The organism is Pseudomonas sp. GP01-A4, from assembly GCF_058780865.1.
In genome coordinates, this window is the sequence record NZ_JBYSWF010000013.1 from 1 (window position 1) to 114,082 (window position 114,082).

Consider the following 114,082-nt stretch of genomic DNA (forward strand, 5'->3'; position numbering starts at 1 on the left):
CACGCTCCAAAGCCTGCGTTCGGCCAGCGTGGTTTAACGGGGCGCCTAAGATCAAGATCAAAAGCAGATCAAAAGCACAGCGGCCTACCGGCCGGCTTGAGTGTTGAAGAGCAAAAGCCAAATCAAAATCTAAAGCGGGCACGGTCCAAATGTGGGAGCGGGCTTGCTCGCGAAGGTCGTTAACGATGACGCGGGCATTCTGAATGAACGCGGCGCTCTCAGGTTTTTCGCGAGCAAGCCCGCTCCCACAGAAAAGCAGATCTGTTTTCGCTCTGGTTTTTGCTTTTGCTTTTAACACTCAAGCCGGCCGGGAGGCCGCTGTGCTTTTGCTTTTGATCTTAGGCACCCCGTCAACCACGATGGCCGGAGTGCGGGCATGCCGAGCCTAAGCTAGGCACCGAGTGGTGGGGCAAAGACCTTTTACTTTTGGCTGGGCCGGCATTCCGGGCGTTTGCCAAAAGTGACTCGCTGTAAGAGCAGAACCATAAGCCGCCGTTACCTAAATAACGGATATGCCCCCAAGCAACCGCTCAGCGCCCCCTAGCGAACAATCTTGTCCACCTGAATCCCCAGCTTCTTCAACCGATACCAAAAACTGCGCTCGGAAATCCCGATCTTCTGCGCCGCCGCAGCCTGCACCCCGTTGCTTTCCTGCAACGCAGCCATGATGTAAGCCTTCTCCACCTCAGCCAGCGCCGCATCCAGATCCTGCGGCACACCCGGCCCGTTGCTGAGTATCGCGCCCACCCCATCCTCAGCAGGCGTCGAAGCAAACAGATACGCCGGCAAATCAATATCCTCGATCACCGGCGTCGCCGCGACAATGGTCGCCCGCTCCACACAGTTCTGCAGCTCACGAATATTGCCCGGCCAGGAATACGCCGCCATGGCCTGCAACGCCTCGGGGCTGAAACCGGTGATGCGTTTGCCCGCCGTGGCACTCAAGGTCTGGGCAAAGTGCCGGGCCAGCGGCGCGATATCTTCCACCCGCTCACGCAAGGCCGGCAGCGGAATCGGAAATACGTTCAAGCGGTAGTAAAGGTCTTCACGAAACTCTTTGTTCGCCACCGCATCCAGCAAATTCTTGTTGGTGGCAGCGATCACTCGCACATCCACCTTGCGCTCGCGCGGGTCACCCACCGGCTCGATCACCCGCTCCTGCAAGGCCCGCAGGATTTTCGCCTGCAACGCCAACGGCATGTCACCCACTTCATCGAGAAACAACGTGCCCTTGTCGGCCTGCATGAAGCGCCCGACCCGATCCGCCACGGCGCCAGTGAAGGCGCCCTTGCGGTGGCCGAACATCTCGCTTTCCAGCAAACCTTCGGGGATTGCCGCGCAGTTGACCGCCACAAACGGCTTGTCGGCGCGGTTGCCGTGCTTGTGGATGGCGCGGGCGACCATCTCCTTGCCGGTGCCGCTTTCGCCCGTCAGCAGCACCGTAGCGTTGCTGTCGCGCACCGAGTCCACGGCGTGCAGCACGCGGCGAAACGCCGGGCTGTCGCCCACCAGGCTGTCGAACTGCGCATGTTCATCCAACTCGGCACGCATGCGCGCGTTGTCGCGCATGATGTCGCGAAACTGCAGGGCCTTCGCCACCGTGATGTCCAGCTCGTCGATATCGAAGGGCTTGGCGATATAGTCGTAGGCGCCGTTGCGCATCGACTGCACCGCGTTCTTCACGGTGCTGTAGGCGGTCATCACGATCACCGGCAACTGCGGGTAGCGCACCTTGATTTCCGCCAGCAGCGCCGGCCCGTCCATGCCGGGCATGCGCCAGTCGCTGATCACCAGGTCGATGTCTTCCTGCTCCAGCACCTTGAGCGCGTGCAGGCCGTTGCCGGCGGTAAACACCTGGATCCCACTCTGGCTCAAGGCCGACGAAAGCAAGTCACAGAGCTTGGGTTCGTCGTCAACTACCAATACGTTATGCGTCATCACCATCCTCATCATCGCCGTCGTCTGCACCCTGGGCCGGAATGTACAGGCTGAAGGTGGCGCCGGCATCTGTCTCGCTGACACATTCGATGCTGCCGTCATGACTTTCCATGATCGAGAACACTTTGGCCAGACCCAAGCCCGTGCCCGAGGCCTTGGTGGTGACGAATGGTGTGAAGATCCGCTCGATCATGTCCGGCGCAATGCCCTCGCCGGTATCGCCGATACTGATCACCGTGTTGCCGCCCACGCTGTGGATGCCCAGGGTCAGGCGCCCGCCTCCGGGCATGGCGTCGATGGCGTTGAGAATCAGGTTCAGGCACGCCTGCTTGAGCTGCTTGGCATCGGCATAAATCGTCGCGCCGGGAGCCGCATCATCAATTTGCGCGTCGATGTTATGGGTCGCAAGCTCAGGCCCGCAGAAGCCGAGGATCTCCTCCACCACCGGGCGTGCCGCCTGCACGGTGCGCAGCGGTGCACTGGGTTTGGCGAAGTCGAGGAATTCGGTGATCAGGTCGTTGATCCGGCTGACTTCGCTGATCACGTATTCGAGGTGACGCTTGTCGGTTTCCGGCAAATCGGCGCGGCGATGCAGCAACTGGGTGGCCGTCTTGATAATGCCCAGCGGGTTGCGAATTTCGTGGGCCAGGCCCATGGCCACTTCGCCCAGTGCATGCAGGCGGTCGCGGCGGCGCAGTTGCGCTTCCAGGTGATGCAACTCACCGAGGCGCTCGGTCATGTGGTTGAAGGTGCTGCTCAGTTGCGCCAACTCGTCGCCGCCGCTGACCGCCACACGGTGCTGATAGTTACCCGAGATCACCGCGCTGACGCCTTCGGACAGATCCCGCAATGGCCGGGTCAGGCGCTGGGACACCAGCATGCCCGCACCAAGGGACAACGCCGAGCTGAGCAGGAAGATCAACACGAACAGATTGCTCTGGTTCACCAGGCCCACCAGGCTGGTATGGCGCAGCAAGCCACTGAAGATCACCCCTTGCAGCTCGCCGGCATCGTTGAAGATCGGCCAGTACAAACCGCTGTAGTTATTGGTGAACTGTTCGCTGGGCTGCTTGGTGCTGCGCAGCGCAGATTCGATACTCGAAGGAATCCGCGTGGGGTGATCGACGAAGCGCTGGGTGGAGAAAATCTCCGAAAACCCGGTGGGGTTGGCCAGGTACAAGCGCAGGTCGAGGGAATGCACATCGGCCACGCTGGTCAGGAAACTGCTGTCCAGATAAGTGGCCACCAGCAGTTGATAATCGACGCCGTCCTCGCTGGTCTCGAAGGTGGACACCACAACCCCGGTGGTCACGCCACCCACCTGGACCGTCTGCAACACCGCATTACTGGCCAGGTTGATTTGCTTGACGATGTCATCGGCGGCGGTGGTAAACACGATTTTGTGGTCACTGCTGCGGATCAGCGCCACCACGTCGATGTCGGTGGCGGCGGCAATATCGGCGGTCAGCTTGTCGTGTTTCTCGGCCTGGCGCGACGACGGCGGTTTGGTATAGCGCAGGAACAGTTGGGCAACCCGGGCGTTGTCGTGGAGGATGTCGCCGATCTCGTCCTTGACGATCTTGGTCGACTCCTGCAGCCAGATGCGCACGTTGCTGTCGAAGATCTGCGACAACGTCGTGGCGGCCAGCTCCGCCGCGATCATCGTCGGAATTACCGTCACCAGCCAGAACGCCAACACCAGCTTGCGCTGGACGCTCCAACGCGAAATGGCAAAGGGGCGGGCTTTTTGGCGGGTCTTGTTGATCATCAGGTTTCGCTTATCGCAGCAGCCATGGCAGGGTCGGATCGATCCGGTCGGAGAAACACTTTTGCAACGAACAGCGCACGGTTGACCAGCCAGTTACGGTGGCGGAAAAACATGCTGTTGCCCTGGAACTCGCAGCCCAGCAGCAACTTGCTGGCATAGCCGGCCTGACCACATTCATATAACGCAATATCGTTGCGAATACAGTAGTCGATGTTGGTTAACCAACTGCGCACCGCCAGGCTGTATTCGCGACTGTAGTCACTGTCTTCGCCGAAAAACTTGTCAATCAGGCGATCCCGGTTAAGCAGGATCAGGTTGAACGCCACCAGTTGCTCGTCCACCCAATAAAGCACACAGACCGCACGTTCCTGCAGCTGTTCAAGGATACCGGTGAAATAGCCTGCCGGCAGTCGCTCGAACTGCAGGTCGGAGCGTTCCAGGGTGGCCTCGTACAGCGCCATGATGCGCGGCAGTACGTCGTCGATGTTGCGTCGCCACTCGACACGCGGGCCCGGCGCACGAAGTTTACGGCGCAGGTCCTTGCGGGTGGCTTTGTCCAGGGAACCGAGGTAGGCGTCCACTGAACCAAAAGGGATCGGCAACAAGGCCGTTGGCAGGCTGGGCATGCTCTGGAAACCCGCGCCAAGGCAGCTGTTTGACCAGCCTTCGTCCCTGGTCGGTGCATCCTTGACCGCCACCAGCCCGACGCCGAACGTATCGGCATCCTGGCGCGCGGCAGCGAGCAATTGCGCAAGCAGAGCCTCGCGCCCTGATTCGGCAACGTGGCTGGCGATGCCCGCATTGCACTGCTCCGCCACCGGCGAGCCGATGGCATACAGGCCCAACTTCAAAACACCCGGCCACAGTCGCTCCAGGCGCTCGGTAAAGCGCTTGCCTACGCCTGACACGGTGGTGTCCAGGCGATACCGCGTGATGAACGCCGGTGCGACCGCCACCAGCCTTGCATCGTCAAACACCGCGAGGTAGCGCCACTGAAAGTCATCAATAGCGGCGTTTTCCACGGCCACGTAATAGTCCCAATCCTCCAGGGCATCGGGAAAACAGTCGTTCCAGGCACTGCGTTCGATGGCCCGAATGGTCGAAAAGGCTTGGGCGGTGATCACGTCAAATCCTTAGGGTTCAAGCCAGCTGTCGATAATCTTCAGGTGCCTCTGTGGCGTGTGCGTGCTGCCCGACAAACTCGGCACTCAACTCGATCACCCGACGGTATTGCAGGTCGACGGTGATCATGTGGTAGCAGTTGTCCAGCAGGATCTTGGTCACGGGGCCGCCGAGATGGCGTTCCACGTAATCGGCGTTCCAACGGCTGGTGATGTCATCCTCGATGGAATGCAGCACCAGGGCCGGGGTCTTGATCGATGGCATGAGCTTCTTCACCACGGCATTCATCCAGTGCAACTCGCGCACCGTGACGCCCTCCATGGTCAAGAGACCCGCCTCGCTGCTCTCCCCTTCCTTCATCTGCCGCTCGACGATCGCCCGCAGGCGCTCGTTCTTGATGCCGTAGGGCGGCTTTTCAGTAAAGCGGAACAGGCGCACACCGAAGGGAATACGGATCAGTAAGGGCGTGATGAACGCCATCTTGTTGATGCTCCAGCCGTCGTACTTCAACGTCGTGGAGTACATCAGCAAGCCGGCAACCTGGCCGGGGAACTGCGACGCCACGTACATCGACATCACCGCGCCCATCGACAAGCCGCCGACGAATACCTGCTCGTGACGCTGTTTCACCGCGACGAAGGTCTTGCGCACGCCTTCGTACCAGTCCTGCCAGCCGGTGGCTTGCAGGTCGCTGTTGTCCCCGCAGTGGCCGGCCAGGGTCGGCACGTACACCGTGCAGTTACCGACCTTGGCCAACCCCTGGGCCACCCGACGGAGTTCCGTCGGGGTGCCCGTCAGGCCGTGGATCAACAGGATCCCAATCGGACCGCTACCGAGAACGAAGCCGGCATCACCTTCACCGAGGTCGATCTCGTGGCTGCTCACCGTTTGGTCGCTCGCACAAGCAGTTGCTCGAGCAGCTTCAGGCCCAGGTCGATTTCCGGGTAGCTGATTTCCAGCGACGGTGCCAGGGTGATCACGTTCTTGTAGTAGCCGCCCACGTCGAGGATCAGGCCGAGTTTCTGACCGTCAACCACCATGTCGCCCTTCATGCCCTCCTCGACCATGTAGTCCAGGGTCGCCTTGTCCGGAGTGAAGCCGTCCGGGCCGCAGATTTCGCAGCGCAGGGCCAGGCCCAGGCCATCGACGTCGCCGATGATCGGGAAGCGCTTTTGCAGCTCTTGCAGGCCGGCCAGGAAGTATTTGCCCTTGGCCATGACCATTGCGCCGTAGTCGACTTCGCTGGTCATCTTGAACATTTCCAGGCCTACCGCGGTGCCCAACGGGTTGGACGCGAAGGTGGAGTGAGTGGAGCCTGGCGGGAAGATCTTAGGGTTGATCAACTCTTCCTTGGCCCAGATGCCGCCCAGCGGGTTCAGGCCGTTGGTCAATGCCTTGCCGAAGACGATCACGTCCGGCTTGACGTCGAAGTGTTCGATCGACCACAGCTTGCCGGTACGCCAGAAGCCCATCTGGATTTCGTCGACAACCATCAGGATGCCGTGCTGGTCGAGGACCTGTTTGAGCTCGCTGTAGAAGTTCATCGGCGGGATCACGTAGCCGCCGGTGCCCTGGATCGGCTCGACGTAGAAGGCGGCGTATTCGCTCTGGCCGACTTTCGGGTCCCACACACCGTTGTATTCGGTTTCGAACAGACGGGCGAACTGCTGCACGCAGTGGCTGCCGTATTCTTCCTTGGTCATGCCTTTAGGGCCGCGGAAGTGGTACGGGAACGGGATGAAGTTGGCGCGCTCGCCGAAGTGGCCATAGCGACGACGGTAGCGGTAGCTCGAAGTGATCGACGAAGCGCCAAGGGTACGGCCGTGGTAGCCGCCTTCGAAGGCGAACATCAGGCTCTTGCCGTTGGTGGCGTTACGCACCACCTTCAGGGAGTCTTCGATGGACTGCGAACCGCCCACGTTGAAGTGCACACGACCGTCGAGGCCGAATTTTTTCTTGGCGTCGACTGCGATCATTTCCGACAGCTCGATCTTGCCTTTGTGCAGGTACTGGCTGGCGATTTGCGGGAGGGTGTCGATCTGCTGCTTCAGCGCGTTGTTCAGGCGTGGGTTGGCGTAACCGAAGTTAACGGCCGAGTACCACATTTGCAGGTCGAGGTAAGCCTGGTCTTCGGTGTCCCACACGTAGGAGCCTTCGCAGCGGCTGAAAATGCGCGGCGGGTCGATGTAGTGAACGGTGTCGCCGTAGGAGCAGTACTTGGCTTCTTTATCCAGAAGAACCTGGTCTTCTGCGGTAGCGATGCGGATATCAGACATGGTGGAAGAGTTCCTGATTGTCGGAAGAGGTGCTGAAGGAGGTGGCGTTGGCGGCGATGCCCTGAGGCAGCTTGGCCAGCAATGCCGGCAGTTCGGCGAAGGTGTCGAACCGCGCGTAAGGGATGTTGTTGGTTTCGCAGTAGTCGGCCAGGCTGGCCTTGGCGAAGACGAAGTCGGCGGTGGAGGCCACGCACATGTCGGACTTGCCGTCGCCGATCACCAGCACGCGCTTGTTGCGCGGCGTGGACTTGCACTTGCAGTTGCCGGAGGCGGCACGGCAGGCGTCGCTGGCATACGGGAAGTCGATGCGCCAGCTGTTCTGGTCGACCTGGCGCAGGCGGTTGGCGAGGATCGGCAGCAAGGTCACGTAGTTGCGCGACAGAATCCGCGCGATGCCTTGTTCGATGCCATCGCTGACCACTTCAATGGAAGCGCCCAGGCCCATGACGTGGTCGACGAAGTCCGGGAAGTCCGGATCGATCTCGACGCTGTCGAAATACGCCAGCAACTCGGCCGGGGTCGCCTTGATCAGCGCCAGTTGACGGCTCAGGCATTCGCGCGAACCGATGTGCCCATCCAGCCATTCCTGCTCGATGGTTTCCCACTCGGGGCCGGCGAAGCGTTGGAGGACGTTGTCGATGACGTCGGTAGGAGTGATAGTCCCGTCGAAGTCACACACGATATGCCAGTGGATCATCTGCATTTACCTATGAAGTAGGAACGCGCTGTTGCGCTTGCAGGGGATAGAGCATGGAGTGTGCCAAGTGCCACCAACCCCTGTTTTCAAAGGGTTTGGCGTGTATCGGCGTGTGGTTGTGTCGGAACTTGCTACAATTTTTGTAGCTTGCTACAACCTAGATGAGTGCTTGCCTAAGGCAGGGCGTTTGCGCGTTCATGCGCGCATGTTCACAAAAGGAAATGGCTCCATGTTCAGGGTTACTTTTGCTGTATTCACCGGTTTGCTGGGGCTGTGGGGCGTTTGCGGCGCTGCGCTGGCGGACGGAATTACCGGTGAAGCCGGCGCAGGCGTCAGCTATCAGCCCCACGATCCCACGGGCAGCCGCTACGAAACGCGGCCGATCCCGTATTTCGACCTGGATTGGGGGAGTGTCAGCCTGGGTTCCGACGATGGGCTGACCTGGAGTGCGCTCAATACCAACGGTTTTACCGCGGGGCCCTATATCAATTACCTGCCGGGGCGCACGGCCAATGGCTCGTTGCGTGGGTTACGCGATGTTTCGGACATGGCCGAGATCGGCGGTTTCATCCAATACGCTCCGGCTGAGTTCTGGCGGGTGTATGCACAGGTGGGCCAGGCCGTGGGCGGGGCGCGTGATCAAAGCGGCGTGGTGGGCAAGCTCGGCGGCGAGTTGGGTTATCCGTTGGGGAGCGGCATTATCGGCAGCACCGGCCTGATGGCGCACTTTGCCGATGCCCGCCAGGCGCAGACGTTTTTCGGGGTGGATGCCAATGAGGCTGCGGCCTCCGGGTTTCGGCCGTATAACGCCAGTGCCGGGTTTCAGAACCTGACGCTGACGCAGAGTTTTGAGTTTCCTTTGGATGCGAAGTGGTCGCTGTTGACCAGTGCCAGTTGGATACACCTGGTGGGGTCAGCGGCCAATAGCAGCATCGTCAAGGAGACCGGGGATGTGAATCAGGGGCAGGTGCAGACGGCCATCAGCTATAAGTTTGATTGAAGCAACAGCAAAATCAAAGGCGGGCACGCTCCAAATGTGGGAGCGGGCTTGCTCGCGAAGGTCGTTAACGATGACTTGGGCCTCCTGATTCAACGCGGCGCCCTCTGGTTCTTCGCGAGCAAGCCCGCTCCCACATAAAGCGGCTCTGCTTTTGCTTCTAACACTCAGGTCGGCTGCTTTTGATTTTTATCTGACAGCCCCATTCAGCCCTTGGCCTCACTGATAATCTGCCGAATCGCCCCGACAAACGCCTCAGCCGGCTGCCCACCACTCACCGCGTACTGATCGTTGAACACGATGGTAGGCACAGAAGTCACCCCGCGAGATACCCACAACTGCTCCTGCTCCCGCACCTCGGCGGCATATTCGTCCGAAGCCAGAATTTCCTCTGCCCGCACACGGTCCAGCCCAACACCCTCGGCAATCCCCGCCAACGTCCCGTGATCAGACGGATCCTGCTGGTCAGTGAAATACGCCTTGAACAATGCTTCCTTGAGGTTGTACTGCAACCCCTCAAGCCCCGCCCAATGCAACAGACGATGCGCATCAAACGTGTTGTAGATACGACTCTGCCCGTCAGTACGAAACGCAAACCCCAACTCCGCACCCATATCACGAATCCGCGCCCGGTTAGCCTGGGACTGCTCAGCCGTGGAACCGTACTTTTCAGTGATGTGCTCGGTAATGTTCTGCCCTTCGGCAGCCATGTTGGGGTTCAGCTCAAACGGCTGGAAATGAATCTCGGCCTGCACCTCCGGACCCAGTTGGTCCAGGGCCTCGGTCAAGCCACGCAGGCCAATGATGCACCAGGGACACGACACGTCGCTGACGAAATCGATTTTCAGGGGAGTACTCATGACTAGGCAACCTCGCTGGCATTAAACGCCGGAAAGGTCCCACGATACACCCCGTCAAGCCCTTACAAAACCTTCGCAGGCACCACCGGGTCGATCTGCGCCCAATGCGCCGCATCCTGCCGATGCGCTTGCAAGTAGGGCAAGACCGCCGCCAGCAACGGCGCCTTGAACGCCTCCTGGAAACGATGGGCCAGCCCCGGAATCAGCCGCAACTGGCTGCCCTGGATATGCGCCGCCAGGTGCACCCCATGCATCACCGGCAACAACGGATCGGCCGTGCCATGCACCACCAGCGTCGGCACCCGCAGTTGATTGAGCAACGGCACCCGGCTCGGTTCGGCAAGGATCGCCATGATCTGGCGCTTCACACCGTCAGGGTTGAACGCCCGGTCGTACGACTGCGCCGCCTGCTGCAACAGCACCTTGCGATCATCCTTCACATAAGGACTGCCCAGCGCCGCCAGCAGGTCGGCCTGTTGTTCCAGGGCCACTTCACGATTGGGCGCGCTGCGGCGCGACAACAGTTGCACCAGCGCCGCACTCGGTGCCGGCAGGCCTTCGGCGCCGGAGCTGGTCATGATCAGCGTCAGGCTTTCCACTCGTTGCGGCGCCATGGCCGCCAGGTGCTGGGCGATCATGCCGCCCATGCTCGCGCCCAGCACGTGGAATTGCTGGATGTGCAAGCCGTCCATCAAGCCCAGTGCGTCGTCCGCCATGTCGGTCAGGGTGTAGGGCGCCGCCACCGGCAGACCGAGCTTGTAGCGCAGCACTTCAAAGGTCAGGTTGGCGCTGGCCGGTGCCTGGCGCCAGGTGGACAGCCCGACATCACGGTTGTCATAACGAATCACCCGAAAGCCCTGCTCACACAGGGCCACCACCACTTCGTCCGGCCAGTGGATCAACTGCCCGCCCAGACCCATCACCAGCAGCAAGGCCGGGTCGGAGGCACGACCAATGCTCTGGTAGGCCAGGCTCACCTGTTCCAGATCAACCCGTTCAGTCGGGACATTCACATCACATCGAGAAGCCGCAAAGGACGGCAGGCCGAATAACAGAGCGGCCATGAAAAACAACACGCGCATGAAAAACACCGAAACGCAGAACCCCAGTAGAGCGCGAGTCTGATGAACTTTGTACAAGCGCGCTGCCACAGTTCAGTGACAGTTTGATGAAGGGCGCCCAACGGTCATCCGCGTATCTATCTATCACCTCACGCCCTGGCCCCGCCTTTTTAATGGTGCATTCACCGGCAAGCCCGGTCTCACCAGAGCATGAATACACCATCATGAGTGACCTCACCCTACTTCCCCCGTCTGCCACCCTGAGCGACTTCGCCTCACCGTCGCTTCCAGGCCAGGCCCGCCTCCAGGACCAAAGCCTGTCCCTGCAAGCCTCAGCGCGCTGGCGCGAAAGCCAACAGGAGCTGCATCAACTGATTGCCCAGGCACCCGGCGTGCGCGACTCCATCGAACAACTGCTCACAGAGCATTGGCAACTGGGCACCGCACCGGTCGGCCTGGGATTTCTCAAGACCGAAGATCACGACGAGCACTTCGTCAGCCTGGTGGATGCCTGGGGATTTATCTGCCAGTTTCCAGACATCTCCCCCACCCTGGATGCCCGCAGCACCGTGGTCGGCCTGGCGTCCCACCGCCTGTCAGCCCTCACGCCCGTGCAATTGCTCAAGCGGCTCCAGGCACTGGGCCTGGGGAAACTGCTCAGCGCCCGCTGGGAAAACTATTGGAGTACCCGGGCGCCGGGTACGCCGTTGTCCCGTCGCGAGCGGGCGGCACAACTGTACTGCCAGCATTTCGAGGCCTGCGGGCAATCGGCCTATGCCCAGGGAAGGCTGGGTGCCCAACAACTGATCTCGTTGCAGACAGTGCTCAACCCGGTCACCACCCCCAATGGCGTACGCCCCGTCGAGACCTGCCAGCTGGCGTTGCTGCTGCCCGACCAGAGCAAGGTCAAATTGGCTGGCGCCTGGGTCATCTCCGTGGGCCAGGAGCCGCTGTTGACACAAACCCTGTACCTGCCCTGCCGGCAACCCGGCGTGATGGTCTTCAGCCAACGCCGCGACATGGAACAGTGGCTGGTCGCAGCGCATCAGCAACTGATCCCGCCGGACGTCGCGGCTGACGCTGTCACCGTCGAATACAGCTCGCGCACCGAACCCCTGGAGCACGGCATTCTGGACCTGCTGTCGCACCTGCACGCGGCTCAGCTGGAAAGCCTGCGCAACCGTCATCGCAATGGCAGTGACCTGGCCCGTTACGCCAGCCATGCCCTGGATGATGCCGACCGCCTGGACAGCCAGCGCCGGGAAATCCCGATGCTTATCGCACCGCATCAACCGGCAGCTACGCCCGGCCCGGACGCTGGCGACCTGCCTCCTGCCTTGCCCTTCGGCCACCTCAGCGCCGACATTGCCCTGGGCCAGCGCTGGGCCGCGATCAGGCTGCAACGCAGCGCACTGGAACGCTTCCTGGGCGATGGCCCTGAGCAAACCGCCCGGCTGGTGCAGTTGAAGGGTTTGATGCAAGCGCTGAAAGACGCAGAGCAGGCCGGCAATGATGCCGCCAGCGGCCTGCTGGCAAAAAAAGCTGCCCTCGATCAACTTGAGCTGCGGCAAAAACCCAATCCGGACTATGACGCGCTCTACCAGGCGCGGCTCGCCGCCCTGCGCGCCGAGGGCGCCATCCAGCATGCGCTCCAGCAGATCAGCGATGAAGAACACGGCCTGCTCCTGGCCGTCACGGAACACCCCGCGGCCCCGGAACGCCGCCCGGCTGTCGCGGTGACCCGCCTGATCCTCTCCAGCCGTGACCCAAGGGAAGGTTCCGAGGAACTGACAGGCCTGTTGCTCATCACCCAGACCAGCGCGCTGACCTCTTCGGCGCCCCACAGCCTGTTGCTGTACTGGCCCGGCAATGCAGGGGGCCTGCAGCGTTTCGAATCCCGCCAAGCCCTGGAACACTCGCTGTTCAAGCTGTCGAGCGAAGCGCAGGACGTCACCCTGCAATTGTCGCTGCTCACCGGCGACCCGATTGAATACTCGTTGCAACAGCAGCTGTACGCCAGCGAACAACAGGCGTATGCGCTGATCTCCCTCTTCCCGGTGCCTCCGTTCGGCCAGGAGCGAACCGAAGGCCTGGACAAACTCAAAGAACAAACCCTGTTTACCCTGCAAACCCCGGTGTGCCCGGCGCGGGAACTGGCGTATGGACAACTGCTCGAGCAACAACGCAGCAGCACCCTGGCCGGGGCACTGCCTGGGGAGTTGAGCCAGTTGCCGGCAGATGAACGCCTGGCGCTCAAGCATCTGATAAACGCGCAGATCAGCGCCCTGCATCGCTCGCAGCAATTGCTCGAGCGCGAGCTGGAACCCTTCGACGACTTCGGCCAGCGCCGCCTGGACCAACGCCTGCGCGAAGACTTCCAGCTTGAACACACCTGGTCGGTGCAACTGGACCTGCCCGATACGGTCAGCCAGGAGCGCGAATACCTGTCCGAATACGCGGGCCCGGGTACACCGTTCAAGTATGTGACGGTGCCCAGTACCCGCCGCAGCACCCTGTCATTGTTGCAACTGGCCCAGCAAAACATCGACCCGACGCTGGCCCAGCGCCTGACCTACATGAAGCTCGATGTCTCCGGCCCCAATGCCCCTGAAACCACCCGGCTGACCACCGGCCTGTCCCTGGAATACCTGAAGACCCTGGTCAAGGAGCTGGACCTCGCCGGAGCCTACGAAAGCTTGATCACCCGCACCTTCCTCGGTGATCCCGCGGCGGCGCCTTTCACCACGCAGCACCGTCGCGAATGCCTGACCGAGCCGCTGCGCCTGATGCTCATGCTGCAGGGCAAACGCGCCCGGGCCCTGGGGCGATTCGACGACAACGATCTGCGGCTGCTGAACATCGCCATCGACGCCGACAACGCGGATGCCTGGCAGGTGGAAGACAAGAAAATCGTGCTGTTGCCGGCCACGCTGAGTGCGGGCGGTGAAGATACCGACTTCGGTCCGACCACCCTGTCAGGGGTCACGTTTATTCAGGAACAAGTCTCCGGCCTGACCCTGCTGTACCTGCCGAACAGCCCGGACAACCAGGACCTGCGGCGCTACGCGAGCCTGGAACTGGCCCGCAAGGCGCTCTACGACCTCAGCCTGGTCAGCGGCATGAGCGCCTACCTGGCCGGCCTGGCCATCAAGGGCGACACCGCCGCCCACCTCGCCCGGATCGCCCAGGCCCAGCAACGGAATTTTGATCCGGTCTTTGCCGTCGGAACCCCGTGGCCGGCCACCACCTCGCTGGCCGCCCATTTGCTGAACGCCCATATGGGCCGCGTCATAGAAGCGCATCGCGCGACCTCACGCTCCAACGCGGCCTTGTTGCTGGAGCAGAATGCGCTGCGCGCCGGGCTGATCTTCAACTACCTGAAAATCGCCCTGGGGCTGGTGCCTTTCGTGGGTTCGGTCGTCGCGTTGTATGACGCCTGGTCCAGTGCCAACCTGGCCACTGCTGCGTTCCTGCGCGGGAACGTCGGCCATGGCCTGGCCGAGGTCGAGGCGGTGCTGTTGTCGCTGATCGACTGCGCCATGGACATTCTGCCGGGCAGCCTAGCCCTGCCGGTCAACGCCCGCGCCGCCACGCGCCAGCGTCAATTGCGCCATCTGGCCAGCAGCGCCGCCAGCCTGCACCTGCCCTCAGTCACCCAGGCTCGGCGGGCGGCACAGCGTTTCGCCGGTTATGAATATGAAGGAGTGATCTCGCTGGCCGGGCTGCAACCGCAGACCCACGGTTTTTATCGCAATGTGTACCGGCATACCGAAGGCGACTTCATCGTGCGGCGCGGGCGCATCTATCAGGTTGAGCTGGCCGGCGATCCCCTGGACTGGCGCCTGAGCCCGACCCGCAGCAAAACCTACAAGCAGCCGATTGCCCTGGATGAAAACGGCGAATGGGACACTCACTACGGCGTCTACGGCAGCGCATTCAAGGGCGGCCTGGCGGGTGGCGGCAGCGTGCTCGGGCATATGGCCGAAGTGCTTGATCCGATCTGGCCCCAGTCGATCCGTGATTACTTGCCACGCTGGTGGACCGACCGCGCCCTGCGCCGCCAACAGGCGCTGGCCAACAGTATCAACAGCCGCGAAGACCTGATTGCGCTCTCCATTAACCGAACCGAAGAACTGATGGCCCGCACCGACAGCGCAGGCCCGGCGATCCGCAGATCCTTCGAGCAGGACATCGAACTGTACAGCCGCCAGTATCAGGAACTGACGGAGTTCGTGCCCTTTACCAGCGGCAACCGCCAGCGCGCGATCAGAGAGGACATGAGCCGCAATGCGGCGCGCCTGACCCTGACCACCCTGAACCGGGCGCGCTATCACTTCAAGCAGATCGAGGCACGGATCCTGGAGCTTGGAACCCATAACATGACCGCTATCTCCCCCGAGGTTTTCGACACCTTGGCAATCGTTCCCGCCATGCTGGAGATCCTGCGGCAGCGTAAAAGGATCAGCAGCGAGATTCTGCGTGACCTGGACCGGATCGATGCCGACTTTTCCCAGTTCAACCGCTGGTTCGATCAGGTTACCGATGCCGCCCACCGTACCCGGCTAAGCCCGATGCTGGAGCAATTCCGACGTACGCTCAATGACAGCTACCGCACGCACCTGAAATTCTTACACCGCTTCGATACCCTTGAGACTTACCCCGAAGTTGCCGAGCTGTCTTGGTTCTACTTGCGGGCCCAGGCCCGGGACAGCTACGCCAAAGTCAACCGGGCATGGGCTTCGCATTTTGAACTGCCCAACGCCAGCGCCAACATCACACAGCGGCGCAAGGTGCTGGAAGACTGCATACAGGCCTATGAACAATTCCGGCTGACCATCCGCACCTGGAACCTCGGTTACCCGCAGCATTTCGACCAGGCGCAACTCAGTGCGTTTTTCGTCGACATTGACCAGATGATCGAACTGGCTCGCCGGGCCATCAAGGAGTCGCCGGCAAGCCGCCCACCGGCCGGGCAACCTGTACGGCGGGTATTCGACACCGAGGACAATATTTCCCTGGTGGGCACCGAGAGCATCGACCCACAAACCCAAGCCACCACTTACCAGGTTGAGAGCGCCAGCGGGCGCGTCGAGACCTGGGTGAAGGGCCCCGGCGGCAAGTCCCGGCTCAAGGACAATGCCGCCTCGGAACCCGCGCCGCCGGAGTCCAACGTCAAGCCGTTCGTGGTGAGCGAAGCCAGGGCTCGCCTGGACAACGTCGGGCTGTACGAAAGCCGCGCCACCGCCTACACCGAGCAAAAAATGCTGCCGGTGGACCTGGAGCACCTGCTGGTCAGTGAAGCGGCCGAGTTGAACCTGCGGGCCAATCGCCTGGAACGCCTGGACCCCACCGAGGACCTCGTGCGCCAGCTGCGGGCCAAGGCCGCGGAGCTGACCATCAAGGGCCGCAACCTGCGAATCCGCCAGACCCTCGCCAGCAAAACCCCTACCGAAGGTTATCTGGACTACCTTCGCGAACAACGGGTGGTGGAGATTCGCAAGGGCGAACCGGCCCGCAACCTCAATGAAGGCAAGAAAGGACGGGCGGATTATCTTCAGGAATACGTGGTTCAGGACCTGACACAAACGCCGCCCGCCACCCTGTGGTACGCGCACTTTCATTACGACAAGGCCGGGGCGCAGTTCGACGAGTTCATCAAGGCCCACTTGAAGATTCCCGAGCAGCGCAACCTGGGCCTGCAATGGCAAGTCGCCCAGGCGCAAGCCGGGGCCGCGGTGGACCCTATCTGGCGCGGCAATATCGGGCGAGCGCTGGCCACCCGGCACTTTGCCGGGGTGTGAGGCGGCGGGACTTGAGCACGACGGTCGACAGGCCTATCAACATGAGACAAACTCAACCGATCCGAATTTGTCACAAGTTATATTCATGGAGACCCCGTGCTCGAAATCCGCCATCTCAAGACCCTGCACGCCTTGCGCGAAGCCGACAGCCTGGTGGAGGCCGCTGAGCGCCTGCACCTGACGCAATCAGCACTCTCCCACCAGTTCAAGGAACTGGAAGAGCGCATGGGCATGCAGTTATTCGTGCGCAAGACCAAGCCGCTGCGCTTCACCAGCGCCGGCCTGCGCCTGCTGCAACTGGCGGACGCCACCCTGCCCTTGCTGCGCGGTGCCGAACGCGACATCGCGCGCCTGGCCGGCGGCACGGCCGGGCGTTTGCACATGGCCATCGAGTGCCACAGTTGCTTCCAGTGGTTGATGCCGACCATCGACCAGTTCCGCGATGCCTGGCCGGAAGTCGAGCTGGACCTGGCCTCCGGCTTCGCCTTCGCGCCGCTGCCGGCCCTGGCCCGTGGCGACCTGGACCTGGTGGTGACCTCGGACCCGCTGGAGCTGCCGGGCATCACCTATGTACCGCTGTTCACCTACGAAGCCATGCTCGCCGTGGCCAACCAGCACCCGCTGGCGAACAAGCCGTACATCGTGCCCGAAGACCTGATCAGCGAAACCCTGATCACCTACCCGGTGGAGCGGGATCGCCTGGACATCTTCACCCGCTTCCTGGAACCGGCGGATGTAGAACCGGCCCAGGTGCGCACCTCGGAACTGACGGTGATGATGATGCAGTTGGTGGCCAGCGGTCGCGGCGTGTGCGGCATGCCCCATTGGGCGCTGCATGAATACAGCTCCCGGGGGTATGTGAAGGCCAAGCGGCTGGGGGAGAAAGGTTTGTTTGCCACGCTGTACGCCGGGATTCGCGCCGACATGCTGGACGCGCCGTACATGCGTGATTTTCTGCTGACGGCCAAGGACACCTCGTTTTCGACCCTGGACGGCGTCAGCGCCGTTCGCTGACCTGTAGCGGATACCTGTGGCGAGGGAGCTTGCTCCCGCCGGGCTGCGCAGCAGGCCCAAAAATCCTGGGGCCGCTTCGCCCCCCAGCGGGAGCAAGCTCCCTCGCCACAAGATCAGGCAGGGATCAGAGAGGCGCGGTAGAACGGCAGAATCAAATCCCGGGTCAGCGGCGCAAGCTGCAAACCGCCGTCGCCCGCCGGGTCGATCCAGCACACCTCTTCAATCTCGGCAGCCGGCATCACCGCCACGTCGATGTGCACCTGGAACAATTCGGCCTGCACCACAAACCCCGGCTCATTCGCCGCCGGCGCCGAGAACTGCCCAAGGTACACAGCCGCCGCCGGATCAACTCGCAGGCCCAGTTCTTCGTGCAGCTCACGGGCCAAAGCCTCTGCGGGTTGCTCGCCGGCATCGATCTTGCCGCCCGGCTGCATGAAGGCCTGGGTGCCGCGCTTGCGTACCAGCAGGGTCTGGCCGTCGCTGCCGATCAGCAGGGCGGCGGCGATGCGAATGGTGGAGGTCATGAAAAGGTCGCCTTGAATACAAAGGCGCAAGGATCCCATGAACCGGTCTCACCCCGAAAGCAGTGCCTCATCCGGCTCCTTGATGAACACGCTGTACTTCGCCCCTTCCATGGCCTCGAACGCAATCAGCTTGTCCACCAGCGGCAGGTTCAACACCTTGCCGGCGTTGAGCAGCAGCATGCCGTTGTCGGCGTTGAGGTTGCGCGCCAGCACCATGCCTTCGGCCAGTTCGCGGGTGGTCAGGACCTTCACCGACGGGTCGCCCAGGGTCACGTCACTGAGGAACGCGGCGCAGGCCTGGATGAAGTCCTCGACCATGTCCGGGTCGTAAAGGCGCCCGGCGTATTTGCGGATGTAGAGCAGCGCTTCGTCGCTGTTCATCTGCCGCTCAAGGATCAAGCCGCGTTGCAATTCGATGAAGTCCACCGCCAGTTTCAACAGGCGCGAACCTACAGGTATTGCTTCGCCCTTGAGGTGGTCGGGAAAACCGCTGCCGTCCCAGCGTTCCTGGTGGTGGCGGATCAAGCGTGCCGCGTCTTTCATCGGTTCCAGGGTCATCAGCAACGATTCGCTCTGGGCCGGATACGCCCGGTACCGCTCACGGTAGGTGCTGTGCAGCAGGTCGCTGGGAGAGACCATCATGTTGTCGCTCCAACTTAACTTGCCGATGTTGTAGAGCGCGGCGGCCATGGTCAGGTCGCGATTGCTGGCCTCATCCAGGCCGCGGCCGTGGCACCAGGTGCGCACCAGCTCGATGATCTGCCGGTTGGTTTGCTTGGCTCGGGGCAAGCGCAGGTTGGCCAGCAGCGAGAACACTTCGGTGCCGGTGGCGTAGCTGTGTTTGAGTTCTTCGTAGGCCAGGTCGAGCATGTCAGCGGTTTGCTGCAGCTCGCTGGTGCGTGAGGCCACGCGTTTTTCCAGGCTGGCGTTGAGTTGCTTGAGTTCGTCGTTCTGCTGGCGGGTCAATTGCTCCAGGCGCAGGCGCTCACGCTCGGAGTGTTGATGGGCCAGGGATTGCCGCAACGCCAGCAGCAGTTCTTCGTCTTTCCAGGGTTTGCTCAGGTAGCGGTAGATCTGCCCTTCGTTGATGGCCTTGATGATCAGCGTCAGGTCGGTTTCACCGGTCAGCAGGATGCGCACGGTGTGCGGGTAATCATGGTGGATCTGCGCAAGCAGGGTGGCGCCGTCCATGTCCGGCAGGCGCGCGGCACTCATCACCAGGTCGACGGGTTGCTGCGCCAGAATCGCCAGCGCGTGAGCGGCGTCGGTGGCGCTGCATAATTCAAAGGGTTCCAGGCGCAGCAACTGCGTCAGGCGGTCCAGCACGTCCGGGTGTGCGTCAATCAACAGCACCACCGGGCGGTCGGGATTTGCGAAGGTCACTGACTCTCCCATGGGGCACCTCGTATAGCGTCGATGTGCGTGTCCTACGGTCAAGGTAACAGCCTCCTGGCCATTACCCAGCAGTTTAGTCGGTTTTTCTTTGCAGTGATGGCCTTGCGATATCACTTCGTCAGATAGGCATAAAAAAGGGCCACTTCATTGAATGAAGCAGCCCTGAGGTAACGCGCGGTGCATCACGCCTCGGCGGTTTTACCGGCCGAACCAAACGACGCAAATCGCTTGTTGAAGCCGGCGATGCGGCCTTCGGACTGGGTCTTGCGCTGTTGGCCGGTGTACACCGGGTGCGAGGCACTGGACACGTCCAAGAGTACGTAGGGATAGGTGTTGCCGTCGCTGTGTTGTTGCGTACGGTCGGTTTCCACGGTGGAACCGATCAGGAAGAAAACGTCGGCGGCGGTGTCATGGAACAACACGGTGCGGTAGTCGGGGTGGATACCAGGTTTCATAAGGCCTCCGGGGCGTCTGGGTGAACATCAATTGTTATACAGTAACACAAATGATGCGCCCAAACGAGAACCGATTGCAATAAGAATAGACCCCGAGCTTCTATGCGGCTTCCTGGAAGTCCATTTCCGGGGGCTGCCGGGAGAAGCCCCGCGTCAGGAAACCCAGGTACACCAGGCCAATCGCCAACCAGCTCAGGCCCAGGTAAATCGCCAGGTGATCAAGGCTGACCATCAACCACAAATCCGCCACCAGGCCGATGGTCGGGAACACCAGGAACAGCACCAGCTCCCGCAACCCGCGCTGCTTGGCACCGATCCAGTAGTGGAAGATCACCGACAGGTTCACCAGGCTGAAAGCCAGGAACGCACCGAAGTTGATGAACGAGGTGGAGGTGGTGACGTCCAGTCTCAACGCCAGTAACGCAACCACCGCGCACAGCAGGATGCTGTTGACCGGCGTACCGAAGCGCGCGTGCAAGGTACCGAAGAACGACTTGGGCAACACCCCGTCGCGCCCCATCGCAAACAGCAACCGCGAACCACTGGCCTGCGCCGACAGCCCCGAGGCGAACTGGCCGACGATCAGGCCGATCAGGAAGATCGACACAAACAGGTCGCCGCCAATGTTGCGGGCAATCTCGTAGGCGGCAGAATCCACGTCGGTGAACTCGAACGATGGGTGGGCGATCTGCACGAAGTACGACACACCGACGAAGATCAGCCCGCCGATCAGGGTGATCAGCATGATCGCCCGGGGAATCGTGCGGCGCGGGTCGCGGGTTTCTTCGGTCAGGGTGCTGACCGCGTCAAAGCCCAGGAACGAATAGCAGGCGATCGCCGCACCGCTCATGATCAACGGCATTTGCATCTGGCCGTTGAAGAACGGGGTGATGGTCCACAGCGGCTTGCTCGCATCACCGCCGATGTAGTGGATGCACAGCGCGACGAAGGCGACCAGCACCAGGAACTGCACCAGCATCAGCAAGGCGTTGATGCCGTTGGCGAGTTTCAGGCCGATGATGTTGATCACACTGGTGACCCCGATAAACGCCAGTACCCAGACCCATTGCGGCACGGCCGGGAAAGCCGAATGCAGGTAGGCCGCGCCGATCAGCCAGATGGCCATGGGCAGGAACAGGTAGTCGAGCAACACCGCCCAACCGGCGATAAACCCAAGCTTGGGGCTGATGGCCTTGCGCACATAGCTGTAGGCGGACCCGGCCACCGGGAACGCCGAGGCCATGCGGCCGTAGCTCATGGCGGTGAAGAACATCGCCACCAGGGCGGCCAGGTAAGCGGCCGGGACCATGCCGGCGGTGGATTGCGCCAGGATACCGAAGGTGCCCAGGACAATGATCGGTGTCATATAGGCGATGCCAAACAGCACCACCGACCCTAACGACAGGGTGCGTTGCAAACGAGCCATGAGCGATTCTCCGCGCAATTATTAGATTTATGGCAGAACTGAAGTCGGTGCAGCGAACGCAATAATTTTTATGGTTGAAGCAGCTTTTTGGTGAAATGCAGCTTCTGTGGCGAGGGGGCTTGTCCCCCGTTGGGCTGCGAAGCGGCCCCAGAAAAAGCGGGAGCGCTTCGCACTCCAACGGGGGACAAGCCCCCTCGCCACAACAGCATCCTTGCCACGAGACCCGTGTCAGGGTTTGGGGATCAACAATTCCCGCGTCCCGTCCTCGCGCTCAATCACCTCCCCCGGCAATTTCAAGCGCTGGTCATCCAGGTAGCGATAGTCCTGTCGCGCCGCCGCCAGTTGCCCCAGGTCCAGTTCAACGCGGAACTGCCCTTCCCCGCGCCCGGCTTCAAACAGCAAGCTGCCGAACGGGTCGACCAGCGCACTGCCACCGGCGAACATCAGGCCGTCGTCGCCCTCTTCCACCCGGTTGACCATCAGCGCGAACGCCTGGTTTTCCTGGGCGCGGGCCATGATCGCAGTGCGGTGGGTGGGGCCGTACGGGTCCATGTTGCCGTTGGTGACGATCAACACTTCAGCGCCCAACTGCGCCAGGGCCCGGGCGGTTTCCGGGAATTCGATGTCGTAGCAGATCAACAGGCCGACTCGCACGCCGTTCCACACGCAGGTGGCGTAGCGGTCACCCGGGGTGAAGACGCCGCGGTCCGAGGCCCACAGGTGGGTCTTGCGATAGCGCAGGGCGATGCCGTCCGGGGTGATCATCAAGGTGGTGTTATAGAATTGGCCCGCGTCGCTCTCGGCCATGCCGATCACCACGGCGATATTGCGCGCGCGGGCGGCCTGGATAATCGCCTGCACGGTCGGGCCGTCCACAGGCTCGGCCACCTCGGCCACGGTGCCGGCGGTCGGGAAGCCCATCAGGTGGGTTTCCGGGAATACGACCAATTGGGTATCCGCCGCACACGCAGCAATTGCCGCCAACGCGCGCTCAAGGTTGTAAGCTGTGCCGTTATCGCGGCCTGCCAGCTGGGCAAATTCGACCTTCATGGTTATTCCTTGTTCTTTATCTGTGGCGCAGTATGCGCAGCCGCGAACACTCGGGAAATCACGCAGCCGGGTTAACCCTATGGGGGTAGATGCATGACATTGTCGCTGGAAGACATCGCCTGGCACCGTTCGGTGGGGCAGATGATAGACGCCCTGGACCAGCCGAATTTCTGGACGCAGCTGGTCCGGTTGCTGGACCAATATGTGCCGTTCGACAGTTGGGTGGTGTTGCTGTTCAGCAGCGAGCACAAACCCCTGGTGTTCGCCGAATGCCCGGGCCAGGACGGCGAACCCGACCATCTGTTCCAGGATTACCTCAACGGTTTATACCTGCTCGATCCCTTCTACATCGCCAGCCGCGAACACTCGCGCACCGGGCTGTTTCGCCTGGCCGAAGTGGCCCCGGAGCATTTCGAGCTGACCGAGTATTACCAGCGCTACTTCCGGCTGAACGTGGTGGCCGATGAAATCCAGTTCAACTGCCAGCAACCGGATGGGCGAACCCTGTGCCTGTCCCTGGGCTCCAAACAGCGCTTTGACCCGCAGCAGATTGCCCTGCTGTCGCTGATCCAGCCGTGGGTGCTGGGCTTGCTGCGCCAACGCCTGCCCCATGAACTCAACCAGGTGAGCGCGCCGCAGGCGCCGATCCACAACGATGGCTGGGGCGCGCAACTCACCGCGCGGGAGCTGGATGTGGGCCGTTTGATGCTCAGTGGTTGCTCCAGCAAGGAAATCGCTCGTAAGCTGGAAATCTCTGTTGAAACCGTGAAAGTCCATAAGAAACACATGTACAGCAAGCTAGGGATCAAATCCCAGTCGGAGCTGTTCTCGATTTTTCTGCAGGCGCAAAACGCCTGATCGAGCCCTGTAGGAGCGAGCTTGCTCGCGAAAAACGTCAATGCACCGCGGTCATCCAGACAACCGCGCTATCGTTAACGACCTTCGCGAGCAAGCTCGCTCCTACAGGATAAAAACTAAGGAACCCTGTATGAGCCTGTCCTTGTTAAGCCGTTACGCGTTCTTTGCCGTCTGCGTCATTTTCACCCTCGCCAGCATGCCGTTTATCGAACACGAATGGCTGTGGCCGATCGCCGTGGTCACCGGCATCCTTAGCCTGATCGGCATTTTCGACCTGCTGCAAAGCCCCCACGCGGTGCGCCGCAATTACCCGATCCTGGGCAATATCCGTTACCTGGTGGAAGGCATCCGTCCGGAAATCCGCCAGTACCTGCTGGAATCCGACAGCGACGCCCTGCCCTTCTCCCGGGCCCAGCGCTCGCTGGTCTATTCCCGCGCCAAGAATGAAAGTGCCGACAAACCCTTCGGCACGCTGATCGACGTGTACCAGTCGGGCTTTGAGTTTATCGGCCACTCCATGCGCCCCGCGCCGCTGAGCGACCCCAGCGCGTTTCGCGTGATCGTCGGCGGCCCGCAATGCAAGCAGCCCTACTCGGCCTCGGTGTTCAATATCTCGGCCATGAGCTTCGGTTCGCTGAGCGCCAACGCGATTCGCGCGCTCAACCAGGGGGCCAAGCTCGGCAACTTCGCCCATGACACCGGTGAAGGCAGCATCAGCCCCTATCACCGGGAAAACGGCGGCGACCTGACCTGGGAGCTCGGCAGCGGCTACTTCGGCTGCCGCACCAGCGCCGGCCTTTTCGACCCGGAACGCTTCGCCGTGCAGGCGCAGAACCCGCAAGTGCGGATGATCGAAATCAAGATGAGCCAGGGCGCCAAACCGGGCCACGGCGGGATCCTGCCCAAGCACAAGGTCACCCAGGAAATCGCCGACACCCGCGGCATCATGATGGGCGAGGACTGCATCTCGCCGTCGCGCCACAGCGCGTTTTCCACTCCCATCGAAATGATGCACTTCATCGCCCAGCTGCGTGAACTGTCGGGCGGCAAACCGGTGGGATTCAAGTTCTGCCTGGGCCACCCGTGGGAATTCATGGGCATCGCCAAGGCCATGCTCGAAACCGGCATCCTCCCGGACTTTATCGTGGTGGACGGCAAGGAAGGCGGAACCGGCGCCGCGCCGGTGGAGTTCACCGACCACATCGGCGTGCCGCTGCGTGAAGGCTTGCTGTTCGTGCACAACACCCTGGTGGGCTTGAACCTGCGGGACAAGATCAAGCTCGGCGCCAGCGGCAAGATCGTCAGCGCGTTCGACATCGCCAGCGTCCTGGCCATCGGTGCCGACTGGGCCAACTCGGCGCGGGGCTTCATGTTCGCCATCGGCTGTATCCAGTCGCAAAGCTGCCACACCAACAAATGCCCCACCGGGGTGGCCACCCAGGACCCGTTGCGCCAGCGCGCACTGGTGGTGCCGGACAAGGCCCAGCGCGTGTTCAACTTCCACCGCAACACGCTGAAGGCCCTGGCCGAAATGCTCGCTGCCGCCGGTCTCGACCACCCTTCGCAACTCTCGGCCAAGCACCTGGTGCGGCGCATGTCGGCCACCGAGATCAAGTTGTTTTCGCAGCTGCATGTGTTCCTGAAACCTGGCGAATTGCTCACCGGCGAAGTGAACGGCGAGTTTTATTCGCGCATGTGGCAGATGGCGCGGGCGGACAGTTTTGAGCCGAATGAAATCGCCGCGGCCTGAGCCCGCACTGAACAACCCCGCTGAACCGGACCACCGAACGGCATCGTTGAAACAAGGAGCTTCACCATGCCGTTACTCGACTTCACCGCCCTTGCCGCCCAACTGCCGGACACCTGGAAATCCACCCGCGTGGGCCAGGTCGGCCCGGCGCGGATCAAGGTGCTGCGCATGGATGCACAGGCTTATGAAGAAGAAACCCACGACTACAACGAAGGGCTGTTGGTGATCGACGGCCTTTTGCGCCTGTCTATTGGCGAGGAGGCCATCGACGTCGGCGCCGGTCAGATGTACCTGGTTGAAGCCGGCATCGCCCACGCGGTACTCGCCGGCAGCCAAGGCACGCTGGTGATCATCGACGTTTAAACAAAGCGATGAGACATTCAGCAAAAAACTCAGCTTTGCAATTGCTTACAAATACCGCCAACCTGCGCCCGCCCGACGTACGGCTCGACTGAAGCCGTCGTCCACTTGTCATTACTAAACCCCTTGTTCAAGAGCCCGCTGCCATGTTGAACGGACGCGACCCGCGCATCGATTTTTTTCGGGGCCTGGCGTTGATCTTTATTTTCTGGGATCACGTGCCCCACAACCCTCTGGGCCAGATCACCTTGCGCAACTTCGGTTTCAGCGACGCGGCGGAAGTCTTCGTGTTCCTGGCCGGTTATGCGGCCGTGCTGGCCTACGGCAAGATCCTGCAGCGCGACGGTTATCTGATCGCCTGCGTGAAGATCTGGCGGCGCACCTGGGTGCTGTACGTGGTGCACATCTTCCTGCTGGCGATGCTGATGGGCATCGTGTTCTTCGCCAACAGCCATGTGGAAACCCGCGACCTCGTTGAAGAGATGGGCCTGACGCACTTCGTCACTCATCCCCAGCAAGCCCTGGTGGATGAACTGTTGCTGCGCTTCAAACCCAACCTGATGGACCCGTTGCCGCTGTACATCGTGCTGCTGGGTTGCCTGCCGCTGGTGTTGCCGTTGCTGTTGCGCAAGACCTGGGCGGTGGTGGCTGTTTCGCTGGCGGTGTACTTGCTGGCGCCGCACCTGGGCTGGAACCTGGCGGCGATTGCCGACGGCGTGTGGTACTTCAATCCGGTGACCTGGCAGTTGCTGTTTGTGCTGGGCGGCGCGGCGGCGATTCATGCCGGGCAACCCCGCCCTGTCGAGACTCGGCGCCTGTTGCGTCAGCCGTTGTTCGTCGCTGCGGCGGTGTATGCGCTGGTGGCGGGGGTTCTCACGCTCTCGTGGCGCTGGCCGGAAATCCACGACGCGCTGATGCCGTCGGCGCTCAGCGACCTGCTGTACCCCATCAGCAAGACCGACCTGTCGCCCGTGCGTTTGCTGCACTTCCTGGCCCTGGCCTATGTCACCGCCAAGCTGCTGCCTGGCCGCGAATGGACGCAGAACTGGCTGGCCCGACAAACCTGCCGTATGGGGCGCTACTCCCTGGAAGTGTTCTGCCTGGGGGTGCTGCTGGCGCCACTGGCAGACATGATCAATGCGATCACCGGCGATGCCTTCGCCATGCAGATTTTCACCGCACTGGTAGGCGCCGGGTTGATGGCGTTGCTGGGGGCCTGGCTGGACTTGAACAAGCGGCTCACGCAACCGGCGCGCGTTGCCACCGCCTGAAAAACAAAAAGCCCCGTAAGGGGCTTTTTGTTGAGCGCAGGAAACTCAGCTCGCGGTGCGTGCCGCCGCTTGAGTCGGCTGCAACTTGAACACGTAGAACAACACCGTCAGCAGCACCAGGAACACCGGCCCCACGTAGAGCGCCACACGGGTGTCCGGGAAGTACGCCATCAGGCCCACCACCAGCACCAGGAACGCCAAGGCCAGGTAGGAGCTGACCGGGTACAGCCACATGCGGTATTTAAGGCCGTCACGTTCGGCCTGGGTCAGGCTCTTGCGGAACTTGAGCTGGGCCAGGAGGATCATCAGCCAGGTCCAGATCGCGCCGAAGGTAGCGATGGAAGTGACCCAGACGAAGACTTTTTCCGGGACCATGTAGTTGAGCAGCACGCCCAGCAACAGCACGAAGATCGACAGCAGCAGCGCCTTGCGCGGCACGCCGTTGCTCGAGGTGGTACCGAACGTGGCCGGGGCCTGGCCGTTCTGCGCCAGGCTGTAGAGCATGCGCCCGGTGCTGAAGATACCGCCGTTGCACGACGACAACGCTGCGGTGATCACCACGAAGTTGATGATGCCGGCGGCGGTCTTGATACCCAGGCGCTCGAAGGTCATCACGAACGGGCTACCCTGGGTGCCGATTTCGTTCCACGGGTAGATCGACAGGATCACGAACAACGCACCGACGTAGAACAGCAGGATGCGCCAGAACACCGAGCCGATGGCACTCGGGATGGTCTTCTGCGGGTTCTTCGCTTCACCGGCGGTGAGGCCGATCATCTCCACGCCCAGGTAGGCGAACATCACCATCTGCAGGGACATCAACACACCCTGCACGCCATTGGGCATAAAGCCGCCGTGGGTCCACAGGTTGGAAATGCCCAGGGCCACGCCATCGTTGCCAAAGCCGAACGCGATGATGCCGACGCCGCCGATCACCATGGCGATGATGGTGACGATCTTGATCAGTGCGAACCAGAACTCGAACTCACCGAAGGCCTTGACCGCGATCAGGTTGATGGTGCCCATGCTGATCAGTGCTGCCAGGGCCCAGATCCAGCGGGGTGTATCGGGGAACCACACGCCCATGTACACGGCGACGGCCGTGATTTCTGCCACGCAGGTCACCAGCCACAGGAACCAATAGTTCCAGCCGGTGAGAAAGCCCGCCAGCGGGCCGAGGTAATCCTGGGCGTAGCGGCTGAACGAACCGGCCACCGGGTTGTGCACGGCCATCTCGCCGAGGGCGCGCATGATCACCAGGATCGCCAGGCCGCCGATGATGTACGACAGCATGATCGCCGGGCCGGCCATTTCAATGGCCTTGGCCGAGCCTAGGAACAGGCCGACGCCGATGCATGCACCGAGAGCCATCAGGCGAATATGCCGTTCGCCGAGTTCGCGTTTCAGCGGACCGCCCTGAGCGGTCTCGCCGTGGGGCAGATGATTGCCAGCTGGCATAGGGATACAACCTCGTCTTGTTATTGGATATGAGCCACCGAGTCCGGGGCGTCATGGCGGGTCTGCCATGGCGTACCGTTGCCGGATCACCTTTTGGGTAAAACGGTCTGGCCGGGCCAGATCAGCGGGGGTGCAGTATAAAAAGCTAAACCCAGGGGTTTTCACTCTATAAACGGCAAGATTCAGCGGGAACTCTCGGTAAAGGCGCCTTTTGCGGAGGAGCATCACCTGGTTAGCGTAGGAATCATCGCCACCAAACGGCGGCGAGTATTGCACGGTAATGGTGCAGCGTCATGCCCCTACCTTTGGCGGGTTTACGGGTGGGGGAGGCTCTAGCTCGACGGTTTGGGGTTATGTGGCGGGGTTATCTGTGACGAGCGGGGTTATCTGTGACGAGCGGGCTTGTCTGTGGCGAGGGGGCTTGTCCCCCGTTGGGCTGCGTAGCAGCCCCAAAACCTGCCATAAGTTCTATCCAGAAAATGCGGTGTCTTTACTGGGGCTGCTGCGCAGCCCAACGGGGGACAAGCCCCCTCGCCACAGACAAGCCCGCTCGCCACAAATCTACCTTCGAGAAACACGCCGACACTGAACTGCAAGAGAGCACTCCACAGCAGCTGCTAACGTCAATTGACTACTTCCCCTCAAGGAGCAAAGGAATGCTTCATCAACCCAACTCTCATCTGTTACGCCGTGGTCGACATTCAGAATCTGGCCGTCCTTATCTGATTACCGCCGTGGTTCACAACCGGCAACCCCTGTTCAAAGACTTCCATTTGGGAAGACTACTGGTAGCAGAATTCAGGAAGACCCATGAATTGGGAATGGTCGACTCTCTGGCATGGGTCGTCATGCCTGATCACTTTCATTGGCTATTTGAGCTGCAAGGCACAACGTTGTCGCAGGCTGTGGGACGTACCAAATCCCGCAGCACCCTCACCATTAATCGCGCACGCGGCAGCAAAGAACGATTCTGGCAACTTGGCTACCATGACCGAGCAGTGCGTAGCGATGAAGACCTTCGCAAAATTGCCCGCTACATCATCGCCAATCCTCTGCGAGCGGGCCTGGTCGAACATATTGGTGACTACCCACTATGGGACGCAGCCTGGCTCTGATTTTTCCTGTGTGGAGAGGGCTTGTCTGTGGCGAGGGGGCTTGCCCCCCGTTGGGCTGCGCAGCAGCCCCAGTAAACACACCGCATTTCTTCAGGAAGATCTTCATGGCAGGTTTTGGGGCTGCTGCGCAGCCCAACGGGGGACAAGCCCCCTCGCCACAAACAGCATCACACTCACAAATCCCCCCCACTCGCCCACCACCGTCTAAGCTTCAACCAAGTCCGATCAATCTACGTAAATGGATCAATCGACTATGGGCGCTTTATGGCAAAACGCTTCGACCAAGGCTGCGGTATCCACCGATAGCCCGGATGAACAGCCGTTGCCACAAAGCCCTCCTCCCCGCCGACGGTTGTGGTGGCGGCTGTTCTGGCTGGTGCTGCTGATTGCGCTGATCGCCCTGGGCTTTGCCGCCCTGCGGGAAATGCGCACTTCAAGGTTGCAGGCCAAAACCTTCTCCGACATTGCCTCAACCCTCACCTACCAAATGCATTCGGGCCCCAGCGATGCGCGGGTTTACCCTGGCGCCGGGCCCTTTGACAAGCGCTTGGGCTACAGCGCCCTCGGCGAGTTCCTGCCGCGCTTGATCAAGCGTGACTACCTGATCCAGGCTCAAGCGCGCTTCTCCCCCGACCTGATGGCCTACGCCCAGCGCGGCCTGTTCGTGCCCTACCCGGAAAAGATCCAGGCCGGCCTGACCATCACCGATTGCCGCGCCGCGCCGCTGTATCAGTTCACGTATCCACAACAGTTCTACCCAAGCTTTGCGGCGATCCCGCCGGTGGTGGTCAGCAGCCTGCTGTTTATCGAAGACCGCGACCTGCTGGACCCGAAAAACCCGCAACTCAACCCGGCCGTGGATTGGCCGCGCTTTGCCAAGGCCGCCTGGTCCCAGGTGGCGAAGCTTTTGCACCTGCCCGGCCAGACCGCTGGCGGCAGTACCCTGGCGACGCAACTGGAGAAATACCGCCACTCGCCCGACGGCCTGACCCTGTCCGGCGGCGAGAAAATCCGCCAGATGATTTCTGCCAGCGTGCGCGCGTATCAGGACGGCCCGCAAACCCTCGCGGCCCGGCAAGACATCGTGCGCGACTACCTCAACAGCGTGCCCCTGTCGGCGGTACCCGGCCACGGCGAAGTGCACGGCATGGCCGAAGGCTTGCGCGTGTGGTACGGCGCCGATTTCAACCAGACCAATACGCTGCTCAACGGCAACGACCCCAAACAGCTGCCGCAAAAGGGCCTGGCGTTGCGCGAGGTGCTGTCGCTGATGATCGCCCAGCGCCGCCCGTCTCACTATTTGTCCAAGGGCCACAAGGAACTGGCGGACCTCACCGACAGCCACATCCGCCTGCTCGCACAAAACAACGTGATCGACCCGGCGCTGGCCAGCGCAGCCCTCGCCAGCAAAGTCACTTACCGTGACTGGCAGCAACAACCGACGATCCAGCCGATCGAAACCAACAAGGGCATCAGCGTCGCCCGCACGCGCTTGGCCGCCCTGCTTAATCAACCGCTGTACGACCTCGACCGACTCGATCTCTCTGCCACGAGCACCTTGCAAGCCGACCTGCAAAGCCAGGCCAGCACTTACCTCAAGCAACTCGCCGACCCCGCCTTCGCCGCGCAGATCGGCCTGCTCGGGCCCACGCTGCTGACGCCCGCCAGCACCGCTCAGGTTCGCTACAGTTTCAACCTCTACGAGATGACACCCGACGGTGCCCGCGTGCGCGTGCAAACCGACAGCACCGACCAGCCATTCGACATCAACGAAGGCAGCAAGCTGGAACTGGGTTCAACCGCCAAGCTGCGGGTGATGACCACCTACCTGCAAATCGTCAGCGAACTGCATGATAAATACGCTGCGACACCTGCCGCCGAGCTGCGCAAAGTCCCGGTCGAGGACACGGACCGCATTACCCGCTGGGCCCTCGACTACCTGGCCCAGAACAGCGACCGCAACCTGCCGGCCATGCTCGACGCCGCCCTCAATCGCCAATACTCGGCCAACACCGGCGAAGGTTTTTTCACCGGCGGCGGCATGCACCACTTTCACAACTTCCGCAGCCAGGACAACGGTCGCAATCCCACGTTGATCGAAGCCCTGCGCGAGTCGATCAACTTGCCGTTCATTCGCCTGATGCGTGACCTGGTGCGCTACAGCACCTATCACGGTGCGAACAACAGTGCCGAGTTGCTCAAGGACGACAGTGACCCGAGGCGCCAGGAATACCTGGCCAAATTCGCCGACCGCGAAGGCACCACCTTCCTGCTCAAGTTCTGGAAGAAATACCGCAACAAGAACACCCAGGCGCGCCTCGACACCTTCCTCGACAGCATGCACCCCACCGCCATTCGCCTGGCCGCCGTACACCGCTACCTGCTGCCCAACGCCAGCCAGGCGAGTTTCAACAGCTTCGTCCGCTCGCACTTGAGCAGCGTCAAAAGCCCTGAAAAACTCACCGACGAGCGCCTCGAAAAGCTCTACCAGAATTACGGCCCCGGCGCCTACGACCTGCCTGACCAAGGCTATATCGCCAAGGTTCACCCGCTGGATCTGTGGCTGATGGGCTACCTGCTGAACAACCCCGACGCCACCTTCACCCAGGCCACCGCCGCCAGTGAACACGAGCGCCAGGAGGTTTACAGCTGGCTGTTCAAGAGCCGCCACAAGAGTGCCCGCGACAGCCGCATCCGCACCATGCTGGAGATCGAAGCCTTCCTCGATATTCACCAGCGCTGGCAGAAAGTCGGCTACCCCTTCGACCATCTGGTGCCGTCGCTTGCCACGGCCATCGGCAGCTCCGGCGACCGCCCGGCGGCCCTGGCGGAACTGGTGGGGATCATCCTCAACGATGGCGTGCGCCAGCCCACCCTGCGTATCGACAGCCTGCGCTTTGCCGCCGACACCCCGTACGAAACCCGCTTGGTCAACGACCCCAATCGCGGCAAGCGCGTGATGCCTTCCGAGGTGGCCACGGCACTCAAGGGGGCGCTGTCCCAGGTGGTGGACGCGGGCACTGCACGGCGCGTGTCCGGCAGTTTCAAACTGGCGGACGGTACGCCTTTGGCCATGGGCGGCAAGACCGGTACCGGCGACAACCGGATCGAAGCCATCGGCGCCGGCGGGCGGATTCTCAGCTCCAAGGCGATCAACCGCACGGCGACCTTCGTGTTCTACATCGGCGAGCATCATTTCGGCACGCTGACCGCCTTCGTCCCCGGCGCTTCGGCCCAGGGTTTCAAGTTCACTTCGGCGTTGCCGGTACAGGTACTCAAGGGCATGGCGCCGATTCTTACGCCCTATCTGCAACCGGGCAACAACAGCTTATGCAGCGTGCGCTGATGGGCCTATCCCTGCGCTTTTCACTTGCGGATTACTGAGGGATCCGCCGCGGTTTCCACCCACTATTCAAACTTATCCGCAGCCGTGCCGGTGCATAGACTCAAGCCTTCTTTTTGAGCTCTACAGGTTGCCCCCATGGCCGACATACCCGACCAGTCCCTGCACCACGCGTTTATCGAAAACGCCCTGCCGCACTGGCTGAAAACCACCTCGCCACTCCGCCTGCGCGCACTCAACGACGTCGCCCACCAAGGCATCCGCCACTATCCCCATGCCAGCACCAGCCAGCATCAAGCGCTCAAGCCCGCGATCGCCGCACACTGGCAGCAGCAGGCTGCGATGGACCAGCGATTCCAGGCATTGACCGACGTGTACGCCTTCGCCGAACCGCTGCTGAAAAATGCCTTGAAGGCCTATGGCGAGATTGACGTCAGAACCACCTGCCTGCGGCTGTATGCCAGCGCCAAAGTTGCCTGGTGGGTGCACGATTTCAATCGTGGGGAGCAAAGCAAAACCCTGTCGCTGCTGGACGTCGCGCTGGCCAACTTTGCCGCCTCGGACACCTTCGTCGACTACGCCTTCCTGTCCGCCGAAGACCCACGCGGGCAGCGGGATACACTGACCTTGCGCCACTCCATCACCGGCGCGTTATTGACCGCTGAACAGTTCAAGCACATCTGCCGCACCCTGGACCTGGGCGCCCGCTACCAGAAAAGCCTGCGCCAGGCCCTGGGGTTCTATGACCCGGCGGTGACCCGGGCCGTGCGCCTGCAGATGATTGCCACTCAGAAGACTGCCCTGGGTACGGCGGCGCACCTGGCCTTGATCAACCGGGACATCGACGCCGATGCCCACGGCGCCGTGCTCGACCTGATCGCCGGCCGCGTCGCACTGCTGGACGGTCAGGCGCTTGGATGCCATACCCTGAGCCTGATGAACACGGCATTGACCGGCATCCTGTTGCTGTTTGTCCCGCAGCCGACCCGACCCGTCGGCAAGGTGCTGGTGTACATCCCTGCAGACCCCGAACACCCTCTGAAGCAATACCCTTCGCCTGCGGCCTTCCTCAGCCACCTCACGGAAAAACTGCGGGACAGCCAGCGCTACCAGACCTTCTTCAGCCAGTTCATCGACCACGCCAGGCGCGGTGAATTCTTTGCCGGGCTCAATACACGCTTGAGCCGTGTGCGCTGGCATCAAACCGCCCACACCGACCCGCGTCCCAGCTGGCGCGACACCCCGACCACCCAGCCAAACCTGCAATTCAGCGTGCAGGCTATCGGTGACGATCACGTCAATCGCTCAACGCTCGCCGCCGAAAATGACCTGTGGAATTACCAGTACCGCCTCAAGTTGAACAAGATCGTCAACGATGCCCTGGACATCGCCGTGCCCACCGCCACCGCCGACCGCCACGCGCGCTGGGCCTGGTGGGACAACCTGGAAAAAATCCTCGGGGATATCTTCAATGCGGCGCTGCTGGTGCTGACGCCCTTCGTGCCGCTGCTGGGGGAAGCGATGCTCGCCTACAGCCTGTACCAGATCACCGACGAGGTGTTCGAGGGGATTGTCGATTGGGCCCAGGGGCGTGGTGCCGAGGCGGCGGAGCAAGTGGTCGCGGTGGCCGACAGCGTGATCCAGTTTGCCTTGTTCGGTGCTGCCAGCCAGTTGGGCCATGTCGCACGGCTCAAGCTCAGCCCCTTCGTCGAAGGCTTGCGCCCGGTGGTGCGGCCCGACGGCAGCACGCGCCTGTGGCACCCGGATATTGCGCCCTATGCTGTGAAAAACCTCGACCAGCCGCCCATTGTCGACGGCCTGCACACCCATCGGGGCAAGCAGATCCTCGCGCTGCAAGGTACTCACTTCGAAGTGCAGGCAGACCCTGAAACCGGCGACACGCGTATCGCTCACCCGAAGCGCGCCAACGCCTATCAACCCCTGGTGCGGTTCAACGGCGACGGCGCCTTCGTACATGAAGCCGAGCAACCGCGCACCTGGGACAGCGCCACGCTGATGCGCCGCCTGGGGCCGCGCACGGCGCCCTTCAGCAACCAGCAACTGCAGCAGATGCAACGCATCAGCGGTGCCGACGACGGTGTGCTGCGCAACCTTTACGTGCAAAACCGGCCGACCCCGCCGCTGCTGGAAGCGACCCTCAATCGCTATGAAGCCCAGCGCGCTGCCACACAGACCGTGCACACCATTCGCGCCGGCGCACCGCTGCCGCTGGATGCGACGTCCGCCTGGTTCGAGCAGACCATCACCGAGCTGCCGGGCTGGCCCCAAACCAAGGCACTGGAAGTGTTCGTGCGCTCGGACAAGAGCGGTGACTCCCACAAGTACGCCAACCCGCAGGCATCGCCGGCCGACACGCTGCAATTGAGCCTGGCCGAGGTGATGTCCGGTGAATTGCCGGCGCGAGTGCTGGAGTTTCTCGATGAGCCGTCGATCAGGCACCTGCTGGGCGGCGACGTGCCGCAAGCACTGCGCGTGCAAACCTTGCGCGATCAACTGGCGGACTCGGTGGCGCGCCAGACCGGTGACATCGCCGACTACATCCATCAGGCCCGCCAGGTCAGCGCCGATCCCCATGAACGCCGTTTGCGCGAGCAGGTCAGCCCGCTGGACCGGCCGCTGGCCGACACCCTGCTGGCCGGCACAACCCCGGCCGAACGGCAAACCCTGGACCACCACGTACCGCTGCGCCTGCTCAATCAGGCCAGGGAACTGAGCTTCGCCCAGCACAGTGTCCAGGCCTACGCGGGGTTCTTCCCGCCCTGGGCGATCACCGAAGGTACCGAGCGCCTGGTGCTCAATACCCTCAAGCGCTACAGCGATGGCTTTGGCGACCTGCACCTGCAAATCCGCGATCGCCAGGTCAGCGGTACGTTGCGTTGTGAAGCCGGGGCGGCCGATGCCCGCCGGCGCCGGGTGCTGGTGCGCCAGAACCACGTGGGCTACGAACTGTTCGATGAACAGGGCCAACGCCTGCACGGCCCGGATACCCTGTATGAATGCCTGTTGCGTGCATTGTCCGACGCTCAGCAAAGCGAGTTGGGCTACCGGCCCGGCCAGGGCGCCGGGCTCAAGCATTGGCTGATGGAAACCCTCGAACCCCTGGCCGAACGGCGCCGGGTGCTGGCCGAGCCACCGCTGCGCTCTACCGCTGATGCGCAGACCACCACCCTGCTCGGCGGCGCGGCCCTCGGCGGGTTGCGCCGCGCCCAGGAGCACCTGAGCCAGGCCCGCGCCCGGGAGGTGCTGGCAAGTCTGTTCCCGACCCTGGAGGAGGAACGCCTGCAGCGGTTCCTCAATGAGATCGGCCCGGGGCTGAACAACGATGTCCTCAATCGCCTGGTCCTGCAGCGGCACAACCTGTACCGGGAGCTGGAGCAATGGAAGCGCCTGCCCGGCCCCCATCCCAAAAACAGCCGCATGGCCCGGGAGGAAAAACTGCGTAAAAATATCATTGCGCACAAACTCTATCGCTGCTGGGAAGACCGCCTCGCCGAGCACCGCGACGACTTGGGCCAGGTGCAGAGAGGCGCGAGCCTGGACCTCAGCGCCCTGGACCTGCCCGGCAGCCTGCCGCTGCTGGGCAATGGTTTCGAGCACGTCACCCAACTGAAGCTGGCCAACTGCATGTTCAACGACAGCCAGTGGCCCTTTCTGCAGGCATTCCCGTCCCTGCGGGAGCTGGACGTCAGTGCGAACGAACTGACGCGGCTGCCCGAGCCCATCGCCAACATGCGCTACCTGCGCGACCTCAACGTGGGGGAAAACCAGATCACGCTGCTCAACGGCGACGTTGCGCGCCTGAAAAACCTCAAGCACCTGCGCAACCTGAACCTGTACCGCAACCCGCTGACGCAGCCACCGAACATCTCGAAAATGCCGCACCTGCGCCGCCTGTTCCTGAGCCGCACCCCCATCACCCAATGGCCCACCGGGCTGTTTGCCCACCCACGGGAGGAGGGTTTCCTGCTGGACCTGAGCCAAACCCGGATTGATCATGTGCCAGCGCTCATGGCCGGTAGCGCCGAGGCCCGGACCGTCGCCCATACCCGCCTGGACCGCAACACCCTGCTCAACGACCAGCGCCTGCTGTACGAGCAGTACCGCGAAGCCGCCGGACTGGACCCCAACCGCAGCTATGAGCCCCGTGGAGAGAGCGGCCCGTGGCTGGAACGGGTCAGGCCGCCGTTACTGGGCAGGCGCCAGGAGCTGTGGCAAGCGGTGGAGCGCGAGCACGGCTCCCAGGGTTTGTTCGAGGTGATCAAGGCCCTTGAAGCGCCCGACTTCTTCCAGCGGCCCCAGGACATGGACACCTATTGGGACAATCTTGAAACGTTGCGCGAGCGCGTCTGGCGTTTGCTGGAGGCGGCCCACAACGATACGGCGCTGCGTGAAAAGCTGTTCAAGATGGCCAGTTTTCCAGGCCTGTGCGCCGACGGCAGTGCACAGATTTTCAATGACCTGGGCATCGAAGTGCTGGTCAGCGAAGCCCAGCGTTACTCCGCCTCGGCCAGCGAGCGCGAGGGCAAACTGGTGACGCTGGCAAAGGGCAATGCACGGCTCAAGCAATTGAACCGCATCGCCAGCGAGGACATTGCCCATCGGCTCAAACCCGAAGCCGAAGGCGGCCTCGGCCAATGGCTGCGTTCGCAACGACGGGAGGGCGTGATGGGTAACGTGGACGACGTGGAGGTCTACCTGAGCTACCAGACCTCCCTGGCCAAGCGCCTCGACCTGCCCTGGCTGTCGGAACACATGCTGTACCGCGACACCGGCGACGTAAAACCCACGCAGATCGAACAGGCCTACAGCACGGTGCTGGAGCTGGGCGAAGGCGATGGCCTGGTCAACCAGATGTTGCTGGAGCCCTATTGGGAACAGTACCTGCACGACCACCACCCGAACACCCTTGAGGCCAATGCCCGGCATTTCGACGAACAATGCGCACGCCTTGATGAACTGCAGGAAGCCCAGGCCAGGCTGGCCCAGGCCAACGGCTTACCCGCCGAGCAGAAGGAAGCGTTGAGGCTCACGCTGATCGGTCTCGCCGACGCCCTGGGTGTGCCGCACCCGCAGGTGCTGACCGGGCACCCCATGACGGACGACAGCTACAACCTGCTGCTCAACGAACTGGGCTACCGCGAAAAACAATGGATGCGCGAGTTGACCCACCAGGCTTTGGAACGCCACAGCCAACAACGTAACCGCGTCACGCGCCAGGTCTGACCGTATGGGTGTGTCATGGCACCCCCATTACCAGTACGCCGCTGCCGTTCAACGGCCCCTCGACAGGCAGGGACCCCGCCTGCTTGACCAGGGCGAACGTTACAACGTCGCTCCCGGAACTGTTGGTGATACGGGTCAGGAACGAGCCATTGACTCGAACCGCAGTCCCCTGACGGACAAGGGCCGTGCCCACGTTCGGATTGCTCATCACCAGCGCATTGGCGTTGAACGAGGACGGCGTGCCTTTGTAGGTAATGGTGATCGGCGTGGTAATCCCCGGGTCCGGGCACCGGTAGGTGAGCGTGCGATCGGTACGAACGGTGGTTGATAAGGGGTCGGTGCCTATCGCCCTCTGGTGCACGTTGCCGAAGTTGATTTCGATCGGTTGGTTATTGTTGATCGTGCACGACGACGGGGAGATGGTGAAGTCGTTGTTGGCGATGTACGTAAGCTGCAGGCTCGTGGAAAAGGAATCGTAGTTGTTGGTCTGGTCGAGACGTAACACGCCCAGAGTGTCACCTATTCGAATGTCGATCGGGTTGGTCGGGTTGTTGCGGATCAATATATAAGGGATGACATCGATCGGGATCGGAGACGTATTGTTAGGCATGGTCGCAATCCTGATACCCGCCTGGATAGGCGTGTTCCAATAACTGCCATTGATACGCAAGCCGGTCGTCTGGCTGACGAACTTCGGACCAGGCGACCAGGCCGGGCCGATCCTCGTCCCGGTGGCCCAGTAGTCCTGCCGTCCATCCGGGGTATAGCTGTCCGGTTCAAACCGGCATTCGATCCTCACCCCGGACAGGAGAATGCGCGGCTCATTCACCTCCAGCCGCACATTCACCGGAACCTGCAGGTTCAACGTCCCGCCAATGCTCACCCGTTGCCAATTGCCGCCATTGACCCGGCAATCAGCCGCTTTCACGGTCGTCGTGACGCCAGCCAGGGCAAGCAGCACAACGGCTCCAAATAGTCGTTTCATGTTGTTCTCTTTCATCCCATGCATAACGGTTTAGCGTTACGGATAATCCAGCGTAAACGTCGAAGTCACACGGTAGCTGCCGTGCCCGATGGTCTTGTCCCGCAGGGCATCCGGCTCACCCTGCACATAGGCCTTGAGCAGGATGACGTTGTTGCCGGGGCTCAATTTCTGTTCGTCGCCGACCTTGTTCACCGGCACCGGCTTGTCGCTCAGTGTCTCCAAACCCAGCCCGATACCAGAGGCACCGCTGCCACCGTCCAGCGCAAACAAACCGGGCAGCGCGCGGTTTTCCGCACCGTTGAACAGGATGGTCACCGAGTCGCTGATGGTGGTATTGCAGTCATCCAGGTGCAGGGTGAAACGTTTGCCCACTGAGCGTGTGTTGATGTAGAGGTGCTTGCTGGTCAGGTCCCACAGCTCCAGGGTGATGGCTTCATCGCCCGGGCGGATGGTGCAGGCCTGTTCCACCAGGTTGCCCTTGAACCTCAGGTTGTCCACCGCCTGCGCCGTGGCCGCCAGGCCGAAGGTCAGCAGCAGGGCCAGGCCCTTATGAATCATTGCGTGTCGCATACACTCGACTCCTACTGGTATTCAGCCAACAGCGTGGCCACCGCCGTGAACCCTTGGGCCTTCAGGACCGAACCCGGCCGTTTGACCGGCACCACTTCCAAGGTCGGCGGTGCCGCCAGGCTGATGTCCAGCGGCGTGTTGAGGCGAAACGGCGCGTTGTTCTGGTACAGCCGAATGCCCAGGTCAGGCGCAGTGGTCTGCAGGGCCGCGTTATCAAAGCTTGTCTCTGCGCCCTTGACGCTCAACTTCAACAGCCACGGCAGCGTGGAGGCGCCGCAGCGGATGGTGTAGCCGACGGCCCTGCGATATTTCACGCCATCGACACGCTTGGTGCCGACATCCCCGAAATCGACTTCAATCGTGCTGCCCGAATCAATCGTGCAGGGCGGCGGCTCGTTCAGCGTTCCGTTGAACGTCAGGTTGGCCGACGCAGCACTGAAAAAGCCGAAGCAACACAAGCCGAGCAACGTTCGCTGTGGCCAACATTTCATTGATCGTTTCCTCATTATTGGTACTCGATCACGAGGGTGGCGGCGGTCGCAAATGCCCCGCCCGTCAGCGTGCTGCCTGCGCGCTTGACCGGCACCGCCTGCACGACCGGAAAGGTCGGATGGGTAAACCTGAGCGGCGTGTTCAGCGGCCAGTCCGCCCCATTGGCGAAGAGCTTGACCCCCAGGTCGGTCTTGGGGGTCGAGAGCACTTTGTTATCAAACCCGGCTGCCGCGCCCTTGAGTTCCAGGGTCATCGCGTTGCTGTAAACGGGAGGACTGCAGGTGACGGTATACGGCACGTCCCGTCGATAATTCACGCCATCAATCCGTGACGTCAGCAGGTCATTGCCGAACGGCACATTCAGCGTGCCGCCGCTGTTAATCACGCACGGTGGAGGTGCAATGATGGTCGCGCGGATCGTCAGGTTGGTATCGGCCTGCACGCCCTGGCTGACCGCCCACAGCAGTCCCGCACCGATAAAAATGGCCCACGGGCCGGTTAACCTGGTCATTGTTCTGCCCTTACTCATAATTGAGCCTGAAATCCACCACGGCCCGGAATGCACCGCTGGTCAGGGGTGCCGGGGTGCGCGTGGGCTGGACGTTCCAGGTCTGCGTGTTGCGGCCCAAGGGCAAGAACAATGGCTCCCCCCTTGAACCCAGCTGTACATCGCGCCCCTGGGAATCGGTCAGGCGCAGGCCCATCCCGGTGATGCCTTGCACCTTGACCAGCCGTGAATCATCGGCATCGGCTGGTGCGATGAACGCCACCGAGAGCACCGGTTGATAAGCACTCCATGTCAGGTTCCCCGTGCGTTCACTGGCGATGCGGCCGGCGGTGCGCCGGCAATCCTCGAACAGCAGTTGAAAGGCCACGGAGGTCGCCTGGTCACCCGGCCGCTGCAACTGGCTGGCCGACACCGGGCCCAGGTCGATCGTCTGGTGCAGGGATGCCATCTCCAGGCTGCAGGGGGTTTCGTGCATGGACCCGAGAATGTTGAGCATCCCGACCATGCCCTCCACATCCTCATCATCCGCGGCGTGCACCGGCCCCATCAGGGCCAGCAACAGACCGCCCAAGACCTTCACTGTGTGCAACTTCATGACGTTCTCCGGCAGCAGGCACTACTGATTGGCCACAGACAGTTGCGTGTTCACCTTGCATGTCTCGCCACTGCAGGTGAACGCCAGCAGCGGACGGCCACCGTAATCATTCACGTAGGACAAATAGGGGGTGGTGCCGAGCTCCTTGGCAGTCGGCCCCAGGGCCTGCGTGCCTTTGGGCGGGACCATCACCGGCTCGAAGCCCGGTATGGTCTTGCCGTCCTTGCTGCTGCGCGCATCCACCAGGGTCACGTAGTAAGGCGTGGGGTTATTCACCTGGTAGTGATCGCCTTGCCGGGTAAGGGTCAGCTTTTCCTGCCATGGGTTGGACAGGTCCTGCTGGGTGGGGGTAATTGCCTGCGGCCGGTAAAACAATTTGATCCGGGTTTGCAGGGCGATTTGCAGGGTGTTGGGCTTGTCGCTGCGCGGCGGAATTTCCCGCAGGTTGAAGTAGTAGACCGTCTCCCGATCCTGGGGCAGCGATTTGGCGGCCGGCAACGCCTGGACTTTTACCTGGCTTTGCTTGCCGGGCTCCAGGCGTTGGACCGGTGGCAGCACGATCAACGGCGAGGTGATCTTGTTGCCCTCTTCATCCTCGATCCAGCCCTGGGCCAGGTACGGCAACTGAGGGTTGTTGTTGGTGATGTTGACGCTGGTTGCGTCTTTGCCACCGTCGAAAATCACGCGGGTACGGTCCAGGCCGACAGCGGCGTTGGCGCTCTGGCTCAAGACCGCCAGCAGCAGTGCATAGGTAAAACGTGTGCTGTGTTTCATGAGGATGGGTTCTCCATAGTGTTTCGCTGGCCGGTCAGGGTGGCTGGCTCGGGTGAGGCTTGATCGACGGCTACCCTCTGGCAGCGCAGTTGCAGGGCATCGGTGAACGCATCCGTTGGCAACTCGACAGGCAGCGTCAGGACGCAACGCTCGGTGCCGCCCCAGCTGACGATCATCTGCTCGCCGGCCTGAATGCCGCTCAGGTAGACATCCCCGCCGTCATTCACCACCCCGGTGTCCTGCTGCTTGCGGTTTTTCACCGTGGCGCCGAAGGGCGGTGCGCTGCCATCCGGCAGGCGAAGAACCGCCATGGCCTTCTGGCCGGAAATCACTTCCAGGGATCGGTAGCCAATGGCCCCCTCGGTGAGGGTCAGTTGCGTCACGGATTGAGTGGCCTCGACATCGCTGGGCAATTTCTCCAGGTCAACACTGGCCGCCGTACGCTGGTAGCTGGTGATGTCGGAGATGACCGCCTTGCCGAACGCGTTGCTGCGGGTCGGCGTGCCGTAGCCCCGCACGGGCACATCGGGCACACCGGCGGTATCGACCAGCAGCCGGGTTCCGCCGGTACTGGTGGTTCGATGCAGCGCCCCGCCGTAAGGCGTGAGCGTGCCGCCGCCACGCACGGATGCGCTGAGGGTGCGGTTATTGCCTTGTTGCGTCGTGGCGCTGAGGTCGATGTCGGCCTGGTCACCAATATGGCTCAGGTAGCCGCTGGCCGAGGTGTCGCTGGCACTGACCTGGTAGCTGTTACGTTCATCCAGGCGATCGGCGTAGCGTGTGGTAAAGCTGTTTTTGCCGCCGGCCCTGTTGGCATCCATCGACAGGGTGCCGGTGGGTCCCAATGGCAGGCTGACCGTCAGCGCTGCTCCGTTGTCCTTATATTGGTATTCATGGGTGCGATATAAATTCAGCGACAGGCTCATGTTCCTGACAGAGCCCACGTTGAAGTAACGAGACGCCGACAGGTTCCAGCGCTGGGTGTCCGGCCGGTTCCAATAGGTTTGTTTGTTGTAGCTGGCATACACCGTGGTGTTCAGATCGCGGAACTGTTTGTTCACCGTGACCGTATACAGCGCCTTGTTACCGCCAATGGGTTTCCAGTGTTCAATGAAGTTACCGTCTTCATCGAACACGCCGCGCCCACCCAATTCACCGTTCAACCCATAGTGCCGAGCATCCAGGTATTGGCTCATGCTCAAGTAGTTCTTCTCGGAGAACCGGTAACCGGCGAAGGTGACCTGGCTGTCGTACTCTTCAAAGTTCTTGGAATATTGAAGGCGGTAGGATTTGCCCGAAAGTGTCTGGTTCCACAGGCTGGCGCGAGACTGGGTGACGTCCAGGGAAACGGCCCCGAACGCCAGCAAATCCCGCCCCGCCCCCACCGACAGCGCACGGTAGTTGTTATCCGTTATCGCACCGCCCAGCAGTGACCAACCATTGCTGATCCCCCAGGAAAACTCGCCGGTGCCGAAAAAGTCACCGTGGGAGTGGTACTGCAGGTTGGACGGTCGCCCGGCAGACAGCTTGTAACGAACCTGCCCGGGACGCGTCAGGTAGGGAACGCCTGCCGTATCGAGCTGGAATTTCTGTACCGAACCGTCCTGCTCCTCGACCCGCACATCCAGCGTGCCGGACACGGCGTCGTTAAGGTCCTGGATCCGAAAAGGGCCTGCCGCCACCAGCGTTTCATAGAGCACACGCCCCTGCTGGCTGATGACAACCTTTGCATTGGTCTTGGCCACCCCGACCACTTCCGGTGCATAGCCCCGCAGGTTGGGCGGCAGCTGGCTTTCGTCTGACTTGAGCCCGGCACCGGTAAAGCGGAAGCTGTCGAACAGGTCCGAATACAGGTAGTCCTCGCCCAACACCAGGCGTGCCTTCAGCGCAGGAATGGCGCGATATGCGTAATAGCGACTCCACTCCAGTTTTTGCCGGCTGGCCTGCGCCTCGCGGTCTTTCTCGACACGCCCTTGCCAATCCGCCCGCAGGCGCCAGGCCCCGGCATTGGCCCCGAGTGTGCCGTTACCGCTGAGGTCATTGCGCGTACCGTCACCTTTGCGGTAGCTGGACTGCGCCGTCATGTTGTAGTCGACCAGCAGCCCCGGCACCCCCTCGTCCCAACGTGACGGCGGGTCCCAGTTGATGGCGCTGTATTCCAGGTAGGCCTGGGGAAGGTTGATGTCCAGGGTGGACGTGCCCAGGTCGGCACTGACCTCCATGCCGGGCAAGCCCGTGACATCCAGGCACTGCCCGCCCTTCCACCACTTCAGCTGGTCAGCACCGGACGCCTTGAGGCCCAGTTGCTCGACAAGCTCGCGCGATAAACAGGGCACACTGCCTTTGGGATCATCATCGGGGGCAAAGAACGCCACCGATTGTTCAGATATAGGTTGGGTATTGAGCTGGACCACCATCGAGTAGGTGCCAGGCAAGATAAACCCACTGCGTGCAAACTGAGACAGGTCAATATTGGAGCGATCAATCAGATCAAGAACGTCGGTATTAAACTCAATATCCCCGGCGCCCATTGCAGTTCCAGCCAGTGATATCAACCCGCCAAAGAGGCTGGGGCGCAGCGTATTCATGACTTTCGACGTATTCAACATACACGCAACTCAATCTTCAAAAGTATTCCAACTTGAACCGCACTGCCGCGCGGTGAGCCCCTGCCAACAGCGGCACTCCGTTGCCCACCAGGCGGAGCCTGTAATGAAGTGTCATGTCGCCATCAACCACCGGCAGCAGCGCCATCGGCACTCCCGGCACACTCACCTGGCCAGCGGCGTCCTCAATATGGAAAGCAACCCCCTGCGAGGCCCCAAAGGCCGCAAAGGTGCGCCCGCCCATATCGCTGGGCCCGTCGAACGTCACGCGAAGATGCTCCCAGTCCGGCAGCGTTTCGCCGGGGCGCAGCGGGTCGGGACGCGTCACGGTGCAGTTGACCAGCCGTAGCTGGAACGGCTGCATTTGCCCCGCGCCCTCTCGCAACAGGCGGCCGATGGGTTCGGGAGGCATGTCGATAGTCTGATCGGCAGTGACCGCTTCCAGCCCGCAGGCCGAGTCGATGATCTCGCCTCCCAGCGTGACGAGCCCATCGCCTTGCACACGCGTCTGCGCGGCATCACAAGGGCTGATGAACAACGTCAATGAAGAGGCAATAGCGAGACTTATGAATGTTTTCACCTTGATCTCCCGCCAGTTTTCCCCCGCCACCAGTGGTGGCGGGGGAAACACTTACTGATAAGCCAAGGTGAAGTTGGTGACCGCGCTGAAATCACCAGGAACGATGTCGCCTGTCGCCTGGCCTTGTACGTAGGCGCCGAACTGCAGGGTGTTATTACCGGCAACAATGGCCTGCGGAGTGGTTGGCACGCCCAGCTCAATCGCTTTGCCGCCGTGGGTCATCATGATGCCGATGCCGCCCGCGCTGCCGACCGTGCCGATGCCGCCAGGCACAACGCTGGACGGTGCACCGGTGAAGGTAGTGGTCACGGTGTTATCGGTGAGGCCAGACAGGTCGCACCCTTCAAGCTCGATCGCCACGGGGCGGGCGGTGGACTTGCCGCCGGATTGCAACTGATGCTTTGCAATAGCGCCAAGTGCAACTGACTGATCCACAGACTCAGGCTTGATAGAGCAAGCACCCGAATGGACCGAACCGGTAAATGTAATCGTCCCGTCCGCCGCATTAGCAACAGAGATCGAACCCGCCAACAGGCCGACAGTCAACAGCGCAGCTTTTACTTTAGTCTTCATTTGCAGAGGCTCACATGTATTAAAAATCAAAACGAAATCCTGGCTTAGTTGCGCACAGGACTTAATTAACCCAGCGCCAGAACAATTTCCTGAAGCAATGGAAATCGGATGCTTTCCAATTACTTGTATTGCAATTCAGGAGTTCGTTCGAGGCCGGGCAATTATCCATTTCGATTTTGAATATGAAAGCCGGTCGATTCGCTTATTCACGTAGCCTTGTCACACCAAGACACATAGGAAAATTATGGCACTTTGCCAAAACCTTTGAATCAACCGTAAGAAACGGACTACATCAACTTAACGAGAATGATTTAGTGCAGAACAAGTCCGTAAGAATAGGATTACATATTATAAAAAACAACAGTAATTACTGGGGCACGCCAACTAACAAGTTGGCGCATATGTCGAAAGGGTCAGTGCGCTGATCGGCCCGTTTCGAGTCCCGTCTCACAAGACGCGAGATGACCGTTCGTCTGCCGGGGTTGCGGCGGCAATAAGATATATCTTACGTTGTATCTAAACCAAACGAGAGCACCCGAAATGAGAGACCATCATTCACACCGCGACCCCGGTGACAGCCGCGACGGCTTCGACAAACGTCCAGGCCGCGAGCGCGGCGGCCGTGGCCCACGGGTCTTCGCCCCCGGCGACCTGAAACTGCTGCTGCCGGCGCTGATCGCCGAACAGCCGTGCCATGGCTACGACCTGATTCGCCGGATCGAGACCCTGTTCGACGGCGCCTACAGCCCCAGCCCCGGCGTGATCTACCCCACGCTGACCTTTCTCGAAGAAAGCGAACTGATTACCGGCGACGCCGAAGACGGAAAAAAACGCTACACAATCACCGACGCCGGTCGTCTCTTCTTAAGCGAACAGGCGGTTGCCCTCGAAGGCATTCGCATGCGCATGGATGTGAGCAAACGTTCGCTGCGGGGCCAGGACCGTCCGCCGGAAATCCACGAGGCGGTGCATAACCTGCGCCACGCCTTGCATTCGCACCACGGGCGCTGGAGCCCGGAAGAAATCGTTCGTGTCGCGGCGCTGCTCAACAGCACCGCCCAAGCCATTGCCGACGGGAAAGCTCAATGAATACCCAAGCCATCCACCGCGTGACCCACGAAATCAAACGCCGCCGCCTCGAAGTCCTGCGGGTGGTCGACATCACCCCGCGCATGCGCCGCATCACCCTGGGCGGGCCGGAACTGGCGGGCTTTATCAGCCTGGGCAGTGACGATCACATCAAGCTGCTGTTCCCACAGAACGCCGCCGAACAAGCGGCGCTGGACAGCCCCGACTTCAACCTGCGCGGCGACGGCCCGCAACCCGCCATGCGCGACTACACCCCACGCCGGTACGAGCTGGACATCGGCGAGCTGGACATCGACTTCGTGCTGCATGGCGATGGCCCTGCCTCCACCTGGGCCGAGCAGGCCAAGGTCGGTCAGCACCTGCACATCGGCGGGCCGCGTGGCTCGATGATCGTGCCGGATATCTTCGACAGCTACCTGTTGATCGGCGATGAAACCGCGATTCCGGCGATTGCCCGGCGCCTGGACGAATTGCCGGCGGGGCGCAAGGTATTGGCGGTGATAGAGATCGCCAATGCGGCGGAACAGCAGCCGCTGGCCAGCGCTGCCGAAGTGGAAGTGATCTGGGTGGTGCGCGGCCAGGATGACCTGCTCGAGACGGTGCACAACCTGACGCTGCCGGGCGGTTCGCTGTACAGCTTTGTCGCCACCGAGAGCAAGCTGTCGCGCCAGGTACGGCGGGTGCTGCTGGACACGCACAACGTCAATGAGGCATTCCTCAAGGCCGTGGGTTACTGGCAACAGTGATCCCTGTAGGAGCGAGCTTGCTCGCGAAGAACCTGAGAGCGCCGCGTTAAACCAGACACACTGCGTTATCGTTAACGTTCTTCGCGAGCAAGCTCGCTCCTACAGATTTTATCCAGCCCCACCACCCCCAGAGCAATCAGCACAAACCCCACCAGAATCCCCCCGGCATTGATGAACACCTGTGGATAACCCAGGGTGTCCACGTTAATGAACGGGTACTGATACAGCCCCCACACATACCCGCGCAACAACGCATAGGCGAAGTACACCACCGGGTAAATCACCCACAGCCCGATGTGTTTGAGGCGCAGACTGCCCTTGGGCACGCACCACCACCAATACGCGACAAACACCAACGGCATCACGTCGTGCAGCAGCTCGTCCGCCACAAACTGCACCCCCGCAGGCTGCCACATGTGGCGCAACAACAGGCTGTAGGCGAGGCTGACCACGACAATGCTCACGGCAATCCCGCTGCTGACTACGGGCCCGAGGAAGAACCGGCTCGCCGCGGTTGGCCGTTGCACCCACGCATGGGTCAACACCACCGCCACCAGGGTGTTGGTGAGCACGGTGAAGAAGCTGAAGAAATTCACCAGGCCCGGCAACAGGCTGGCGCCATCGACCCAGCGGAAGTAGAAAATGATGTACTGCTGCAGCGCCAGGCCGGCCCAACCGCCGAGGGCTGCGAGGCCGATAAGGTGACGTTTCACCTCAGTCCTCGACCGGTCGCTTGGTGCGCATCAACTTCACGTACAAACCTTCGACCTTCTCACGCGCCCACGGGGTCTTGCGCAGGAACGACAGGCTCGACTTGATGCTCGGGTCACTGGAAAAACAGCGGATGTTGATGCGCTCGGCAAGGCCTTCCCATTGGTAATGCGCCACCAGCGCGGTGAGGACCTGTTCCAGGGTGACGCCGTGCAGTGGGTCTTTGTTTGTCGCGGTCATGCCGGGCCTTTTGTGCAGAAAAGAAGAAAACGAAGCCGCGCACCTTAGCGGACGGGCCGTGCGGGTGGAAGCGTTGCCTTCACTATAGGCCACTGTTCGATCGTTCCCACGCCCTGCATGGGAATGCCGAACTGGACGCTCTGCGTCCCTCGGTCGACGCAAATTTTAACCTGCGCAATGGTGACGCAGAGCGTCACGGCATGCATTTCCACGCAGAGCGTGGGAGTGATCGGCGTGGGAGTGATCGAGCGGGGTTTGGGAAAGTTCCCCTTGGCAGGGAAAAAAGTAATGTTATATTGTAACTATAACTATCAAAGGGTATCGAATCCCTTACCGTTTTCAGCCTTCTCTTTTTGCCGTTTGCCAAGGAACGACCGATGTCCCTCTCTTCTCTCTGGCGCCTCACCCCGCTGGCCGCCGCCCTGTTGATCACCTCCCAGGCCAACGCCCTGGAACTGCAACCCCAAGTCATCACCGGCAACCCGCTGGGCAGCGAAACCCTCGCCTCGCCCACCACCGTGCTGGAAGGCGATGACCTGACCCTGCAACAAAAAGGCAGCCTGGGTGAAACCCTGAACAAGCAGCCCGGTGTGTCGTCGTCGTACTTCGGCCCGGGGGCCAGCCGGCCGATCATTCGTGGCCAGGATGGCGACCGCATTCGCGTCCTGCGCAATGGTGTGGGCGCGCTGGATGCCTCGTCGTTGTCCTATGACCACGCCGTGCCGCTGGACCCGGTCAACGTCGACCGCATCGAAATCGTGCGTGGCCCGGCCGCCCTGCTCTATGGCGGCAGCGCCATCGGCGGCGTGGTCAATACCTTCGACAACCGCATCCCCACCGAAGCCATCGAAGGCATTCACGGGGCCGGTGAATTGCGCTACGGCGGCGCCGACACCACTCGCAGCAGCGCCGGCAAACTGGAAGCCGGCAACGGCACCTTCGCCTTGCACCTGGACGCCAGTGCGCGGGAATTCAACGACCTGAAAATCCCCGGTTTTGCCCGCAGCCGTCATGCACCGCCAAGCGAAGACGGTGAAGGCAAGAACGGTCGCCTCGGCAACAGCGACGGACGCCAGGACGGTGGTGCAGTCGGCGGTTCCTACACTTGGGACGACGGTTACGCCGGGCTGTCCTACAGCAACTACGACAGCAACTACGGCTCCCCGGCCGAGCAGGACGTGCGCATCCGCATGAAGCAGGATCACTACGCCTTTGCGTCCGAAATTCGCAACCTGCAAGGCCCGTTCACCTCGGTCAAACTCGACGCCGGCTATACCGACTACAAGCACATGGAAATCGAAGGCGGCGAGACCGGCACCACCTTCAAGAACAAGGGCTACGAAGCCCGGGTGGAAGCGCGACACTTGCCGATCGGGCCGTTCAACGGCGTGGTGGGTGCCCAAGTCAGTCGCAATGAATTCTCGGCCCTGGGTGAAGAAGCCTTCGTGCCGCAGACCGATACCAACGCCGGCGCGCTGTTTATCCTCGAAGAAATGCAGGCCACCGAGCACCTCAAGCTGAGCCTCGGCGGGCGCCTGGAACACACCAACGTCGACCCGGACGGCAAAGGCAACGCACGCTTCGCCAATGCCGACAAATCCGCCGACTTCACCGCCGGCAGCCTGTCGTCCGGCGCGGTGTACACCCTCACGCCGATCTGGTCCCTGGCCGCCACCCTCGGCTACACCGAACGTGCCCCGACCTTCTACGAGCTGTATGCCAACGGCGCTCACGTCGCCACCGGCACCTATGAACTGGGCGACGCCAACCTGTCGAAAGAAAAAGCCGTGTCCAGCGACCTGGCACTGCGCTTCGACAACGGCACCCACAAGGGCAGCTTCGGCGTGTTCTACAGCCACTTCGCCAACTACATCGGCCTGCTGGGCAGCGGTCGCACCTTGAATGACGAAGGCGAGGAAGACGCCGGCGGCATCCCTGAGTACAAATATTCCGGTGTGCGTGCGCGTTTCGCAGGCTTTGAAGCCCAGGATCACATCAAGCTGGGGGAAGGTGCGTACGGCAAGTTCGCGCTGGAACTGTCGGGCGACTACACCCGTGCAACCAACCTGGACACGGGTGAAGCGTTGCCCCGCATTGCACCGTTGCGTTTGAACAGCGGCCTCTTGTGGGAACTGGATCGCTGGCAGGCGCGGATTGACGTTGAACACGCGGCGGGCCAGGGGCGGGTGCCGGATAACGAAAGCGGTACCGACGGCTACACCACGTTGGGCGCCAGCGCCGGCTACCGCTTCAATGTCGGCGGCAGCCAGTGGCTGGCGTTCGTCAACGGCGAGAACCTGACGAACCAGACCGTGCGCTACGCCAGCTCGATCCTGCGGGACATCGCCCCGGCGCCGGGTCGAAGTGTGCAGGTCGGTCTGCGTACCACCTTTTAAAAGCTGATTGAAACCTCTGTGGCGAGGGAGCTTGCTCCCGCTGGAGTGCGTAGCGCTCCCACTATTTTGGGGCCGCTGCGCAGCCCAGCGGGAGCAAGCTCCCTCGCCACAATAAGCACTTTTGCTACAGTCCCGGTGTTCACGCTTTACTAGTACCGCGCATCCACAGGCTTACCCCCCTTCGGCCAGTCCTTCACCTTGTCCGGGAAATCCGGACGAGGTTGTTGGGAGAAGTACGCTGCCACATCCACCGCCTCCTGATCCGACAACCCGCCCTGCCCCAACGGGAATTTCTCGTGAAAACCGATCGGCATGTTGCGTTTGACGAACGCCGCCGCCGTGTACAGCCGCGCCATCCCCGCCCCGATATTGAACGACTGCTCGCCCCACAACGGCGGGTACACCAACTCGCCATCCGCCCGCGTCAACCCTTGGCCATTGTCGCCATGGCACACCGCGCATTGCCGGGCGTACACCTGCCTGCCATTCTGCATATCCGGCTTGATCGCCGGGTCGACCTTGCCCACCCCGCGCCCGGCGACTTTATCTTCGGGCCTGGTGTTGTTTTTCATCCAGTCGAAGTACGCCACCATCGCCTGCATATCCGCCGATTCCGCTGGCAACGGCTTGCCATTCATCGAGCGACGGAAGCAGCCGTTGATCCGCTCTTCCAGGCTCACCACCTTGCCCGCACGCGGCGCATAGCTCGGGAAAAATGCCGAGACGCCCACAAACGGCGAACCATCCGCCACGGTGCCGGCGTTGAGATGGCAGCTGGTGCAGTTCAGCGAGTTGCCCACGTTATTGGGCAGCAGTTCCTTGGTCTGCAGGTGCAGGCGCATGCCGCGTACCACCTGATCGGCATTCGGCGCCGCCAACAATTCGGCCAGGCGTGGGGTTTCAAACGCTGACGAGTCGGTGGTGACCGGGTTGAGCTGGCCGCGCATTTTCTTCACTTGGGCAGCCGTGACAGGCGTGCCTTCGTTGCCCCAACGGCTGCGCACGAAACTGAGGATTTCAGCGATTTCCTGATCCGCCAACCGCGCAAACCCAGGCATGGTGTAGACCCGTGGATGGGCTGCGGTCTCGGCGGTTTCCCAACCGGTGAGGGTGATGTGCAGCAGTGACGTCGGGTTGTTCGAGGCAACGCTCGGGTTGCCGGCCAACGGCGGGAACAGCCCTTTCACCCCGCCGCCATCGCTGCGGTGGCAGTCACTGCAAAACTGCATATAGCCCAGGCCACCACGGCTGGTGAACAAGTCCTTGGGCGGTGCGGCGGGTTCGTGGGCCACGGCGGGCATCGGCAGGTCGTCCTTGCCCGGCGGCAGGGATTTGAGATACGTCGCGATGGCGGTCAAATCGGCATCGGTGAAGTGTTGGGTACTGTGATGAATCACATCCGCCATGTTGCCCGCGACCGTGGCAAAGCGGTTCTGCCCGGTCTTGAGCAATTGCACGGTGTCGTCCACCGTCCACAGGTTGCGCAGGCTCAAGGCGCGCCAGTGCTCGACAGTCTCACCGGCCAGGTAATGCCGGCCACTGCGGCCCGCGTCGCTCATGGCTTTTTCCTGGAAGGCGATGCCGCGCGGGGTGTGGCACGAGCCGCAGTGGCCCAGGCCCTGGACGAGGTAGGCGCCACGGTTAAGCACGTCATCCTTCGCCGGGTCCGGCACGAATGGTTGCTTGTCGAGAAACGCCAAATTCCACAACGCCAGGCCCCAGCGCTGGTTGAACGGGAAGCCCATCTCGGCGTCCAGGTTGGGTTTGTTCACCGCCTCCACGCCCTGCATCAGGTAGGCGAACAAGGCGCGCATGTCGCCTTCGCTCATCCTCGCGTAGGACGGGTAAGGCATCGCCGGGTACAGGTTCTGCCCGGCCGGCGTCACGCCTTCACGCATCACCCGGTCGAACTGCTCGAAGGTGTACTGGCCGATGCCGGTGTCACGGTCCGGGGTGATGTTGCTCGAATAGATCGTGCCCATCGGCGTGCCCAGTTCCAGCCCGCCGGCCATCTGCGCGCCTTGCCTGGCGGTGTGGCAGGCGATGCAGTCGCCCAGTTGGGCAACGTATTTGCCCTGTTCGATCAGCGTGGGGTCGGCTTCGTTGGCGTGCAGGGGAAGGGAAAGGCACAGCACCACCCCCACAAGGCCCAGACGTGACAGGGGAAAAATCATCGCACTATTCCTTTAATAACCCGGCCTGGGGCGGTCCCCTCGGCGCAGGTCTGCAATCGTTTTTATTGGGTCATCAGGCAGATAACCGGGGCATGGTCAGCCCCAGCTTCGTTGTAGCGGATTTTTTGCGCGCGGCCCTTGATGTGGATCAGGCGGCATGTTCTACAGTGGAACTGAAATTGACTAATTGACGCGGGCATCGATGTCGGCGAGGAGAGCAAGGATGCGTTATTCACCCTTTGTGGGGCGCATTGGCGGCGAATCCGTCAGTGCCTGGGATATTCACTACGCCGCCGCCGAAGCCCAACTGCGTGGCGAAGACGTGATTGTGCTCAGTGTCGGCGACCCGGATTTCGCCACACACAGCGCGATCTGTGAAACCGCCGTGGACGCCCTGCGCGCCGGCGACACCCACTACACCCCTGTGCTCGGCCGCCCGAAACTGCGGGAAGCCATCGCAGCCCGGCAGAGCCTGCTGCAAGGGATTACGGTGCACGCCGACAATATCGCCCTGGTCGCCGGCGCGCAGAATGGCCTGTTCGCGGCCTGCTTGTGCCTGTTCAGCCACGGCGATGAAGTGCTGGTGCCGGAGCCGATGTACCTGACCTACGAGGCCTGTGTCCAAGCCTCGGGGGCACGCATTAAAACCGTCGAACAACCGGCCGCCAACGGCTTTCGCCTGACCCGCACCGCGCTGCAAGCCGCGATTACCGACAAGACCCGGGGCATCGCCCTCGCTACACCGTGCAACCCCACCGGCAATGTCTACTGCCGCGAAGAGCTGGAAGCCGTCGCCGAAGTGGCACGCGCCCACGACCTGTGGGTGATTTGCGATGAAGTGTATGGGCAGCTCATCTATGACGATCAACACCTGAGCATCAGCGCGTTACCCGGCATGGCCGAGCGCACGGTGGTGCTCAACAGCCTGTCGAAGAGCCACGCCATGACCGGCTGGCGGGTTGGCTGGGTGGCAGGCCCGCCCACATTGATCAACCATCTGGAAAACTTGCTGCTGTGCATGATTTACGGCCTGCCAGGGTTTATCCAGGCGGCGGCGCTCAAGGCACTGGAACTGGATGAGGCCTTGGTCAGCGATGCCCGTGCGGTGTATCGGCGCCGGCGTGACCTGGTGGTGAACGCGTTGAGTGCGATCAGCGAGCTGGACTGCCGAGTCCCCCAGGCGGGCATGTTCATGCTGGTGGACGTACGCCGCACCGGGCTCAGCGGCCGGGAATTCGCCTGGCAACTGTATCGCCAGACCGGCGTATCGGTGCTTGACGCCCAGGCGTTTGGCCCCAGCGCCGAAGGGTTTGTGCGGGTTTCGTTTACCGTCGCCGATGACACCCTCAGGGAGGCTTGCCAGCGCATTGCCGGCTTCGTCGAAGGGCTTGGGGCCGACGCCGCGCCTTTACGTGATCGCCGATAACGGGCATAAAACGCCCTTTGCCCCGTTCGAAGGACTGCCATGTCTCAAGGATTGACCTATCGCCAGGCGCACCTGGATGACCTGCACACCCTGTGCGTGCTGGGCCAGCCGCTGAACCGCCTGCACCACCAGGAACGGCCCGATATCTACCGTGACGCCACCGACCAGGTGGAGCGCGACCAGTCCCATTGGCGGCCCTGCCTGACCAGCCGGGTTCAGGCGGTGTTTCTTGCCGAGCAGCACGGCGTTGGTGTTGGATTTATCACCGCGCAAATCATCGAGACCGCCAGCCCGTTGTTGCAGCCGCTGCGTGTTGCCAGGATCGGCTCGATCTGCGTGCTGGAGGCACACCGCGGCCAGGGCATTGGCCGTGAACTGATGGCGCTCGCCGAACGCTGGGCCATCCGCCAGGGCGCCCGGGATTTGCGCCTGACCGTCTGGGCCTTCAACGAACCGGCGCAGCGGCTGTACGAGGAATTGGGCTACGAAAAACGCGCCTTCGAAATGGGCAAGCGCCTCGGTTAAATCGATGGACAAGCCACGCGCGGCCCGGCGAATATCGACGCCCAACTTCATCAGGCACGGACGCTGACCATGCTCGACATTCTTCAGGGCACGCCCCTTTGGGTGTACGCCGTTTATCTGTGGATCTGCTGGTACGGGATCAAAGCCACCCGCGGCAGCCGAGAAAACCACCGGTCACTGGTTATTCTGCCGGTGGTGCTGGTGATCTGGTCGCTGTTGTCCATTGAGCATTCAACGCTGTCGATCGGTTGCTGGCTGGGCGGTGCCGCCGTGGGCTGCCTGTTGGCGATGGCGATGTTCACCGCCAAGGGTGCAAGCCTCGATGGCCACACGCTGGTGCTGCCCGGCACCTGGAAAATCCTGCTGATCTCCCAACTGTTCTTCGCCGTGAAGTATTACCTCGGTTACCAGCACGCCGTGCACCCGTTGCTGTCGAGCACCGCGCCAATGCTGGCCCTGGCGGGCGGGGCTTCGGGTTTTACCGTTGGGCTGTTTTGCGGGCGGGCGATCAAGCTGCAGCGGGCGTTGGCATCATTCAACCGGGATGAGGGCATTGTGCTGCCTTGACCTGATCCCCCTCCCCGCTGAAAATGCGCGACGCTTTTCCCGTCTCCCCGTTTACTGAAGTAGTGAAATTTCAATGTCTGATTCCCGCACCGAAGAATCCGTAGTCGCCTTGCAATCCAAAGCTGAATACGAAAACGCCATCAATCTTTCACAGCACGTGCCGGCGGCCAAGACCATCAGTGAAATGGTGCTGGACGCGTTCCACACCTCCAAGGAAAGCGACCAGATCCGCGAGCTGCGCGTGGCCATCCGCCAGGCCCACGACGCTTTCGACGACGACAAGGCCTACGACCTGATGGGCGAGCTCAAGCAGCTCAAGGACGCCGAAGCCGCCGACAACGCCGCCCTCGAAGACCTGAACAGCAAGTTCTCCATCAGCCGCATCCTGTCCAGCTTCAAGGACGACCCGGAGTTTCAGGAGCTGGTCTACGGCCTGGCCCTCAAGGTGCTGAACCAGACCCACCAGGCCATCAGCAACCCGAGCGCCGGCAAAGGCAAGGCTTCCCGCCCGAAGAAGGAAGTGGAAGTGTTCGCCATCAGCAAGGACGGCATCAGCGTCACCCTGCCGCTGCGTTCGCCGCGCTCCAAGCCGAACGTCGACCGTGAGGCGTTTGAATTCCTCGGCTTTACCTTTGTCGGTGAAGGTGACGAGGCGGAACTGGAAGTTGAAACCTTTGTGGATAACTCGGGCGCCGAGCAGCCACTGACGCGTAAAAGCATCATTACGGCATTGCAGCAGCAAACCGCATTTGATGGCTACAGCATCGCCCAGCAGTAACCCGATCTAAATGTGGGAGCGGGCTTGCTCGCGAAGACGCTGGGTCAGTCACGTATGCATTGACTGACACTCCGCTTTCGCGAGCAAGCCCGCTCCCACATTTGACCTGCGTCGCAGCGAATTCAGCCTACGACTTGAGCCGCAAACACCTCGCGAAACCGCTGCATCTCATCAGCGTTGCCCACGGTGACCCGCACCCACTGCGGCCAGTTTTGCCACACGCGCCCTATCTTCACGCCCTGCTCGCCCAGCCGCTCGATGACCTGTCCCGCCGGACGGCGCACATCAATCATGAAGCAGTTGCTGTGAGACGCCGTGCAGGTGAATCCGCGGTTTTTTAGCCAGGCCACCGTCTCATCCCGCAACCGGGTATTGAGTGCCTTGCGCGCCGGCACCAGTTGCGCATCCGCAAGGCTGGCGCGGGCGGCCAGCAGGCTGGCGGCCGCCGGCACGTTGTCCCCGCCAAACACCGCCAGTTGTTCCAGCAGCTGCGGATGACCGATCGCAAGCCCCAGGCGTGCGCCGGCCAGGCCATAGATTTTCGAGAACGTGCGCAGCACCAGCAAGTCATCATGGTCCTTGACCCACGCCACACAACTGGGTGCGTCACTGAAGTCGATGTAGGCCTCGTCCACCAGCAAAATGCTGCCCTGGGGTTTGCGCGCCAGTGCCTGTTCGATGGCCTTGGCGGGTGTGAGGGTGCCGGTGGGATTGTTCGGGTTGCAGAGGTAGATCAGGCCGGGCTGGCGGTCAACGGTGAGCATGGCGGGAAGGTCATGGGCGTGATCGGCGTTGAGGTCCACTTCATGCACCCTGGCCTTGCACGACTCGGCTGCCTGGCGCGGAACTTCGTAGGAAGGCGTGGCCATCACCAGGCTGCGGGTTTCGCTGGTAAACGCCAGCACCGCGTAGCGCAACGCGGCCATGGAGCCGGCGAACACCGCCACCTGTTCCTCCAGAATGCCTTGCTGTTTGGCAAACTGTTCGACCAGCGCGTACATGTCCGGGTACGGGTAGCGCCCCGAAACGGCAATACCGCGCTGCATGGCCTGCCGCGCAGCCGGCGAGGGCCCGTAGGGGCTTTCGTTGTAGTTGAGCAGCACCTGGGGCGCCGCCACGGCGGGGCTTGCCTCAGCCCAGTCCAGGCGACCCAGCAACGGCAAGACCGCGCCCAGTGCGATCAGGGAACGACGACTCACGTTGACCATGAAGACCTCTCCTTGTCGGCTCGCAGCTTCAGGTGCGGGATTCGCCCCCGTTCCTGCAATTGGGTATGACGAGGAAAACAGCCGGTGATTTACCCAACCAACAAAAAGCCCCGCACTTCATACCGAAGGCGGGGCTTTTGCGTTTCCGGCTAGTTGGAATGAAAACGCCGGTTCAACGCGATCCGCTTGGCCTCCACTGCCCGCAGGTGTTGGTGGTGACGGCGCCACAGCAACAGCACGATGATCAGCACCAGCACCACCAGGCCACCGCCCCACAACAGGTACGGCATGGCCGTGATCAACAACGGCGCATCCCCACCGCGACGCAGGCTGGTGACTTCTTCGGAACTGACGCTCAACGCCGGGTTGCCGAAGGTGTGCAGGCTGTAGTTGGCGATGGCGGCGATTTGCGCGTCGTTCAGGTCACCGCCCAGGGCCGGCATGCTCACGGCGCCGTCGGCACCTTTGCGGTCGATGCCCGCGATGATCGCCATCACCAGGTTGTTGGCCTGGTTGCCGTTGAGCGCGGTGTTGAGGCTCAGGGACGGGTAGAACTTGTCAGCCGAGCCCTGGCCATCGCGGCCGTGGCAGCTGGAGCAGGCCGAGTTGTAGAGGCGTGCGCCATCCAGGCCAGTGGCGTCGGCCAGTGAGGCTTGATCGCCCTGGCCGGTTTCCAGGGTGCTCATGTCCACCGGCTTGACGTCACGCACCACCCGCTTGGTTTGCCCGGGATCGCGGATCGGCGGCACGCTGTGCAGGTAGGCGGCCATGGCATGCAGGTCGCTGTCGCTGAGGTAGCGGAAGCTGTTTTCCACGGCTTCGGCCATGCCGCCCGCGGCTTGGGCCTTGTCGGCGAGGTGACCGTTTTTCAGGAAGTTGACCAAGTCGTCCTCGCTCCAGTCGCCGAGGCCACTGACCTTGTCGGAGGTGATGTTGGGCGCAACCCAGCCCCCCAGTTTGGCGCCGGCCAGGTACTGGCTGTTGTCCTCGGCCATCAAGGCGTTACGTGGGGTGTGGCAGGCGCCGCAGTGGGCTAGGTTGTCCACCAGGTACTGGCCACGGCTGGTCTGTTCGGTGGCGTCGGGCTTGGGCACAAAACCCTGGCTGTCGAGGAACACCAGGTTCCAGCCGAACATCAGTTGGCGGATGTTGAACGGGAACGCCAGGTGCGTTTCCGGCACCGGCTGGTCCACGGCTTTGACGCCCTGTTGCAGGTACACATACAAGGCGTGGATGTCGTCATCGCTCATGCCCTGGTAAGAGGTGTAGGGCATCGCCGGGTACAGGTGCTGGCCCTTGGCGTTGATGCCTTTGCGCAAGGCGTCCGCCAGTTGCTGCTCGGTGTAGTCGCCGATGCCGTAGGCCTTGGACGGGGTGATGTTGCTGGAGATGATCTTGCCCATGGGCGAGTCGATCACATACCCGCCGGCCAGCGGCGCGCCGCCATTCTCGGCGGTACGGTGGCAGGCTTCGCAGTCGCCGGCACGGGCGACATACGCACCTTTCTGAATCAGCGCGGCAGTGTCTTCAGCGGCAAACACCGGCAACGCGGTGAGCAGCAAGGCCAGCAATGGAAATTTAAGCAATCCCATGACCTAGACCTCCCGCGCAATGATGTCGGCCATACGGATACTCAGCGCCACGCCGGCCAGGGTCGGGTTGATGGTGCCGGAGGCCGGTATCACCCCGGTGGTGGCGAGAAACAGGTTGGCGTGGTCGTGGGTGCGGCACTCGTGGTTGACCACCGAATCCTTGGGGTTGGCGCCCATGATCACGGTGCCCATCAGGTGGTCGCGGTTCTGGTAGCCGGTGTTGTCTTCCACCACCGTACCGCCCATCAGCTGCACGAAGTGCGCATAGTCTTCAGTGACGCCGGCCTTGGCCGCCTTCACGTAGTCGCCCACCTCGTAGTTGACCACCAGCATCGGAATGCCCAGGGCGTCCTTGCGGGTGCGGCTCGGGCGCACGGTGTTGGTCTGCAATGGCAGGGTTTCATACACGGTAGAGACGTCGACCCAACGCGCCGCATCGTGGCGGATGCGTTCGTCCAGCTCCTTGCCGTACACGCCCTGGGCGATCAGCCGCTTGGCCACGGCAATGTTCGGCACGTTGTTGGAGATCGAGTGTTTGACCGAGGCCCGCTCCTTGCGGAACTCGCCGTCGCGGCGGTTGAAAATCCCGCCCTGCTGCACCGCGCCACGTCCCGGCCACAACGGCTCGTCGGCGATAAATTGCAGGCCCTGGCCGGTGTGGTCCATCAGGTTGCGACCGACCTGGTCGGAGGAGTTGGCCACCTCGGAAATCAGCAGCAGCTTGGGGGTTTCCAGGCCGTGGGCGGCAACGATGAAGTACTTGGCAGTGAGCCGCACATCGGCGCCGGTGGAGCTGCGGTAATGGATGGCGACGATCTTGTCGTCCGCGCCTTTTTCCAGCTTGTAGGCGGTGGCGTCGGTGATCAGCTTGGCGCCGGCCTGTTCCGCATGGCGGGCGTGCACGTCGCCGCTGTACATCGCACCAATGGGGCAGACCGGCATGCAGTTGTTGTTGCCGCTGCACGCCGGGCGCCCGTCGTAGGGTTCAGTGGCACGGCCATTGGGCTCATGGATAAAGTGATACCCCGCCGGTGCCATGCGTTCGCGCAGGCGCTGGAACAGGTAGGTATCACCTTCCGGCGCCATCGGGTACGGGCTTGAGCGTGGCGGGAAAGCGCCGCCGCCCTGCCCGCTCTGGTCCTGGGTGTCACTGCCGCATACGCCCAGGGCAATTTCCGCACGCACGTAATAGGGTTCCAGCTCGCTGTATTCCAGCGGCCAGTCGCGACCTACGCCGTAGAGCGTCTTGAGTTTCATATCGTTGGGCAAGTAACGCCAGCACGCTGCCGCCCAGTGCCAGGTGGTACCGCCCACCAGTTTCAACATGCCGGGGCGGAACTCGAAAGAACCGGTGTTCTCGATGTATTGCTCATCGTAAGAATGATGGGCCCACGGTTCATTCGGATAGGGTGAGTTGTAATTGCCCTTGTTCGACGAATTACGGAAGTTCTCGACTATCTTCCAGCGGGGAATATGTTCACCGGCTTCCAGAATAATCACTGACTTGCCGTGCCTGGCCAATTCAAATGCTGCGTTACTGCCTAATGCGCCGGAGCCAACCACAATGACATCGGCGTCAAAATCCTGATTCATAAAAGTGCCTTGTCTTAGTCGTTGGCCAGCGTGGCCGGAGGATTGACCCAGTAATTGGTTTTTCCCCGGGAGTACGTCGGGATCACCGTGGCGTCCGCGGTCGGCGCATAGGCCAGGGCGCCGGTGAAGGTGACCAGGCGCGTGCCGTCGGTGGCGCGCAGGGACACCGGCGTGCCGGTGTAGCCCAGGTACCAGGCGGAGACGATTTTCTGCGTCGTGTCCTTGATCACCGGGTCGGCGTAGAACGGGCTGCCGGACAACTGGCCGACGTTGCGCAAGTGATGCTGGCCAACCTTGCTCCACAAGGCTTTGATCTTCTCGGGGAATGCAGGGTCGTTCCGGGTGCACTGAGCCAGGATGCGCAAGGACAAGGCGGCATCCAGGTTCGAGCGTTCGAGGAGGAACATCGACAGTTGGCGGAAGGATTCAATGTCGTCGCTGGCGGCGCTGCTGACTTCCTGCGCCAGCGCGGCACCTGCCCACAGCGGGGCAAACAGGCCAGCACCGGTCAAGGCTGCGCCTGAATACAGGAGTTTTCTTCGGGTTATCACGGGATATCTCCTCATGAGTCGAACAACTATCGGCGCACGGGCCTAGTTCGACTTCACTGCAAAAGGCTGAGTACTTCGTTCACGGAGGTTGAACGGACTTTAAGAGCCCTTTTTATAACTGCCAGGAGAACGCCAAGCTGTCGTGCAGCTTGTTAATGATGAGAATGAGCAACAACGCGACCGTCTATAACAGCCGCTTAAACACCGTACAGCAATTTATCCTGCAATAACATGAAACATCCATTTGGATGTTTGCTCAGTTGTGCAGGTAATCCGCGAGGGGATACTTCGCGCACAAGGCTTGAGCCTGCAAGCGCAGGGATTCCTGTGCATTCGGATCCAGGGTGAACTTGTGCTCGTTGAGGGGCGTGACCGCATCGAGTACCCGGCACACCAGTTCGACGACCTGCCGACATCCATCGGCGTCGAGCTGGCGTTGCGCCAGGGAGCCGGTGCCGATACACAACCCGCCAGCGACGAATGATGGTCGCGTCTCTCCCGGTGCGCGATGCTTGTCCACGATGATGCCGCACTGCTCCAGCGCCGCCTGGGCGATGGCGCCGGTGATGCCGCCACGCAAGCGAATCAGCACCGAGTGGTTTTCACTGCGCCCGCCCACCACCTCGTAGTCACAGGCCTGGAACGCGCTGGCCAGTTCGTCGGCCGTGGTGCGAATACGCGCCATCCAGGCGTCGAAATCCGCGGACATGGCGTAGCCGAACGCCGCCGCCTTTGCCGCGATCATGTTGAAGGCCGGTGCGCCCTGCATTCGTGGGAACACGGCTTGATCGAGGAGCCGGCTGAAGCTGGTCTTAAGGCCCGGCACCTTGGTTTCGGCGTCGCGACCGGAAAGGATCAGGCCGCCACGCGGGCCGCCCAGTTGTTTATGGGTGCACAGCGTAGTGACGTGGGCTGCGTCGATCGGGCTCGGATGGCGCCCGGTGGCGACCAGGCCGGCGATGGTCGAAATGTCCGCCAGCAGGATCGACCCGGCTTCGTCGGCAATCGCACGCAAGCGCGCGAAATCAATGGTGTGCGAGTAGGCCGTCGCCCCGCAGATGATCACGCGCGGGCGATGGGCCAGCGCCAGTGTGCGCACCTGGTCGTAGTCGATAACACCCTTGGAGGTAGTGCCGTACCTGAGCGCCTTGTAGTTCGCGCCGGTGAACGCGACGGGGCTGGCGTGGCTCAGATGCCCGCCGTGATCGGGGGCCATGCCGAGCACGGTGTCTCCCGGCTCCAGCAAGGCCGCCAGTACCTGATAGTTGGCAGTCGACCCCGAGTGTGATTGCACGCCTGCGTATTGCGCACTGAACAGCTCACGCGCTCGGCGCACAGCCAGGGCTTCGACCCGGTCGGCATTCTCGCAGCCGGCGTGATGACGCCAGCCGGGCGTGCCCTCGGCGGTCACGTTGACCAGCAGCGAGGCGGACGCCGCCAGGATATTCGGCCTCACTGCGCAGGACGAAGCGGCCAGCGACAGCGTCTGGTGTTGGCGCGTGACTTCCGCATCCAGCAACGCTGCCAGCTCCGCGTCTTCTGCCCGTAGATCCGCCAGCCCTCGTTGCAGCAGGTCGGCCTGGTGGGTAAGTGGTTGCGTGTCGACTGCCATTGTCCTGTGTTCCTTCCCTGAAAATCCCGTGCGCCTTTCCGTTGGGCGCAGGGCAATTAAGCAGAAAAATGAACATTTTCCAAATTAAATGATTCTTTTTGGCCGCACACAGGGGGACAAGACGCGGTTTTTCCTGGCTGAATGCTGGCCAATCGCCAAAAAACTGATCACGGTCTTTATTCTTGTGGCAGGCGCATGCAACACTTCGCGCCGCGGCGAAGCACGCACCCCCAGCGCAACATGGACGCTCTGTGTAGAACATAAGGAAGTGGTGGGCATTTGATTCACAGAAAAGAACGCACCGAGTATTTGAAGAGCAATATCAAATACCTGATCAAAAGCCGCGGAGAGACGCAGCTGTCGTTGTGCAACGCGGCCGGCCTGACCAGAACCACGATCTACAACATTCTGGAAGGCAAGGTCGTTAACGTACAGCAGTCCACCATCCGCAAGATCTCGGATTTCTTCGGCGTTTCCTATGAAGAAATCGAGACCCTCGACTTCGAAGAAAAAGAGATCATCGACAGCAGTATTTCCCCCCAGGGCAACATGAACCCTGCTGCCGTGCCGATCATCAAGCAAAGCCAGGTCATGGCGAGCATGGACAAGCGCATTGGCGAACTCGCCACGCTGTACCCGCTGACCTACTACTTCGGCACTTCCTACAACTTGATAGCCGTGCTGCTGGAACATGCGATTGCCGGCGTCAACGAGCCGGGCGATTTGTTGATCGTGCAGAAAGGGACGTCGAGCGACGACAAGGAAAAGTTGGTGTACGACAGGCTCAGCAAAAAACTATTTATCACGGATCAAGCGTGTGTCAGCTCGGATCGTATCTGTGTGGTGGGAGATATCATCGAGGAGCGCTTCAATGACAACGTATGAGCACGAAGTCGAGAACAGCAAATACAAGTTGCTGGGGTTCGAGAATGACAAGAGCCTGGCGGTGATCATGGTGATCGCCACGGGCAAGATCATTCGGATAAAGCTGAGCGAAGTGCTGAACAGCGAAATCATGGACAATTTAAACAAAATGGAAGTGAAGAACATGTACAAGAAGTTCTACTCACAGGGCGGAGCGCTGACCGCGTACGACCTCAACGACCGCAACGAGAACTCATGGATGATTTACATCATCCTGAACCTGCTGCTCTTTACGTTCTATATCTTCACCAGCATCGCCGCGACCAAACCTATTTACCTGGAGTCGCTGGGCATTATCGTCACGCCCGGCACGTTCCTTTACCCGCTGACGTTTCTGATCGTGGACTTGCTCAACGAACAGTTCGGCCTGCGGCTGGCGAGACGGGCCATCCTGTTTGCGTTTGCCAGTAACGCGATGATCATCATCCTGCTCTACGGCTCGACCTTCCTCCCCGGTTTGCCAGGCTGGAAGCTCGACGGGCCTTACAACGACGTGATCATCCAGGTGTCGTCGGTGCTCATCGCCTCTTCGGTTTCGTTCCTGGTGTCGGAGAACATCAACTCGTACCTGCTGTGCAAGATCAAGGAGCTGACCAATTCCAGGTACCTGTTCCTGCGGATTTTCCTGAGTACGTTCTTCGCGGTGATCATCGACAGTTTCCTGTTCTGCTTCATCGCGTTCTACGGCGCCATGCAGACCAGCGACATCCTGAACATGATCTACGTGCAGATCGCGATCAAGGTTTGCTTTGCCTTCTTCAACATCCTGCCGGCCTATGGCGCCCGCTCGCTGTTCAAGCGCTACATCACGGGCGATACCCAGGCCCAACCACACGCCAGCTGATGATCGTTCCCACGCTCTGCGTGGGAATGCCGCCTTGGACGCTCCGCGTCCGCCTTTGTGACGCGGAGCGTCACGGGATGCGTTCCCACGCGGAGCGTGGGAACGATCGACATCACGCCAGTTTGCTTTTCAGGCTCTGCATGACGGCTGCCTTGTTTTCGAGGTAGTCGTTCAGGCCACGTGCGCGAAGGTTGCACGCGTCGCAGTTGCCACAACCCGTGCCGATAATGCCGTTGTAGCAGGTCAGGGTCTGGTTGCGGATCAGGTCCAGCTGCTGGTGATCGTCCGCCAGGGCCCAGGTCTCGGCCTTGTTCAGCCACATCAACGGCGTTTCCAGGCGTACGTCGTATTCCATGCCCAGTTGCAGCGCTTTGTTCAGCGCCTTGACGAACTCGTCCCGGCAATCGGGGTAGCCGGAGAAGTCGGTTTCACACACCCCGGTGATCACCGTTTCCGCCTTGACCTGGTAGGCGTAGATCGCCGCGAGGGTCAGAAACAGAATGTTCCTGCCTGGCACAAAGGTGCTCGGCAAACTCTCGCCCGAGCTGTTCACCGTGGGTACCGGAATGTTGTCGCGGGTCAGGCTGCTGATGGCCAGCTCGTTCAACAGCGACACGTCCATCACTTTGTGGACGGTGGCGCCCAGCTGTTTGGCGAGTTTCTGTGCGACTTCGATTTCCGCCACATGGCGCTGGCCATAATCGAAGGTAATGCAGTGCACCTCGTCATACAGCGCCAGTGCCTGGATCAGGCAGGTGGTCGAATCCTGCCCACCACTGAATACGATAACGGCTTTTTTACTCATCACGCTGCTTCCTGCATTTGTAAGATTTGGCATAGTTTAAAGGCCCCTCAATAAAAAACCCCGCGCTTCTTTCGAAGGCGGGGTTTTTTACTGCTCGATCACTCAGTGAGCGTACGTCAGCAGCAACTCTTTCGGCACCTGGAAATCCAGGGACATCATCACGCTCAAGGCGGTGATGGTGAAGATCGAGAAGACGAACAGCTTGCGTGCCCAGACGGTGTCATCCACCGCCTTGTAGCCGGTCCAGGCCATGTACAACCAGTACATGCCCATGGCGGCGGCAACGGCGAGGTAGCTCATGCCGGCGTAGCCACTGAAGGTCAACATCAAGGTCGCCACGAGGAAGGCCAGGATGTAGAGCAGGATGTGTTTCTTGGCGACCTTGATGCCACGCTTGACCGGAAGAACCGGAATCGAGGCAGCCAGGTAGTCGTTGAAGCGGAAGATCGCGATGGCATAGGAGTGCGGCATCTGCCACAGGCTGAACATCACCAGTAGCACCAACGCGGCCATGTCGAAGCTATTGGTCACAGCCACATAACCAATCACCGGCGGCATCGCCCCCGACAGACTGCCCACCAGCGTGCCGTGAACCGACTTGCGCTTGAGGTACAGGCTGTAGAAGCCGACGTAGATGACGAAGCCGATCACGGCAAACAGCGCCGCCAGCGGGTTGGCCACCTTGTACAGCAACACCACGCCGGCGATACCCAGGATGGTCGCGAAGATCAGTGCCAGTTTCAGGGAGATAAGGCCCTGGACCAGCACACGATTCTTGGTGCGTTCCATCTTGATGTCGATATCGCGGTCGATGCAGTTGTTGAATACACAACCGGAAGCTACCACCAGGGACGTGCCGATCATCGCAGCCAGGAAAATGGCCAGATCGACATGCCCCTTGGAGGCCAGGAAGAAACCGCCTGCCACAGAAAGCACGTTACCGAAAATGATCCCCGGTTTGGTGATTTGGATAAAGTGCTTAAGCGACATCGGGTCTTACCTCACTTCGCCATCATGAACGTATGGATGCTGAACATGATCCATACCGACAGGCCAACCAGCAGGAGGATCACCAAACCTGCGAACACGAACGCAATCACGTTATCGCGCTGAGCCTTCGAGCGGTCCAGGTGCAGGAAGTACACCAGGTGAACCAGGACCTGGATCACCGCGAACGCCAGGACGATCATCAAGGTGATCGACTTCGGCAAGGTTGGGTACATCACCAGGCCGAACGGGATCAGCGTCAGGATGACCGACAGGATGAAGCCAATGGCGTACGACTTGACGCTGCCGTGGCTGTCATCATGGCTGTCATGGGAATGTGCATTAGCCATTACAGAGTCCCCATCAGGTAGACAACGGTGAAGACGCAGATCCAGACCACGTCCAGGAAGTGCCAGAACAGGCTCAGGCAGCTCAGGCGAGTCTTGTTGGTGTTGGTCAGGCCATGTTTGTTGACCTGATACATCATGGTCGCCATCCAGATCAGACCGGCAGTCACGTGCAGACCGTGGGTGCCTACCAGCGTGAAGAACGCCGACAGGAAGCCGCTACGGTGCGGGCCGTAACCTTCGGAGATCAGCAGGTGGAACTCGTTGACCTCCATGCCGATGAAGCCCAGGCCGAACAGGAAGGTCAGTGCCAACCAGCCCAGGACGCCTTTCTTGCTGCCCTTGTAGAAGGCCAGCATGGCGAAGCCGTAGGTGATCGAGCTGAACAACAGCAAGGCGGTTTCGCCGAGCACGTAAGGCAGTTCGAAGATGTCGTGGCCCGACGGGCCACCCGCTACGTTGTTTACCAGTACCGCGTACACCGCGAAGATCGACGCAAACAAGATGCAGTCGGTCATCAGGTAGAGCCAGAAACCGAATACGGTCATTGGCCCCGAGTCGTGGTGATGGTCATCGTGCCCATGGTCATCGACATGGGCGTGTCCAGCATTGGTCACTAAGTTCGACATGGTTTAAGCCTGTTCCAACGAGGTTTCAACACGGTTGGCCGGGATCTTCTTCTCGGCAACCAGGCGAGCGTGTTGCTCGGCTTCGATGCGTTCGATCACGTCGACCGGCACCATGTAGCCTTGGTCATCACGGGCAGCGTGAACGATGAAGTAGCCGATGGTGCCCACCAGGCTCACGATGGCCAGCCACCAGATGTGCCAGATCATCGCGAAACCGAACACGGTCAACAGCGCGCCCATCACAACGCCGGTAGCGGTGTTGTTAGGCATGTGGATCGGTTCGTAACGCGCAGGCTTCTGGTACGCAGTACCGTCTTCCTTGGCTTCGGTGAACGGATCGATGCTGTCAGCCTTCGGCAGTACGGCAAAGTTGTAGAACGGCGGTGGCGACGAAGTCGACCATTCCAGGGTGTGTGCATTCCATGGGTCGCCGGATTCGCACATGTTCTGCTTGCGATCACGCACGCTGACATACAGCTGGATCAGCTGGCAGGCGATACCCACAGCGATCATCAGTGCACCCACCATGGCAACGTACAGGTACGGTACCCACTCAGGGTTGGTCGTGGCGTTCAGACGACGGGTCATGCCCATGAAGCCCAGAGCGTAGAGCGGCATGAACGCGACGAAGAAGCCCGAAATCCAGAACCAGAATGCAGCCTTGCCCCAGCCTTCGTGCAGCTTGAAGCCGAACGCTTTCGGGAAGTAGAAGCTGAAACCTGCGATGTAGCCGAATACTGCGCCGCCGATGATCACGTTATGGAAGTGAGCAATTACGAACAGGCTGTTGTGCAGTACGAAGTCAGCACCCGGGATGGCCAGCAGTACGCCGGTCATGCCGCCGATCGCGAAGGTCACCATGAAGCCCAGGGTCCACAGAACCTGGCTGGTGATACGCAGACGACCGTGATAGATGGTGAATAGCCAGTTAAATAGCTTCACCCCCGTCGGGATGGAAATCAGCATCGTCGCCAGTCCGAAGAACGCGTTGACGCTGGCCCCCGAACCCATGGTGAAGAAGTGGTGCAGCCAAACCATGAAGCCCAGTACCGAGATCGCGCCCGAGGCGTAGATCATCGAGTGGTGACCGAACAGGCGCTTGCCCGAGAAGGTCGAGATCACTTCGGAGAAGATACCGAACGCTGGCAGGATCAGGATGTACACCTCAGGGTGACCCCATGCCCAGAACAGGTTCACGTACATCATTGGATTGCCACCAAGTTCATTGGTGAAAATGTGGAAATCCAGGTAACGGTCAAGCGACAGCAACGCCATGGTTGCAGCCAGGATCGGGAACGATGCAACGATCAGTACGTTGGCCCAGGTGCAGGTCCAAGTGAAGATCGGCATGTCCATCAGCTTCATGCCCGGGGCGCGCATTTTCAAGACGGTGGCCAGGAAGTTGACCCCCGTCAGTGTCGTCCCGAGTCCTGATAACTGTAGCGCCCAGATGTAGTAATCCACACCCACGCCCGGACTGTAGGCCAGGCCCGACAATGGCGGATACGCAACCCAACCGGTCTTGGCGAATTCGCCGACGCCCAGGGACAGGTTGATCAGCACTACGCCGGATACCAGCAGCCAGAAGCTCAGGGAGTTCAGGAACGGGAACGCAACGTCACGCGCACCGATCTGCAGCGGCAAGGCAAGGTTCATCAGGCCGGTGAAGAAAGGCATCGCCATGAAGATGATCATGATCACACCGTGGGCGGTGAAGATCTGGTCATAGTGTTCAGGAGGCAGGTAGCCAGGCGAACCCTCGGTGGCCATGGCCAACTGGGTACGCATCATGATGGCGTCGGCAAAACCACGCAGCAGCATGACCATGGCAACGATGACGTACATGACGCCGATTTTCTTGTGGTCGACCGAAGTCAGCCACTCGGTCCACAGGTAGGTCCACTTCTTGAAGTAAGTGATACCTGCAAACAGTGCCAGACCACCCAGCGCGATCATGGCGATGGTCACCATCACGATCGGCTCGTGGAACGGGACCGCATCCCAACTTAATTTACCAAACATCGTTTACTCCTCTGCCCCAGCAGTTGAATGCGAGCCCGTGTCAGAACCTTCAACCGCGGCCACTTCTTTCTTCTCGTGCTCGATCGGCTTGCCTGGCTTCATACCTTCGTACTTGTCGACGATTTTCTGAAACAGGTCCGGCTCGTACGTGGAGTACAGGGCGACTGGGTTGTTCTGGCTTGGTTTGGCAAGGGCGTCGTATTCAGCTTGATCAAGCTGTTTAGGTGCGGCCTTGACTTCGGCTACCCAGGCGTTGAAATCTTCCTGGCTCGTCGAGATCGCTTTGAATTTCATGCCGGTGAAGCCAGCACCGCTGTAGTTGGCGGAGATGCCTTCCATTTCAGCTTTCTCGTTCGCGATCAGGTGCAGACGGGTCTGCATGCCTGCCATCGCGTAGATCTGGCCACCCAGTGCAGGGATGAAGAACGAGTTCATCACGGCGTCGGAGGTGATCCGGAAATTAAGCGGGGTGTTCTCCGGGAACCGGATCTGGTTCACAGTGGCGATACCCAGGTCCGGGTAGATGAACAGCCACTTCCAGTCCAGCGCGACCACTTCGATGTTGATCGGCTTGACGTCGGAGTCCAGCGGACGGTACGGGTCCAGCTCATGGGTCGACTTATAGGTGATGTAACCCAGGGCGATGATGATGAGGATCGGCACCAGCCACACCGCGATTTCAATCTTGGTGGAGTGCGACCACTTCGGCGCGTAGGTAGCGCTGGTGTTCGACGCGCGGTATTTCCAGGCGAACGCGAACGTCATGATGATCACGGGCACCACGACCAACAGCATCAGCAGGGTGGCGGTGATGATCAGGTTGCGTTGATCCAGACCGACCTGACCTTTAGGGTCGAGCAAGGTCCACTTGCAGCCTCCCAGCATTAACATCATGCCAAGCAGCGGCAAAAAGCCTAGTAATCGGGGGTACCTGTTTTTACTCATCTCACGACCTCTAAAGCAGCTTGCGCAATGCAGTTGGGTTTTGATCGCCAACACTTCACCCTGCCAAGGGTTGGCATTTCTCTTCGATTGAATAAGGGCCTGCCCGTCGCACCTTGCGCGAATCGACACGTCCCGGGCTAGCGGTGAGTTCTTATTCGAATTCGTTGGTCAAAGGCCTTGTTACAGACCAATTCCATTTGGTGCGGATAGTTGAAAGGCTGCCGGCACCTGGGGTCGCATGAAACGTTACATCCGCTTCTCGACCGCCCTAGTTTGCTCAGGGGTGAGCAGCACCGGACATTCAGTGCGGGCGATTGTAGTTAGCTAGCGATGTATAAACCATGTCTTATCCAGAAATAATTTTTATCGTTTCCAGCAATAATCCTTCACCATTATTGCAAAGGTCCGCGATCGTATCGCGTTTGATTCTCGACAAAAACCACAAAAAATGCCGTGTTATTGGGCAATCTGCCACATCCCTTACAGCCTGTAAGGGCATCGAAAACGGATCCAAGTCCCCTAAAAACAAGGCATTCGGACATCGGGCAATGTCGCCGACCGCACGCCACTCGCGGCGTCGGCCAGACGACGAACTGACAGCCATAAAACGCCGCTTCATGCAAATTTATGGCGCGTTTACGAGCGTCAGAAACGTCCTGCGACAGCTTCCGTGTGACAACATGTCGCACGCTGCGCACACCCAAACTTGCCCCGCGTCACGGCCTCTTCACAAATGCCTACAAACAAAAACGCCCCAGCCTTCTTTAGAGGAAGGCCGGGGCGTTGAGTTGTAACCGCTTAGGCGTTGCCCTGGCGATTACGGTAAATGCCCAGTGGCACCAGGATCACCGTCAGCACAAAGGCCACCAGCGCCCACTGGGCCAGGGACAGGCCGAGCACGGGCGGGTACGGCGTCTCACAGAAGCCGTCGACCTGGAACCCCAGGGGAAACACCGAGGCCAGCGGCAAGCCATCGACAATCGGTTGCAGCACGTCGATGCCGCAGCTGACCTTCGGAAAGAACTGGATGTACACGTGATAGCCGGCAGCGGCGACGCCCCCCAGGGCGCTGAGGGTCACCAGTGCTTCAAACACCGTGACACTGCGGGTGGTGCGCATGGCGGCACCGATGAAGGCGAAGATCGCGATCAGCAGCAAGGCATAACGTTGCAGGATGCACAGCGGGCAAGGGGCCTCGCCCAGCACCACCTGCATGTACAGCGCCCCGCCGATCAGCGCCAGGCAGATGATGCCCAGCAGTACCAGAAAGCGTCGCTCCCTGCCCAAACGCAATTCGTCGATCATCCCCGTTTCCCTTTAGCCAATGATGGTTGTGCCAATGGCCGCAAGTTTACACGCGGACGGTGAAAGTTGAGCAGTTGGCGTGTGGAGGTTTAAACAGGAGGCATTAACAGGAGATTAATCAGGGAAAATGGAGATCAAAATGTGGGAGCGGGCTTGCTCGCGAAAGCGGAGTGTCAGTCACTGAATGTGTGCCTGATACACCGCCTTCGCGAGCAAGTCGAATCGTCGCACCGCCGCTCCCACATTTTTGACCGAGTAAGTTATTCCAGAGCCGACGCCGGCCCAAAGAACTCATACCGGCTCTGCGCTTCCGGCACACCCAGGGCCTTCAAGTGACGCTTGATCGCCGCCATGAAGCCTTTAGGCCCCAGGAAGTACGCATCCACATCGCGCTCCTGCGGCAGCCACGCCGCCAGTTGCTCCTGGCTCAGCATCCCGACCTTGTCCGCCGCCGGGCTCACGCCATCATCCTCGGCGTAGCAATAGAAGCGCTTGAGCTGCGGATGCTGCGCCGCCAGGCCGTCCACCCATTCGCGGAACGCATGCACGCCGCCATTACGCGCGCAGTGGATAAAGTGAACCGGACGCTCGGTGGCCAGCGCCGCTTCGAGCATCGGCAATGTTGGCGTGATGCCCACGCCGCCGCTGATCAGCACCAATGGCTTGTCGCTGGCCGCCAGTGTGAACTCCCCCGAAGGCGGGAACAGATCGATGGTCGCACCCACATGGAACTGGTCATGCAGGTAGTTCGACACCCGCCCACCGGCTTCGCGCTTGACGCTGATGCGGTACTGGCCCGAATCGCCACGCGCCGACAGGGAATAGTTGCGGCGCACTTCCTCGCCCTCCAGCACCAGCTTCATGCCGATGTACTGCCCAGGCTCGGCGGCCAGGATCGGGCCGTTATCCACAGGCGCGAAGTAAAACGAGATAATTTCCGCGCTCTCCTCCACACGCTTGACCAAGGTGAACGGCCGCGCGCCACGCCAGCCGCCCGGTGCTTGTTCCTTCTCTTTATAGATAGCCGCCTCGGCACCGATCAGGATGTCGGCCAATTGGCCATAGGCGGCGCCCCAGGCACTCATCACTTCAGGGGTGGCGATTTCGCTGCCCAGCACTTCGGAAATCGCTCGCAGCAGGCAGGTACCGACAATTGGGTAATGCTCCGGCAGGATCTGCAAGGCCACGTGCTTGTTGATGATCTTCGCCACCAGGTCGCCCAACTGGTCCAACTGGTCGATGTGGCGGGCGTACATCAGCACGCCGTTGGCCAAGGCCCGGGGCTGGTCGCCGCTGGTCTGGTGGGCCTGGTTGAACAGCGGGCGTACTTCTGGGTATTCGGACAGCATCATCCGGTAGAAATGGGTGATCAGGGCTTCGCCGCCACTTTCCAGCAGGGGCACGGTGGATTTGACGATGGCACCGTCTTGGGCACTAAGCATGGCAGACTCCTGAGTCTTCTTACTGAATACCCTTTACTACTCAGTATTCATGCCAACTAATAAATCCTTATAAATCAAATACTTAATATTAATGTAGTCAGTATGACTTCCTACGCTATATAGTCACTATGACTACAAGGAGTCATTATGACTGCGAAGCCGCTGCTCACCACCCTGCTGCCCCTGGTCGCCGACCTGTCCCGCGAGTTGCCCGAAGGCGAGCGTTACCGGCGTCTGCTCCAGGCCATGCGCGCCCTGCTGCCCTGCGACGCGGCCGCCCTGCTGCGCCTCGACGGCGAATGGCTGGTGCCGCTGGCGGTGGATGGCTTGAGTACCGACACCCTCGGCCGGCGCTTCAAGGTCAGCGAACATCCGCGTTTCGCCGTGCTGCTCAGCAGCCCCGGCCCTACCCGCTTTGACAGCGACAGCGAACTGCCCGACCCCTATGACGGCCTGGTGGATGGCCTGCACGGCCACTTGGAGGTTCACGACTGCATGGGCTGCCCACTGTTTGTCGACGACCAGCCCTGGGGCCTGCTGACCCTCGACGCCCTGGATACCGAGCGCTTCGAACGGGTGGAACTGGACGCCCTGCAAGCCTTTGCCAGCCTCGCCGCCGCCACCGTCAATGTCGCTGAACGCATTGAACGCCTGGCCCTGCGTGCCGAAGACGAACACCAGCGCGCCGAAATCTACCGCCAGGCCAGCGGCCAGCAGCACAAGGAAATGATCGGCCAGAGCAAGAGCCACAAACGCCTGGTGGAAGAAATCAACCTGGTGGGTGGCAGTGACCTGACGGTATTGATCACCGGCGAGACTGGCGTGGGCAAGGAGCTGGTGGCCCAGGCGATCCATGCTGCATCAAACCGCGCCGAGAAACCGCTGATCAGCCTCAACTGCGCCGCCCTGCCGGAAACCCTGGTGGAAAGCGAACTGTTCGGCCACGTGCGCGGGGCGTTTACCGGCGCGCTCAACGAACGCCGGGGCAAGTTCGAGCTGGCGAATGGCGGCACGCTGTTTCTTGATGAAGTGGGCGAGTTGTCCCTCACCGTGCAGGCCAAGCTGCTGCGGGTGCTGCAAAGTGGCCAGTTGCAGCGCCTGGGGTCTGACAAGGAGCACCAGGTGGATGTGCGCCTGATCGCTGCCACTAACCGGGATCTGGCCGAAGAAGTACGCAGCGGCCGCTATCGTGCCGACTTTTATCACCGTTTGAGTGTGTACCCGTTGCAAGTCCCGGCGCTGCGTGAGCGCGGTCGCGATGTGCTGTTGCTGGCGGGCTTTTTCCTTGAACAGAACCGCTCACGCATGGGACTGGGCAGCCTGCGCCTGACCAGCGATGCCCAGGCGGCACTGCTGGCTTATACCTGGCCGGGGAATGTGCGCGAACTGGAACACTTGATCGGCCGCAGCGCCTTGAAAGCCCTGGGTAACTGCCGGGAGCGCCCGAAGATTCTCAGCCTCAGCGCGGCGGATCTGGACTTGCCGAACGCCACCGCGCCACCGCTCGAAGCGCAGCCCGACCCCGTGCCGGACGTCACCGGCGACCTGCGCCTGGCCACCGAGAACTACCAGCGCCAGGTCATCAGCGCCTGCCTGGAACGCCACCAGCACAACTGGGCCAGTGCCGCCCGTGAGCTGGGCCTGGACCGGGCCAACCTGGGACGAATGGCCAAGCGCCTGGGCCTGAAGTAATGAACGGTGATTCTCGGGTAAAGGAGATCAAATGTGGGAGCTGTCGAGCCCCCACACTAAACCTGCTTCGCCTTGTAGATTGGATTGATCGGCGCGCCAGCCTTGGGCTTGCGAAACACCAACACATTCCCCAGCATCACCAGCACCAACCCCGCCAACGCCGGCGCCGTCCACTGATAGCCCTCGGCAAACGCCGAGACGTTCAACGCCACCACCGGGAACAGCACGGTGCAATACGCCGCCCGCTCCGGCCCCATGCGCCCGACCAGGGTCAGGTAGGCGGTAAAGCCAATCACCGAACCCGGGATCACCAGGTACAGCAGCGAACCGATGTACCGGCTGTTCCATTCCATGTCGAACGGAATGCCCTGCACCGCGCAGTACATCGCCAGCATCGACGCACCATAGGCCATGCCCCAGGCATTGGTGGTCAGTGGCTTGAGGCCGGCCTTCTGCTGCAGGCTCGACAGCATATTGCCCGCCGAGAAACACATCGTACCGAGCAGCGCCAAACCCAGGCCGAGCAAGGTTTGCGGGCTGGCGGTGTGCCCTACCAGTTCCGGCCAGAACAACAGCCCGAGGCCGAGCAAGCCAAGGCCGCCGCCCATCAACACATTGCGTGCGACCTTCTGCCCGAAGAACACCCGGGCGTTCAGCGCGTTCCACAAGGTGGCCGTCGAGAACACCACCGCCACCAGGCCGCTGGGAATCCACTGGCTGGCGGTCAGGAAGCACATGAAGTTGACGCAAAACAGGCACAGGCCCTGGGCCAGGCAGATCAGATGCCCGCGCCGGTTCATCACCTGCAGCTTGCGGCTGAGCAGCAGCATCACGAACAGCACCAGCGCCGCGAGGCCAAAGCGATAGACGATGGACACCGGAATCGCCACCACGCCCAGTTGCCACTTGAGGGCAATCCAGGTGGTGCCCCAGATCAATACGGTGAGTAAATACAGGAAAAGGTTCATGGCGGGCTCCGAGGGTTGAGCCACAGTTTCGCCCCTGGCGGCACCAGGTCTCTTGCACATTCTTGCGCTTTTGTCGGCTGCCGGGATCACAGCCGCCGCCGCGGGGAGTAGGATGCAAGCCGTCAGAGAGTACGAATATGCCGCCACTGGAAACCCTGCAAGTCTTTCAATCCCTCAACCGCTCGCCCAACGCTCGCCTCGAGCTGTGCGCCGAGCTCGGTGACGGCTTGTCTGCAGCCTTGTGGAGCAACCATCACGACGCCCAGGATTACGAAGCCCCCGACCACCACACCTTGTCCTGCTACATCGGCGGTGGCACCGGCACCTTTCGCCGCGACCAGCCCGGCACCAAGGGCGGCCCGGACAAGCTGTGCATCTTGCCGGCCGAGCATCAGTCGGCCTGGGTGATCAACGGCGAAATCCGCCTGGCCCACGTGTATTTCAGCCCCGAGCAATTCGCCCTGGGCTGCGTCACCTTGCTGGACCGCGAACCCCGCGAGTTGCAACTGCGCGAGAGCACCTTCCTCGACGATGCGCGGCAGGCCCGGCGTTTTCACCAGTTGATCAGCCTGAACTGGAAAGAGCCCGGCGAACGCCTGCTGACCAGCAGCCTGGCCCATGAAATGCTCAGCCATACCTTGCTCAGCCAGGTGGGGATGCGCGAGGGTTTGCGTTTGAAAGGCGGGCTGCCCGCCCACCAGCGCCGGCAACTGGTGGAGCACATCGACCAGCAACTGGCGGAGCCGATCAGCCTGGGGCAGTTGGCAGGCTTGTGTGCGTTGTCGGAGTACCACTTTGCGCGGATGTTTCGCGAGAGTTTTGGACTGCCGCCCCATCAATATCTGCTGGCGCGGCGCCTGGCCCGCGCCCGGGAGTTGTTGCGGGGTGGGTCGTTGCCGCTGGGCGAGATTGCCCTGGCGTGCGGATTTTCCAGCGCTAGCCACTTTACCAACCGGTTCCGCCAGGCGATGGGCGCCACCCCTGGTGAATACCGGCAGGCGTTCCTGCCTTGAAATGCAATCTGCCTGACGGCACAGGTCCAATGTGGGAGCGGGCTTGCTCGCGAAAGCGCTGGATCAGTCAGAACATCTGTTGACTGTCACACCGCATTCGCGAGCAAGCCCGCTCCCACCTTTGATCTTCGGTGCTCAATAGTCCGTGCTGTTGGCCAGTGCCGTGGCCAGGCGGTTTTCCAGCGCCTTGACCCGCGCGCCTGCGACCACGTAATTGTTGGTCACCATCGAAAACACCAGCTTGCGCCCATTGGCATCGGTGACATACCCAGTCAACGACGACACGCCACTCATGGAGCCGGTCTTGCCGTGCAGGTTGTTTTCCGCAGCGGTGCCCCGCAGGCGGTAACGCAGGCTGCCGCCCACCAGTCGCTGCGGATTACCGGCAACCGGCAACGCGTTGTACCAGGCGTTGAACCAGGGCTGTTTGCTGGCGGCCAGCAGCACATCCGTGAGGTTCTGCGACGACACCAGGTTACGCCGGGACAACCCTGAACCGTCCACCTGGTTCAACGTCGCCGTATCAATCCCCTGACGCTTCAGGAACCCGGCCACCGCCGCCACACCGGCAGGCGCCGTACCGGCATTCACGGTCTTGCGCCCCATGCTCTTGAGCAAGGCTTCAGACATGTTGTTATTGGAAAGCTTGAGCAACGGCGTGATCAGTTCCTGCAACGGCGCCGACTCATGCAGCGCGAGCACCGTCGCCGTGGTCGGCGTCACACCCCCGATCATCCGACGCCCCTGCACGACAATCCCCTGCTGCGCCAAGGCCTGTTCAAACAGGTTGGCCACCAGTTGCGTCGGCTCCCACACACTGACCAGTTGCGGGCTCTGCCTGCCCGGCGCCAACGCGCCACTGAGGCGCAACAGGTTGGTGCCGTGCTGGCGATTGATTCCATAGCTGTTGCCTGCGCCGCTGACCGCACGGTTGCTGAGCTGCACGTAATCGGTAGCCGGGCTGATCTCCACCGTCACCGGGCGCCCTGCCACGACCGGCGCCCTGGCCGTGACCAGCAGGGAGCCCGCATCAAAGTCGTCATTGGGCGACACCGTCAGCGCCGAAATCTGCGCGCCGTAGTAGGTGCTTTCATCGTCCTGGGACCAGTCGGTGCCCAGGCGCTCGGCGTCGAAGAACGTGTCGTCGAACACCAGGTCGCCCCGCACCTGCCGGATGCCCTGCTGCGCCAGGTTGGCCGCCAGCGCCTGGTAATCCGCCCACTGGATCGTCGGGTCGCCCAGGCCGCGCAGGTAGAGGTTGCCGTCAAGCACCGCGCCCTGGCGGATGCCGTCGCTCAACAGTTGCGTGGAAAACCGATACTGCGGCCCCAGCACATCCATCGCCGCCGCAGTGGTCAACAGCTTGAGGCTCGAAGCCGGGCTCAGCCGTGTGCGTGGGTTGTGCTGGTAGAGCGTGTTGCCGCTGCGGGCATCGCGCACCATCAGCGACACGCTGGCGCCGTGCAGTGCCGGGTCGGCCAGCAACTGGTCGAGACTGGCGCTGGTGGAGGTTTTCGGCGCCGTGGCGCAACCGCCCAGCAACAAGCTCAAGCCCAGCAGCAGCCCGCCGGTGTGTATCCATCGTCCCAACCGCATCGCTATCGTGTTCCCGCAAAGTCATTAATGGCGGCCACGCTAGCAGCTCGACAACCGTATGGCGAGGCAGCCGGCTACCGCGCCATAGGGTGTAGCCGAATTTAGAACGTCAGAGTGCTGGACACCGACACCTGCCGCGCATCGCCGATGGACACGAACTGGGTGTTCACGGCCGAGGTGTAATAGGTGCGGTCAAACAGGTTCTTCACGTTGAGCTGGAACTTGACCTTCTGCCCCTCGATTTTAGTGTCATAGGTGGCGAACGCATCGGCCACGGTGTAGCCCGGCAGTTCGAAGCTGTTGGCCGCGTCCCCTGCTCGCTCGCCGACATAACGTGCCCCGGCGCCGACCCGCAGTTGGTCGCCACCGAGAATGCTGCCGAAGTCATACACCGCCGACAGCGAGCCGGTGTTCTTCGCCACGTTTTGCAGGCGATTACCTTTGTATTCCGGGTCTTCGGTAACCTCTGCATCGGTGTAGGCATAGCTGCCGATCACGCTCCACTTATCCGTCAGTTGGCCGCTGGCATCCAGTTCCAGGCCTCGGGAGCGCACTTTGCCGGCGACGCTGTAGACCGAGGTCAAGCCATCGCCGACCTGCACCAGCACGTTGCGTTTTTCGATGTTGAACAGGGCGGCGCTGGCGGTGATGCGCCCCGGTATATCGAGCTTGGTCCCCAACTCCCAGGACTTCGACTGCTCCGGCTCAAGGCTGCCATCCAGCACACTTTTGTTCGCCAGCGGTGCGATGGTGGAGTTGGGCTTGAACGACTCGGTGTAGCTGCCATAGAACGACAGCTCGTCAGTGTAGCGGTACACCAGGCCCGCGCGTGGCACCCACTTCTGGCCATTGCCGTCGGTGTTGGCGGTGAACGGGACACCCTTGCCGGCGTATTGGTCGTACATCTGATAACGCGCGCCGCCCACCAGGATCCACTGGTCAGTGAGGTGGATCGCATCCTGCAGGAACAGCGAGTCGCTGCGCAACAGGTCCGTCTGGTTGCTGTCCGGCGCGCTGACGGTGGTGCCCGCCACTTCATTGCCATAGACCGGATCGTTGTAGTTGAACGTGCCACGGGGCGCCTGGCGGATCAGGTCGGCCCGGTAGATCTTGCGGTACTCGTCATCCAGGCCGAAGGTCAGGTCGTGCTGCATGCCCGCGACGTTGACCTTGCCTTCAAGGCTGGCGGTGGCGAAGCGGTCGGTGGTCAGTGCGCCCTGGGTGCCGTCCATGCTGCGGGTCAGGGTGCCATTGGCGTTGACCTTGACCACACGCACCTGGCTGGCGTCGTAGGTCTCGCGGTTCCAGCTGTAGCCGAAGTGGGCTTTCCAGTCGTCATTCAAATCGTGGTCGGCCTCGAAGCGGTACAGGTCGGAGCTGCCTTCCATGTTGTTGAAGGGCTCGTCCAGGCGGCGAGTCGACGGGATGTTGAGCGGGTGGTTGGTCTTGGGGTCGATGGCGGTGCCCCGGTCAAACGGCGAGAGAAACTCCCGGTGCTCATAGGCAAACAACAGCTTGGTGTTGTCGCCGTACCAGGCCAGCGACGGTGCGATCAGGCTCTCGCGGTGAGTGCCGTAGTTGCGCCAGTAATCTTCGTCTTCGTGATCGACGATCAAGCGGTACGCCAACCCGCTGTCACCGATGGGCCCTGTGGTGTCGAGGTTGCCGCCGCTGCCGTTCTTGCCGTCGCCAAAGGTCGAGCCGCGCACGGTCAGCGAGGTGGATTGGATCAGCTCGGGTTTCTTGCTGACGATATTGACCACGCCGCCCGGATCCTGGATGCCATACAGCAACGACGACGGGCCCTTGAGCACTTCGACGCGCTCGGCGGTGGAATTCAGCGCGCGGCCCTGCACCAGCGGCATGCCGTCCTGCATGATCGAACCGTTTCGGTTGTCACCAAAACCCCGCAGCATCACCGCGTCCTGGGTGCTGCCCAAGGTGTTGGCCTGGGTGATGCCACTGATGTTGGTCAGGGCATCGTCGAGGTTGCGCGGCTGTTGATCGCGCATCACCTGGGCCGGTACAACGTTGACAGTCTGTGGGGTTTCCAGCAGCAGGCCGTGGGAACGCATCACCGAACTGGTGGGCGGCGGCTGATAGCTGGTGGTATCCGAGGCCAGGGCGGCACCGTTGATGGTGGTGGCGCCGAGGTTCAGCGCGCCGTCGGTGGGCAGCGGTTCCAGGGCCAGGGTGCGGGCGTCGACCTGGCGGAAGGTGAAGCCGGAATTACCCAGCAGGCGTTGCATGGCCTGGGCCGCACTCATCTGCCCGGTGATGGCCGGGGCCTTGATGGCGTACGGCGCTTCGTCGGTGTAGACCACGCTGATGCCGGTCACCCGGGTGAAGTCGCTCAAGGCCTGGGGCAGCGGCTTGGCGGCCAGGGCAAAGTTGAACAGCGTGCTCTGCTGCTGCGCCTCGGCCGCCTGCGCCACGCCCAGGGGCAACAGCGCCAGCCCCGAAACTGCCAATACCGAGGCTCCCAGCCAATGTTTAACCGAACCCGCCGACGTTGCCCTGGACTTCATGCTTGAGAACCCGTGTGTAAAAAACGCTGTTAATGCGAATTAATCGCAGTTTCAAGCACTACACGGATGGCCGACAGCTTTACCTCACACCGATTTGAAAATAATTTCAGTCACGCCGGTTGGATCCGAAATCCGAAGCGCGGAACGTGCACATGCACGGTGCCGGCGCGGTCATCGGTGCGCCGCAGAATCAGCTCTTCGCGGCCGGCAAACAGCAACTCCCCGGCCACCGGATCGGTGCCGTAGTCGGTGGCGCTGATGGTCACTTGCTGGCCGGGCTTGAAGCCGTTCGGGTCTTCGAAGATTTCTTCCGGCAGGTTGGCCGGCGTGGCATTGCGCGCGACTTCCAGGGCTTGCTCGGCGCTCATCTGGCTCGACGTGCCATGACCGAAACCCAACACCCGGGCGAGCCAGGCGGCCACCGCAGGATAGGTTTCCACCAGCGGCGAGGTCACCGACGATCCCATGAGGAACCACAGCGGGTGCGCCAGGGCGAAGTCGGCAATCGACGGCTCGCCGAACAGGAAGTCGCCCTGCTGGTGCTGCAACTGCTGATTGATACGACCGATGATCACCGGCCATTGATGCTTGGCCTGATCCAGTTGCACACGGGTGGCCGTGCCGCCACTGAACAATTTGCTGCGGTCGGCCACCAGCACCTGGAGCATTTCCGGCGGCACTTTGGCGAACTTGACCGCCAGGGATTCCGGCTGGAACACCAGGCTCACGGCATGGGAGAACACCGTCGAATCAGCCCAGGCGGCGAAGCTTTGGCTGACCAGCTCCAGGCCTTGGGGAAACAGCGCCGGCGCGGACTTTTCCTGCTCCAGGCGGCGGGCGATCAGTGCGGTGTCGCAGTAGATATCGGCGCCCACCTGCAACACCGGGGTCTTGCGATAACCACCGGTGAGGGCCGTCAAGTCAGGCTTGGGCATCACCGGCGAGATGTGCACCGAACGCCAGGACAAGCCCTTGAAGCCCAGCAACAGGCGGGCCTTTTCGGCAAATGGGGATTGCGGGTAGTGGTGCAGGATCAACTCAGTCATGCCAGGCTCCGCTCAATGAGTGAGCGTCCAGCTTAGCCTGCAAACCCGGCAAAGGCGCGCATGGGAACCTATCAGTCAAACTGATGGGCCGATCGCCGCCAGGCACTCCTTGGCGCTTTTCTTGAGTTTCTTGATCAGCCGTTCCTGGCGCAGCGCCTCGGCCTTGCTGATGCATGCCTCGGTGTACACCAGCGCCACGGCGGGGCTTGAGAGAAAAAACCGTGCGCCCTTGCCACTCTGGTGCATGGCAAAGCGGCGCACCGGGTCATTGCTGATACCGCAATAGAGCGAGCCATTGGCGGCGCGCACCAGGTAGACAAACCACGGTTTGGCTTCAGAAGGAGTCGTCACGGATCAATTCGGCAAACCAAAGGAACGCCAATCTTATCAACGACTGGCCTGGAACGCCTTCAACCCTTTCAGCGCCTGGGCCCGCACGGCGTTTTTCACCAGCGGCGTCCAGCCCAGCAACAGGCCTTTGGTGCCCAACGCCTGCCGCGACCAGCGCCACAGGTCAAAGTGGTCGTGATGCTCGCAGATCTTGCCGTCACGAAACACAAAGCGCGCCCGGATATCGTTGACCACGGTGTTGCCCGTCGCGCTGAACAGGTAGGTCGCCACCCAATGGGCGCTGCCGGTGATTTCATCGCTGCGCACACTGTCGAAGGTCAGGGAAAAGTCCTTGGCCCGGGTGGTCAGCATGCGCCACATGTCGCCGGCATCACGGCCACGCAGTTCACCGAATGCCGGGTCGCTGAACACCACGTCGTCGCTGTAGCAGGCGCTCATGGCCTCGGCATCCAGGCGCTGGAAGGCACTGTAGAACTCGGTGATCAAGGCGTTATGGGCGTCGCTCATGGGCAGGTTCCGCAAAAGAAGTTGGGATGGCCGGTACGATAATCCCCAAGGCCGGGGAACACTACTGGCATCAACGCCAGGAATACCTCATCCCGTCCCTTCAGGGCACCATTCCGCTGCTGCGAGCATAGTGGAACAAATCCACATCGGTGGAGATACACAGCCGGTTCATCGCGGTACTTTTCTGTTTGCTGATGGTGGAGATGCTGCGATTGACCCGCGCGGCAATCTGGCTGACGGTCATGCCGCTGGCCAGCATGCGCACCACTTCGCGTTCCTTGCCCGACAGTTGCGGCGGTTGTGATTGATCGCCCGTGCCGGCCTGCACCAACTGGGTCCGCAGGGACTCGCTGACGAAGGTCTTGCCCTCGCAGACTTCCTTGATGGCCGTGGGCAACTCCTTGGCCGACGCACTCTTGGCGACAATGCCTCGGGCGCCCTCGGCGAACGAGGCACGCAGGGTGGCGATATTGGCGAACATCGTCACCAGGATCACCGGCACCCCGGGGTATTGGCGTTGCAACAAGCCCAACAACACATAGCCGTCAGCCTGATGCCCGCCCGGCATGGCGAAGTCCGTCACCAGCACATCGCAAGGGGTGCTGCCCAGTACCCGCAACAGCTCATCCGGGCCGTTGGCCTCACCGACCACCTTGCACTTGCCGTTGGCCTCGATCACCACCTTCTGCCCGATCCGAACAATGGGATGATCGTCAGCAATAATTACGCGAAGCATAGAAATCCATGAGTGATGGCAAATTGATTTGCGCAAAATAACCCTGTCCGTCCCGGGCAACAACCGCCCACCTGGGAGCGGTTTTCAATGGCGTCCCGTGTTCTTAAGCGGGTGATTTTTTACCTACAACAAAAAAGGAAACCACCTACAAACTAAGCCCACAGACAGAGGTAATACCCCCTACAGAATCGCTGAAAATGTCATAAATCTGTCAAATAGCGCAGATACACCAGCAGGTCCTGGTCGAACCGCTGCAATGCCCGCCTGTTGCACCGGATCCCGTGCTTGCGCACCTGTTCGATCAACTCCCCCGCACAGCGATCCAGCTCCGTCTCGCCAAAAAACGCCAGGCTTCCCGCCAGGCGATGCAGGCAGTCGACCAATGCATGCGGGTCGACGATGCGGCAAGCCTGTACCAGGCCTGCGTAATCAGCCTCGGCCTCGCGCACCAGGGTGCGCAACATCTGGTTCACCACCTGTTCATCGCCAAATGTCCTGATCAGTTCGGCACGAGTCGGCCAGTGCGCCCCGGCGCAGGCTGTGGCAGGCGGGTTCGTACTGGCGCCCGGCGGCTGTGGCAGCCACTGCTCCAGCACCCCGCGCAATTGTTCCAGGGTCAGCGGTTTGAGCAGCCAGGCATCCATGCCGGCCTCGAGGCAGCGGCGCGCATCGTCCGCAGAGAGTTTGGCGGTCAAGGCAATGATCGGCACACGCGGGCGGCTGTGTACGGCCTCTCGCCGCCTGATCTCACGAGCCATGCTATAGCCATCCAGCACCGGCATGCGGCAATCGCTGATCACCAGGTCGAAATGCCGCAGGGCGATGGCGGTCAACGCGGCCTGCCCGTTGCACACCAGTTCGTGATCGACTTCGAATTTTTGCAGGAACCAGCCCATCAAGGCGCGATAGGCCTGATGGTCCTCGACGATCAGCACGCTCAGGTGCTTCCAGTGAACAGGAGGACTGCGCCATGGCACCGTTTGCTGCCTGGGGGCGTCGTCAGCAAACACGCTTGGCATCATGGCCACCTCGATATCGGCGCCGACCTGCCAGGGCCATCAGACGGCCCTGGCATATCGTCTAGTGAGGGTGCGCTTGACGGTGATCCTTAACCCATCCGCCTGGCACCCATTACCGAATCAAGCTATCCACATGAATACCACTCTTGCGATACAAGAACTACGAAAAGACAGTTTTTCCTACAGCTCCGCCCACCTATTCCGACTTGACGCAGGCGAGCTAGAGGGATAGCGGATTGTCGTAATTCTTGTATTTCCCCACCTCTCCCCCGGCGCTAAATTGCGCCCCACCCCAAGAGGGCAATCCGCCAACTCACCTGGCGGCCAACTATCCGAACTGACCCGACGCCCAACCGCGCCTCTTTCTGCGCTGCGGTGAGCTGCACCCGTCAGTTGATCCAACACCGAGACAATACAACCATGAACAAGCACCTGATCGCCGTCGCCAGCGCCCTGCTGATCACTGGCACCGCCCCCGCCTTCGCCGCCAGCACCGTGGACCTGACAGTCAAGGGCATCATCACCCCGAATGCCTGCACGCCGAGCCTGTCCAGTGGCGGGGTGATCGACCACGGCAAGATGTCGGCCAAGGACCTTTACCCAGACAGGATCTATCCGCTGCCAAAGGTCACTTTGCAAATGACCGTGACCTGCGATGCGCCGGTGATCTTCGCCCTCAAGGCGACCGACAACCGTATTGGCTCCGGCAGCGGCAGCGGCTTCGGGCTGGGCTTTATCAACGGCACGCAAAAGCTGGGTTCCTACAGCTTGACCCTTGGCGCCACCGGTAGCCCGCCCCAGGCCGACGGCGAAACCGTGCAAGCCATCGGGTCTTTCGACAATGGCGTCACCTGGGAGCGTTGGAACAGCTTTGAAACCGGCACCTATCTCTCGGTCGCCACCCTGGCAGACGCCAGCACCCCGCGTGCCACCCAGCAACTGGTCACCCCCGTGGCCTACAGCGGCTACATCAACCGCACCGACGGCCTGGACCTGAGCAACGAAGTCAATATCGACGGCTCGGCCACCATTGAAGTGCTCTACCTGTAACCCACCTTCGCCCCTGACCTGCAACCAAAAAGGTGCTGCTCGATGATGAATTCCTCACCCGCTGTCTTCCTCGCCACGTTGCTGCTGGCCCCCACCGTACTGGCCGCCAGCAGTACCGACTTCGCCGTCACGGGCACCATCACACCCAATGCCTGTGAACCCATGCTCTCCGGCGGAGGCGTGGTGGATTACGGAAAAATGCCGGCCAAGGAACTCAACACCGACAGCCCTACCTCACTGCTGCCAGAGACCATGCAAATGGAAGTCCTGTGTGAAGCGCCAACGTTCATCGCGCTGAGCACGATCGATAACCGCGCCGGCACTTCGGCAATTAACGACTACTGGCATGGCCTGGGGCTGACGGACAGTGGCGAAAAACTTGGCGCCACCGCATTCGGCCTGCTCAACCCGGTCGCGGACGGCGTCACGGTCAAGACGATCAACTCGACCGATGGCGGGGTGACCTGGCTCCCGTCGATTTACCTGGGCCACTACACCCAGACCTCGGTCGCCACCAACGGCGGTGCGAACACCCCGATTGCGATACGGCAATTCAGTGCCGACCTGCGCGTGTACACGATGGTCGACGGCACCGACCGCCTGACCGTGCTCGACGAAGTGCCGCTGGACGGCCATGCCACCGTGCAACTGAAGTACCTGTAACCCTTTATTCAACCGGCCCCACTCGAAAGGAAACGTGTGCCCCATGAAACTTACGCTCAATGCCCTGGCCACCGCGCTGCTGCTCAGCACCAGCGCCTCTGCCCTGGCGGCGTCCACCGTCGACCTGACTGTCAAAGGGGTGATTACCCCCAACGCCTGCACACCTGGCCTGTCCGGCGGAGGGATGGTGGACTACGGCAAGATCTCCGCCAAAGACCTGAACCTCACGACCCCCAAACAACTGCCACGCACCACCTTGCAACTGACCATCACCTGCGACGGCGGCACCCTCTTTGCCGTCAAGGGCACCGACAACCGCGCCGGGTCCAACTCCAGCGGCGGCACCTACGGCCTGGGGTTGATCAACGGTACGCAGAAGCTGGGGGCCTACGACCTGATGCTGAATAACGCAGTCGCAGACTCTGTCGCCGTCACGGTGCTGGAATCCGGGGATAACGGCACGACCTGGGCAGAGTCGGCGGACGCGATCCTGCCACCCAGCGCATTGGCGGCTTTCGGCGATAGAACCTCGGGCACCTGGCTGCCGGTGCCGATCCAGCAAGTCGTCAGCGACCTGGTGGTGTACGCGCAGATCGCCCGGGCCGACAGCCTGGACCTGAGCGATGAACACCCGATCGACGGCTCGGCCACGCTGGAAGTGAAGTACCTGTAAACCCGCGGCCTCGCCGTTCGCAGCGAGGCGCCTTACTTGCACCGAACACATTGAAGACCGAATGATGAACAGAACCCTACGCCTGTGCACGGCGCTGTTATTGCTCAACACCGGCTCTAGCGTGTTTGCCAGCACCGCCACCGAGATGACCCTGTCGGGCCTGGTCACCCCCAGTTCCTGCACCATCGCGCTCTCCGGCAGCGGCATCATCGACCACGGCACCATCCCTGCCCATCTCCTCAACCAGGTGGCTCCCACCCCGTTGCCCACCCAATGGCTGGAGGTAGAGATCCACTGCAGCGGCCCCTTGTTGTTTGGCCTGATTGGCCTGGACAGCCGCGAAGATTCGTCTGCCGCACCGGACACTACCTACGGCCTGGGGAGAAACCCCAACGCGCCCGCGGAGCAGTTGGGTTACGTCGACCTGGCGTTCGAAGCGGCGCAAGGAGACGGCCAGGCCATGCAGTCACTTGTGTCAAACCCCGAAGGCGGCCTCTGGGCTCCCCAACCGGCTATCCACCCCAAGACCCTGATGGGCTTTGCCCGTCCCGGCCGACCGTTTCCGGAACCCATCGTCACCCTGACCACCCGGATTCGTGCACAGACCACCATCCACCCGGCGAACCGTCTGACCCTCAGGCAAGACGTTCCCCTCGATGGCTCACTGGTCCTGGATTTGCGTTACCTCTAAGCCCTGTGATCACTTTAGGAACTGCGTCATGAAGACCTATCCAACCTTGCTGGCCCTGGGCTGGCTGCTGAGCACCCAGGCGTTTGCCGACGGCATGGTGCCCGACACCTCGGTGGTGATCGTCAACGAGGCCGACGGCGAAGCTTCAGTGTCGGTGACCAACACCGACGGCAAACTGGCCCTGCTGCACGTCACCCTGGAAGACATTCCGGAAGACACCGAATCGCTGCTGTTCGTCACCCCGCCCCTGTCCCGGGTCGAGGCCGATAAAAGCCAGTTGGTGCGCTTTATCCTGCGCAACCCCACGCCCCTGAAAACCCAACGCCTGAAGCGGGTGATCTTCGAAGGCATGCCCAAGGACCGTGACGCCGCCCAGGCTGGCCATGCGCGGGTGGGCGTGACCGTGCGCCAGAACCTGCCGGTGATCATTCATCCCAAGGGCCTGGCGCCGAACCGCACACCCTGGACCGGGCTGACCTGGTCGTTGAACGCCGGTCACCTGAACGTCGCCAACCCCACGCCTTACGTGGTGCGCCTGGCCCAGGAGCTGCAATTGCTGCCCGGCAAGCAGAGCCTGGTGCTGCCGCGCACTTATGTGTTGCCCGGCGAAACCCTGCGGCTCAGCACGCCCCACACCGCCACGGCCGTACGCCTGCAACCGGCCACCGTGTACGGCTTTGCCGTCGCCGCCTATGAAGCACCGATAACCGCCGCAAACGCTGAATAACGAAGTGACAGCCCTGTGACTGTCACCGGGAAGCCCGCCAACCGTTGCAGGCTTCCATAACCTGAGTGCCTTTACGTGAACACAGTAACCACTGACCCGGCTGGCGAAGCCGTGCCCGACTGTCCTTTACGCCCCGCCCGGATGCGGGCCGCGCTGCCACTGACCATGGCGTTGCTGTCGGCCGATGCCTGGGCCGACGCCTTCGACGCGCAAACCCTGCACCAGCGCGGTATCGACCCGGAGCTGGCCTACCTGCTACTCGACGCACCGCGCTACACCAGCGGCCGCCACGCCGTGAGCCTGACGGTGAACGGCCAGCGCCGTGGCCGCCTTGATGTTCAGTTCGACAGCCAGGGCGCGCTGTGCTTCGACCGCCCGCTGCTGGACGCCGCCGACCTGGTGATACCGGCCCCGCTGGCCGACAGCCACTGCCATGACTTCCTCGGCGAATACCCGCAAACCGTGGTGGAGCAAGACCCCGCCAGCCTGAGCGTGAGCCTGATGGTGCCCACCGATGCCCTGCGCCCGCGCCAACGTGAGCTGTCCGGTTATGAAACCGGAGGGTTCGCCGGCTTGCTCAACTACGACCTCACCGGTTTGTACAACCGTTATGGCGACGACACCAACCGCTTCGGCTCGGCCAATACCGAAGTGGGGTTCAACGCGGGCGACTGGATCGTGCGCAGCCGCCAGGTGCAGACCTGGCAGGATTCCAGGTCTCGCAGCACTCACCTGGAAGCCTATGCCCAGCGCACCTTCGCCGAGCAGCAGGCGGTGTTGCAGGCCGGGCAGATCAACCTCTACAACCCGGTAGTGTCATCGGCGCAGATCACCGGCATGCAACTGTTTACCGAACAGGCCCTGCAGGACCAGGAACAGGGCTCGACCATCAGCGGCATCGCCAACAGCCCGGCCCAGGTCGAGGTGCGCCAGAACGGCGCGCTGATTCACTCCACGGTGGTGCCGGCCGGGCCGTTCTCGCTGACCGACGTGAGGCGCCTGAACACACGCTCCGACGTTGAAGTGACGGTCAAGGAAAGCACCGGCGAAGAGCGACGCTTCACCGTGCCGGCGGCGATGCTCGGCATCGGCTTGCCAGCCCCGGGTTACTCGTTGGGGGCGGGCCGGGTGCGCAATATCGGCGATACGCGCGGCGACGATCCGTGGGTGATCAGTGGCGGCTGGAGCGGCGCCTTGAACCCGCGCCTGAGCCTGGGAGCCGGCGCACTGGCTGCCGAAGACTACCGCGCCACAGGTGCCAGCCTCGGCCTGTTGCCGTGGCCAGACGGCCAGGTACAACTGTCGACCCAGATTGCCGATGCCCAACGCCTGGGTGAACGCGGCGTACAGACCGACCTGAGCCTGTCCCAGCGCCTGGGCCGGCAATGGTCGATCACCGCCGGCGCCTCCCACCGCACCATGGGCTACCGGGAGCTGGAAGACGCCGCCTACTACGATTCGCGGGACGACGAAGGTCGCCTCACCCGCTATCGCGACCAGCAGAGCCTGGCCCTGGGCTGGGCCCATCCATGGCTGGGCGCCTTCAATGCCGGCCTGTCGCGCACCACCACGTTCAACGGCGAAAACAGCAGCCGTGCCCTGGCCTCATGGGGCACCAGCGTGCGCGGCGTGTCGCTGTCGGCCAGTGCCGAGTGGCAGGTCAGCGGCCGGCAGAATAACGAGAACGCGGTGTACCTGAACCTGAGCGTGCCACTGGGTGAGAACCGGCGTGGGCGCTCCTGGGTGCGCAACTCCGGTGGCGAGCATCGCATCGGCCTGGGGGTGAACGAGCAGGTCAACGATCAACTCAGTTACCGGGTCAGCGCCGAGCACGACAGCCGCGACCAACAAGTGGAATCCACCCTCGGCGTGTCCTATCTGCCGCGCTATGCACAACTGGACATGAACTACAGCCGCTCTGACGCCGAGCGCTCCAGCTACCAGGGCGGTGTGCGCGGTGCGGCGGTGGCCCACAGCGGTGGCGTGACCTTCTCGCCTTATCCGGTGCGCGACACCTTTGCGCTGGTGTCTGTCGGCGATATGGCCGGGGTCAAGCTCACTACGCCCAGCGGCCCGGTGTGGACCGACTTCCAGGGCCAGGCCGTGGTACCGCAGGTGTCCGCCTACGGGCGCAGCCCCGTGGAAGTGCAAACCCAGTCGCTGCCGCGCAACGCCGATATCAGCAACGGCCTGGCCGTCATCAGCGCCGGGCGCGGCGCGGTGGATCGCGTGGAATTCGGCGTGGCCCTGACCCGTCGTGCCTTGCTCACAGTGACCACCGACCACGGCACGCCGCTGCCCCGTGGCGCCACGGTGAGTACCGTCGATGGCGAGTTCGTGACCCTGGTGCAGGAAGGCAGCCAGGTGTTCCTGCCGAACGTGCTGGACCCACGCCCCCTGTGGGTCAAGGCACCGGGCATGAGCCGCTGTGAACTGCAGGTTGAACTCGCGGAAAAAGCCGACCCGCAGGTGTATTTCGAAACCGCCCCGGCCCGCTGTGTGACGCCATGAGGAAGACTGTGATGAAGCGATTGTTACTGCTGGGATTGGCCCTGGGCGCCATCGTCCAGAGCCGGGCGCACGCCGACGAATGCCAACTGACCCTAAGCCAGTCGCGCCTGGATTTCGGCGTGATGAACCGCGCCGTGCAGCGCAACCCCGGCGCAGAAATCCTGCTGGGAGAACGCCGCCTGAGCCTCAACCTGAACTGCCCGACGCCCACCGATATGCACGTGTTCTACCGGGCCCTGGCCGCGACCGCCGAGCGCTACCGCTTTACCGAGCGTGGCAGTTACCGCGTGCACATCAGCGATGCGGTACTCGACGGCCAGGCTATTGAACTGGGGTTGACCAGCGGGCAAGGCCAGGCGCCCAGTGCCAGGGGCAGGACACTCGACTGGCGGCCCGACCAGGCCATCGTACCGTTGCGCGACGGTGCGCCGACCACCGGCAGCAGCTTCTCGGCGCAATTGCTGGTCAATGCCTGGGCACAGGCCGACGCCCTGCAAGTGCGCGACGCGCTGACCTGGGAAGCCACCGGCTTGATCGACGCCGTCGCCACCGGCCGCGCCCGGGAGCTGTCGCTGCAAGCCGGCTTCGCTCCGGCGGCCTGCGAGACCACGCTGTCCAACGGCGGCATCATCGACTTTGGCCGTATGTGGTCCAGGAGCCTTAACACCGACAAGGAAACCGGGCTGGTCTCCCGCAGCCTGCTGCTGAGTATCGGCTGCGACGGCCCGACTCATTTCGCCTTGCGCATGCATGACAACCGCAAAGGCTCGGCCACCGGCGGCATCGACGAAACCGCCTACGGCCTGGGAGTGGACGACAGTCGTAATAAAATCGGCCGGTACTTCCTCTATTTCGACCCTTTCGACCTGCGCGCCGATGCCCTGCCCCAGGTATATCGCACCGACTCCACCACCGGTGGCGTGGCCTGGAGCAGCTCCAGCGCCTACCCCATTCCCATCGGCAGCAGCAGTTTGCTCGGCTTTACCGCTCTACCCGGCAGCAATGCCGGCCCGACCGCGATCCAGAACCTGAGTGGGCAGATCAGCGTGCGCGCCGTCCTGTCCCCCATGAACAGCCTGGACCTGCGTACAGAAGTACTGCTCGACGGTTCGGGCACGATTGAAATCATCTACCTCTGATCAAGGAGTATGGTCATGCACCTACGCCAGCGTTCTCTCGCAACACTTGCCCTGCTGACCCTCAGCAGCGGTGCCACGGCAGCCTCCAGTGTCGAACTCGGCGTCACCGGCTTGCTCACTCCCAGTGCCTGTACACCGGCGCTGTCGAGCAACGGGCTGATCGACTACGGCAAGATTTCCCAACAGGAGTTGAACATTGATCGCGGCAAACGCCTGCCGGTGCGCTACCTGAGCGTGACCATCAACTGCGAGGCAGCGACTCGCTACGCCCTGCGCATGAGCGACAACCGCGACGGCACCGCCAACGTCAACAGCGAAATCTACTACGGGCTGGGACTGGACCCGAGCGGCAACAAGATCGGGCTGTACTCCCTGACCTTCGACCCCAAACAGACGGTGATCGACAGCCTGCCTGAGGTTTACGGCACCGAGTCCACCAGCGGCGGGATCGCCTGGCGCACCGCCAACAGCAACCCGATCGACATCGGTTCGCGCAGCTTTCTCGGCTTTACCGACACCGTCGGCAGCACCAGCGGGCCGACGGCCTTCCAGACGCTGAGCAGCTTGGTCAGGGTCGATACGGTGATCGCTGCCAAGAACAATCTCGACCTCAGCAGCGACGTGCATATTGATGGTTCCAGCACCATGGAAGTGCTGTACCTCTAGACTTTTTCGCTGGTCACAGCGACATACCGCGCACGCCCGGCGCCCAGTCCCGCGATGATCGCGCCCAGGCCGATCACCGCGAAAATCCAGCCGGTGGCGTTCCAGCCACCGGTCCAGTCATGCACCAGCCCGACCGCGAACGGCCCCATGGACGCCAGGGTGTAGCCGATGCCCTGGGCCATGCTCGACAGGTTGGCGGCTACATGGGAGTCCCGTGAACGCAGCACGATCAAGGTCAGCGCCAGGCTGAAAGTGCCACCCTGGCCCAGGCCCAGCAGAATCGCCCAGCCCCACAAGCCGTCCAACGGTGCATACAGGCAACCGAACAGGCCGCCCAGGGTCAGCACCATCACCACCACGATGGCCAGGCGCTGGTCCTTGCCGCGGGTGGCCAGCCAGGGCGCAGCCAGGGAACTGGCCAGTTGCACAATCACCGAACCGGAAAGCACCAGGCCCGCCTGGGTGGCGCTCAGGCCACGGCCGATCAGGATCGACGGCAGCCAGCCAAACACAATGTACGCCAGGGAGGATTGCAGGCCCATGTACAGGGTCACCTGCCAGGCCAGCGGATCACGCAACAAGCCCTTCACGCGATAGGCCACCTGGTGCGCGCCGTGTTTCTGGCCGACCTGTGGCAACCAGAACAACGCCGCGACCAACGCCGGGAGAATCCAGAACCCCAGGCCGATGTTCCAGCTGTCGCCGAAGTAATGACTCAGGGGCACCGTGGATCCCGCCGCCAGCGCTGCACCCAGGCACAGGGCCATGGTGTACACGCCGGTCATGGTGCCGGCCTGTTTGGCGAAATCGCGCTTGACGATACCGGGCAACAGCACCCCGATGATGCCGATACTCGCGCCCGCCAGCAGGCTGCCGGCGAACAGCCCGGCCTCACCGAATGAACTGCGCAGGATGATGCCGCCGGCCAGGGTCAGCAGAATGCCCAGCACCACCCGCTCAGCGCCAAAACGCCGGGCCAGGATCGGAGCCAACGGTGCGAACAGGCCCAGGCACAACACGGGCAGCGTCGTCAGCAGCCCAGCCTTGGCCGCCGAGAGCCCCAGGCTATGGGAGACCTCAGCGAGCAGCGGCGCCATGCTCGACAACGCCGGGCGCAGGTTCAGCGCCACCAGGATCAGGCCCAGCAGCAACAACCACGGACGGCTTACCACCGGCGGGCTGTGCTGGACCTCATCGTCATCGGCTTCGGCGTCGATCAGCAGTTCATCAAGGGCATTTTCTGAACGGGGCATGGTGGTCTCGGGTTCAAGGTTCATTGATCAACTGCCGGGACAGGGCCTTGGCGCGTTCCGGGTCCTGTTGCTCCACGGCATCGAGCAAGGCGCCGTGCAGGTCGAATACCGCTTGCCGGCGCGGCTGGATATTCAGGGTCTGGCGCAGTTGCGCGCCGACGATGCTCGAGAAGTACTGATACAGCTCGCTCAAGGCCGGGTTGTGGGCCGCGTCCACCAGGCGTTTGTGGAACACCAGGTCGCAGCTGATGTAGTGCTCAAGATCACCGTGGTAATGGTCGCCGCTGGCGTTGAGGGCCGCGCGCAAAGCGACCAGGTCTTCATCGGTGCGGCGCAACGCGGCCAAGCCGACTGCCTCGACTTCAAGAATCTGCCGCGTCTCCTGCGCCTGAGCCAGGGTGCAGTGGGACAAGGCTTTCATCGCTCCCAGCGGGTCGGTCATGGAGCGCAAATAGCTGCCGTCGCCCTGGCGGATCTCGATCAACCCGGAGAATGCCAATACGCGCATGGCTTCACGCACGGTGTTGCGGCTGATCCCCAACTCGGCAGACAACTCGGGCTCGGTGGGCAGGCGTTCGCCGATGGCCCATACGCCTTGGGTGATGCGCTGGCGCAACTGTTCGAGGGCTTGATCGACGAGGGAGCGTTTGATCAGGGGGGCGATGTCTGTCATGGGTTTCGTCCTTTCATCCAATCATAGGATGAATTTTCCCACAGCCTATTCGGAGTTGCCTACAAAGGCAACGCACTAGGGTTCTTGGGCAGGCAAAGGAGCAGTATTTTCGATTGGTAAAATTACCCTCAGAGGGTAATTATTGGACTCAGGTGTCTTATGGAAAAGTACACACCTCATTACGATCTGGCGGTGATAAAGGCGGATGTCAGGCGGCTTGGAAAGCAAGCATTTACTCAAAGCGCACGCCGTTGCGGCGAGGATCTTGATTTAAGCATCGAACAAATGCAGGCGGTCATTTTCGAGTTGAAAAACACGATGTTGTACAAGTCGATGACCACTCATGACGACCATCGAGTTTGGCAAGATGTGTATCACATTCACTCACATGATCTGGAGATCTACATCAAGGTGACCTACCGCACGGATGGTAAACCTCCGGTGATCTCCTTCAAGGAGAAAAACCCATGAAAACAGAGCAATGCTTCAGCTGCGGCAGGCATGACGGAATGCATCACTTCTCAGGACGTAGCGAAACATCGGAAGTCAAAGGTTTGCATCGCCGTATAGACGATCTGTCTGGATGGGAGTGCCAGGCATGTGGAGAGGTGATCCTGGACCCCGAAGACGCGGAACGCTATTCAGACCACTGCGATGAAATCGTTCACAGTTTCAGGCAGATGGTCGGCACCGAGATGAAGCGCATACGCCGCAAACTGCACCTTTCACAAAAAGAAACGGTACAACTGCTATCGGGTGGCGGCCACAACGCCTTATCTCGTTACGAGCGCGGTGAGGTATTGCCCCCCAAATCCCTGGTAGTCCTGATGCGTTTGCTTGAGCGTCACCCCCACTTGCTGGTCGAAGCAAAAATCCTGAGTGAAGGCGCAGATCTTCGCAATTCCGTGCATACGGTACATAAAGAGCACGAGACCCTGACGACAACTTGATTGATGGCAAAAATAAACCCGGCACCAGGCCGGGTTTATTGTTTCAAGCATTACCCATGGATCAATGCAAAATCTGGCTCAAGAACAACTTGGTCCGATCATTCTGCGGGTTGTCGAAGAAGTCATTCGGCGCCGCCTGTTCAACGATCTCGCCCTTGTCCATGAAGATCACGCGGTTGGCCACGGTGCGCGCAAAGCCCATTTCGTGGGTCACGCAGAGCATGGTCATGCCGTCTTCCGCCAGGCCGATCATGGTGTCCAGTACCTCTTTCACCATTTCCGGATCGAGCGCCGAGGTCGGCTCATCGAACAGCATGATTTTCGGCTTCATGCACAGCGCACGGGCAATCGCCACGCGCTGTTGCTGGCCGCCGGACAACTGCCCCGGAAACTTGTGGGCCTGTTCCGGAATACGCACGCGCTCAAGGTAGTGCATGGCAATTTCTTCAGCCTTGCGCTTGGGCATCTTGCGTACCCACATCGGGGCCAGCGTGCAGTTCTGCAGGATGGTCAGGTGCGGGAACAGGTTGAAGTGCTGGAACACCATGCCGACTTCGCGGCGGATCGCTTCGATCTGCTTGAGGTCGTTGGTCAGTTCCACGCCATCGACCACGATGCGGCCCTGCTGGTGCTCTTCCAGGCGGTTGAGGCAGCGGATGGTGGTGGACTTGCCGGAACCCGACGGCCCGCACAGCACGATACGTTCGCCCTGCTTGACGTTCAGGTTGATGTCTTTCAACACATGGAACTGGCCGTACCACTTGTTGACGCCCTGCATCTGAATAATGCCTTCAGGGCTCACAGGCTGTTTGATCGCTTCACTCATCACAAAACTCCTAACGCTTGTGGCCTGTGTCCAGCTTGTGTTCCAAATGAATGGAATAGCGGGACATACCAAAACAGAAAATCCAGAACACCAGGGCGGCGAACACGTAGCCTTCAGTGGCCATGCCCAACCATTTCGGGTCGGCGGCGGCTTGCTTGACGCTGTTGAGCAGGTCGAACAGGCCGATGATGATCACCAGGCTAGTGTCCTTGAACAACGCGATAAACGTGTTGACGATGCCCGGGATCACCATCTTCAGTGCCTGGGGCAAAATCACCAGGCCCATGCTGCGCCAGTAACCCAGGCCCATCGCGGCCGCAGCCTCGTATTGGCCCTTGGGAATCGCCTGCAAGCCACCGCGCACCACTTCGGCTACATAGGCCGACTGGAACAGGATCACGCCGATCAAGGCCCGCAGCAATTTGTCGATGCCCATGCCTTCCGGCAGGAACAGCGGCAACATTACCGACGACATGAACAGCACCGTGATCAACGGCACGCCGCGCCAGAACTCGATGAAGGTCACGCAGACCACACGAATCGCCGGCATGTTCGAACGCCGACCCAACGCCAGCACGATGCCCAGCGGCAAGGCCCCGGCAATGCCGACGGTGGCGATCACCAGGGTCAGCATCAAGCCGCCCCACTGGCTGGTTGCCACGTTGGTCATGCCGAAGATCCCGCCGTGCAGCAGGAAGTAGGCAACGATCGGGTACACCACCAAAAAACTCAGGCCGTAGACCGCCTTGCGCGTGAAGCGCGAGATGAACAACGGCGCCACACCCACGATGGCCAGCCACACGGTCAGGTCGACGCGCCAGCGCAGGTCGCCGGGGTAGTAGCCGTACATGAACTGCCCGAAGCGCTGTTGGATAAACACCCAGCAGGCGCCCTCCTTGGTGCAGTCGGCGCGGGTGGTACCGACCCAGTTTGCATCGAGGATCGCCCAGTGCAGGATCGGCGGCACGACCAGGTAGATCAGGTAGAACGCCAGCAATGTCAGCAGGGTGTTGAGCCAGCTGGAAAACAGGTTGGCGCGCATCCATGCCATCGGCCCGAACACTTTGTTCGGTGGCGGCATATCAGGTTTGAAAGTATGCGTACTCATGCAGGTTTCCTCACCGCTCGATCAGCGCAATGCGCTTGTTGTACCAGTTCATCAGCAGGGAAATGCTGATGCTGATCGCCAGGTACACGCTCATGGTGATGGCAATAACCTCGATGGCCTGGCCGGTCTGGTTGAGCACCGTGCCGGCAAACAGCGAAACCATTTCCGGGTAACCGATACCGGCGGCCAGTGACGAGTTTTTCGCCAGGTTCAGGTATTGGCTGGTCAGCGGCGGAATGATCACGCGCAGGGCTTGCGGGATGATCACCTTGCGCAGGGTCGGACCGTTGCGCAGCCCGAGGGAACGCGCCGCTTCGGTCTGGCCGTGGCTGACGGACTTGATGCCTGAACGCACGATCTCGGCGATAAACGCCGCGGTATACACGGTCAGGGCCAGGGTCAGCGCCAGCAACTCGGGAATCAGTACCCAGCCGCCGACGAAGTTGAAGCCTTGCAGCTTGGGCATTTCCCAGTGCAGCGGCGCGCCGAACACCAAAGCGCACAGCGCAGGGATCACCACCAACAGCGCCAGGCCGGCCCAGAACTTGTGGAACGGAACACCGGTGGCTTCAAAGCGTTTATTTGCCCAACGGGCCATCAGCACAATGGCGATGATTGCCACCACGACGCTGATCACAAACGGCCAGAAACCCTCCGCCATCAACGCGGCAGGCATGTTCAGGCCACGGCTGCTGACAAAGAACGTGTCGCCGAAGTTGTGGCTGTTGCGCGGCCCCGGCATCGTCAGGAATACCGCGAAGTACCAGAACAGGATTTGCAGCAGCGGCGGAATGTTGCGGAACACTTCCACATACACCGTGGCCAGCTTGTTGATCATCCAGTTGGGCGACAAGCGCGCCACACCGATGATGAACCCGAGGATGGTCGCCAGGACCACACCGATCACCGTCACCAGCAGGGTGTTGAGCAGACCGATCACAAAGACCCGGGCATAGCTGTCCGATTCGGTGTAGTCGATCAGGTGCTGAGCGATGCCGAAGCCGGCACTGCGCTCAAGAAAGTCGAAACCCGAGGTAATGCCCCGGTGTTGAAGGTTGGTTTGCGTGTTGTTGAACAGGTACCAGCCCAACGAGACCACCGCCACAATCGTGATGATCTGGAATAGCCACGCACGCACTTTTGGATCACTGAAGCTGAGCTTCTGTTTTGGTGCGCCGATTTGATTTTGCATTAAGTGCCCCAGAAATAATGGAACAGAACATCACCCGGCGGTTGGCCCACCGGGTGATAGAACCATCAGCGATCAGCGCACAGGTGGTGCGTATTGAATGCCACCGTTGGTCCACAGAGCGTTCAGGCCACGATCGATTTCCAGAGGCGTGCTCTTGCCGAGGTTTTTCTCGAACACTTCGCCGTAGTTACCGACCTGCTTGACGATCTGTACGACCCAGTCCTTCTTCACTTTCAGGTCTTTGCCGTATTCGCCGTCAGCACCCAGCAGACGGGCAACGTCCGGGTTCTTGGTGGACTTGGCTTCAGCTTCGACGTTTTTGGAGGTGATACCGGCTTCTTCGGCGTTGAGCATGGCGTAGCCAACCCAGCGCACGATGGCCAGCCACTCGTCGTCGCCGTTACGCACGACAGGGCCCAGTGGTTCTTTGGAAATGGTTTCCGGCAGTACCACGTAGTCTTTCGGCGAAGCCAGCTTGCTGCGCTGTGCGTAGAGCTGGGACTTGTCGGAGGTCAGTACGTCGCAACGACCGGATTCCAGCGACTTGGCGCTTTCATCGGAGGTGTCGAACGTGATCGGGGTGTACTTCAGGTTGTTGGCGCGGAAGTAGTCGGAAACGTTCAGCTCAGTGGTGGTACCGGCCTGGATGCAGATGGTTGCACCGTCCAGTTCCTTGGCACTTTTCACGCCCAGCTTGTTGTTCACCAGGAAACCAACACCGTCGTAGTAGGTGATGAAGCCCGGGAATTTCAGGCCCATGCCGGCATCGCGGGAGCTGGTCATGGTGGTGTTGCGCGACAGGATGTCGACTTCGCCAGACTGAAGCGCGGTGAAACGCTCCTTGGCATTCAACTGGCTGAATTTGACCTTGGTTGCGTCGCCGAATACGGCAGCGGCAACAGCACGGCACACGTCAGCGTCGATCCCGAGGATCTTGCCGCTGGCGTCCGGCACCGAGAAGCCCGGCAGACCGTCGCTCACGCCACACTGCACAAAGCCTTTCTTCTGCACGGCATCCAGAGTGGCGCCAGCCTGGGCGAAACCACTGACACCCAGTACGGTAGCCGCAGTCACGATGGCCAGGGTGGATTTCAATACCTTCATTCAAACCTCCAGTTTTGCTCTTGTTGTGTCGGAGCTCGAACCCCACCGCACCCTTATGAGGCGACATCGACCCGTGTTGGCTTTTTTTGGGGTCAAACAGCATGAGGTTTTTGCTTTAAGTCCAGTTGCTATCCCACAGGCGCCAGTCACTGATAGTGTTACCGCCTGGGGTGAGCCTTGACATCGGGTTTCACATAGCAAGCCCCGTACCAGACTGATGGCTGAGTCGTTTCAGCCCATGGTCAAGAGCAAAAGATTCAACCTTGCGACATTCTCTTAACAGATCAACCCGTCGCGCACCGTTCCGACGCACTCAATCGGAGCGCACGCACATATATGGAGCAGACATGACCGAACCCTTGATTCTTCAGCCCGCCAAGCCCGCAGACGCCTGCGTAATCTGGTTGCATGGCCTGGGTGCCGATCGCTACGACTTCCTGCCCGTGGCCGAAGCCCTGCAGGAAAAACTCCTGTCGACGCGCTTTGTCCTGCCCCAGGCGCCGACACGCCCGGTGACCATCAATGGCGGCTACGAGATGCCGAGCTGGTACGACATCAAGGCCATGAGCCCGGCGCGTTCCATCAGTGTTGAAGAGCTGGAAGCCTCGGCAAAAATGGTTACCGACCTGATCAAGGAACAAAAAAGCAGCGGGATAGACGCCTCGCGGATTTTCCTCGCCGGTTTTTCCCAGGGTGGCGCCGTGGTGTTCCACACCGCGTTCCTGAAATGGCAGGGTGCTTTGGGTGGCGTGATTGCCCTTTCCACCTACGCGCCCACTTTCGGTGACGAACTCGAATTGTCGGCGAGCCAGCAACGGATTCCGGCGCTGTGCCTGCACGGCCAATACGACGACGTGGTGCAGAACGCCATGGGTCGCAGCGCCTATGAGCATTTGAAGTCGCGCGGTGTCACCGTTGCATGGCAGGAATACCCAATGGGCCACGAAGTGTTACCCCAGGAGATACACGATATCGGTGACTGGTTGGCCGCCCGCCTGGTCTGAAAACCACCCATTGTGTAGCCGCATGACCAACGCACTACGCCGCGCCCGATTCTTGCATTACACTGGCCGGCGTACATTCCTTAACCAATTGATGAGATGACCGTGCTCAAAGCACTCAAGAAGATGTTCGGTAAAAGCGAGGCTGAGCAGCTCGCGCCAGGTTCCAGTGCCCCCGCCCACGTTCAAGGCAGCCGCAATGACGGCCAGCAGCCTGGCCGGACCGCACCTGTAGCCTCGCCAAAAAAAGAGCCGGTGACCACACCCGCCACGGTTAACGTCGCTGAAGAGCCAGCCGCCGACCAACCACGCCAGGAGCCACGCCAGGAAAAGCCGCGCCGTGAACGCGCGCCCAAACCTGTGGTTATTCCCTGGAAACTGGAAGACTTCGCCGTCGAACCCCAGGAAGGCAAAACCCGCTTTCATGATTTCAAACTCGCCCCGGAACTGATGCACGCCATCCAGGACCTGGGTTTCCCGTACTGCACGCCGATCCAGGCGCAAGTATTGGGCTTCACCCTCGCCGGCAAAGACGCCATCGGTCGCGCCCAGACCGGTACCGGCAAGACCGCTGCGTTCCTGATCTCGATCATTACGCAGTTGTTGCAGACCCCACCGCCAAAAGAGCGCTACATGGGTGAACCCCGCGCACTGATCATCGCCCCGACCCGGGAACTGGTGGTACAGATCGCCAAGGACGCCACCGACCTGACCAAGTACACCGGCCTCAACGTGATGACGTTTGTTGGCGGGATGGACTTCGACAAGCAGCTCAAGCACCTGGAAGCGCGCCACTGCGACATCCTGGTGGCCACGCCGGGCCGCTTGCTGGACTTCAACCAGCGCGGCGACGTGCACCTGGACATGGTCGAAGTGATGGTGCTGGACGAAGCCGACCGCATGCTCGACATGGGCTTCATCCCGCAAGTGCGTCAGATCATTCGCCAGACCCCGCCGAAAAACGAGCGCCAGACCCTGCTGTTCTCCGCGACCTTCACCGAAGACGTGATGAACCTCGCCAAGCAGTGGACCACCGACCCGTCCATCGTCGAGATCGAGGCACTCAACGTCGCCAGCGAGAACGTCGAACAGCATATCTATGCCGTGGCCGGTGCCGACAAATACAAGCTGCTCTACAACCTGGTCAACGACAACGGTTGGGAGCGGGTCATGGTGTTTGCCAACCGCAAGGACGAAGTGCGCCGCATCGAAGAACGCCTGGTGCGTGATGGCGTGAATGCCGCGCAACTGTCCGGCGACGTGCCGCAGCACAAGCGCATCAAGACCCTGGAAGGTTTCCGCGAAGGCAAGATTCGCGTGCTGGTGGCCACCGACGTGGCCGGACGCGGGATTCACATCGATGGCATCAGCCACGTGATCAACTTCACCCTGCCGGAAGTGCCGGACGACTACGTGCACCGGATTGGCCGTACCGGCCGCGCGGGCGCGGCGGGCGTGTCCATCAGCTTTGCCGGTGAAGACGACTCGTATCAGTTGCCGTCGATCGAAACCTTGCTGGGCCGCAAGATCAGCTGCGAAACGCCACCGACGCATTTGTTGCGTCCGGTGGAGCGCAAACGCCCTTAAGCTGGAAGACCTCAGGCCGAATTCCATTCGGCCAGGATGGGTTGGCGAACACGCGAGGCCTCCTGCGAAAAGGCCTCATGGAAAGTGAAGCTGCTGCCTGACATATCGACAAGGCGATGGGCCTGAGGCTGGGGTTGCGGCTGCCCCAGTGGCTGCTGCAAGTTCTCGGCATCGCCCCCGATAGGCGCTGCCGGCTGGCGCTTTCTGATCCGACCGTCGACCGAGCGGTACAGATTGACCACGCGCAAGCCAAAACGCGTCACCCCCCAGGCTTGGCTTGGCAGCGTAATGTCATTGAAGAACTTGTAAGAAGCACCGGTCAGCAACTTGCCAGCGGCCTGCAATCCGGCCCTTGCTTGGGAACTCAATAGACTGAAGCTTCGGACCGCCGGGCTTGCGGCGACTTCAACCGCCCGGGAAGCGCCCGTCGCCGCTATGCCTGCGCCCCCTAAACTGGCCGCGACACCCACCGCTGCAAAGGTCAGCGATGCCCAGTTCAGGACGTTGATTTGACTGGAGCGATCCCAGCCCATCTGATTGTCGACCGCCTCAACGCTCAGTGCGGCAATCCCCAACGTCCCACCTACCGAGGCCGCGCCTGAGGCCGCCAACAGCGCACTCTTGCCGGCAATGGTCAGTACAGCGGCTTGAGCGCTGATGGCAGCGAGCAAGCCCGCAGTTGCAAGCCCAGCGGTGACCACCGACATGCCCAGTGCAACACCGGTCAGTGCCCACCGGGCCCATGTTGGAAAACTGAAGAGGCCGCTGGGGTCCGACCAATTCACCGGGTCACCGCCACAATAGGCGTAGCTGTTGATCCCGCCCTCGTCAAAAGGACTGAGGGGATCAGGAGAGAGAAACACCATGAGTTCGGGATCATAGGCACGGCGCCCATTACCCAGGTGATAGAGGTTGACCGGTACGTCCAGCCGTTCGCCGTTGTATGCGGGCAGTTGCAGATGGACCATCGAAGGAGGCGTACCATCTGCCAAGGCGATCCTGGCGTCACCGTAGGGCGCGTACTGCCGGCGCACCTGCTCCATGCCCGGCGCCACCACACCGCGGACACTGCCAGCGCCGTCATTGACCAGTAGTTGCTCGCGATTACCGTGATCACGGTAGGCCAGCACCTGGTCGCCGTCGCGCACGTAATGCACCCGTTTACTGCCCTCCACCAGCGTGTCGAGCCGATCCCCGGCATAGGCCAGCATCACGGGGGCTTCGTTGCCTCGCGCAGCAAGCACCTGGCGTGCTTCGCCGTCGTATTGATAGCTGTACCTGAGGGCGTCGACCTGCACACCAGTGAGCTGGTCAAAACCGTTGTACGCAAAGCTGCGGCTGGAGGTGCCCTGCTGCAAATTACCGGAGGCGTCATAGCTCAGGGTCAGGTTTTGCACCGGGTTAGTGTGGGTTACGCGCGTCAGGCAAGCAGGATCTTGACCCTGGAAAAAACGCTCGCTACGGTCGCTATCGCCATCGGTAAATGTCGTCTGCACTTCGGTCATATTATCGAGACCGTCGTAACTGAAATGCTGCTGCTTGATCGCCCGACCCAATCGATCCATGGGGAATTGCGTGCCGTCGCACACATAGGATTTGAGCCGCGAATAACCATCGTAAGTGAACGTCTCGCCCGTGACCACGACGTCATTCGCATCTTTCAACGTGCGAGTGGCCAGCAGGCCATCGTCGTAATAGGTGCTGACGATGTTCTGCAGTAGCGCACCGAACTGATCCAGCTTACGTTCTGACTCACGCCCCCATGCGTCATAGACCACCGAGTCGGTAAGACGCATGAATTGGTAACTGAGGGTTCGCGCCGATGGGCGCCCCAGGCTGTCGTAAGCCTGGATCGTGCCGATAAAACCGGTGGTTGTCTGTTGGAGGCGTCCGAACAGGTCATATTTCAGGTCACTGCGCTGCCCATCCGCCGAGGTATGCCGCAACAGCCGCCCACCCGGTGAGTAGCTGGTCAGGCTAGTCAATGCCTGACTGCCCAGCGTCTGAACTTCCTTGGCGAGATAGCCGTTCTCGTCGTAACTCATCTCATGCTTGAGCCCGGCTGTAAGGGATTGTCGCATCGCGCCACTGATGGGGTCGTACTCAAGGTCTATCGGCGCATGCCCTGCCATCTGGACGCCCGTCAATGTTTCCAGCTCGAGGTCATACCGGTACTCCTGGCGGTCACCGCGCGGCGAAGTCACCGCCACTGGCGCAACCTGGTTGGGCTTGTACTCCCAGGTCGTGGCTGTTGCGTTGCCACGCGCTTGGGAAATGACGCGGCCCAGGCTGTCGTATTCACGCGTGCCAAGCAGCTTGCTGTCTACGGTGAGGGTGCGCACCATTGGCTCGCTGGTGCCAAGCGCATACGTCGTCAACCGCTCACAGGGCGGCGTTCCGTCGGAGGGGGTTTCCAGGCTGCGCACCACACGATCAAAAATGTCATAGGCGTATTCAGTCTTGGTCTTCCTGGCATCGATGCGCTCCGTGCAGCGGCCCAGCCCGTCATAAGTACGGGTTTCCACCACAATGCGCGCACCGCCAACGCTCACCCGCTCAACCCGTGCCGGTTGATTGTGTTCGTTGAACCAGGTTTCCAGTTGCGCGTCACCTTGCACCCCCGTCACCCGGCGGTTGAGGAGCGGGTCATATTCATCGATCAATACCCGACCATCGGGTTGAGTTACCGTCCACGGGTTGCCCCAAATGTTATAGGCGTGGCTGGTTTTCAATGTACGCGGCCCATCACCCAGATAATCCAGACGGGTTTGCTTCACGAGCCGCCCGAGTGCGTCGTACGCCCAGGAACCCAGAAGCCTGTCATTGTCCGCGATGCCATCAAGCGATTGCGCAGCAGAGAGCTGGCGTCCCATGCCATCGAAATACGTGAAGAGCACGGTGCCTTGTGCATCCGTGGTGACCAAATGGGCCATCTTGGCCCCGGCCGAAAAGTGATAGGCATAACGACGTCGGGCCATCTGGAGCGTGCCTGGCGCGGCGGTTTCCGATGTCAGCCGCCCACTGACATCGTACGTCATCGCCAGGCTGCCGACGGCATCACGTGTCATGTCGAGCAGACGCTGATTGGTCAGTGACCACGTGCGCGCGGACTCGAGCCATTGACCAGGCTCACGCCCCTTCAAGCTCCGGACTTCGGTGATCGAGTCGCCATTGAAGGTGCAGGTGAAATCGGAGACCAGAGAGAGTTTGTCGATCGTCGTCGTGGAGCTTTTCAAGCGACCATGCAGGGCGGTGTTGGCGGCCACAGAATGATAGGTATAAGACGTATGGGTGCCCCCTTCAAGGTTGATGGCAAGCGGCATGACGAAGTAGCCGCCCCCCGTTATCGAGACGTCGGTGTGGGAATGTTCAGTGGTCCGAGCCGCAGTGGTCGATCTGGCCGGGAAAAGCTTTTCCAGCTTCAGGTAACGTTGAAAGAGTCCATGGGGGTCGGCAGGGCATCTTCGGGGCTCGCCGGTCACCGGGTAATAAGTGTATTCGGTGCGTACGCCGGAGGCCTCGGTGCGGCTTAGTTCGTTGCCGAAGTCATCGGTGGTGATACTGACCACTTCCGCCCTTGGGGGTTTGCCACCCTGGGGATACAGCTCAAAGGTCTTGGTGATGCGGCTCGGAAGTTGGAGATTGGCGGGCTGATTTGGAAACTGGATGCCCCGAACTTCATTGTAGACAGTCTCGGTTTTGACCTGGCTGCCATTGGCTAGCATTAATTCCTCAGTCAACAGGTGAAAACGATTATAAGTGGCGCGGGTAGACCGCAGGGGCTTGCCATTATTATCAACGTAAGTTTCTTCCGCCCAATAAGCGTACTCGCTATCCACCCGATACAAATTATCCTGGCCCTGGCGAAATCCGCCATTAAGAGGATATCCCGTGAAGTTACGGTTGGGACTGTAGTTATAAGAGCGGACGACAGAGGGCTGCCCGCGTCCGGGGTTTTGCTCCCAGTAGGTGACGACCGGAATATACAAACGGGCATCGTATTGATGCCCATTTGAGTTATACCGAATTATCTCCTGCCCCCCCATGGGTGTCATAACCTGCGAAATAGCTACCATTGCATCAGGCAACCTGAGGTACTGAAACGAATAGGCCTCACTTGCGACTGGCCCTGCCAAGTCATAAGGAACCGTGACCTTGGTCAGTTGATTGTCGATATGAGTATATTCAAATCGCGTACGGGCATAACGATTACCATCAATTAGTGTATCGGCGGTTACCAGCGATCCGGCGGAATACTTCAACATCAACAGGTCGGTTTCTTTATCGTCAACAATGCTCTGCAATAAGTTATTACCGCCATACCGGAAGGTCAGCCGCTCGCCATTTTCGAACTGGATGGCACTGATCTTATAGGGACCGGGAATGCTGAGGGGACGCAGGATTTCGACAGTGCCATCCTTGTAAATTACGTGCAGCGTATTTTGCGCAACCCGTTTTATGGTGAGGTCCTTCAACTTATGGTCGGTAATAACAGCATTGTCCCCTACGGAGGGCAGCCCTTGGGTTAGATATTGTTCACCGTTGAGTAGCGTAAGCTTGAAGCTGTTCGGGTCAAATTCGGTATTCGACAAGCTCCAGCCTTTACCGTAGCCACTGTTGCGGGTATCCATCATCGAGAACGCCAAGGCAATCTCTCGGCTGATCTCTAACGGCCCTTTTGGGCTCAAGACTGCCAAACGAACCAGACACCCATACTGCCCGGTACGCAGGTCAACCGAACCGCCGAGGTGGGCGCTGAAATTAAACGCGTTCGAATAGATGTCCATAGGTCCACCGCTTCGCACTTGGAGAGGGGATGAAATGCCTGGAACGTCAGGGTTTTGAAGTGGCGCGCAGCACCATCACATTGTAATTGTCGGTCTCGGTCAGGTAATAGTGATGCGAGCAGCCATAACTATCGACCATTGTCCAAATACTGGCCCCTTGTTGATCGGTGTTGGGGTTATTCAACCAGGCCTTGACTCGCGCAGCACGCATGATGGTATTGCGCTTGTTCGCAGGAATTAGTTCATTTCCCCCTGAAGATTTTTTCAGCAGGCTATTCATTGTGATGTTTCCAACAGTATTACCCCGTATGACACCGCCGATCTGTCTAATACCGTGCCCAATGTCCCGAGTGTAGTAAATATCAAAGTGATCCCCCTGAACAGATGGATCTTTTAATTTTACGGGATCAGTCGGAGGTATATTCTCGACAAATCTCAACCCAAGGGGTGGCGTCCAATAATAAATATCCACATCCACACCCTGCACTGAAAAGGCGTCGGTATCAGCCCAATGATCGAGCCGCTCAGCAGACAATGTATAGGGCTCTTGACACTTAACAGTGACAGATGATTGATAATTAACATTATCTCTCTCCATATTGGTTGTATATGTTTTACGTCCCACCGTAATTTTTGCCATAAACTGCTGATTACCAGTTGATCTCAGATCACACCTCAGGTATCGCTTCTCATTTTCGAGCGGACCAATACCGGGCATCGGCTGAATAATAGGGTTAGAAGGGGCTGTAGCCATGCTGGGTTCCTCAAGCACCCCCGACCACCGACCCATGTTAAATTCGTTCCTTTTTGTATCACAATACCATCCGGCCGGAATTGTCGCTTCTGGGTTTGTGGAATACTCAACCACCGTGGCACTTTCAAGCTCCGTCGCCTCAAAGGCTGCCAGCTCCCATATACCTTCAGCGTTTCTCCTCTCCTTTTGGACAATTATATTGACTTGACATTGCTGTTTGCCACCCAGATACACCTCATTATTAACTACATTGCCACCATCGCGAGGGAATTCAATATCAAACGTTTTTAAACGAACATTGGGATCTTCCGCTTTCATTTCCTTCTCCTTATCCAACATAGAGAACAGTTATCATCAACGCCACATCTTGTACCGGCCTGATGCAAGTAAGCGCTTTATAGAAGGGACCGCCTACTGTTAGAAATAACAGTTTTTCCGGAATTTTCAGGTCAAAAGGAAATAGCGATTTCCTGCTTTATCGCCAGGCTGAATATAAATGTGAAAGCGGGCTTGTGGAGGAGCAAGCAAGCCTGCACATTTGGTTTCAGCATTTTCAAATCCAGGAGGAACACATGAACCAGGCCGACTACCTCATCATCGGCGGTGGCATCGCCGGCGCATCCGCCGGCTACTGGCTGTCACACCATGCCCGCGTCATCGTGCTGGAACGCGAGTCGATGCCGGGTTACCACTCCACCGGCCGTTCCGCCGCCCTGTACATCGCCGCCTATGGCACGCCCCAGGTCCGCGCACTGACGCTGGGCAGCCGCGCCTTCTTCGATCAGCCGCCCGCAGGCTTTGCCGAACACCCATTGCTCACCCCACGGGGCGAATTGCTGGTGGACTTGATTGGCGACCCCGGTGAGTTGCAGCGCCAGTACCTAAGTGCCAAAGCCCTTGTGCCAGAAACGCGACTGCTCGACGTCGAGGAGTCGATGGCCATGATGCCGATCCTGCGCCGGGAAAAAGTCCATGGCGGGATCTACGACCCGACCGTGTGTGACATCGATACCGATGCGCTCTATCAAGGTTACCTGCGCGGCATTCGGCGCAATGGCGGAGAAATCCACACCGACAGTGACGTGCAGAAACTGACCCGCGACGGTCAGGGACTGTGGCAAGTGCGCACGGCCCAACAACACTTCAGCGCCCCGGTGATCATCAACGCCGCCGGCGCCTGGGCCGACCATATCGGCGAGTTGGCCGGTGCACAGAAAATCGGCCTGCAACCCAAACGTCGTAGCGCGTTCGTCTTCTCTCCACCCGCCGAGCTGAACATCCACGCATGGCCGGAGCTGGCGGCCCTCAATGGTTCGTTCTATATGAAACCCGACGCGGGCATGTTCCTCGGCTCACCGGCCAATGCCGACCCGGTGGAGCCCCACGACGTGCAACCGGAAGAGCTGGACATCGCCACCGGCATCTATCACATCGAGGAAGCCACCACCCTGAGCATCCGCCGGCCTGCGCGGACCTGGGCCGGGCTGCGCAGTTTCGTCAGCGATGGTGATCTGGTCTGCGGGTTCGATCCACAGGTGGAGGGATTGTTCTGGATTGCGGCTCAGGGCGGCTATGGGATTCAGACCTCACCAGCGATGGGCCAGGCCAGTGCGGCGCTGGTGCGCGGCAAGCCGTTGCCGGATGCATTGGCGGCGTTCGGGTTGACCGAAGCGATGCTGTCGCCCCACCGGCTGCACACCTCGACCTGACCTGTGTGGCGGGGGAGCTTGCTGTGGCGAGGGGCTTGCTGTGGCGAGGGAGCTTGCTCCCGCTGGAGTGCGCAGCGCTCCCGCTTTTTTTGGGGCCGCTTCGCAGCCCAGCGGGAGCAAGCTCCCTCCCCACAGCAAGCTCCCTCCCCACAGCAAGCCCCTCGCCACACGTTATTTCCAGCGGTCAGCGGCTGCGTGATCGCTGTCGCGCCCTTCCACCCAGCGCGGCCCTTCGCTGGTGTTTTCCTTCTTCCAGAACGGAGCGCGCGTCTTCAGGTAGTCCATCACAAAGGCGCAGGCATCGAATGCCGCCTGACGATGGGCACTGGCCGCCGCAACAAACACGATCGGCTCACCCGGCTCCAGGGCGCCAATGCGATGCAACACTTCCAGCTTGAGCAGCGGCCAGCGTTGCTCGGCCTCCACGGCGATTTTGCCGAGGGCCTTTTCAGTCATGCCCGGGTAGTGTTCGAGGAACATCCCTGCCACATCCAGGCCATCATTGAAGTCGCGCACATAGCCGACAAAACTCACCACCGCGCCTACGCCCACATTGGCCGCATGCATCGCATTGACCTCGGCGCCGGGATCAAACGCCTCGGCCTGCACCCGAATCGCCATGGTCAGCCTCCGGTCACGGGCGGGAAGAATGCCACTTCGTCGCCAGCTTGCAGCGGCTCTTCAAGGTCGCACAGTTCCTGGTTACGAGCGCACATCAGGCTGGCCTCATTGAGCACTGCGAATTCCGGGTCACCGGCCAATGCCTGGCGTACAGCGTCGACCGTCGCGAAGTCACCTTCCATCTCCAGGGAGTCCAGGCCAATCGCTTCGCTGTAGCGCGCAAAAAACAGTACGTTGATGCTCATGCCTGGTCCGCCTTGAAATGCCCGCTCTTGCCGCCGAGTTTCTCCAGCAGCCGAATGGTTTCGATGGTCATGCCACGGTCCACGGCCTTGCACATGTCGTAGATCGTCAGGGCGGCAACACTGGCCGCGGTCAACGCTTCCATCTCCACGCCGGTCTGCCCGGAGAGTTTGCAGCGGGCGACGATGCGCACCGCGTCCAGGCCATCGGCACTGAGCTCGACCTTGACCCCGGTGAGCATCAACGGGTGGCACAGGGGAATGAGATCACTGGTTTTTTTTGCGGCCTGGATCCCGGCGATACGGGCCACGGCAAACACGTCGCCCTTGGGGTGGGCGCCGTCGACAATCATTTTCAGGGTCTCGGGCAACATGCGCACCCGCGCTTCGGCCACGGCTTCACGGAACGTCACGGCTTTTTCAGTGACGTCGACCATGTGGGCGCGACCTTGGGAATCGAGATGAGTCAGCACAGGGATACTCCTGATCAGGAGCTCCGATTGTAAACCCAACGCCGATCAAATGTGGGAGCTGGCTTTTGGGGGAGTCGGGCTTGCCCGCGATGCAGGCACCTCGGTATGTCAGTTACACCGAGGTGATGCTATCGCAGGCAAGCCAGCTCCCACATTGACCGTGGTTACAGGTGAGATTCGGCGTATTCGGCCAGAATCGAACGAGGGACACCTTGCAAGGCGATGTGCACGCCGTTCGGGAAGTCCTTGAAGCGTTCCGTCAGGTAAGTCAGCCCGGAGCTGGTCGCGGACAGGTAAGGGGTGTCGATCTGTGCCAGGTTGCCCAGGCACACCACTTTGGAACCGGCGCCGGCACGGGTGATGATGGTTTTCATCTGGTGCGGCGTGAGGTTCTGGCATTCATCGATCAAAATCAGGCTCTGCTGGAAGCTGCGACCTCGAATGTAGTTGAGGGATTTGAACTGCAACGGCACTTTGCTGAGGATGTAGTCGACGCTGCCATGGGTGTTTTCGTCATCCATGTGCAAGGCTTCGAGGTTGTCGGTGATCGCCCCCAGCCACGGCTCCATTTTTTCCGCTTCGGTGCCGGGCAGGAAACCGATTTCCTGGTCCAGGCCCTGCACGCTGCGGGTGGCGATGATGCGGCGATAGCGTTTGGTAACCATGGTCTGTTCGATGGCGGCGGCCAGGGCGAGGATGGTTTTCCCCGAACCTGCGGCGCCGGTCAGGTTGACCAGGTGGATGTCCGGATCAAGCAAGGCATACAGCGCCAGGCTCTGGTAGATATCACGCGGTTTCAGGCCCCAGGCTTCCTGGTGCAACAGGGGTTCCTGATGCAGGTCGAGGATCAGCAGCTTGTCGACCTGGATCTCTTTGATCCAGCCCACAAAACCCTGTTCGTCGATGATGAATTCGTTGATGTGCACAGCCGGCAGGTTGTCGATCAGCTGTACCTGGTGCCAGGTGCGGCCATGGTCCTGACGGGTTTCGACCTTGCTGACGCGATCCCAGAACGAGCCGGTCATGGTGTGATAACCACGAGACAGCATTGACACGTCGTCAACCAGTTGGTCGGTACTGTAGTCCTCGGCAGCGATCCCACACGCTCGTGCCTTGAGGCGCATATTGATGTCTTTGGTCACCAGCACCAGGCGCAGGTCCTTGTCGCGTGCGTGCAGGTCGATCAATTGGTTGATGATTTTGTTGTCGTTCAGATTCTCCGGCAGCAAGCTGTTGGGCTCGCTGCGCTTGTTCATCAGAATCGACAGCAAGCCCTTGGGCCCGCCTTTGCCACGCTGGATCGGTACGCCCACCTCGACATCGTCGGGGGAGGCTTCGCCGAGGGTCTTGTCGATCAGGCGGATGGCCTGGCGGCATTCGGCGGCAACGCTGTGGTGCCCGCTTTTGAGTTTGTCGAGCTCCTCAAGCACGATCATCGGGATGGCGACGTGGTGTTCTTCGAAGTTGAGCAGTGCGTTTGGATCGTGAATCAGTACATTGGTATCAAGCACATAAAGGATTGGCTGGTCGGAAGAAGGGTTACGTCCATGATCATCCATACTCGGTCACCTTTGTGGGAGCCAGTCGACGCAATACCGCGACAGTGCTGCGCCTCGATTCGACCGTCGAACGCACTTGAGGGGCGTCAAGTGCGGTGCACACAAGAGGTGTCTTGGAAGACGCCACCTGTGTTGCAGGTTTCGGCTGTCTGTCTTCGTAATACCGCAAAACACATGACAGGAAAAAGCACTTTGACGCTTTTTTGAAGTTTATTTTTCAGGATGACGAATAGCACTAGGCGCGCCGGCATTGCACCGTTAAAGTCGGAAGTCCGCCTGTATCGAAATACCTCTCAAATTCCCCCCTGAAAAACCTCAGCCCCAACAGGGCCGGGCTTTTCGTGCTTTTTCAGCGAAACGCTTCGCGGCAATCCTGCCAGCCGAGTCCACTTTCTGCCGTGGCGTGTAAAAGCCAGGGTAAAGCGATGCGCGCCTTGTCCTGGGTGTCGTGGAAGACGATCACCCCGCGCCGCCACAACAGCATCAGTGTGAGCACGCGGTTCGCCGACTCATCAGCCTTGAGCTTGCCGGGTTCGTCTTCCGAGTCGATGTCCCACAAGGCTACTTGCAGGCCTTGTGACTGGAAAAATCCCTGGCTGTCGGACCGGCGCTGACCGTACGGCGGGCGGAACAGCGGCAGGTAGTTTTCCGGCATCAGGTTTTGCGCCAGGGAGGCGCTGCGGGTGATGGACGACTGCCAGTCGACCCAGTGGCTATGGGAGCGGTACTGCCAGCCCTGGATGCCAACGCACTGGCCCTGGTACAGCGCCTGCACATCGGTGGCCGAACTTTTCTCGACGCGGGTTTGCAGGCTGTTGCCGAGCACGAAGAAGAGGCCGTGCATTTTCTGTTTGCGCAGGTAGTCGGTGAGCCAGTCGGTGTTGCCGCTGACCGGGGACGGTCCGCTGTCGAAGGTCAGCAGGAACATCCGGTCGTTGAGTTCGTCGCCGTTGCGTTCGTGGTCGCCGAAGCGCGCGATTTCGCTGCTGATCTGGGGGAACAGGGCGGCCTTGCGCAACTGTTCATCCAGGTAGCGCTCGTGGAATGCGCGGCTGGGGCCAGCCCAGCCTATATAGAAGGAGTTGTCGCTGACTTCGAATTTGGCGGCTTGTTCGCGCAGGTCGTCCATGTTTTCCACCAGGTAGCAGAAGGAGGCGTCCTGTTCGCAGCTTTGTTGGGCGAAGGTGTAGTTTTCCAGTAGCCGTTGCCAGAGTTGACGGCGCAGGTCGTCGATCGAGGCCTGGTTGATGATCTTCAGGCCCAGGCGCTGCTTGAGGGCGGGCTCGTCGAGGGCTTCGCTGGCCAGCAGGGTATGGGCGAACATCAGGATTTCTGCGCGTGAGGCGACGTCGAACAGGGCGGGGCTGCTGAGGCGTTCGGGCCAGGTGCCGCGGTCCAGGGTTGCGACATCCACGGGGGCGGCTTGGGCGCCCAGGCAGATGAGCCAGGCTGACAGTAAAAGCGCAATTCGCACGAAGGGTCTCCCTTTCCAGAGTCGTCGGGCACTATAGCCGATCGTGTGGGGGCGCTATTGGGTTGGTGTGTATATGCGTTATTTGAGTGATGGCTTGTATTGGTTCCGCTCTTACAGCGGCTCACTTTTGAACGCTTTTGCAAAGTGACTCGCTGTAAGAGCGAAACCATAAGCCGCCGTAACCGCAGAAACGGATATGCCCCCCAACGACCGCACAGCTATCTATCACCATCATAGGTGGAGTCAAACCGCCCTACCCCCTAGAATCC

At 61.1% G+C, this 114,082-nt stretch carries 95 protein-coding genes; 34 read left to right on the forward strand and 61 right to left on the reverse strand.

Translation table 11 applies throughout. From position 1 onward, the window contains the following. The 7 genes from AC3WKX_RS10405 to AC3WKX_RS10435 all read right to left on the reverse strand — a co-directional run. Window positions 1-298 (reverse strand): hypothetical protein (locus AC3WKX_RS10405; protein WP_218275235.1); only part of this gene is annotated, 298 nt, incomplete at its 3' end. A gap of 242 nt (window positions 299-540) precedes the next feature. Next, entirely contained in the window at window positions 541-1,938 is a 1,398-nt protein-coding gene (locus tag AC3WKX_RS10410) for a sigma-54-dependent transcriptional regulator (protein ID WP_003216481.1), read from the reverse strand. Beyond that, the gene (locus AC3WKX_RS10415; RefSeq protein ID WP_003216479.1) at window positions 1,928-3,706 is read right to left on the reverse strand and encodes a sensor histidine kinase; all 1,779 of its coding nucleotides are present in this window, start codon (window positions 3,704-3,706) and stop codon (window positions 1,928-1,930) included. Before AC3WKX_RS10415 ends, AC3WKX_RS10410 begins: the two co-directional genes overlap by 11 nt. Next, window positions 3,706-4,830 carry a GNAT family N-acetyltransferase gene (locus AC3WKX_RS10420; RefSeq protein ID WP_003216477.1) on the reverse strand — a complete coding sequence of 375 codons (1,125 nt, stop codon included), beginning with the start codon at window positions 4,828-4,830 and terminating at the stop codon, window positions 3,706-3,708. The genes AC3WKX_RS10415 and AC3WKX_RS10420 overlap by 1 nt, the downstream gene beginning before the upstream one ends. A 16-nt stretch (window positions 4,831-4,846) precedes the next feature. Further along, complete coding sequence (locus AC3WKX_RS10425; RefSeq protein ID WP_003216475.1) at window positions 4,847-5,713, reverse strand: alpha/beta hydrolase; 867 nt, start codon at window positions 5,711-5,713, stop codon at window positions 4,847-4,849. Next, a complete protein-coding gene (locus AC3WKX_RS10430; RefSeq protein WP_003216473.1) occupies window positions 5,710-7,104 on the reverse strand; it encodes an aspartate aminotransferase family protein in 1,395 nt (464 codons plus the stop codon). Before AC3WKX_RS10430 ends, AC3WKX_RS10425 begins: the two co-directional genes overlap by 4 nt. Beyond that, a complete protein-coding gene (locus AC3WKX_RS10435) occupies window positions 7,097-7,801 on the reverse strand; it encodes an MtnX-like HAD-IB family phosphatase (protein WP_008435530.1) in 705 nt (234 codons plus the stop codon). Before AC3WKX_RS10435 ends, AC3WKX_RS10430 begins: the two co-directional genes overlap by 8 nt. Window positions 7,802-8,030: 229 nt before the next feature. On the opposite strand from AC3WKX_RS10435, the gene AC3WKX_RS10440 reads away from it, so the two are divergent. After that, complete coding sequence (locus AC3WKX_RS10440) at window positions 8,031-8,801, forward strand: MipA/OmpV family protein (protein WP_102606049.1); 771 nt, start codon at window positions 8,031-8,033, stop codon at window positions 8,799-8,801. Between the two features lie 203 nt (window positions 8,802-9,004). Here the strand turns inward: AC3WKX_RS10440 and AC3WKX_RS10445 are convergent, their stop codons facing one another. Beyond that, window positions 9,005-9,658: a DsbA family oxidoreductase gene (locus tag AC3WKX_RS10445; RefSeq protein WP_003216466.1), complete on the reverse strand. Its 654-nt coding sequence runs from the start codon at window positions 9,656-9,658 to the stop codon at window positions 9,005-9,007. A gap of 62 nt (window positions 9,659-9,720) precedes the next feature. Continuing rightward, window positions 9,721-10,740: an alpha/beta fold hydrolase gene (locus AC3WKX_RS10450; RefSeq protein ID WP_032899419.1), complete on the reverse strand. Its 1,020-nt coding sequence runs from the start codon at window positions 10,738-10,740 to the stop codon at window positions 9,721-9,723. A gap of 203 nt (window positions 10,741-10,943) precedes the next feature. Between AC3WKX_RS10450 and AC3WKX_RS10455 the strand changes: the two genes are divergently transcribed. Together AC3WKX_RS10455 and metR are read left to right on the forward strand one after the other, a co-directional pair. Then, window positions 10,944-16,520: a dermonecrotic toxin domain-containing protein gene (locus AC3WKX_RS10455; protein ID WP_102606050.1), complete on the forward strand. Its 5,577-nt coding sequence runs from the start codon at window positions 10,944-10,946 to the stop codon at window positions 16,518-16,520. Between the two features lie 96 nt (window positions 16,521-16,616). Then, window positions 16,617-17,534, forward strand: a complete 918-nt coding sequence (gene metR, locus AC3WKX_RS10460; RefSeq protein ID WP_003216460.1) for a transcriptional regulator MetR — start codon at window positions 16,617-16,619, stop codon at window positions 17,532-17,534. 113 nt (window positions 17,535-17,647) lie between these two features. Here metR and AC3WKX_RS10465 read toward each other — a convergent pair whose 3' ends face one another. The 5 genes from AC3WKX_RS10465 to AC3WKX_RS10485 form a co-directional block, all read right to left on the reverse strand. After that, window positions 17,648-18,058 (reverse strand): NUDIX hydrolase, encoded by a 411-nt coding sequence (locus AC3WKX_RS10465; protein WP_102606051.1) that lies wholly within the window; start codon window positions 18,056-18,058, stop codon window positions 17,648-17,650. A 48-nt stretch (window positions 18,059-18,106) separates the two neighbouring features. Beyond that, window positions 18,107-19,453 (reverse strand): response regulator c-di-GMP phosphodiesterase, NosR family, encoded by a 1,347-nt coding sequence (nosR, locus tag AC3WKX_RS10470; protein WP_023659212.1) that lies wholly within the window; start codon window positions 19,451-19,453, stop codon window positions 18,107-18,109. Between the two features lie 182 nt (window positions 19,454-19,635). Further along, a complete protein-coding gene (locus AC3WKX_RS10475) occupies window positions 19,636-19,908 on the reverse strand; it encodes a type B 50S ribosomal protein L31 (RefSeq protein WP_003216453.1) in 273 nt (90 codons plus the stop codon). A gap of 100 nt (window positions 19,909-20,008) precedes the next feature. Continuing rightward, window positions 20,009-21,334 carry an APC family permease gene (locus AC3WKX_RS10480; protein WP_003216451.1) on the reverse strand — a complete coding sequence of 442 codons (1,326 nt, stop codon included), beginning with the start codon at window positions 21,332-21,334 and terminating at the stop codon, window positions 20,009-20,011. 228 nt (window positions 21,335-21,562) lie between these two features. Continuing rightward, window positions 21,563-22,384 carry a carbon-nitrogen hydrolase family protein gene (locus tag AC3WKX_RS10485; protein ID WP_102369845.1) on the reverse strand — a complete coding sequence of 274 codons (822 nt, stop codon included), beginning with the start codon at window positions 22,382-22,384 and terminating at the stop codon, window positions 21,563-21,565. 93 nt (window positions 22,385-22,477) lie between these two features. On the opposite strand from AC3WKX_RS10485, the gene AC3WKX_RS10490 reads away from it, so the two are divergent. The 4 genes from AC3WKX_RS10490 (at window position 22,478) to AC3WKX_RS10505 (ending at window position 26,623) form a co-directional block, all read left to right on the forward strand. After that, the gene (locus AC3WKX_RS10490; protein ID WP_087692794.1) at window positions 22,478-23,242 is read left to right on the forward strand and encodes a helix-turn-helix transcriptional regulator; all 765 of its coding nucleotides are present in this window, start codon (window positions 22,478-22,480) and stop codon (window positions 23,240-23,242) included. A gap of 130 nt (window positions 23,243-23,372) precedes the next feature. Further along, complete coding sequence (locus AC3WKX_RS10495; RefSeq protein WP_003216444.1) at window positions 23,373-24,992, forward strand: FMN-binding glutamate synthase family protein; 1,620 nt, start codon at window positions 23,373-23,375, stop codon at window positions 24,990-24,992. A 66-nt stretch (window positions 24,993-25,058) separates the two neighbouring features. Then, entirely contained in the window at window positions 25,059-25,355 is a 297-nt protein-coding gene (locus AC3WKX_RS10500) for a cupin domain-containing protein (protein WP_003216439.1), read from the forward strand. Between the two features lie 143 nt (window positions 25,356-25,498). Then, window positions 25,499-26,623 (forward strand): OpgC family protein, encoded by a 1,125-nt coding sequence (locus AC3WKX_RS10505; RefSeq protein WP_102606052.1) that lies wholly within the window; start codon window positions 25,499-25,501, stop codon window positions 26,621-26,623. 45 nt (window positions 26,624-26,668) lie between these two features. Here AC3WKX_RS10505 and AC3WKX_RS10510 read toward each other — a convergent pair whose 3' ends face one another. Continuing rightward, a complete protein-coding gene (locus AC3WKX_RS10510; RefSeq protein ID WP_003216436.1) occupies window positions 26,669-28,081 on the reverse strand; it encodes an amino acid permease in 1,413 nt (470 codons plus the stop codon). A gap of 656 nt (window positions 28,082-28,737) precedes the next feature. On the opposite strand from AC3WKX_RS10510, the gene AC3WKX_RS10515 reads away from it, so the two are divergent. The 3 genes from AC3WKX_RS10515 to AC3WKX_RS10525 all read left to right on the forward strand — a co-directional run bounded on the left by AC3WKX_RS10515 (window position 28,738) and on the right by AC3WKX_RS10525 (window position 37,783). After that, complete coding sequence (locus AC3WKX_RS10515; RefSeq protein ID WP_032899435.1) at window positions 28,738-29,196, forward strand: REP-associated tyrosine transposase; 459 nt, start codon at window positions 28,738-28,740, stop codon at window positions 29,194-29,196. Window positions 29,197-29,449: 253 nt separating this feature from the next. Further along, window positions 29,450-32,542, forward strand: a complete 3,093-nt coding sequence (locus tag AC3WKX_RS10520; RefSeq protein WP_102606256.1) for a biosynthetic peptidoglycan transglycosylase — start codon at window positions 29,450-29,452, stop codon at window positions 32,540-32,542. A gap of 135 nt (window positions 32,543-32,677) precedes the next feature. Beyond that, the gene (locus tag AC3WKX_RS10525) at window positions 32,678-37,783 is read left to right on the forward strand and encodes an NEL-type E3 ubiquitin ligase domain-containing protein (RefSeq protein WP_102606255.1); all 5,106 of its coding nucleotides are present in this window, start codon (window positions 32,678-32,680) and stop codon (window positions 37,781-37,783) included. A gap of 13 nt (window positions 37,784-37,796) precedes the next feature. Here the strand turns inward: AC3WKX_RS10525 and AC3WKX_RS10530 are convergent, their stop codons facing one another. From AC3WKX_RS10530 to AC3WKX_RS10570, 9 genes are read right to left on the reverse strand one after another with little or no spacing between them, the layout of a single operon-like run. After that, complete coding sequence (locus tag AC3WKX_RS10530) at window positions 37,797-38,768, reverse strand: fimbrial protein (protein WP_102606257.1); 972 nt, start codon at window positions 38,766-38,768, stop codon at window positions 37,797-37,799. Between the two features lie 36 nt (window positions 38,769-38,804). Then, window positions 38,805-39,338 carry a fimbrial protein gene (locus tag AC3WKX_RS10535; RefSeq protein WP_023659210.1) on the reverse strand — a complete coding sequence of 178 codons (534 nt, stop codon included), beginning with the start codon at window positions 39,336-39,338 and terminating at the stop codon, window positions 38,805-38,807. An 11-nt stretch (window positions 39,339-39,349) separates the two neighbouring features. Further along, window positions 39,350-39,829 carry a fimbrial protein gene (locus tag AC3WKX_RS10540; RefSeq protein ID WP_003216426.1) on the reverse strand — a complete coding sequence of 160 codons (480 nt, stop codon included), beginning with the start codon at window positions 39,827-39,829 and terminating at the stop codon, window positions 39,350-39,352. A gap of 14 nt (window positions 39,830-39,843) precedes the next feature. Beyond that, window positions 39,844-40,341, reverse strand: a complete 498-nt coding sequence (locus AC3WKX_RS10545; protein WP_087692799.1) for a fimbrial protein — start codon at window positions 40,339-40,341, stop codon at window positions 39,844-39,846. Window positions 40,342-40,351: 10 nt separating this feature from the next. Beyond that, a complete protein-coding gene (locus AC3WKX_RS10550) occupies window positions 40,352-40,933 on the reverse strand; it encodes a fimbrial protein (protein WP_102606254.1) in 582 nt (193 codons plus the stop codon). Window positions 40,934-40,954: 21 nt separating this feature from the next. After that, the gene (locus AC3WKX_RS10555) at window positions 40,955-41,707 is read right to left on the reverse strand and encodes a fimbria/pilus periplasmic chaperone (RefSeq protein ID WP_003216420.1); all 753 of its coding nucleotides are present in this window, start codon (window positions 41,705-41,707) and stop codon (window positions 40,955-40,957) included. Then, a complete protein-coding gene (locus AC3WKX_RS10560; RefSeq protein WP_158244083.1) occupies window positions 41,704-44,316 on the reverse strand; it encodes an outer membrane usher protein in 2,613 nt (870 codons plus the stop codon). Before AC3WKX_RS10560 ends, AC3WKX_RS10555 begins: the two co-directional genes overlap by 4 nt. Window positions 44,317-44,332: 16 nt before the next feature. Continuing rightward, a complete protein-coding gene (locus tag AC3WKX_RS10565; RefSeq protein WP_023659209.1) occupies window positions 44,333-44,893 on the reverse strand; it encodes a fimbrial protein in 561 nt (186 codons plus the stop codon). 51 nt (window positions 44,894-44,944) lie between these two features. Next, window positions 44,945-45,466, reverse strand: coding sequence for a fimbrial protein (locus AC3WKX_RS10570; RefSeq protein WP_023659208.1), 522 nt, complete (start codon window positions 45,464-45,466; stop codon window positions 44,945-44,947). Between the two features lie 540 nt (window positions 45,467-46,006). Between AC3WKX_RS10570 and AC3WKX_RS10575 the strand changes: the two genes are divergently transcribed. Then, on the forward strand, window positions 46,007-46,555 hold the full coding sequence (locus tag AC3WKX_RS10575; RefSeq protein ID WP_003216412.1) for a PadR family transcriptional regulator: 549 nt from the start codon (window positions 46,007-46,009) through the stop codon (window positions 46,553-46,555). Further along, window positions 46,552-47,301: a siderophore-interacting protein gene (locus AC3WKX_RS10580; protein WP_102606252.1), complete on the forward strand. Its 750-nt coding sequence runs from the start codon at window positions 46,552-46,554 to the stop codon at window positions 47,299-47,301. Before AC3WKX_RS10575 ends, AC3WKX_RS10580 begins: the two co-directional genes overlap by 4 nt. Before the next feature lie 71 nt (window positions 47,302-47,372). Here the strand turns inward: AC3WKX_RS10580 and AC3WKX_RS10585 are convergent, their stop codons facing one another. Together AC3WKX_RS10585 and AC3WKX_RS10590 are read right to left on the reverse strand one after the other, a co-directional pair. After that, window positions 47,373-48,014: a Pr6Pr family membrane protein gene (locus AC3WKX_RS10585; protein WP_003216408.1), complete on the reverse strand. Its 642-nt coding sequence runs from the start codon at window positions 48,012-48,014 to the stop codon at window positions 47,373-47,375. A 1-nt stretch (window position 48,015) separates the two neighbouring features. After that, entirely contained in the window at window positions 48,016-48,252 is a 237-nt protein-coding gene (locus AC3WKX_RS10590) for a VF530 family protein (protein ID WP_003216406.1), read from the reverse strand. A gap of 377 nt (window positions 48,253-48,629) precedes the next feature. Between AC3WKX_RS10590 and AC3WKX_RS10595 the strand changes: the two genes are divergently transcribed. Then, the gene (locus tag AC3WKX_RS10595) at window positions 48,630-50,648 is read left to right on the forward strand and encodes a TonB-dependent receptor (protein ID WP_102605008.1); all 2,019 of its coding nucleotides are present in this window, start codon (window positions 48,630-48,632) and stop codon (window positions 50,646-50,648) included. A 149-nt stretch (window positions 50,649-50,797) separates the two neighbouring features. Here AC3WKX_RS10595 and AC3WKX_RS10600 read toward each other — a convergent pair whose 3' ends face one another. Beyond that, window positions 50,798-52,822: a c-type cytochrome gene (locus tag AC3WKX_RS10600; RefSeq protein ID WP_102605009.1), complete on the reverse strand. Its 2,025-nt coding sequence runs from the start codon at window positions 52,820-52,822 to the stop codon at window positions 50,798-50,800. Between the two features lie 223 nt (window positions 52,823-53,045). Here AC3WKX_RS10600 and AC3WKX_RS10605 point away from each other — a divergent pair, with 223 nt between their 5' ends. From AC3WKX_RS10605 to AC3WKX_RS10620, 4 genes are all read left to right on the forward strand, one after another. Then, the gene (locus AC3WKX_RS10605; protein ID WP_102605010.1) at window positions 53,046-54,248 is read left to right on the forward strand and encodes a pyridoxal phosphate-dependent aminotransferase; all 1,203 of its coding nucleotides are present in this window, start codon (window positions 53,046-53,048) and stop codon (window positions 54,246-54,248) included. Between the two features lie 39 nt (window positions 54,249-54,287). Beyond that, a complete protein-coding gene (locus AC3WKX_RS10610) occupies window positions 54,288-54,773 on the forward strand; it encodes a GNAT family N-acetyltransferase (protein ID WP_008435578.1) in 486 nt (161 codons plus the stop codon). A gap of 69 nt (window positions 54,774-54,842) precedes the next feature. Then, a complete protein-coding gene (locus tag AC3WKX_RS10615; RefSeq protein WP_003216397.1) occupies window positions 54,843-55,340 on the forward strand; it encodes a hypothetical protein in 498 nt (165 codons plus the stop codon). A 73-nt stretch (window positions 55,341-55,413) separates the two neighbouring features. Next, window positions 55,414-56,118 carry a hypothetical protein gene (locus AC3WKX_RS10620; RefSeq protein WP_102605011.1) on the forward strand — a complete coding sequence of 235 codons (705 nt, stop codon included), beginning with the start codon at window positions 55,414-55,416 and terminating at the stop codon, window positions 56,116-56,118. Window positions 56,119-56,240: 122 nt separating this feature from the next. Here the strand turns inward: AC3WKX_RS10620 and ptaA are convergent, their stop codons facing one another. The 5 genes from ptaA to glyA all read right to left on the reverse strand — a co-directional run bounded on the left by ptaA (window position 56,241) and on the right by glyA (window position 62,674). Then, a complete protein-coding gene (gene ptaA, locus AC3WKX_RS10625) occupies window positions 56,241-57,326 on the reverse strand; it encodes a pyoverdine biosynthesis transaminase PtaA (protein WP_102605012.1) in 1,086 nt (361 codons plus the stop codon). A 149-nt stretch (window positions 57,327-57,475) separates the two neighbouring features. Further along, window positions 57,476-58,918 (reverse strand): c-type cytochrome, encoded by a 1,443-nt coding sequence (locus tag AC3WKX_RS10630; RefSeq protein ID WP_102605013.1) that lies wholly within the window; start codon window positions 58,916-58,918, stop codon window positions 57,476-57,478. 3 nt (window positions 58,919-58,921) lie between these two features. Continuing rightward, window positions 58,922-60,511 carry a GMC family oxidoreductase gene (locus tag AC3WKX_RS10635; RefSeq protein ID WP_008435597.1) on the reverse strand — a complete coding sequence of 530 codons (1,590 nt, stop codon included), beginning with the start codon at window positions 60,509-60,511 and terminating at the stop codon, window positions 58,922-58,924. Between the two features lie 14 nt (window positions 60,512-60,525). After that, complete coding sequence (locus AC3WKX_RS10640) at window positions 60,526-61,062, reverse strand: sugar dehydrogenase complex small subunit (protein WP_023659207.1); 537 nt, start codon at window positions 61,060-61,062, stop codon at window positions 60,526-60,528. 256 nt (window positions 61,063-61,318) lie between these two features. Next, entirely contained in the window at window positions 61,319-62,674 is a 1,356-nt protein-coding gene (glyA, locus tag AC3WKX_RS10645) for a serine hydroxymethyltransferase (protein WP_102605014.1), read from the reverse strand. Window positions 62,675-62,953: 279 nt separating this feature from the next. On the opposite strand from glyA, the gene AC3WKX_RS10650 reads away from it, so the two are divergent. Both AC3WKX_RS10650 and AC3WKX_RS10655 read left to right on the forward strand, forming a co-directional pair. Beyond that, window positions 62,954-63,559 (forward strand): helix-turn-helix transcriptional regulator, encoded by a 606-nt coding sequence (locus tag AC3WKX_RS10650; protein WP_003216382.1) that lies wholly within the window; start codon window positions 62,954-62,956, stop codon window positions 63,557-63,559. Then, window positions 63,546-64,442: a queuosine precursor transporter gene (locus AC3WKX_RS10655; RefSeq protein WP_003216380.1), complete on the forward strand. Its 897-nt coding sequence runs from the start codon at window positions 63,546-63,548 to the stop codon at window positions 64,440-64,442. The genes AC3WKX_RS10650 and AC3WKX_RS10655 overlap by 14 nt, the downstream gene beginning before the upstream one ends. 112 nt (window positions 64,443-64,554) lie before the next feature. Here AC3WKX_RS10655 and queC read toward each other — a convergent pair whose 3' ends face one another. The 8 genes from queC to hmpA form a co-directional block, all read right to left on the reverse strand. After that, window positions 64,555-65,247, reverse strand: a complete 693-nt coding sequence (queC, locus tag AC3WKX_RS10660) for a 7-cyano-7-deazaguanine synthase QueC (protein WP_003216378.1) — start codon at window positions 65,245-65,247, stop codon at window positions 64,555-64,557. A 102-nt stretch (window positions 65,248-65,349) separates the two neighbouring features. Then, window positions 65,350-66,237: a heme o synthase gene (gene cyoE, locus AC3WKX_RS10665; RefSeq protein ID WP_003216376.1), complete on the reverse strand. Its 888-nt coding sequence runs from the start codon at window positions 66,235-66,237 to the stop codon at window positions 65,350-65,352. Between the two features lie 11 nt (window positions 66,238-66,248). Then, window positions 66,249-66,584 (reverse strand): cytochrome o ubiquinol oxidase subunit IV, encoded by a 336-nt coding sequence (gene cyoD / locus AC3WKX_RS10670; protein ID WP_003216374.1) that lies wholly within the window; start codon window positions 66,582-66,584, stop codon window positions 66,249-66,251. Then, window positions 66,584-67,210 (reverse strand): cytochrome o ubiquinol oxidase subunit III, encoded by a 627-nt coding sequence (locus AC3WKX_RS10675; protein WP_102605015.1) that lies wholly within the window; start codon window positions 67,208-67,210, stop codon window positions 66,584-66,586. Before AC3WKX_RS10675 ends, cyoD begins: the two co-directional genes overlap by 1 nt. A 3-nt stretch (window positions 67,211-67,213) precedes the next feature. Next, on the reverse strand, window positions 67,214-69,232 hold the full coding sequence (cyoB, locus tag AC3WKX_RS10680) for a cytochrome o ubiquinol oxidase subunit I (RefSeq protein ID WP_003216371.1): 2,019 nt from the start codon (window positions 69,230-69,232) through the stop codon (window positions 67,214-67,216). A 3-nt stretch (window positions 69,233-69,235) separates the two neighbouring features. Next, window positions 69,236-70,177, reverse strand: coding sequence for a ubiquinol oxidase subunit II (cyoA, locus tag AC3WKX_RS10685; RefSeq protein ID WP_008435619.1), 942 nt, complete (start codon window positions 70,175-70,177; stop codon window positions 69,236-69,238). A gap of 798 nt (window positions 70,178-70,975) precedes the next feature. Then, on the reverse strand, window positions 70,976-71,482 hold the full coding sequence (locus AC3WKX_RS10690; protein WP_003216367.1) for a disulfide bond formation protein B: 507 nt from the start codon (window positions 71,480-71,482) through the stop codon (window positions 70,976-70,978). A 260-nt stretch (window positions 71,483-71,742) separates the two neighbouring features. Then, window positions 71,743-72,924, reverse strand: a complete 1,182-nt coding sequence (gene hmpA / locus AC3WKX_RS10695; RefSeq protein WP_102605016.1) for an NO-inducible flavohemoprotein — start codon at window positions 72,922-72,924, stop codon at window positions 71,743-71,745. 147 nt (window positions 72,925-73,071) lie between these two features. Between hmpA and norR the strand changes: the two genes are divergently transcribed. Then, complete coding sequence (gene norR, locus AC3WKX_RS10700) at window positions 73,072-74,616, forward strand: nitric oxide reductase transcriptional regulator NorR (RefSeq protein WP_008435623.1); 1,545 nt, start codon at window positions 73,072-73,074, stop codon at window positions 74,614-74,616. 56 nt (window positions 74,617-74,672) lie between these two features. On the opposite strand, the gene AC3WKX_RS10705 is transcribed toward norR, so the two are convergent. Then, complete coding sequence (locus tag AC3WKX_RS10705; RefSeq protein WP_008435625.1) at window positions 74,673-75,584, reverse strand: DMT family transporter; 912 nt, start codon at window positions 75,582-75,584, stop codon at window positions 74,673-74,675. Between the two features lie 137 nt (window positions 75,585-75,721). On the opposite strand from AC3WKX_RS10705, the gene AC3WKX_RS10710 reads away from it, so the two are divergent. Then, a complete protein-coding gene (locus AC3WKX_RS10710; protein WP_102605017.1) occupies window positions 75,722-76,597 on the forward strand; it encodes a helix-turn-helix domain-containing protein in 876 nt (291 codons plus the stop codon). Between the two features lie 135 nt (window positions 76,598-76,732). Here AC3WKX_RS10710 and dacB read toward each other — a convergent pair whose 3' ends face one another. The 7 genes from dacB to AC3WKX_RS10745 form a co-directional block, all read right to left on the reverse strand. Continuing rightward, window positions 76,733-78,193, reverse strand: a complete 1,461-nt coding sequence (dacB, locus tag AC3WKX_RS10715; RefSeq protein WP_102605018.1) for a D-alanyl-D-alanine carboxypeptidase/D-alanyl-D-alanine endopeptidase — start codon at window positions 78,191-78,193, stop codon at window positions 76,733-76,735. A 101-nt stretch (window positions 78,194-78,294) separates the two neighbouring features. Beyond that, a complete protein-coding gene (locus AC3WKX_RS10720) occupies window positions 78,295-80,721 on the reverse strand; it encodes a TonB-dependent siderophore receptor (RefSeq protein WP_102605019.1) in 2,427 nt (808 codons plus the stop codon). A 110-nt stretch (window positions 80,722-80,831) separates the two neighbouring features. Continuing rightward, window positions 80,832-81,767, reverse strand: a complete 936-nt coding sequence (locus AC3WKX_RS10725; protein WP_008435631.1) for a glutathione S-transferase family protein — start codon at window positions 81,765-81,767, stop codon at window positions 80,832-80,834. A gap of 75 nt (window positions 81,768-81,842) precedes the next feature. Then, on the reverse strand, window positions 81,843-82,118 hold the full coding sequence (locus AC3WKX_RS10730; RefSeq protein ID WP_003216354.1) for a GIY-YIG nuclease family protein: 276 nt from the start codon (window positions 82,116-82,118) through the stop codon (window positions 81,843-81,845). A gap of 36 nt (window positions 82,119-82,154) precedes the next feature. Beyond that, window positions 82,155-82,625, reverse strand: a complete 471-nt coding sequence (locus AC3WKX_RS10735) for a nuclear transport factor 2 family protein (protein ID WP_008435632.1) — start codon at window positions 82,623-82,625, stop codon at window positions 82,155-82,157. A gap of 100 nt (window positions 82,626-82,725) precedes the next feature. Continuing rightward, the gene (locus tag AC3WKX_RS10740) at window positions 82,726-83,361 is read right to left on the reverse strand and encodes a response regulator (RefSeq protein ID WP_102605020.1); all 636 of its coding nucleotides are present in this window, start codon (window positions 83,359-83,361) and stop codon (window positions 82,726-82,728) included. Between the two features lie 200 nt (window positions 83,362-83,561). Further along, window positions 83,562-84,296: a response regulator gene (locus AC3WKX_RS10745; protein WP_003216349.1), complete on the reverse strand. Its 735-nt coding sequence runs from the start codon at window positions 84,294-84,296 to the stop codon at window positions 83,562-83,564. Window positions 84,297-84,800: 504 nt separating this feature from the next. Between AC3WKX_RS10745 and AC3WKX_RS10750 the strand changes: the two genes are divergently transcribed. From AC3WKX_RS10750 to AC3WKX_RS10785, 8 genes are all read left to right on the forward strand, one after another. Beyond that, window positions 84,801-85,430 (forward strand): DUF1120 domain-containing protein, encoded by a 630-nt coding sequence (locus AC3WKX_RS10750; RefSeq protein WP_102605021.1) that lies wholly within the window; start codon window positions 84,801-84,803, stop codon window positions 85,428-85,430. Between the two features lie 45 nt (window positions 85,431-85,475). Next, entirely contained in the window at window positions 85,476-86,093 is a 618-nt protein-coding gene (locus AC3WKX_RS10755) for a DUF1120 domain-containing protein (RefSeq protein ID WP_032899438.1), read from the forward strand. A 43-nt stretch (window positions 86,094-86,136) separates the two neighbouring features. Beyond that, window positions 86,137-86,766: a DUF1120 domain-containing protein gene (locus AC3WKX_RS10760; RefSeq protein WP_008435636.1), complete on the forward strand. Its 630-nt coding sequence runs from the start codon at window positions 86,137-86,139 to the stop codon at window positions 86,764-86,766. A gap of 64 nt (window positions 86,767-86,830) precedes the next feature. Beyond that, window positions 86,831-87,457, forward strand: coding sequence for a DUF1120 domain-containing protein (locus AC3WKX_RS10765; RefSeq protein WP_256343963.1), 627 nt, complete (start codon window positions 86,831-86,833; stop codon window positions 87,455-87,457). Between the two features lie 28 nt (window positions 87,458-87,485). Further along, the gene (locus AC3WKX_RS10770) at window positions 87,486-88,184 is read left to right on the forward strand and encodes a fimbria/pilus chaperone family protein (protein WP_008435638.1); all 699 of its coding nucleotides are present in this window, start codon (window positions 87,486-87,488) and stop codon (window positions 88,182-88,184) included. A 141-nt stretch (window positions 88,185-88,325) separates the two neighbouring features. Next, window positions 88,326-90,695 (forward strand): fimbria/pilus outer membrane usher protein, encoded by a 2,370-nt coding sequence (locus AC3WKX_RS10775; protein ID WP_102605023.1) that lies wholly within the window; start codon window positions 88,326-88,328, stop codon window positions 90,693-90,695. Between the two features lie 11 nt (window positions 90,696-90,706). Continuing rightward, window positions 90,707-91,834: a DUF1120 domain-containing protein gene (locus AC3WKX_RS10780; protein ID WP_102605024.1), complete on the forward strand. Its 1,128-nt coding sequence runs from the start codon at window positions 90,707-90,709 to the stop codon at window positions 91,832-91,834. A 15-nt stretch (window positions 91,835-91,849) separates the two neighbouring features. Continuing rightward, entirely contained in the window at window positions 91,850-92,500 is a 651-nt protein-coding gene (locus AC3WKX_RS10785; protein WP_087692824.1) for a DUF1120 domain-containing protein, read from the forward strand. On the opposite strand, the gene AC3WKX_RS10790 is transcribed toward AC3WKX_RS10785, so the two are convergent. Then, window positions 92,497-93,777 (reverse strand): CynX/NimT family MFS transporter, encoded by a 1,281-nt coding sequence (locus AC3WKX_RS10790; protein ID WP_003216332.1) that lies wholly within the window; start codon window positions 93,775-93,777, stop codon window positions 92,497-92,499. The two genes, AC3WKX_RS10785 and AC3WKX_RS10790, sit on opposite strands and share 4 nt — an antisense overlap. Then, window positions 93,767-94,426, reverse strand: a complete 660-nt coding sequence (locus AC3WKX_RS10795; RefSeq protein WP_003216331.1) for a FadR/GntR family transcriptional regulator — start codon at window positions 94,424-94,426, stop codon at window positions 93,767-93,769. The genes AC3WKX_RS10790 and AC3WKX_RS10795 overlap by 11 nt, the downstream gene beginning before the upstream one ends. A 159-nt stretch (window positions 94,427-94,585) precedes the next feature. Between AC3WKX_RS10795 and AC3WKX_RS10800 the strand changes: the two genes are divergently transcribed. Further along, window positions 94,586-94,897, forward strand: coding sequence for a type II toxin-antitoxin system MqsR family toxin (locus AC3WKX_RS10800; protein ID WP_003216329.1), 312 nt, complete (start codon window positions 94,586-94,588; stop codon window positions 94,895-94,897). Then, a complete protein-coding gene (locus tag AC3WKX_RS10805; RefSeq protein WP_003216327.1) occupies window positions 94,894-95,376 on the forward strand; it encodes a type II toxin-antitoxin system MqsA family antitoxin in 483 nt (160 codons plus the stop codon). The genes AC3WKX_RS10800 and AC3WKX_RS10805 overlap by 4 nt, the downstream gene beginning before the upstream one ends. A 61-nt stretch (window positions 95,377-95,437) precedes the next feature. On the opposite strand, the gene AC3WKX_RS10810 is transcribed toward AC3WKX_RS10805, so the two are convergent. From AC3WKX_RS10810 to AC3WKX_RS10825, 4 genes are all read right to left on the reverse strand, one after another. After that, entirely contained in the window at window positions 95,438-96,202 is a 765-nt protein-coding gene (locus tag AC3WKX_RS10810; RefSeq protein ID WP_003171943.1) for an amino acid ABC transporter ATP-binding protein, read from the reverse strand. 10 nt (window positions 96,203-96,212) lie between these two features. Continuing rightward, complete coding sequence (locus AC3WKX_RS10815) at window positions 96,213-97,310, reverse strand: amino acid ABC transporter permease (protein ID WP_003216325.1); 1,098 nt, start codon at window positions 97,308-97,310, stop codon at window positions 96,213-96,215. A 10-nt stretch (window positions 97,311-97,320) separates the two neighbouring features. Continuing rightward, window positions 97,321-98,502, reverse strand: coding sequence for an amino acid ABC transporter permease (locus tag AC3WKX_RS10820; protein ID WP_003216323.1), 1,182 nt, complete (start codon window positions 98,500-98,502; stop codon window positions 97,321-97,323). 72 nt (window positions 98,503-98,574) lie between these two features. Next, a complete protein-coding gene (locus AC3WKX_RS10825; RefSeq protein ID WP_003216321.1) occupies window positions 98,575-99,606 on the reverse strand; it encodes an amino acid ABC transporter substrate-binding protein in 1,032 nt (343 codons plus the stop codon). A gap of 347 nt (window positions 99,607-99,953) precedes the next feature. Here AC3WKX_RS10825 and AC3WKX_RS10830 point away from each other — a divergent pair, with 347 nt between their 5' ends. Both AC3WKX_RS10830 and rhlB read left to right on the forward strand, forming a co-directional pair. After that, a complete protein-coding gene (locus tag AC3WKX_RS10830) occupies window positions 99,954-100,610 on the forward strand; it encodes an alpha/beta hydrolase (RefSeq protein WP_102605025.1) in 657 nt (218 codons plus the stop codon). Window positions 100,611-100,706: 96 nt separating this feature from the next. Continuing rightward, window positions 100,707-102,194, forward strand: a complete 1,488-nt coding sequence (gene rhlB / locus AC3WKX_RS10835; RefSeq protein ID WP_102605026.1) for an ATP-dependent RNA helicase RhlB — start codon at window positions 100,707-100,709, stop codon at window positions 102,192-102,194. An 11-nt stretch (window positions 102,195-102,205) separates the two neighbouring features. Here the strand turns inward: rhlB and AC3WKX_RS10840 are convergent, their stop codons facing one another. Together AC3WKX_RS10840 and AC3WKX_RS10845 are read right to left on the reverse strand one after the other, a co-directional pair. Continuing rightward, complete coding sequence (locus AC3WKX_RS10840) at window positions 102,206-106,981, reverse strand: RHS repeat domain-containing protein (RefSeq protein ID WP_102605027.1); 4,776 nt, start codon at window positions 106,979-106,981, stop codon at window positions 102,206-102,208. 46 nt (window positions 106,982-107,027) lie between these two features. Next, window positions 107,028-108,053 carry a hypothetical protein gene (locus tag AC3WKX_RS10845; protein WP_032899432.1) on the reverse strand — a complete coding sequence of 342 codons (1,026 nt, stop codon included), beginning with the start codon at window positions 108,051-108,053 and terminating at the stop codon, window positions 107,028-107,030. 254 nt (window positions 108,054-108,307) lie between these two features. Between AC3WKX_RS10845 and AC3WKX_RS10850 the strand changes: the two genes are divergently transcribed. Continuing rightward, a complete protein-coding gene (locus tag AC3WKX_RS10850; RefSeq protein ID WP_102605028.1) occupies window positions 108,308-109,444 on the forward strand; it encodes an NAD(P)/FAD-dependent oxidoreductase in 1,137 nt (378 codons plus the stop codon). Between the two features lie 171 nt (window positions 109,445-109,615). On the opposite strand, the gene moaE is transcribed toward AC3WKX_RS10850, so the two are convergent. From moaE to AC3WKX_RS10875, 5 genes are all read right to left on the reverse strand, one after another. Next, window positions 109,616-110,065 carry a molybdopterin synthase catalytic subunit MoaE gene (moaE, locus tag AC3WKX_RS10855; protein WP_087692831.1) on the reverse strand — a complete coding sequence of 150 codons (450 nt, stop codon included), beginning with the start codon at window positions 110,063-110,065 and terminating at the stop codon, window positions 109,616-109,618. A gap of 2 nt (window positions 110,066-110,067) precedes the next feature. Beyond that, entirely contained in the window at window positions 110,068-110,310 is a 243-nt protein-coding gene (gene moaD / locus AC3WKX_RS10860; protein ID WP_003216306.1) for a molybdopterin converting factor subunit 1, read from the reverse strand. Then, window positions 110,307-110,780, reverse strand: coding sequence for a cyclic pyranopterin monophosphate synthase MoaC (gene moaC, locus AC3WKX_RS10865; RefSeq protein ID WP_008435663.1), 474 nt, complete (start codon window positions 110,778-110,780; stop codon window positions 110,307-110,309). Before moaC ends, moaD begins: the two co-directional genes overlap by 4 nt. A 164-nt stretch (window positions 110,781-110,944) precedes the next feature. Continuing rightward, on the reverse strand, window positions 110,945-112,339 hold the full coding sequence (locus tag AC3WKX_RS10870; protein WP_008435664.1) for a PhoH family protein: 1,395 nt from the start codon (window positions 112,337-112,339) through the stop codon (window positions 110,945-110,947). Between the two features lie 349 nt (window positions 112,340-112,688). Further along, the gene (locus tag AC3WKX_RS10875) at window positions 112,689-113,813 is read right to left on the reverse strand and encodes a polysaccharide deacetylase family protein (protein WP_102605029.1); all 1,125 of its coding nucleotides are present in this window, start codon (window positions 113,811-113,813) and stop codon (window positions 112,689-112,691) included. Window positions 113,814-114,082 lie beyond the last annotated feature (269 nt).

What these genes read in the sequence shown, in the direction of transcription:
- AC3WKX_RS10825 (WP_003216321.1), bottom strand. Translation starts at nt 99,606, where the DNA reads ATGAAGGTATTGAAATCCACCCTGGCCATCGTGACTGCGGCTACCGTA.
- moaE (WP_087692831.1), bottom strand. Translation starts at nt 110,065, where the DNA reads ATGGCGATTCGGGTGCAGGCCGAGGCGTTTGATCCCGGCGCCGAGGTC.
- AC3WKX_RS10810 (WP_003171943.1), bottom strand. Translation starts at nt 96,202, where the DNA reads ATGAGTGAAGCGATCAAACAGCCTGTGAGCCCTGAAGGCATTATTCAG.
- AC3WKX_RS10600 (WP_102605009.1), bottom strand. Translation starts at nt 52,822, where the DNA reads ATGATTTTTCCCCTGTCACGTCTGGGCCTTGTGGGGGTGGTGCTGTGC.
- AC3WKX_RS10710 (WP_102605017.1), top strand. Translation starts at nt 75,722, where the DNA reads ATGCCGCCACTGGAAACCCTGCAAGTCTTTCAATCCCTCAACCGCTCG.
- cyoE (WP_003216376.1), bottom strand. Translation starts at nt 66,237, where the DNA reads ATGTCGCTTAAGCACTTTATCCAAATCACCAAACCGGGGATCATTTTC.
- AC3WKX_RS10705 (WP_008435625.1), bottom strand. Translation starts at nt 75,584, where the DNA reads ATGAACCTTTTCCTGTATTTACTCACCGTATTGATCTGGGGCACCACC.
- AC3WKX_RS10735 (WP_008435632.1), bottom strand. Translation starts at nt 82,625, where the DNA reads ATGAGCGACGCCCATAACGCCTTGATCACCGAGTTCTACAGTGCCTTC.
- AC3WKX_RS10415 (WP_003216479.1), bottom strand. Translation starts at nt 3,706, where the DNA reads ATGATCAACAAGACCCGCCAAAAAGCCCGCCCCTTTGCCATTTCGCGT.
- AC3WKX_RS10430 (WP_003216473.1), bottom strand. Translation starts at nt 7,104, where the DNA reads ATGTCTGATATCCGCATCGCTACCGCAGAAGACCAGGTTCTTCTGGAT.
- AC3WKX_RS10755 (WP_032899438.1), top strand. Translation starts at nt 85,476, where the DNA reads ATGAATTCCTCACCCGCTGTCTTCCTCGCCACGTTGCTGCTGGCCCCC.
- AC3WKX_RS10610 (WP_008435578.1), top strand. Translation starts at nt 54,288, where the DNA reads ATGTCTCAAGGATTGACCTATCGCCAGGCGCACCTGGATGACCTGCAC.
- nosR (WP_023659212.1), bottom strand. Translation starts at nt 19,453, where the DNA reads ATGGGAGAGTCAGTGACCTTCGCAAATCCCGACCGCCCGGTGGTGCTG.
- AC3WKX_RS10465 (WP_102606051.1), bottom strand. Translation starts at nt 18,058, where the DNA reads ATGACCTCCACCATTCGCATCGCCGCCGCCCTGCTGATCGGCAGCGAC.
- AC3WKX_RS10740 (WP_102605020.1), bottom strand. Translation starts at nt 83,361, where the DNA reads ATGCTTCGCGTAATTATTGCTGACGATCATCCCATTGTTCGGATCGGG.
- AC3WKX_RS10720 (WP_102605019.1), bottom strand. Translation starts at nt 80,721, where the DNA reads ATGAAGTCCAGGGCAACGTCGGCGGGTTCGGTTAAACATTGGCTGGGA.
- AC3WKX_RS10580 (WP_102606252.1), top strand. Translation starts at nt 46,552, where the DNA reads ATGAATACCCAAGCCATCCACCGCGTGACCCACGAAATCAAACGCCGC.
- AC3WKX_RS10575 (WP_003216412.1), top strand. Translation starts at nt 46,007, where the DNA reads ATGAGAGACCATCATTCACACCGCGACCCCGGTGACAGCCGCGACGGC.
- AC3WKX_RS10595 (WP_102605008.1), top strand. Translation starts at nt 48,630, where the DNA reads ATGTCCCTCTCTTCTCTCTGGCGCCTCACCCCGCTGGCCGCCGCCCTG.
- AC3WKX_RS10435 (WP_008435530.1), bottom strand. Translation starts at nt 7,801, where the DNA reads ATGATCCACTGGCATATCGTGTGTGACTTCGACGGGACTATCACTCCT.
- AC3WKX_RS10520 (WP_102606256.1), top strand. Translation starts at nt 29,450, where the DNA reads ATGGGCGCTTTATGGCAAAACGCTTCGACCAAGGCTGCGGTATCCACC.
- AC3WKX_RS10550 (WP_102606254.1), bottom strand. Translation starts at nt 40,933, where the DNA reads ATGAAGTTGCACACAGTGAAGGTCTTGGGCGGTCTGTTGCTGGCCCTG.
- AC3WKX_RS10495 (WP_003216444.1), top strand. Translation starts at nt 23,373, where the DNA reads ATGAGCCTGTCCTTGTTAAGCCGTTACGCGTTCTTTGCCGTCTGCGTC.
- AC3WKX_RS10605 (WP_102605010.1), top strand. Translation starts at nt 53,046, where the DNA reads ATGCGTTATTCACCCTTTGTGGGGCGCATTGGCGGCGAATCCGTCAGT.
- AC3WKX_RS10490 (WP_087692794.1), top strand. Translation starts at nt 22,478, where the DNA reads ATGACATTGTCGCTGGAAGACATCGCCTGGCACCGTTCGGTGGGGCAG.
- AC3WKX_RS10765 (WP_256343963.1), top strand. Translation starts at nt 86,831, where the DNA reads ATGAACAGAACCCTACGCCTGTGCACGGCGCTGTTATTGCTCAACACC.
- AC3WKX_RS10480 (WP_003216451.1), bottom strand. Translation starts at nt 21,334, where the DNA reads ATGGCTCGTTTGCAACGCACCCTGTCGTTAGGGTCGGTGGTGCTGTTT.
- AC3WKX_RS10510 (WP_003216436.1), bottom strand. Translation starts at nt 28,081, where the DNA reads ATGCCAGCTGGCAATCATCTGCCCCACGGCGAGACCGCTCAGGGCGGT.
- AC3WKX_RS10590 (WP_003216406.1), bottom strand. Translation starts at nt 48,252, where the DNA reads ATGACCGCGACAAACAAAGACCCACTGCACGGCGTCACCCTGGAACAG.
- AC3WKX_RS10515 (WP_032899435.1), top strand. Translation starts at nt 28,738, where the DNA reads ATGCTTCATCAACCCAACTCTCATCTGTTACGCCGTGGTCGACATTCA.
- AC3WKX_RS10475 (WP_003216453.1), bottom strand. Translation starts at nt 19,908, where the DNA reads ATGAAACCTGGTATCCACCCCGACTACCGCACCGTGTTGTTCCATGAC.
- cyoA (WP_008435619.1), bottom strand. Translation starts at nt 70,177, where the DNA reads ATGAGTAAAAACAGGTACCCCCGATTACTAGGCTTTTTGCCGCTGCTT.
- AC3WKX_RS10555 (WP_003216420.1), bottom strand. Translation starts at nt 41,707, where the DNA reads ATGAAACACAGCACACGTTTTACCTATGCACTGCTGCTGGCGGTCTTG.
- AC3WKX_RS10450 (WP_032899419.1), bottom strand. Translation starts at nt 10,740, where the DNA reads ATGCGCGTGTTGTTTTTCATGGCCGCTCTGTTATTCGGCCTGCCGTCC.
- AC3WKX_RS10725 (WP_008435631.1), bottom strand. Translation starts at nt 81,767, where the DNA reads ATGACTGAGTTGATCCTGCACCACTACCCGCAATCCCCATTTGCCGAA.
- AC3WKX_RS10630 (WP_102605013.1), bottom strand. Translation starts at nt 58,918, where the DNA reads ATGGGATTGCTTAAATTTCCATTGCTGGCCTTGCTGCTCACCGCGTTG.
- AC3WKX_RS10770 (WP_008435638.1), top strand. Translation starts at nt 87,486, where the DNA reads ATGAAGACCTATCCAACCTTGCTGGCCCTGGGCTGGCTGCTGAGCACC.
- AC3WKX_RS10800 (WP_003216329.1), top strand. Translation starts at nt 94,586, where the DNA reads ATGGAAAAGTACACACCTCATTACGATCTGGCGGTGATAAAGGCGGAT.
- AC3WKX_RS10775 (WP_102605023.1), top strand. Translation starts at nt 88,326, where the DNA reads ATGCGGGCCGCGCTGCCACTGACCATGGCGTTGCTGTCGGCCGATGCC.
- AC3WKX_RS10615 (WP_003216397.1), top strand. Translation starts at nt 54,843, where the DNA reads ATGCTCGACATTCTTCAGGGCACGCCCCTTTGGGTGTACGCCGTTTAT.
- AC3WKX_RS10780 (WP_102605024.1), top strand. Translation starts at nt 90,707, where the DNA reads ATGAAGCGATTGTTACTGCTGGGATTGGCCCTGGGCGCCATCGTCCAG.
- AC3WKX_RS10485 (WP_102369845.1), bottom strand. Translation starts at nt 22,384, where the DNA reads ATGAAGGTCGAATTTGCCCAGCTGGCAGGCCGCGATAACGGCACAGCT.
- AC3WKX_RS10410 (WP_003216481.1), bottom strand. Translation starts at nt 1,938, where the DNA reads ATGACGCATAACGTATTGGTAGTTGACGACGAACCCAAGCTCTGTGAC.
- AC3WKX_RS10545 (WP_087692799.1), bottom strand. Translation starts at nt 40,341, where the DNA reads ATGACCAGGTTAACCGGCCCGTGGGCCATTTTTATCGGTGCGGGACTG.
- AC3WKX_RS10500 (WP_003216439.1), top strand. Translation starts at nt 25,059, where the DNA reads ATGCCGTTACTCGACTTCACCGCCCTTGCCGCCCAACTGCCGGACACC.
- hmpA (WP_102605016.1), bottom strand. Translation starts at nt 72,924, where the DNA reads ATGCTTAGTGCCCAAGACGGTGCCATCGTCAAATCCACCGTGCCCCTG.
- AC3WKX_RS10655 (WP_003216380.1), top strand. Translation starts at nt 63,546, where the DNA reads ATGACAACGTATGAGCACGAAGTCGAGAACAGCAAATACAAGTTGCTG.
- AC3WKX_RS10870 (WP_008435664.1), bottom strand. Translation starts at nt 112,339, where the DNA reads ATGGATGATCATGGACGTAACCCTTCTTCCGACCAGCCAATCCTTTAT.
- AC3WKX_RS10570 (WP_023659208.1), bottom strand. Translation starts at nt 45,466, where the DNA reads ATGAAGACTAAAGTAAAAGCTGCGCTGTTGACTGTCGGCCTGTTGGCG.
- cyoD (WP_003216374.1), bottom strand. Translation starts at nt 66,584, where the DNA reads ATGGCTAATGCACATTCCCATGACAGCCATGATGACAGCCACGGCAGC.
- AC3WKX_RS10790 (WP_003216332.1), bottom strand. Translation starts at nt 93,777, where the DNA reads ATGAACCTTGAACCCGAGACCACCATGCCCCGTTCAGAAAATGCCCTT.
- AC3WKX_RS10535 (WP_023659210.1), bottom strand. Translation starts at nt 39,338, where the DNA reads ATGCGACACGCAATGATTCATAAGGGCCTGGCCCTGCTGCTGACCTTC.
- norR (WP_008435623.1), top strand. Translation starts at nt 73,072, where the DNA reads ATGACTGCGAAGCCGCTGCTCACCACCCTGCTGCCCCTGGTCGCCGAC.
- cyoB (WP_003216371.1), bottom strand. Translation starts at nt 69,232, where the DNA reads ATGTTTGGTAAATTAAGTTGGGATGCGGTCCCGTTCCACGAGCCGATC.
- AC3WKX_RS10525 (WP_102606255.1), top strand. Translation starts at nt 32,678, where the DNA reads ATGGCCGACATACCCGACCAGTCCCTGCACCACGCGTTTATCGAAAAC.
- AC3WKX_RS10690 (WP_003216367.1), bottom strand. Translation starts at nt 71,482, where the DNA reads ATGATCGACGAATTGCGTTTGGGCAGGGAGCGACGCTTTCTGGTACTG.
- AC3WKX_RS10840 (WP_102605027.1), bottom strand. Translation starts at nt 106,981, where the DNA reads ATGGACATCTATTCGAACGCGTTTAATTTCAGCGCCCACCTCGGCGGT.
- dacB (WP_102605018.1), bottom strand. Translation starts at nt 78,193, where the DNA reads ATGCGGTTGGGACGATGGATACACACCGGCGGGCTGCTGCTGGGCTTG.
- AC3WKX_RS10850 (WP_102605028.1), top strand. Translation starts at nt 108,308, where the DNA reads ATGAACCAGGCCGACTACCTCATCATCGGCGGTGGCATCGCCGGCGCA.
- ptaA (WP_102605012.1), bottom strand. Translation starts at nt 57,326, where the DNA reads ATGGTCAACGTGAGTCGTCGTTCCCTGATCGCACTGGGCGCGGTCTTG.
- AC3WKX_RS10635 (WP_008435597.1), bottom strand. Translation starts at nt 60,511, where the DNA reads ATGAATCAGGATTTTGACGCCGATGTCATTGTGGTTGGCTCCGGCGCA.
- AC3WKX_RS10815 (WP_003216325.1), bottom strand. Translation starts at nt 97,310, where the DNA reads ATGAGTACGCATACTTTCAAACCTGATATGCCGCCACCGAACAAAGTG.
- AC3WKX_RS10560 (WP_158244083.1), bottom strand. Translation starts at nt 44,316, where the DNA reads ATGTTGAATACGTCGAAAGTCATGAATACGCTGCGCCCCAGCCTCTTT.
- AC3WKX_RS10750 (WP_102605021.1), top strand. Translation starts at nt 84,801, where the DNA reads ATGAACAAGCACCTGATCGCCGTCGCCAGCGCCCTGCTGATCACTGGC.
- AC3WKX_RS10440 (WP_102606049.1), top strand. Translation starts at nt 8,031, where the DNA reads ATGTTCAGGGTTACTTTTGCTGTATTCACCGGTTTGCTGGGGCTGTGG.
- queC (WP_003216378.1), bottom strand. Translation starts at nt 65,247, where the DNA reads ATGAGTAAAAAAGCCGTTATCGTATTCAGTGGTGGGCAGGATTCGACC.
- AC3WKX_RS10540 (WP_003216426.1), bottom strand. Translation starts at nt 39,829, where the DNA reads ATGAAATGTTGGCCACAGCGAACGTTGCTCGGCTTGTGTTGCTTCGGC.
- AC3WKX_RS10505 (WP_102606052.1), top strand. Translation starts at nt 25,499, where the DNA reads ATGTTGAACGGACGCGACCCGCGCATCGATTTTTTTCGGGGCCTGGCG.
- AC3WKX_RS10830 (WP_102605025.1), top strand. Translation starts at nt 99,954, where the DNA reads ATGACCGAACCCTTGATTCTTCAGCCCGCCAAGCCCGCAGACGCCTGC.
- AC3WKX_RS10530 (WP_102606257.1), bottom strand. Translation starts at nt 38,768, where the DNA reads ATGAAACGACTATTTGGAGCCGTTGTGCTGCTTGCCCTGGCTGGCGTC.
- AC3WKX_RS10845 (WP_032899432.1), bottom strand. Translation starts at nt 108,053, where the DNA reads ATGAAAGCGGAAGATCCCAATGTTCGTTTAAAAACGTTTGATATTGAA.
- AC3WKX_RS10805 (WP_003216327.1), top strand. Translation starts at nt 94,894, where the DNA reads ATGAAAACAGAGCAATGCTTCAGCTGCGGCAGGCATGACGGAATGCAT.
- AC3WKX_RS10445 (WP_003216466.1), bottom strand. Translation starts at nt 9,658, where the DNA reads ATGAGTACTCCCCTGAAAATCGATTTCGTCAGCGACGTGTCGTGTCCC.
- AC3WKX_RS10455 (WP_102606050.1), top strand. Translation starts at nt 10,944, where the DNA reads ATGAGTGACCTCACCCTACTTCCCCCGTCTGCCACCCTGAGCGACTTC.
- glyA (WP_102605014.1), bottom strand. Translation starts at nt 62,674, where the DNA reads ATGGCAGTCGACACGCAACCACTTACCCACCAGGCCGACCTGCTGCAA.
- AC3WKX_RS10795 (WP_003216331.1), bottom strand. Translation starts at nt 94,426, where the DNA reads ATGACAGACATCGCCCCCCTGATCAAACGCTCCCTCGTCGATCAAGCC.
- AC3WKX_RS10620 (WP_102605011.1), top strand. Translation starts at nt 55,414, where the DNA reads ATGTCTGATTCCCGCACCGAAGAATCCGTAGTCGCCTTGCAATCCAAA.
- AC3WKX_RS10675 (WP_102605015.1), bottom strand. Translation starts at nt 67,210, where the DNA reads ATGTCGAACTTAGTGACCAATGCTGGACACGCCCATGTCGATGACCAT.
- moaD (WP_003216306.1), bottom strand. Translation starts at nt 110,310, where the DNA reads ATGAGCATCAACGTACTGTTTTTTGCGCGCTACAGCGAAGCGATTGGC.
- rhlB (WP_102605026.1), top strand. Translation starts at nt 100,707, where the DNA reads ATGACCGTGCTCAAAGCACTCAAGAAGATGTTCGGTAAAAGCGAGGCT.
- AC3WKX_RS10820 (WP_003216323.1), bottom strand. Translation starts at nt 98,502, where the DNA reads ATGCAAAATCAAATCGGCGCACCAAAACAGAAGCTCAGCTTCAGTGAT.
- AC3WKX_RS10785 (WP_087692824.1), top strand. Translation starts at nt 91,850, where the DNA reads ATGCACCTACGCCAGCGTTCTCTCGCAACACTTGCCCTGCTGACCCTC.
- AC3WKX_RS10760 (WP_008435636.1), top strand. Translation starts at nt 86,137, where the DNA reads ATGAAACTTACGCTCAATGCCCTGGCCACCGCGCTGCTGCTCAGCACC.